General features: G+C 68.5%; 99 protein-coding genes, 2 pseudogenes and 2 riboswitches (1 of these 103 cut by a window edge). Of the genes and pseudogenes, 46 read left to right on the plus strand and 55 right to left on the minus strand.

Annotation, left to right across the window (positions count from 1 at the left end):
• Positions 1-102 precede the first annotated feature (102 nt).
• Positions 103-888 (minus strand): IclR family transcriptional regulator domain-containing protein, encoded by a 786-nt coding sequence (locus tag AC3A6B_RS23795; protein ID WP_487839118.1) that lies wholly within the window; start codon positions 886-888, stop codon positions 103-105.
• Between the two features lie 162 nt (positions 889-1,050).
• On the opposite strand from AC3A6B_RS23795, the gene AC3A6B_RS23800 reads away from it, so the two are divergent.
• From AC3A6B_RS23800 to AC3A6B_RS23865, 14 genes and pseudogenes are all read left to right on the plus strand, one after another.
• Positions 1,051-1,974 (plus strand): shikimate dehydrogenase family protein, encoded by a 924-nt coding sequence (locus AC3A6B_RS23800; RefSeq protein ID WP_487839119.1) that lies wholly within the window; start codon positions 1,051-1,053, stop codon positions 1,972-1,974.
• A gap of 145 nt (positions 1,975-2,119) precedes the next feature.
• Positions 2,120-2,213 (plus strand): annotated as a pseudogene (locus tag AC3A6B_RS23805).
• Positions 2,213-2,863 carry a sugar phosphate isomerase/epimerase family protein gene (locus tag AC3A6B_RS23810; protein ID WP_487839120.1) on the plus strand — a complete coding sequence of 217 codons (651 nt, stop codon included), beginning with the start codon at positions 2,213-2,215 and terminating at the stop codon, positions 2,861-2,863. Before AC3A6B_RS23805 ends, AC3A6B_RS23810 begins: the two are co-directional and overlap by 1 nt.
• Positions 2,860-4,026 (plus strand): ABC transporter substrate-binding protein, encoded by a 1,167-nt coding sequence (locus tag AC3A6B_RS23815; RefSeq protein WP_487839121.1) that lies wholly within the window; start codon positions 2,860-2,862, stop codon positions 4,024-4,026. The genes AC3A6B_RS23810 and AC3A6B_RS23815 overlap by 4 nt, the downstream gene beginning before the upstream one ends.
• 8 nt (positions 4,027-4,034) lie before the next feature.
• Positions 4,035-4,910, plus strand: a complete 876-nt coding sequence (locus AC3A6B_RS23820) for a branched-chain amino acid ABC transporter permease (RefSeq protein WP_214695567.1) — start codon at positions 4,035-4,037, stop codon at positions 4,908-4,910.
• The gene (locus tag AC3A6B_RS23825; protein ID WP_487839122.1) at positions 4,907-5,902 is read left to right on the plus strand and encodes a branched-chain amino acid ABC transporter permease; all 996 of its coding nucleotides are present in this window, start codon (positions 4,907-4,909) and stop codon (positions 5,900-5,902) included. Before AC3A6B_RS23820 ends, AC3A6B_RS23825 begins: the two co-directional genes overlap by 4 nt.
• Positions 5,899-6,684 carry an ABC transporter ATP-binding protein gene (locus AC3A6B_RS23830; protein ID WP_487839123.1) on the plus strand — a complete coding sequence of 262 codons (786 nt, stop codon included), beginning with the start codon at positions 5,899-5,901 and terminating at the stop codon, positions 6,682-6,684. The genes AC3A6B_RS23825 and AC3A6B_RS23830 overlap by 4 nt, the downstream gene beginning before the upstream one ends.
• A 2-nt stretch (positions 6,685-6,686) precedes the next feature.
• The gene (locus AC3A6B_RS23835) at positions 6,687-7,439 is read left to right on the plus strand and encodes an ABC transporter ATP-binding protein (RefSeq protein WP_487839124.1); all 753 of its coding nucleotides are present in this window, start codon (positions 6,687-6,689) and stop codon (positions 7,437-7,439) included.
• 12 nt (positions 7,440-7,451) lie between these two features.
• Entirely contained in the window at positions 7,452-8,498 is a 1,047-nt protein-coding gene (locus AC3A6B_RS23840; protein WP_487839125.1) for a Gfo/Idh/MocA family protein, read from the plus strand.
• A gap of 5 nt (positions 8,499-8,503) precedes the next feature.
• Positions 8,504-9,337 (plus strand): shikimate dehydrogenase family protein, encoded by an 834-nt coding sequence (locus AC3A6B_RS23845; RefSeq protein ID WP_487839126.1) that lies wholly within the window; start codon positions 8,504-8,506, stop codon positions 9,335-9,337.
• Between the two features lie 2 nt (positions 9,338-9,339).
• Positions 9,340-10,551: a 3-carboxy-cis,cis-muconate cycloisomerase gene (pcaB, locus tag AC3A6B_RS23850; RefSeq protein ID WP_487839127.1), complete on the plus strand. Its 1,212-nt coding sequence runs from the start codon at positions 9,340-9,342 to the stop codon at positions 10,549-10,551.
• The gene (locus AC3A6B_RS23855; RefSeq protein WP_214695582.1) at positions 10,548-10,961 is read left to right on the plus strand and encodes a carboxymuconolactone decarboxylase family protein; all 414 of its coding nucleotides are present in this window, start codon (positions 10,548-10,550) and stop codon (positions 10,959-10,961) included. The genes pcaB and AC3A6B_RS23855 overlap by 4 nt, the downstream gene beginning before the upstream one ends.
• Positions 10,958-11,722 carry an alpha/beta fold hydrolase gene (locus AC3A6B_RS23860; RefSeq protein WP_487839128.1) on the plus strand — a complete coding sequence of 255 codons (765 nt, stop codon included), beginning with the start codon at positions 10,958-10,960 and terminating at the stop codon, positions 11,720-11,722. The genes AC3A6B_RS23855 and AC3A6B_RS23860 overlap by 4 nt, the downstream gene beginning before the upstream one ends.
• Positions 11,723-11,738: 16 nt before the next feature.
• Positions 11,739-12,413: a DsbA family oxidoreductase gene (locus AC3A6B_RS23865; protein ID WP_487839129.1), complete on the plus strand. Its 675-nt coding sequence runs from the start codon at positions 11,739-11,741 to the stop codon at positions 12,411-12,413.
• 373 nt (positions 12,414-12,786) lie between these two features.
• Here AC3A6B_RS23865 and AC3A6B_RS23870 read toward each other — a convergent pair whose 3' ends face one another.
• Positions 12,787-13,650, minus strand: a complete 864-nt coding sequence (locus AC3A6B_RS23870) for a LysR family transcriptional regulator (RefSeq protein WP_487839130.1) — start codon at positions 13,648-13,650, stop codon at positions 12,787-12,789.
• Positions 13,651-13,716: 66 nt separating this feature from the next.
• Here AC3A6B_RS23870 and AC3A6B_RS23875 point away from each other — a divergent pair, with 66 nt between their 5' ends.
• Positions 13,717-14,871 (plus strand): YbfB/YjiJ family MFS transporter, encoded by a 1,155-nt coding sequence (locus tag AC3A6B_RS23875; RefSeq protein WP_487839131.1) that lies wholly within the window; start codon positions 13,717-13,719, stop codon positions 14,869-14,871.
• Between the two features lie 35 nt (positions 14,872-14,906).
• Complete coding sequence (locus AC3A6B_RS23880) at positions 14,907-15,500, plus strand: carboxymuconolactone decarboxylase family protein (RefSeq protein ID WP_487839132.1); 594 nt, start codon at positions 14,907-14,909, stop codon at positions 15,498-15,500.
• 35 nt (positions 15,501-15,535) lie between these two features.
• Here the strand turns inward: AC3A6B_RS23880 and AC3A6B_RS23885 are convergent, their stop codons facing one another.
• Positions 15,536-22,108, minus strand: a complete 6,573-nt coding sequence (locus tag AC3A6B_RS23885) for a DUF4781 domain-containing protein (RefSeq protein ID WP_487839133.1) — start codon at positions 22,106-22,108, stop codon at positions 15,536-15,538.
• 72 nt (positions 22,109-22,180) lie between these two features.
• Between AC3A6B_RS23885 and AC3A6B_RS23890 the strand changes: the two genes are divergently transcribed.
• Together AC3A6B_RS23890 and AC3A6B_RS23895 are read left to right on the plus strand one after the other, a co-directional pair.
• The gene (locus tag AC3A6B_RS23890) at positions 22,181-22,327 is read left to right on the plus strand and encodes a hypothetical protein (RefSeq protein ID WP_487839134.1); all 147 of its coding nucleotides are present in this window, start codon (positions 22,181-22,183) and stop codon (positions 22,325-22,327) included.
• Entirely contained in the window at positions 22,324-23,217 is an 894-nt protein-coding gene (locus tag AC3A6B_RS23895) for an amino acid ABC transporter substrate-binding protein (protein ID WP_487839135.1), read from the plus strand. Before AC3A6B_RS23890 ends, AC3A6B_RS23895 begins: the two co-directional genes overlap by 4 nt.
• Positions 23,218-23,221: 4 nt before the next feature.
• Here the strand turns inward: AC3A6B_RS23895 and AC3A6B_RS23900 are convergent, their stop codons facing one another.
• Positions 23,222-24,127, minus strand: coding sequence for a LysR family transcriptional regulator (locus AC3A6B_RS23900; RefSeq protein WP_487839246.1), 906 nt, complete (start codon positions 24,125-24,127; stop codon positions 23,222-23,224).
• Between the two features lie 106 nt (positions 24,128-24,233).
• On the opposite strand from AC3A6B_RS23900, the gene AC3A6B_RS23905 reads away from it, so the two are divergent.
• The 4 genes from AC3A6B_RS23905 (at position 24,234) to AC3A6B_RS23920 (ending at position 29,620) form a co-directional block, all read left to right on the plus strand.
• On the plus strand, positions 24,234-25,535 hold the full coding sequence (locus AC3A6B_RS23905) for an aminotransferase class V-fold PLP-dependent enzyme (RefSeq protein ID WP_487839136.1): 1,302 nt from the start codon (positions 24,234-24,236) through the stop codon (positions 25,533-25,535).
• A 63-nt stretch (positions 25,536-25,598) separates the two neighbouring features.
• Complete coding sequence (locus AC3A6B_RS23910; RefSeq protein ID WP_487839137.1) at positions 25,599-27,326, plus strand: ABC transporter permease; 1,728 nt, start codon at positions 25,599-25,601, stop codon at positions 27,324-27,326.
• Positions 27,327-27,345: 19 nt separating this feature from the next.
• On the plus strand, positions 27,346-28,644 hold the full coding sequence (locus tag AC3A6B_RS23915) for an ABC transporter ATP-binding protein (protein ID WP_487839138.1): 1,299 nt from the start codon (positions 27,346-27,348) through the stop codon (positions 28,642-28,644).
• A 91-nt stretch (positions 28,645-28,735) separates the two neighbouring features.
• Positions 28,736-29,620, plus strand: coding sequence for a DUF3014 domain-containing protein (locus AC3A6B_RS23920; RefSeq protein WP_487839139.1), 885 nt, complete (start codon positions 28,736-28,738; stop codon positions 29,618-29,620).
• A gap of 4 nt (positions 29,621-29,624) precedes the next feature.
• Here the strand turns inward: AC3A6B_RS23920 and AC3A6B_RS23925 are convergent, their stop codons facing one another.
• The 16 genes from AC3A6B_RS23925 to AC3A6B_RS24000 form a co-directional block, all read right to left on the minus strand.
• Positions 29,625-30,908: an RNA polymerase sigma factor gene (locus AC3A6B_RS23925; RefSeq protein WP_487839140.1), complete on the minus strand. Its 1,284-nt coding sequence runs from the start codon at positions 30,906-30,908 to the stop codon at positions 29,625-29,627.
• A gap of 6 nt (positions 30,909-30,914) precedes the next feature.
• Positions 30,915-31,322 carry a YciI family protein gene (locus tag AC3A6B_RS23930; protein ID WP_487839141.1) on the minus strand — a complete coding sequence of 136 codons (408 nt, stop codon included), beginning with the start codon at positions 31,320-31,322 and terminating at the stop codon, positions 30,915-30,917.
• Positions 31,323-31,410: 88 nt separating this feature from the next.
• A complete protein-coding gene (locus AC3A6B_RS23935) occupies positions 31,411-32,106 on the minus strand; it encodes a YciI family protein (protein WP_487839142.1) in 696 nt (231 codons plus the stop codon).
• A 48-nt stretch (positions 32,107-32,154) separates the two neighbouring features.
• Positions 32,155-32,595 (minus strand): YciI family protein, encoded by a 441-nt coding sequence (locus AC3A6B_RS23940; protein WP_487839143.1) that lies wholly within the window; start codon positions 32,593-32,595, stop codon positions 32,155-32,157.
• An 11-nt stretch (positions 32,596-32,606) separates the two neighbouring features.
• Positions 32,607-33,035 carry a YciI family protein gene (locus AC3A6B_RS23945; RefSeq protein WP_487839144.1) on the minus strand — a complete coding sequence of 143 codons (429 nt, stop codon included), beginning with the start codon at positions 33,033-33,035 and terminating at the stop codon, positions 32,607-32,609.
• A 133-nt stretch (positions 33,036-33,168) separates the two neighbouring features.
• Positions 33,169-34,050 (minus strand): NAD(P)H-hydrate dehydratase, encoded by an 882-nt coding sequence (locus AC3A6B_RS23950; RefSeq protein WP_487839145.1) that lies wholly within the window; start codon positions 34,048-34,050, stop codon positions 33,169-33,171.
• Positions 34,051-34,066: 16 nt separating this feature from the next.
• Positions 34,067-34,834 carry a histidine phosphatase family protein gene (locus AC3A6B_RS23955; RefSeq protein ID WP_487839146.1) on the minus strand — a complete coding sequence of 256 codons (768 nt, stop codon included), beginning with the start codon at positions 34,832-34,834 and terminating at the stop codon, positions 34,067-34,069.
• A gap of 78 nt (positions 34,835-34,912) precedes the next feature.
• Positions 34,913-37,807 carry an aminomethyl-transferring glycine dehydrogenase gene (gene gcvP / locus AC3A6B_RS23960; RefSeq protein ID WP_487839147.1) on the minus strand — a complete coding sequence of 965 codons (2,895 nt, stop codon included), beginning with the start codon at positions 37,805-37,807 and terminating at the stop codon, positions 34,913-34,915.
• A gap of 12 nt (positions 37,808-37,819) precedes the next feature.
• Positions 37,820-38,194, minus strand: a complete 375-nt coding sequence (gene gcvH / locus AC3A6B_RS23965) for a glycine cleavage system protein GcvH (protein WP_487839148.1) — start codon at positions 38,192-38,194, stop codon at positions 37,820-37,822.
• Between the two features lie 25 nt (positions 38,195-38,219).
• The gene (gene gcvT, locus AC3A6B_RS23970) at positions 38,220-39,416 is read right to left on the minus strand and encodes a glycine cleavage system aminomethyltransferase GcvT (RefSeq protein ID WP_487839247.1); all 1,197 of its coding nucleotides are present in this window, start codon (positions 39,414-39,416) and stop codon (positions 38,220-38,222) included.
• Positions 39,417-39,427: 11 nt separating this feature from the next.
• A riboswitch (glycine riboswitch) is annotated at positions 39,428-39,543 on the minus strand.
• Positions 39,544-39,555: 12 nt separating this feature from the next.
• Positions 39,556-39,659, minus strand: a riboswitch (glycine riboswitch).
• A gap of 29 nt (positions 39,660-39,688) precedes the next feature.
• Entirely contained in the window at positions 39,689-40,597 is a 909-nt protein-coding gene (locus AC3A6B_RS23975; protein ID WP_487839149.1) for a hypothetical protein, read from the minus strand.
• A gap of 135 nt (positions 40,598-40,732) precedes the next feature.
• Positions 40,733-41,263, minus strand: coding sequence for a hypothetical protein (locus AC3A6B_RS23980; RefSeq protein ID WP_487839150.1), 531 nt, complete (start codon positions 41,261-41,263; stop codon positions 40,733-40,735).
• A gap of 86 nt (positions 41,264-41,349) precedes the next feature.
• On the minus strand, positions 41,350-42,627 hold the full coding sequence (locus AC3A6B_RS23985; protein ID WP_487839151.1) for a TRAP transporter large permease: 1,278 nt from the start codon (positions 42,625-42,627) through the stop codon (positions 41,350-41,352).
• A gap of 79 nt (positions 42,628-42,706) precedes the next feature.
• Complete coding sequence (locus tag AC3A6B_RS23990; RefSeq protein ID WP_487839152.1) at positions 42,707-43,201, minus strand: TRAP transporter small permease; 495 nt, start codon at positions 43,199-43,201, stop codon at positions 42,707-42,709.
• An 88-nt stretch (positions 43,202-43,289) separates the two neighbouring features.
• Complete coding sequence (locus AC3A6B_RS23995) at positions 43,290-44,261, minus strand: TRAP transporter substrate-binding protein (RefSeq protein WP_487839153.1); 972 nt, start codon at positions 44,259-44,261, stop codon at positions 43,290-43,292.
• A gap of 97 nt (positions 44,262-44,358) precedes the next feature.
• Positions 44,359-46,053 carry an electron transfer flavoprotein-ubiquinone oxidoreductase gene (locus AC3A6B_RS24000; RefSeq protein WP_487839154.1) on the minus strand — a complete coding sequence of 565 codons (1,695 nt, stop codon included), beginning with the start codon at positions 46,051-46,053 and terminating at the stop codon, positions 44,359-44,361.
• A gap of 126 nt (positions 46,054-46,179) precedes the next feature.
• Between AC3A6B_RS24000 and AC3A6B_RS24005 the strand changes: the two genes are divergently transcribed.
• From AC3A6B_RS24005 to AC3A6B_RS24015, 3 genes are read left to right on the plus strand one after another with little or no spacing between them, the layout of a single operon-like run.
• The gene (locus AC3A6B_RS24005) at positions 46,180-46,962 is read left to right on the plus strand and encodes an SDR family oxidoreductase (protein ID WP_487839155.1); all 783 of its coding nucleotides are present in this window, start codon (positions 46,180-46,182) and stop codon (positions 46,960-46,962) included.
• Between the two features lie 59 nt (positions 46,963-47,021).
• Complete coding sequence (locus AC3A6B_RS24010; protein ID WP_487839248.1) at positions 47,022-47,861, plus strand: DMT family transporter; 840 nt, start codon at positions 47,022-47,024, stop codon at positions 47,859-47,861.
• Complete coding sequence (locus AC3A6B_RS24015; protein ID WP_487839156.1) at positions 47,858-48,277, plus strand: acyl-CoA thioesterase; 420 nt, start codon at positions 47,858-47,860, stop codon at positions 48,275-48,277. The genes AC3A6B_RS24010 and AC3A6B_RS24015 overlap by 4 nt, the downstream gene beginning before the upstream one ends.
• A 191-nt stretch (positions 48,278-48,468) precedes the next feature.
• Here AC3A6B_RS24015 and AC3A6B_RS24020 read toward each other — a convergent pair whose 3' ends face one another.
• Both AC3A6B_RS24020 and AC3A6B_RS24025 read right to left on the minus strand, forming a co-directional pair.
• The gene (locus tag AC3A6B_RS24020) at positions 48,469-49,836 is read right to left on the minus strand and encodes a sensor histidine kinase (RefSeq protein ID WP_487839157.1); all 1,368 of its coding nucleotides are present in this window, start codon (positions 49,834-49,836) and stop codon (positions 48,469-48,471) included.
• Positions 49,833-50,510 carry a response regulator gene (locus AC3A6B_RS24025; protein WP_487839158.1) on the minus strand — a complete coding sequence of 226 codons (678 nt, stop codon included), beginning with the start codon at positions 50,508-50,510 and terminating at the stop codon, positions 49,833-49,835. The genes AC3A6B_RS24020 and AC3A6B_RS24025 overlap by 4 nt, the downstream gene beginning before the upstream one ends.
• 86 nt (positions 50,511-50,596) lie before the next feature.
• Between AC3A6B_RS24025 and AC3A6B_RS24030 the strand changes: the two genes are divergently transcribed.
• Positions 50,597-51,301, plus strand: a complete 705-nt coding sequence (locus tag AC3A6B_RS24030; RefSeq protein ID WP_487839159.1) for a phosphatase PAP2 family protein — start codon at positions 50,597-50,599, stop codon at positions 51,299-51,301.
• Positions 51,302-51,347: 46 nt separating this feature from the next.
• Positions 51,348-53,111, plus strand: coding sequence for a phosphoethanolamine transferase (locus AC3A6B_RS24035; RefSeq protein WP_487839160.1), 1,764 nt, complete (start codon positions 51,348-51,350; stop codon positions 53,109-53,111).
• Between the two features lie 9 nt (positions 53,112-53,120).
• On the opposite strand, the gene AC3A6B_RS24040 is transcribed toward AC3A6B_RS24035, so the two are convergent.
• Genes AC3A6B_RS24040 through eat form a run of 4 tightly spaced genes read right to left on the minus strand, consistent with a single transcriptional unit; the run spans position 53,121 to position 57,304 of the window.
• Positions 53,121-53,702: a peroxidase-related enzyme gene (locus AC3A6B_RS24040; RefSeq protein WP_487839161.1), complete on the minus strand. Its 582-nt coding sequence runs from the start codon at positions 53,700-53,702 to the stop codon at positions 53,121-53,123.
• A 47-nt stretch (positions 53,703-53,749) separates the two neighbouring features.
• Positions 53,750-54,538, minus strand: coding sequence for an ethanolamine ammonia-lyase subunit EutC (gene eutC, locus AC3A6B_RS24045; protein ID WP_487839162.1), 789 nt, complete (start codon positions 54,536-54,538; stop codon positions 53,750-53,752).
• Positions 54,535-55,926: an ethanolamine ammonia-lyase subunit EutB gene (locus AC3A6B_RS24050; protein WP_487839163.1), complete on the minus strand. Its 1,392-nt coding sequence runs from the start codon at positions 55,924-55,926 to the stop codon at positions 54,535-54,537. Before AC3A6B_RS24050 ends, eutC begins: the two co-directional genes overlap by 4 nt.
• A gap of 7 nt (positions 55,927-55,933) precedes the next feature.
• Positions 55,934-57,304 carry an ethanolamine permease gene (gene eat, locus AC3A6B_RS24055; protein ID WP_487839164.1) on the minus strand — a complete coding sequence of 457 codons (1,371 nt, stop codon included), beginning with the start codon at positions 57,302-57,304 and terminating at the stop codon, positions 55,934-55,936.
• Between the two features lie 124 nt (positions 57,305-57,428).
• On the opposite strand from eat, the gene AC3A6B_RS24060 reads away from it, so the two are divergent.
• Positions 57,429-57,830 carry an FKBP-type peptidyl-prolyl cis-trans isomerase gene (locus AC3A6B_RS24060; protein WP_487839249.1) on the plus strand — a complete coding sequence of 134 codons (402 nt, stop codon included), beginning with the start codon at positions 57,429-57,431 and terminating at the stop codon, positions 57,828-57,830.
• Positions 57,831-57,898: 68 nt separating this feature from the next.
• Here AC3A6B_RS24060 and AC3A6B_RS24065 read toward each other — a convergent pair whose 3' ends face one another.
• From AC3A6B_RS24065 to gabT, 5 genes are read right to left on the minus strand one after another with little or no spacing between them, the layout of a single operon-like run.
• On the minus strand, positions 57,899-58,720 hold the full coding sequence (locus AC3A6B_RS24065) for an ABC transporter permease (protein WP_487839165.1): 822 nt from the start codon (positions 58,718-58,720) through the stop codon (positions 57,899-57,901).
• A 19-nt stretch (positions 58,721-58,739) separates the two neighbouring features.
• Complete coding sequence (locus tag AC3A6B_RS24070; protein ID WP_487839166.1) at positions 58,740-59,996, minus strand: ABC transporter permease; 1,257 nt, start codon at positions 59,994-59,996, stop codon at positions 58,740-58,742.
• A gap of 6 nt (positions 59,997-60,002) precedes the next feature.
• Positions 60,003-61,031, minus strand: a complete 1,029-nt coding sequence (locus tag AC3A6B_RS24075; RefSeq protein WP_487839167.1) for an ABC transporter substrate-binding protein — start codon at positions 61,029-61,031, stop codon at positions 60,003-60,005.
• A 51-nt stretch (positions 61,032-61,082) separates the two neighbouring features.
• A complete protein-coding gene (locus tag AC3A6B_RS24080; protein WP_487839168.1) occupies positions 61,083-62,177 on the minus strand; it encodes an ABC transporter ATP-binding protein in 1,095 nt (364 codons plus the stop codon).
• Positions 62,178-62,200: 23 nt separating this feature from the next.
• Complete coding sequence (gene gabT, locus AC3A6B_RS24085) at positions 62,201-63,493, minus strand: 4-aminobutyrate--2-oxoglutarate transaminase (RefSeq protein WP_487839169.1); 1,293 nt, start codon at positions 63,491-63,493, stop codon at positions 62,201-62,203.
• A gap of 160 nt (positions 63,494-63,653) precedes the next feature.
• On the opposite strand from gabT, the gene AC3A6B_RS24090 reads away from it, so the two are divergent.
• Positions 63,654-65,087, plus strand: a complete 1,434-nt coding sequence (locus tag AC3A6B_RS24090; protein ID WP_487839170.1) for an aminotransferase-like domain-containing protein — start codon at positions 63,654-63,656, stop codon at positions 65,085-65,087.
• A 27-nt stretch (positions 65,088-65,114) separates the two neighbouring features.
• Here AC3A6B_RS24090 and AC3A6B_RS24095 read toward each other — a convergent pair whose 3' ends face one another.
• The 3 genes from AC3A6B_RS24095 to AC3A6B_RS24105 form a co-directional block, all read right to left on the minus strand.
• Entirely contained in the window at positions 65,115-66,467 is a 1,353-nt protein-coding gene (locus AC3A6B_RS24095) for an esterase-like activity of phytase family protein (RefSeq protein ID WP_487839171.1), read from the minus strand.
• Between the two features lie 84 nt (positions 66,468-66,551).
• The gene (locus AC3A6B_RS24100) at positions 66,552-67,172 is read right to left on the minus strand and encodes a helix-turn-helix transcriptional regulator (RefSeq protein ID WP_487839172.1); all 621 of its coding nucleotides are present in this window, start codon (positions 67,170-67,172) and stop codon (positions 66,552-66,554) included.
• 50 nt (positions 67,173-67,222) lie between these two features.
• Positions 67,223-68,818, minus strand: a complete 1,596-nt coding sequence (locus AC3A6B_RS24105) for an OpgD/OpgG family glucan biosynthesis protein (protein WP_487839173.1) — start codon at positions 68,816-68,818, stop codon at positions 67,223-67,225.
• Positions 68,819-68,964: 146 nt separating this feature from the next.
• On the opposite strand from AC3A6B_RS24105, the pseudogene ada reads away from it, so the two are divergent.
• From ada to alkB, 3 genes and pseudogenes are all read left to right on the plus strand, one after another.
• A pseudogene (gene ada, locus AC3A6B_RS24110) lies at positions 68,965-70,047 on the plus strand (bifunctional DNA-binding transcriptional regulator/O6-methylguanine-DNA methyltransferase Ada).
• A complete protein-coding gene (locus AC3A6B_RS24115; protein ID WP_487839174.1) occupies positions 70,044-70,727 on the plus strand; it encodes a 2OG-Fe(II) oxygenase in 684 nt (227 codons plus the stop codon). The pseudogene ada and the gene AC3A6B_RS24115 overlap by 4 nt, the downstream one beginning before the upstream one ends.
• A complete protein-coding gene (gene alkB / locus AC3A6B_RS24120; RefSeq protein WP_487839175.1) occupies positions 70,724-71,359 on the plus strand; it encodes a DNA oxidative demethylase AlkB in 636 nt (211 codons plus the stop codon). The genes AC3A6B_RS24115 and alkB overlap by 4 nt, the downstream gene beginning before the upstream one ends.
• Before the next feature lie 3 nt (positions 71,360-71,362).
• On the opposite strand, the gene AC3A6B_RS24125 is transcribed toward alkB, so the two are convergent.
• Together AC3A6B_RS24125 and AC3A6B_RS24130 are read right to left on the minus strand one after the other, a co-directional pair.
• Entirely contained in the window at positions 71,363-71,896 is a 534-nt protein-coding gene (locus AC3A6B_RS24125; protein WP_487839176.1) for a 4-hydroxylaminobenzoate lyase, read from the minus strand.
• A gap of 5 nt (positions 71,897-71,901) precedes the next feature.
• On the minus strand, positions 71,902-72,894 hold the full coding sequence (locus tag AC3A6B_RS24130) for a tripartite tricarboxylate transporter substrate-binding protein (RefSeq protein WP_487839177.1): 993 nt from the start codon (positions 72,892-72,894) through the stop codon (positions 71,902-71,904).
• Between the two features lie 95 nt (positions 72,895-72,989).
• On the opposite strand from AC3A6B_RS24130, the gene AC3A6B_RS24135 reads away from it, so the two are divergent.
• A complete protein-coding gene (locus AC3A6B_RS24135) occupies positions 72,990-73,994 on the plus strand; it encodes a LysR family transcriptional regulator (protein WP_487839178.1) in 1,005 nt (334 codons plus the stop codon).
• A complete protein-coding gene (locus AC3A6B_RS24140) occupies positions 73,987-74,775 on the plus strand; it encodes a nitroreductase (protein ID WP_487839179.1) in 789 nt (262 codons plus the stop codon). Before AC3A6B_RS24135 ends, AC3A6B_RS24140 begins: the two co-directional genes overlap by 8 nt.
• On the opposite strand, the gene AC3A6B_RS24145 is transcribed toward AC3A6B_RS24140, so the two are convergent.
• From AC3A6B_RS24145 to AC3A6B_RS24155, 3 genes are read right to left on the minus strand one after another with little or no spacing between them, the layout of a single operon-like run.
• The gene (locus tag AC3A6B_RS24145) at positions 74,772-76,406 is read right to left on the minus strand and encodes an alpha/beta hydrolase (RefSeq protein WP_487839180.1); all 1,635 of its coding nucleotides are present in this window, start codon (positions 76,404-76,406) and stop codon (positions 74,772-74,774) included. The genes AC3A6B_RS24140 and AC3A6B_RS24145 overlap by 4 nt on opposite strands.
• Before the next feature lie 3 nt (positions 76,407-76,409).
• Positions 76,410-77,477, minus strand: a complete 1,068-nt coding sequence (locus AC3A6B_RS24150) for an MBL fold metallo-hydrolase (protein WP_487839181.1) — start codon at positions 77,475-77,477, stop codon at positions 76,410-76,412.
• 25 nt (positions 77,478-77,502) lie between these two features.
• Positions 77,503-78,069 carry a LuxR C-terminal-related transcriptional regulator gene (locus AC3A6B_RS24155; protein WP_487839250.1) on the minus strand — a complete coding sequence of 189 codons (567 nt, stop codon included), beginning with the start codon at positions 78,067-78,069 and terminating at the stop codon, positions 77,503-77,505.
• A gap of 93 nt (positions 78,070-78,162) precedes the next feature.
• Between AC3A6B_RS24155 and AC3A6B_RS24160 the strand changes: the two genes are divergently transcribed.
• Genes AC3A6B_RS24160 through AC3A6B_RS24170 form a run of 3 tightly spaced genes read left to right on the plus strand, consistent with a single transcriptional unit; the run spans position 78,163 to position 80,994 of the window.
• The gene (locus AC3A6B_RS24160; RefSeq protein WP_487839182.1) at positions 78,163-78,972 is read left to right on the plus strand and encodes a CoA transferase subunit A; all 810 of its coding nucleotides are present in this window, start codon (positions 78,163-78,165) and stop codon (positions 78,970-78,972) included.
• A gap of 1 nt (position 78,973) precedes the next feature.
• Positions 78,974-79,612, plus strand: a complete 639-nt coding sequence (locus AC3A6B_RS24165; RefSeq protein WP_487839183.1) for a 3-oxoacid CoA-transferase subunit B — start codon at positions 78,974-78,976, stop codon at positions 79,610-79,612.
• Between the two features lie 2 nt (positions 79,613-79,614).
• A complete protein-coding gene (locus AC3A6B_RS24170) occupies positions 79,615-80,994 on the plus strand; it encodes a CoA transferase (RefSeq protein WP_487839184.1) in 1,380 nt (459 codons plus the stop codon).
• A 359-nt stretch (positions 80,995-81,353) separates the two neighbouring features.
• Here AC3A6B_RS24170 and AC3A6B_RS24175 read toward each other — a convergent pair whose 3' ends face one another.
• Together AC3A6B_RS24175 and AC3A6B_RS24180 are read right to left on the minus strand one after the other, a co-directional pair.
• The gene (locus AC3A6B_RS24175; protein ID WP_487839185.1) at positions 81,354-81,476 is read right to left on the minus strand and encodes a hypothetical protein; all 123 of its coding nucleotides are present in this window, start codon (positions 81,474-81,476) and stop codon (positions 81,354-81,356) included.
• Positions 81,477-81,515: 39 nt separating this feature from the next.
• A complete protein-coding gene (locus AC3A6B_RS24180; protein WP_487839186.1) occupies positions 81,516-82,421 on the minus strand; it encodes a LysR family transcriptional regulator in 906 nt (301 codons plus the stop codon).
• Between the two features lie 102 nt (positions 82,422-82,523).
• On the opposite strand from AC3A6B_RS24180, the gene AC3A6B_RS24185 reads away from it, so the two are divergent.
• The 5 genes from AC3A6B_RS24185 to AC3A6B_RS24205 all read left to right on the plus strand — a co-directional run bounded on the left by AC3A6B_RS24185 (position 82,524) and on the right by AC3A6B_RS24205 (position 89,258).
• Positions 82,524-84,044, plus strand: coding sequence for a CoA-acylating methylmalonate-semialdehyde dehydrogenase (locus AC3A6B_RS24185; protein WP_487839187.1), 1,521 nt, complete (start codon positions 82,524-82,526; stop codon positions 84,042-84,044).
• A 10-nt stretch (positions 84,045-84,054) separates the two neighbouring features.
• Positions 84,055-85,209, plus strand: coding sequence for an acyl-CoA dehydrogenase family protein (locus AC3A6B_RS24190; RefSeq protein ID WP_487839188.1), 1,155 nt, complete (start codon positions 84,055-84,057; stop codon positions 85,207-85,209).
• Positions 85,206-86,321 carry an enoyl-CoA hydratase/isomerase family protein gene (locus tag AC3A6B_RS24195; protein WP_487839189.1) on the plus strand — a complete coding sequence of 372 codons (1,116 nt, stop codon included), beginning with the start codon at positions 85,206-85,208 and terminating at the stop codon, positions 86,319-86,321. The genes AC3A6B_RS24190 and AC3A6B_RS24195 overlap by 4 nt, the downstream gene beginning before the upstream one ends.
• A 29-nt stretch (positions 86,322-86,350) precedes the next feature.
• Entirely contained in the window at positions 86,351-87,244 is an 894-nt protein-coding gene (gene mmsB, locus AC3A6B_RS24200) for a 3-hydroxyisobutyrate dehydrogenase (RefSeq protein ID WP_487839190.1), read from the plus strand.
• A gap of 148 nt (positions 87,245-87,392) precedes the next feature.
• Positions 87,393-89,258 (plus strand): ATP-dependent metallopeptidase FtsH/Yme1/Tma family protein, encoded by a 1,866-nt coding sequence (locus AC3A6B_RS24205; protein ID WP_487839191.1) that lies wholly within the window; start codon positions 87,393-87,395, stop codon positions 89,256-89,258.
• A 6-nt stretch (positions 89,259-89,264) separates the two neighbouring features.
• On the opposite strand, the gene AC3A6B_RS24210 is transcribed toward AC3A6B_RS24205, so the two are convergent.
• Positions 89,265-90,191, minus strand: coding sequence for a LysR family transcriptional regulator (locus tag AC3A6B_RS24210; RefSeq protein ID WP_487839192.1), 927 nt, complete (start codon positions 90,189-90,191; stop codon positions 89,265-89,267).
• Between the two features lie 70 nt (positions 90,192-90,261).
• Here AC3A6B_RS24210 and metE point away from each other — a divergent pair, with 70 nt between their 5' ends.
• Complete coding sequence (metE, locus tag AC3A6B_RS24215; RefSeq protein ID WP_487839193.1) at positions 90,262-92,580, plus strand: 5-methyltetrahydropteroyltriglutamate--homocysteine S-methyltransferase; 2,319 nt, start codon at positions 90,262-90,264, stop codon at positions 92,578-92,580.
• A gap of 378 nt (positions 92,581-92,958) precedes the next feature.
• On the opposite strand, the gene AC3A6B_RS24220 is transcribed toward metE, so the two are convergent.
• A complete protein-coding gene (locus AC3A6B_RS24220; RefSeq protein ID WP_487839194.1) occupies positions 92,959-94,416 on the minus strand; it encodes a short-chain fatty acyl-CoA regulator family protein in 1,458 nt (485 codons plus the stop codon).
• A 105-nt stretch (positions 94,417-94,521) separates the two neighbouring features.
• Between AC3A6B_RS24220 and prpC the strand changes: the two genes are divergently transcribed.
• The 3 genes from prpC (at position 94,522) to AC3A6B_RS24235 (ending at position 97,442) form a co-directional block, all read left to right on the plus strand.
• On the plus strand, positions 94,522-95,676 hold the full coding sequence (gene prpC, locus AC3A6B_RS24225; RefSeq protein ID WP_487839251.1) for a bifunctional 2-methylcitrate synthase/citrate synthase: 1,155 nt from the start codon (positions 94,522-94,524) through the stop codon (positions 95,674-95,676).
• Between the two features lie 11 nt (positions 95,677-95,687).
• Positions 95,688-97,139, plus strand: a complete 1,452-nt coding sequence (locus AC3A6B_RS24230) for a bifunctional 2-methylcitrate dehydratase/aconitate hydratase (RefSeq protein ID WP_487839195.1) — start codon at positions 95,688-95,690, stop codon at positions 97,137-97,139.
• Between the two features lie 69 nt (positions 97,140-97,208).
• Positions 97,209-97,442 carry a hypothetical protein gene (locus tag AC3A6B_RS24235; RefSeq protein WP_487839196.1) on the plus strand — a complete coding sequence of 78 codons (234 nt, stop codon included), beginning with the start codon at positions 97,209-97,211 and terminating at the stop codon, positions 97,440-97,442.
• A gap of 77 nt (positions 97,443-97,519) precedes the next feature.
• Here AC3A6B_RS24235 and AC3A6B_RS24240 read toward each other — a convergent pair whose 3' ends face one another.
• The 12 genes from AC3A6B_RS24240 to AC3A6B_RS24295 all read right to left on the minus strand — a co-directional run.
• Entirely contained in the window at positions 97,520-97,900 is a 381-nt protein-coding gene (locus AC3A6B_RS24240; protein WP_487839197.1) for a nuclear transport factor 2 family protein, read from the minus strand.
• Positions 97,901-98,055: 155 nt separating this feature from the next.
• Positions 98,056-98,793 carry a hypothetical protein gene (locus tag AC3A6B_RS24245; RefSeq protein ID WP_487839198.1) on the minus strand — a complete coding sequence of 246 codons (738 nt, stop codon included), beginning with the start codon at positions 98,791-98,793 and terminating at the stop codon, positions 98,056-98,058.
• 134 nt (positions 98,794-98,927) lie between these two features.
• Positions 98,928-99,251: a chaperone modulator CbpM gene (locus AC3A6B_RS24250; RefSeq protein WP_487839199.1), complete on the minus strand. Its 324-nt coding sequence runs from the start codon at positions 99,249-99,251 to the stop codon at positions 98,928-98,930.
• A gap of 4 nt (positions 99,252-99,255) precedes the next feature.
• Positions 99,256-100,227 (minus strand): DnaJ C-terminal domain-containing protein, encoded by a 972-nt coding sequence (locus AC3A6B_RS24255; protein WP_487839200.1) that lies wholly within the window; start codon positions 100,225-100,227, stop codon positions 99,256-99,258.
• 30 nt (positions 100,228-100,257) lie between these two features.
• On the minus strand, positions 100,258-100,872 hold the full coding sequence (locus tag AC3A6B_RS24260) for a histidine phosphatase family protein (protein ID WP_487839201.1): 615 nt from the start codon (positions 100,870-100,872) through the stop codon (positions 100,258-100,260).
• Between the two features lie 10 nt (positions 100,873-100,882).
• On the minus strand, positions 100,883-103,258 hold the full coding sequence (locus AC3A6B_RS24265; protein WP_487839202.1) for an acylase: 2,376 nt from the start codon (positions 103,256-103,258) through the stop codon (positions 100,883-100,885).
• Between the two features lie 95 nt (positions 103,259-103,353).
• Positions 103,354-104,907, minus strand: coding sequence for a phospholipase D family protein (locus tag AC3A6B_RS24270; protein WP_487839203.1), 1,554 nt, complete (start codon positions 104,905-104,907; stop codon positions 103,354-103,356).
• A complete protein-coding gene (locus tag AC3A6B_RS24275; RefSeq protein ID WP_487839204.1) occupies positions 104,907-105,551 on the minus strand; it encodes a CDP-alcohol phosphatidyltransferase family protein in 645 nt (214 codons plus the stop codon). Before AC3A6B_RS24275 ends, AC3A6B_RS24270 begins: the two co-directional genes overlap by 1 nt.
• 89 nt (positions 105,552-105,640) lie before the next feature.
• Positions 105,641-106,390, minus strand: coding sequence for a glutamine amidotransferase (locus AC3A6B_RS24280; RefSeq protein ID WP_487839205.1), 750 nt, complete (start codon positions 106,388-106,390; stop codon positions 105,641-105,643).
• 8 nt (positions 106,391-106,398) lie between these two features.
• Positions 106,399-107,820 (minus strand): GTPase/DUF3482 domain-containing protein, encoded by a 1,422-nt coding sequence (locus tag AC3A6B_RS24285; protein ID WP_487839206.1) that lies wholly within the window; start codon positions 107,818-107,820, stop codon positions 106,399-106,401.
• Between the two features lie 2 nt (positions 107,821-107,822).
• The gene (locus tag AC3A6B_RS24290) at positions 107,823-109,202 is read right to left on the minus strand and encodes a DUF2868 domain-containing protein (protein ID WP_487839207.1); all 1,380 of its coding nucleotides are present in this window, start codon (positions 109,200-109,202) and stop codon (positions 107,823-107,825) included.
• Positions 109,203-109,500: 298 nt separating this feature from the next.
• Positions 109,501-111,007, minus strand: the 3' portion of a protein-coding gene (locus tag AC3A6B_RS24295) for an ABC transporter ATP-binding protein (protein ID WP_487839208.1). 332 nt of this gene lie beyond the right edge of the window; the window shows 1,507 of its 1,839 coding nt (coding positions 333-1,839); its start codon lies beyond the right edge, outside the window; the stop codon is at positions 109,501-109,503.

Below are 111,007 nucleotides of genomic sequence, written 5' to 3' on the forward strand. Positions count from 1 at the left end.
CAACCGCCAGGAGCAGCAGCCAAGCATCCGCCACCACATTCGCTTGACAACACAGTCCTCATAGAAGGGCCTGTTCATGAATCACCCCCGCGTGAGGCCCCGCTAGATCAGGTTGCGCATCGCCTGCGCCGTCTCGCGCAGCACCGGGAGGACGCGGGCGACCGCGTCCTCGCTGCTTTCATGGCCCATCGGCATCGTGATGTTGAGCGCGCCCACCAGGTCGCCGTGCCGGTCGCGCAGCGGCACGGCGATGCCGCGCGAATTGAGGTCCAGCTGCTGCTCCGAGAGCGCCCACCCCTGCGCGCGGATGCGCGCGAGCTCGAGCTTCATGCGCTCCTTGCTCGAAATGGTGTGCGAGGTGAAGACGGTGAGCTCGTGCGTGGCCAGCCAATGGCCGAGCGCCTCGTCGCCGCGCATCGCCAGCATCAGCATGCCCGAGGCCGTGACCTGCGCCGGCACCCGCGCGCCCAGCACGTAGCCGGTGCTCATGCTGCGGTTGGGGCCGTTGCGCGCGATGTAGACCACCTCGTCGCCGTCCATCACGCTCAGGTACGCGATCTCGTGCGTGCCGGCGGCCACCCGCTGCAGAAAGGGCTGCACGATGCGCGGCAGCCGCGCCGATTCGAGATAGGACTGGCCCAGGCGCAGCACCCGCGGCGTCAGCCAGAACAGCTTGCCGTCCCCCGCCACATAGCCCATGTGCTGCAAGGTGAGCAGGTAGCGCCGCGCGGCGGTGCGCGTCATGCCGGTGCGCTGGCCGGCCTCGCTCGCCGTCATGCGCGGATGCGCGTCGTCGAAGGCCTCGATGACGGACACGCCGCGCTCCAGGCCGGCGATCCAGTCGCGCTTGTCGAGTTCGGGCGGGGCAGGGCGGATGTCAGTGCTCATTGGGGATTAACCCTGGATTCGTTCGATCATCGATCGATACAGGGCGATCAGCGCGCTATTCTGCGGTCTTTGCCTTGGGTCGCGCAAGCCGGCGCCCTACATTAGCGGCCGCTTCCGGCAATTTGCGCGATCTCCGAACAAACCGCCCAGAGAGACAGCACCATGTTCCCCTCCATCGCAGGCAGCACCGACCTCTACCTGATCCCCGGCGATCCGGTGACCAACGTGCGCCTGCCGCGCATGTTCAACAGCGTCTTCGAGCGCTTCGGCATCGACGCGGTGATGGCGCCGGTGCAGGTGGCGACGCGCGACTTCGCCGTCTTCGTCAAGGCCGCCTTCCTGGCCAGGAACGTGCGCGGCATGGTGATCGCGCCGCCGCACAAGCCGCGGGTGGTGGACCTGCTCGACGGCGCCGGCCTGTTCGGCCGCGTCGCCGGCTCGGTCAACGTGGTGCGGCGCATCGCCAACGGCGAGCTCGAGGGCGATCTCTTCGACGGCGAGGGCCTGCTGGGCGCGCTGGACCACTACAACATCCCGTTCCGCGGCAAGCGGGTACTGATCCTCGGCGCCGGCGTCAGCGCCGCGGCCATCGGCGTCGCGCTGGCCGAGGGCGGCACGGTCAACGGTGCCGAGCACATCGCCTTCCACGACATCTCGGCCGGCAAGGCGGCAGGAGTCGCGGCCAAGCTCGACGCCTTCTTCGACGCGACCACGATCGCGGTCGACAGCAGCGATCCCGAAGGGTACGACCTGGTCATCAACGCCACGCCGCTGGGCCTGAAGGAGGGCGATGCCCTGCCGGTGGACGTGGCCCGCATGGAGGCGCACGCGGCGCTGTTCGACATCCTGCTGCGCAACCAGCCCACGCCGCTGGTGCGCGCCGCCCGCGCGCGCGGGCTCAACGCGCAGGCCGGCTTCGAGATGCTGATCCAGCAGATGCCGTACTACCTCGACTACTTCGGCCACACGGCCGCGGCGCATGGGGTGCGCGACGACGCGCGTTTCCTGCGCAAGCTGATCTATCCGGACGCAATGGCGGCGGAAATCGACTCCCCCTTGCGCTACCACTCCGACAGCGTGGCCTGAGGACACCATGGCCATTGCACTCGACCGCTTCGGCTTCAACACCGTCACCATGGGTGGCGACCTCGGGCACAAGCTCGAATGCATGAAGGCCGCGGGCTTTTCCGGCGTCGAGCTGTGGGCGCGCGACCTGATCGCGCACCCGGCCGGCGTCGAGAAGGCGGCCGAGCTGGTCAAGGCCAGCGGCCTCAAGGTCACGGACTTCCAGCCGCTGCGCGATTTCGAGTGCGCGCCCGACGCCATGCGCCCGCACCGGCTCGAGATGGCGCGCGAGCAACTGCGCCAGATGGCGCTGGTCGGCGCCGACCTGCTGCTGGTGTGCTCCACCACCTCGCCGCTGGCCATCGACGACCCGGAGCGCGCGGCCGAGGACTTGCGCACCCTCGCCACGCTGGCGACGCCGCTTGGCATCCGCATCTGCTATGAGGCCCTCTCCTGGGGCCGGCACGTCAACCGCTGGCACCAGGCCTGGGACATCGTGAAGCGCTGCAACCGCCAGAACGTGGGCCTCAACCTCGATTCCTTCCACATGTCGGTGCATGGCGACGACACGCCCGGAACGCTCGCACAGCTGGCCGAAGTGCCGGTCGAGAAGATCTTCCTGGTGCAGCTGGCCGACTACTTCTTCGAGTACAGCGACCGCCAGGCCGACATGATCGAGCTCGCGCGCCACCAGCGCCTGTTTCCGGGCGAAGGCCTGCACGACGTGCGCGACCTGGTGCAGCTGCTGGAGGACAAGGGCTACCGCGGCCACTACACCTTCGAGGTGTTCAACGACGACTATGTGAATTCCGACCCCATGGTGGTCGGCCAGCGCGCGATGAAGAGCGCGCGCTGGATCAGCGAGAGCCACGTGACCACCAGCAATTCAACCCCAAGGAGACAAGCATGACCATCGTTCCATCGCGTCGCTTCGCGATCCAGCTCATCGCCGCCTGCGCCGTGGCCGCGGGCGCTTCCGGCGCCTTCGCGCAGAACACGATCAAGATCGTCAACATCGTGGAGCTCTCGGGCGGCGGCGCGACCGCCGGCACCAACTTCAAGAACGGCGTCGAGCTGGCGGTGAAGGAGATCAACGCCTCGGGCGGCATCCTCGGCAAGAAGATCGAGTCGAGCACCAGCGACACGCAGAGCAATCCCGGCGTTGCCAAGGGCCTGACGCAGAAGGCGGTGGACAACGAGGTCTTCGCCATCTTCGGCCCGGTGTTCTCGGGCTCGATCATGGTCAGCATGGCCGAGAGCCGCCGCGCCGAGATTCCCAACTTCACCGGCGGCGAAGCGGCCAGCATCACGCAGCAGGGCAACAAGTACATCTTCCGCACCAGCTTCACGCAGACCACCGCGATGCCCAAGGTCGCGCGCTACATCGACCAGCAGATCAAGGCGAAGACGCTGGCCGTGATCTACGTCAACAACGACTTCGGCAAGGGCGGCCTCGATTCGATAAAGAAGGCGCTGGCCGCCACGCCGGTGAAGATCGCGGCCGAGATCTCGACCGAGCCGGGCCAGATCGACTTTTCCGCCGCGGTGCTGCGCGCCAAGCAGAGCAATGCCGATGCGCTCTTCGCCTACAGCAACGAGGAAGAGTCGGCGCGCTTGCTGCGCGAGCTGCGCAAGCAGGGCTGGAGCAAGCCGATCGTGGGCGAGACCACGCTCACCGGCCAGAAGGTGATCGACCTCGCGGGCGAGGCCGCCAACGGCGCGATCGCGCACGTGGGGCTCACGGTCGACGCGCCGAACCCGGCCATCCGCGCCTTCCGCGCCAAGTTCGAGAAGGAATACAAGTACGTCTCGGACCACAACGGCATGAAGGGCTACTCGGGCGTCTACCTGTTGAAGGCTGGGATCGAGAAGGCCGGCAAGCTCGACCGCAAGGCCGTCGCCGCCGCGCTGCACGGCCTGAAGGTAAGCACCGCGCAGCAGCCCGGCGTGCTGATGGACGTCAGCGTCGACGCCAACGGCGACCTCGACCGCGAAAGCTTCATGGTGGAGGTGAAGAACGGCAAGCAGGAAGTGATCGCCACGCTGCCGGCCCTGGGCACAGCCGCCAAGTAGTCGTCGCCATGACGGATTTCATCCAGCTCTTCCTGAGCGGGCTGGCCACCGGCAGCATCTATGCGCTGGCCGCGCTGGGCTTCACGCTGCTGTGGCAGGCCAGCGGGACCATCAACTTCGCGCAGGGCGAGTTCGTGATGCTGCCCGCCTTCGCGATGCTCGCCTTCATGTCCTTCGGCGCGCCGCTGTCGCTCAGCTTCGTGCTGACCATCGTGGTGGCGGTGTTCGTGCTGGGCTGGCTCTTCAAGCGCGGCCTGGTCGATCCGTTGTTCAAGTTCGGGATGATGCCGATCGTGGTGGCGACCATCGGCCTGTCGATCGCGCTGCGCAACGGCGTGCGCGCCGGCTACAGCGCCGAGGCGCATCCGTTCCCGAGCCTCTTTGCCGACAAGCTCTTCAACGTGGCGGGCGTCACCGTCACGATGGCCGACCTCGGCACCTTCGGGCTGGCGGTGGCGATCGTGCTGGCCACGCAGGCTTTCATCTCGAAGACCGTGACCGGCCGCGCGATGCAGGCCGTGGCGCAGAACACCGAGAGCGCGAGCGTGCTGGGCATCAACGTGCCGCGCATGATCTTCTACACCTTCGCCATCAATGCAGCGCTGGCGGTGGCGGCTGCGCTCCTCGTCACACCCACCTACCTCGCCAAGTTCGACATGGGCGAGGGCCTGGGCACCAAGGCCTTCTTCGCAGCCATCATCGGCGGCTTCAACAACTCGCGCGGCGCGCTGCTCGGCGGCCTGATCGTCGGCGTGGCGGAGAACCTGGCCTCGGCCTACATCTCGCCGGCCTACAAGGACGCGGTGGCGCTGGTCATCTTCATGGTCGTGATCCTGTTCAAGCCGCAAGGCCTCCTGGGCAAGAAAGAGGAGCGCAAGGTATGAAGAAGACGCATCTCGCGCTGATGGCCGCGGCTGCGGCCGTGCTGCTCGTCGCGCCCAACTTCCTCAAGAACTACGGCATCTACCTGCTGAGCTACTGGCTGGTGTTCATCATCGCCACCATGGGGCTCAACCTGACGGTGGGCTATGCAGGCCAGAAGTCGCTGGGACATGCCGCCTTCTTCGGCATCGGCGCCTACACGGTGGCGATCCTCATGAAGGCCGGCATCAGCTTTTGGCTGGGCCTGCCCGCGGCGGCGCTGCTGTGCTTTGCCGTCGGCCTTGCGCTGGGTTTTCCGGCGCTGCGCGTGCAGGCGATCTACCTCGCCTTCGCCACGCTGGGCTTCAACACCGCGATCTGGCTCCTGATGCGCAACGAGGAGTGGCTGACCGGCGGCACCTTCGGCATCAACAACATCGCGCGGCCCGAGCTGGCCGGGCTGTCGCTGGAGGGCAACCTGGCCTACTACTACTTCGTGCTCGCCGTCGCCGTGCTGCTCGGCCTGCTGCTGTGGGGCCTGCTGCGCTCGCCCTGGGGCAAGGCCTTCACCGCGCTGCGCGACAACCCGATCCGCGCCGAGAGCCTGGGGATCAGCGTGCGCAGCTACACGCTGCTGAGCTTTGCCGTCGGCGCCGCCTATGCGGGCGTTGCCGGCGCGCTGTTCGCCGCGCTGGTGCAGTTCATCGAGCCGGCGCCCTTCACGGTGGCGGCCTCGATCATGATGTACCTGATGGTGGTGGTCGGCGGCCCCGGCTACTTCTGGGGGCCGGTGCTGGGCGCGGCGGTCGGCGTGATCGTGCCCGAATGGCTGCGCGACGTGCCGGGCGTGGCCGACTGGTACCTTCCGCTGTTCGGCGCCGCCGTGGTGGTGCTGATGGTCTGGCTGCCGGACGGATTGCTTTCGATCCCCGATCGCATCCGTGCCCGGCGCGAGGCGCGTGAAGCCTCGGCCGCGCGATCGGCGGCAGCCGCGAGCATGGGAGCTGCCACATGAACGCCGTGCTTGCGGAAGCCATCGTGCCCGAGCAGCAGGTCGTACCCGTGCTGCGCGTGAGCGATCTCAGCAAGGCCTACGGCGCCATCCAGGCTGTAGCCGGCGTGAGCTTCGAGGTGCAGCCCGGCGAGATCTTCGGCGTGATCGGCCCCAACGGCTCGGGCAAGACCACGCTCTTCAACAGCATGCTGGGCCAGATCGCGCCCGATGCCGGCCGGATCGAGCTCAAAGGCGAGGACGTCACCAAGCTGGGGCCGCTGGAACTCAACCGGCGCGGCGTCGGCCGCACCTTCCAGACGCTGCAGGTGTTCGGCAAGATGACCGTGCGCGAGAACCTGATCGTCGCCGCGCAGGAGCACCAGGGCAGCATGTGGAGCCGCATGTTCGCGCCCGGCGACTCGGGCCTGGGGCCGAAGGCCGACGCGCTGATCGACCAGTTCCGCATCCGCCACGTCGCGAACAAGAAGGCCGGCACGCTCTCCTACGGCCAGCAGAAGCTGGTGGACATCGGCATGGCCTTCATGAGCGAGCCCGACCTGGTGCTGCTCGACGAGCCCTGCGCCGGCGTCAATCCCAGCCTGGTCGGCGGACTCTCGACCCTGCTCAAGGAGCTGAACCGCACGCGCCGCGGCAGCTTCGTCGTGATCGAGCACAACATGGACTTCGTGATGGACCTGTGCCACCGCATCATGGTGATGGTCGAGGGCAAGGTGATGGCGATCGGCACGCCGGCGGAGATTCGCGCCAACAAGCAGGTGCTCGACGCCTATCTCGGGAATTGATCATGACCACCACCGACATCTGCATCGAATTCGACAACGTGCTGGCGGGCTACAAGGATTTCATGATCCTCAACAACCTGTCCTTCAAGGCCAGGCGCGGCAAGATCACGCTCTTGCTCGGGCCCAACGGCGCGGGCAAGTCGACCGTGCTCAAGACGCTGTTCGGCTTGCTCAAGGTGCGCAACGGACGGGTCTTGCTCGATGGCGAGGACATCACCGGCGCCAGCCCGAAGGACCTGCTGGTGAAGCACGGCATCGCCTTCGTGCCGCAGGGACGCAATCTGTTCGGCCAGTTGACGGCCTACGAGAACCTCGAGCTCGGCGGCATCACGCTCGGCATGAAGACCACGCACGAGCGCATCCCCGAAGTGCTCGAACTCTTCCCGCGCGTGAAGGAGCGCATGCACAGCGCGGCCGCGTCGCTGTCCGGCGGCGAGCAGAAGCAGCTCGAGGTCGGCCGCGCGCTGCTGCTGCGGCCCAGGGTGCTCTTGATCGACGAACCCTCGATCGGCCTCTCGCCGGTGGTGGTGCAGGACGTGTTCAGGCTGTTGCGCAGGCTCGCCGACCAGGGCACCACGGTGCTGATGGTCGAGCAGAACGTGAAGAGCGCGCTCAAGATGGCCGACGAGGCCATCGCGCTCGAATCGGGCCGGCTGGTGCTGCACAAGCCGGCCTCCGAACTGCTGGCCGATCCGAACATCGAGCGCCTGTTCCTCGGCGGCGCGCATGCCGCGGCGCCAGCCGCCGCGGTCTGAGGAGAAGGCGCGATGAACAGGAAACTGCGCTTCGCGATCGCCGGCGCCGGCCTGATCGGCCGGGCGCATTGGATGCGCATGCTTGCGAGCAGCAGCTGCGAACTGATCGGCTTTGCCGACCCGTTCCCGAGCGCAGCCGTGCTGGCGGCCGAGGCCGGCGTGCCGCTGTACCCGGACCTCGAAGCGCTGCTCGCCGCGGCGCGGCCCGACGGCGTGATCCTGGCCACGCCGAACGCGCTGCATGTGCCCGGTGCCCTGGCCTGCGTCCAGGCCGGCGTGCCGGCGCTGGTCGAGAAGCCGGTGGCCGATTCGCTGGCGGAAGCCGAGCGGCTGGCCGCGGCGGTGGAGGCCGCGAACGTGCCGGTGCTGGTCGGCCATCACCGGCGCCACGGCGCCGTTCTCGAAGCCGCGCGCGAGACGATCGCGAGCGGCCGCCTCGGCAAGCTGGTGGCGGTGACGGCCAGCGCCACCTTCCACAAGCCCGACGAGTACTTCGAGGTCGCCTGGCGCCGTCAGAAGGGCGGCGGGCCGATCCTGATCAACCTGGTGCACGAGATCGACAACCTGCGCGCGCTGGTGGGCGAGATCGTCGAGGTGCAGGCCTTCGCTTCCCATGCGGCACGCGGCTTCGCGGTGGAGGACACGGTGGCGATCAACCTGCGCTTCGCCAACGGCGCGCTCGGCACCTTCATGCTGTCGGATGCCGCGGCCAGTCCGCGCAGCTGGGAGCAGAGCTCGGGCGAGAACAAGGCCTACGACCACCACGCGGACCAGGACTGCTACATCATCGCCGGCACGCACGGCTCGCTGCAGGTGCCCACCCTGCGCGTCTTCGAGTACGCCGGTGCGGCCTCGTGGTTCCACCCTTTGGCACGCAGCAGGATCGATGTGCACGAAAGCGATCCGCTCGCGCGGCAGCTCGATCATTTCTGCGCCGTGGTGCGGCGCGAAGTGCCGCCCCGAGTTACCGTGCGCGATGCCATGCGCACGCTGGCTGTCACCCTTGCGGTCGCCGAGGCCGCGCATACCGGCCTTCGGGTCGCGATTCCAACAGGATGAAGAAGATGATTTCCGGCAAGACCACCCTCATCGCGCACATCGGCTATCCCACCGAGAGCTTCAAGGCGCCGATGATCTACAACCCCTGGTTCGATCAGCAGGGCATCGACGCCGTCGTGGTGCCGATGGGCATCAAGGCCGAGGACTATGCGGCCGCCTTCGCGTCGCTGTTCCGGCTCACCAACATCCGCGGCGCGCTCGTCACCATGCCGCACAAGATCACGACCATGGACCTGGTCGACGAGCTCGCCCCGGCCGCCCGGATCGCGGGCGCCTGCAATGCGGTGCTGAAGCGCGCTGACGGCACGCTCGTGGGCGACCAGTTCGACGGCGCCGGCTTCGTGCGCGGCGTGCTGCGCAAGGGCCGCGCGCTCCAAGGCGCGCGCGTGCTGGTCTCGGGCTGCGGCGGCGTCGGCTCGGCCATCGCCGCCTCGCTGGCCGCGGCCGGCGTCGCGCAGCTTTCGCTGTTCGATGCCAGCGCGGCGTCGGCCAAAGCGCTCGCGGGCCGGCTCACCACGCACTACCCGAAGCTGGGCGTAGCCACCGGCTCCAGCGACCCCGCCGGCTACGACGTGGTGGTCAATGCCACGCCGCTCGGCATGAAGGAGAACGATCCGCTACCCTTCGACATCGACCGCATCGCGCCCTCCACCTTCGTCGGCGAGGTCGTGATGAAATCCGAGTACACGCCGCTGCTGCGGGCCGCACGCGACAAAGGCTGCGCGGTCCAGGTCGGCACCGACATGCTGTTCGAAATGATCCCTGCCTACCTCGAGTTCTTCGGCTTCGGCACCGCCACGCCGGAAGACCTGCGCGCCGTGGCGAAGATCGCCTACTAGCCATGAGCATCTTCGAAGGCTTCCTCTCCACGTCCGAGACCTTGGCCGCCTTCAGCGACCACAACTTCGTCGGCGCGATGCTGCGCTTCGAGGCCGCGCTCGCGCGCGCGCAGGCGGCCGAGGGCCTGATTCCCGAATCGGCGGCGCATTCGATCGCCGGCAGCTGCAAGGTCGAGTTGTTCGATGTCGCCAAGATCGTGCGCGACAGCGGCCGCGCCGGGAGCGTGGCGATCCCGCTGGTCAAGAGCCTCAAGGAAGCAGTCGGATTGTTCAATGCCGACGCCGTGCCCTACGTGCATTTCGGCAGCACCAGCCAGGACGTGATCGACAGCGCGATGGCGCTGGTCACGCGCGAGGCGGTGGCACTGGTCGAGGCCGACCTGGTGAAGGCGGCGCAGGCGCTGCTCGCGCATGCCAAGCGCCACGCCGCGACGCCGATCCTCGCCCGCACGCTGATGCAGCCGGCCTCGGTCACGAGCTTCGGGCTCAAGTGCGCGGGCTGGGCCGCGCCGCTGGTGCGCAGCCGCGCGCGGCTGGCCGAGGCCGCGCGCCGCGCGCTGCAGCTGCAGCTCGGCGGGGCTGTGGGCACGCTGGCGCAGATGAAAGGGCAGGGGCCCGCGGTGCGGCAGCGCATGGCCGCGGAACTGGACCTGGGCGACCCGGGCGCGACCTGGCACACCCAGCGCGACGAATGGGTCGCGCTGGGCTGCGAGCTGGGCCTGATGGTCGGCAGCCTCGGCAAGATCGCGAAGGACATCGCGCTCATGGGCCAGTACGAAGTCGGCGAAGTGGCCGAGCCCAGCGAGCCCGGACGCGGCGGCTCCTCGGCGATGCCGCACAAGCGCAACCCGGTGGCCTCGATGGTGGCGCTGGCGGCCGCGCAGCGCGCGCCGCAGCGCGTGGCCGCCTTGCTGGCCGCGATGCCGCAGGAGCACGAACGCGCGCTCGGCGCCTGGCAGGCCGAGCTGGGCGAATGGCCCCAGTTGCTGATGTCCGCCCACGGCAGCGTGCGCGCGCTGGCCGGCGCCTTGCCCGGCCTGCAGATCGATGCGGCGCGCATGCGTGCCAACATCGACCGGCTGCGCGCGGAACTTCCAGGCGAAGCCGCGGACGAATGGTTTGATCCGGCGCTCGCCGAGCCGGCCGGCACGATCGCGCTGGCGCAGGTCAAGGCCTTGCAAACCCAACTCGACACACGAAATACTGCACGATGACTTCCCCCGACTACGAAGCCGGTCTTCTCAACCGCCGCCGCATCCTCGGCGACGCCTGGGTCGACAAGTCGCTGGCCAACCGCAATGCCTTCAACAGCGAGTTCCAGGAACTGATCACGCGCCATGCATGGAACGACATCTGGGGCCGCCCGGCGCTGGGCGACAAGACGCGCCGCTTCATGGTGCTGTCGATGATGCTGGGCATCCATGCGTATGAAGAATTTGCGATGCACGTGCGCGCCGCGCTCGACGGCCCGCCCGAATCGCGGCTTTCGCCCGAGGAGATCAAGGAAGTGATCATGATGGCCGCCATCTACTGCGGCGTGCCGGTGGCCAACCATGCCTTCGGCATCGCCACCGGCATCCTGCGCGAGAAGGGCCTGCTCGAAGAGCCCAAGGGAAAGCCATGAGCCGTCTGAATGTCATTCGCGAGGGTGAAGGCCCGATCGTCGTGCTGAGCCATGCGCTGGGCTGCGACCTGCACATGTGGGACGAGGTGGCTGCCGTGCTGGCCTGCGCCCACACCGTGCTGCGCTACGACCACCGCAACCATGGCAGCTCGGAAGTGGTGGCCGGCCCGTTCAGCCTGCAGGCGCTGGCCGAGGACGCGGCAGCGCTGATCGAGCGCGAGGCCGAGGGCGAGCCGGTGCACTTCGTCGGCCTCTCGATGGGCGGCATGACGGCGCAGGCGCTGGCGCCGAAGTATCCGCAGCTGCTGAAGAGCGTCGTGATCGCCAATTCGTCGGCCTACTACCCCGACCAGGCACCCTGGCGCACACGCGTCGAGACCGTGCAGGCCGAGGGCGTGGCCGCGATCGCACCCGGCGCCCTGGTGCGCTGGATCACGCCCGCGTACGTGGCCACGCCCGAGGGCGCCGAGGCCGCACGCCGCTTGAACGACACGCTGGTCGGCACCGATGCCGCCGGCTACATCGCGAGCTGCGACGCGGTGAGCGCGATCGACTTCCGCGAGAGCAACCGCGCGATCACGACGCCCACGCTGGTGATCGCCGGCCTGCGCGACGAGGCGACGCCACTCGCGATGTCCGAGGCCATGGTCGCCGCCATTCCCGGCGCGCGCCTCGCCACCATCGATGCGGCGCACCTGAGCGCGGTCGAGCGGCCGGTGGAATTCAGCCAGCTGCTGATCGATTTCTGGCGCAGCCTCTGACGATGAAGGACCATCTATGACCGCCCGCCTCAAGATCGATTTCGTATCCGACGTGTCCTGCCCCTGGTGCGCCGTCGGCCTCGGTGCCCTCGAAGCCGCGCTCGAACGCGTGGCGCCCGAGATCAGCGCCGAACTGCATTTCCAGCCCTTCGAACTCAATCCGCAGATGCCGCGGGAGGGCCAGGATGCCTTCGAGCACCTGAACCAGAAATACGGTTCCTCGCGCGAGCAGCAGGCGCAGGCGCGCGAGGCGATCCGTGCGCGCGGTGCGGCGGTGGGTTTCAAGTTCCGCGAAGAAGGGCGCTCGCGCGTCTACAACACCTTCGATGCGCACCGCCTCTTGCACTGGGCCGCGCTCGAAAACGGCGTCAAGCAGGTGGCGCTCAAGAAGGCGCTGCTCAAGGCCTGCCACACCGACGGCGAGAACCCCTCCGATCCCGAGCTGCTGGCGCGCCTGGCCGCCGAGGCCGGCCTCGACCCGCAGCGGGCGCGTGCCATCCTGGAGAGCGACGAGTACGCGGCGGAGACCCGCGAGCGCGAGCGCCTCTACACCGACGCCGGCATCCACTCGGTGCCCGCCATCATCATCAACAACAAGCACCTGATCTCCGGCGGCCAGCCGGTGGAGGTGTTCGAGCGCGCACTGCGGCAGATCGCCGGTGCCGAGCCGCCGGCCACGGCGCTGGCCTGAGCCGGCGGCTTGTACCGACTCACGAGCGTGCCGCGCGCTGCAAAGGCGCCCACGGGTCCGGCGCGGCGCTTCGGTGTGGCGGTCGGCGCTAAAGCGCCGACTCCCCTGCGATGCTCGCGCAGCCGGCCTGCCGCAGAACTCGCTGCGTTCACTTCGTTCACTGCGCTCAAACAGCTGCGGCAAGTCAGATCACGAAGCACGCCTGTCCTTCGGCAGGCGTGCGGCCGGCTGCGCTGCGCTTCTCGGCGCCACACAGGCGCGCCGCCCCGGACCCGCGGGCGCCTTTGCGGGGAAGCGTTGTGCCGGTATCCGGCTTCCCCAAAACACCCCCGACGCCTTCGGCGGCGCGCAGCCTGCATCACCACCGTCGGTATCAGGCCTTGCCCAGCATCTCAGTCAGCCGTGCCAGCGCCACCGAAGGCGTGCCGCGCCAGACCAGGTGCGTGCGGTTGCTGCGAATGCGTTCCGGCAGGGCGTGCTGCTGCACGTCGGCGGTCGCGCGCAGCGCCTTCAGCACCGAGAGCGGGACGATGGCAAAGCCAGTCCCGGCCGCGACGCAGGCGATCATCGCCTGGTAGGACGAGAACTCCAGCGAGCGCGCCGGCACCACGCTGCTCTTGCCCAGCCACTGCTCCAGCAACTGGCGGTACGAGCAGCCTTGGGCGAAGGCGATCAGCGTGGCGCCTGCCAGGTCGGCCGGCCGCGTGACCGAGGCGATGCTGCGCGCGGTGACCAGCACCAGCTCTTCCTCGAACACCGCCAGCGTCTCCAGGCCCTGCGCCGGGAAAGGCTGCGACACGAAGGCCGCCTCGATGTCGAAGTCATGCACCCGTTTGAGCAGCGCGCCCGTGGTGCCGGCGACCAGCTCGACCACCACGCCCGGATAGAGCTTGTGGAAGCGCGAGAGCACCGGCGGCAGGCGGCTGCCGGCGGTGCTCTCGAGCGAACCCAGCCTGAAGGTGCCCAGCGGCAGGTCGCTGCGCAGCTCGCTCTCCGCCTCCTCGGCCAGGCGCAGCAGGCGATCGGCATAGGGCAGCAGCTTGTGCCCCGCCGGCGCCAACTCAAGCGAGCGGCCCCGGCGCTGGAACAGCTTGTGGCCGAGCCGCTCTTCCAGCTGCTGGATGCGGGTGGTGACGTTCGACTGCACGCGGTTGAGCTTGTCGGCAGCGCGGATCACGCCGCCCTCGGCCACCACGGTGCGGAAGATCTCCAGCGAGTCGAGGTCGATCGTTCTCATAGAAAGAATGGTTGTTCTGAATAATTCATTTGTGGCGCATGCACATTCTGCGTCTAATCACTGGCCATGTCGAATGCCGTTGCCACCGCGCCGAAGGCTTCCTTCCTTGCCGTCTGCGCCGCAGGCCTGCTTGCGCTGGCCATGGCGATGGGCATCGGCCGCTTCGCCTTCACGCCCATGCTGCCGCTCATGATCCGCGCCGGCAGCGCAGACGTCGCGGCCGGCGGCTGGCTCGCCGCCGCCAACTACGCGGGCTATCTGCTGGGCGCGCTCAGCACCGCGCGCATCCCACTGTCCCCGCAGCGTGTCGGGCTGCTCGCGCTGGCCGCGATCGCGCTCACCACCGCGGCGATGGGCTGGACCGATTCGCTCGCGCTGTGGGTCCTGCTGCGTTTCGTCGCCGGCGTCGCGAGCGCCTGGGCGCTGGTCAGCACCAGCGTCTGGTGCCTGGCCTGGCTCGCGCGCTTCGATCGTCCCGCGGGGCCGGGCCTGCTCTACGCCGGCGTCGGCGCCGGCATCGCGCTGGCCGGCCTTTATTGCTGGCACGCCGGCGCGGCCGGCGTCTCGCCCGATGCGCTGTGGCTGCAACTGGGTGCGCTGGCGCTGGTGGGGCTGCTCGCGGTGGCCGTGCTGATGCCGCGCGGCACGGTCGCGCAAGCCTCCGCGAGCGCAACGTCCTCCGGCGGCGTGCCCTGGGGCCTGGTGATCTGCTACGGCATCCTCGGCTTCGGCTACATCCTGCCGGCCACCTTTCTTCCGGTGCTGGCGCGCGCGGTGGTCGACGATCCGGCCGTGTTCGGCGCCGCCTGGCCCGTGTTCGGCACGGCGGCCGCGGTGTCGACCCTGCTCGCCAGCGTGGTGCTGGCGCGGGTCGCGCGGCGCCATGTGCTGGCCGGCAGCCATGTATTGATGGCGCTGGGCTGCCTGCTGCCGGTGCTGCACCTGTCGGCCTCGACCGTACTGCTGGCCGCGCTGCTGGCGGGCGGCACCTTCATGGTCGCCACCATGGCCGGCATGCAGGAGGCGAGGGCGCGCACCGCGGGCGACCCGACCCGCGCGCTCGGCCGCATGACCGCGGCCTTCGCCATCGGCCAGATGGCCGGGCCGGTGCTCTCGTCCGCGTTGAGCGGCAGTGCACAAGGCTTCGGCGGGCTCTTCATCGCGCTGGCCGTGGGTGCCGTGGCGCTGCTCGGCAGCGCGTGGTGGCTGCTCCGCGCATGATCCCCGTTTCTCCCCGTTGAAAAAGGAATCCATCCATGATCGAACAAGGCCACACCCGTCCCTGGACCGAGCGCCTGCCGATGCCGGCAGCCGACGCGATGTCCGAGGCGCAGCGCGCCGCCGCCCAGGCGCTGATCGACGGCCCGCGCAAGGCGGTCTTCGGTCCCTTCATTCCCCTGCTGCAGAGCCCGGTGCTGATGGAGCGCATCGGCAGCCTCGGCGAATACCTGCGCTTCGACAGCCAACTCGATGCGCGCGTGCGCGAGCTCGTGACATGCGCGGTCGCGCGCCACGTGGGCAACCAGTTCGAGTGGGTGCTGCATGCGACGGCGGCGGTCAAGGCCGGCGTGAGCGCCGAGGCCATCGAAGCGCTGCGCCTCGGCCGTCGCGCGGCACCGCTGGCGGACGACGAGCAGCTCGCGCTCGACCTCGCGCTGGAGCTGCTGCATCACCACGGCGTGAGCGAACCGACCTATGCCGCGGCCGAGGCGCGCTTGGGCAAGCAGGCGGTGGTCGAGCTCAGCGCGCTGGTGGGCTATTTCACGATGGTCTGCTGGGTGATGAACGTGGCGCACACGCCGGTCAAGGGGGCCGAGGGGCAGCCGGGGCTGGAGGCGTTTCCGCTGTAAGGCCTGTTCACAGGCCCTGGTCCTGCGCCGTCGCCTCAGCTCGAAGTTCCGGTCTGGCCGACCTTGATCTTCCAGCCGTCGATCAAGGTGTCCGGGTCTCCTTCGAGATGGGTCGCGGTGCCGTCCATCAGCCGCCGGTCGAAGCGCGGATTGAGGTTGAACAGCTGCGACAGTGCCTCGCTGGTGACGTGGTTCTTCCCGCCCTCCTGCCGAGCGGCGGCGATTTCCGTTGGCGTCAGCAATGTCTGCAGGTTGTGTTCCGAGATCCCCCGCAGCGTGGCGGTCTCGCGGCGGTCGCCGTCGACCGTGACGAAGATCGGCCTGACCGGCGGCTGCGGCGGCTGCGGCGGATGGTCTGGCGGTCTAGGCGTGCCGGGATCGTCCGGCGGCGTGGGCGATGAGGGTGTCGTCGGCGCCGGACTGCTGGGCCTCGAGGGCAGCGGCGCCACCGGCTGCTGGGCCGGCGGCGTCTTCTTGTCGTCGTCCGAAGTCAGCGCCACGATGAGATTCACCGTCGGCACGGTGGCGCCGGTCAGCAGCAGCCGGATACGGCGACGGTTGGCGGCGGACTCCGCCGAGGCGCCCAGCTTCAGGGACTCGAACAGGTTGTCGGTGTGCTGCGCAAAGCGTTTCACCACCGGCGTCTTCTGCGCCAGGCTTGCCAGCTTCTCGCCGGCGCTGTCCGGCAGCTTGTCGAGCACCTCGTTGTAGCCGCGCCCGAGCCGCTTGCCCACGCCGAACAGGCCATTGCCTTCGTAGAGGCCGGTGGGCGCCATCTTGATGCCGTAGATCGTGCCCTTGCCCTGCTGCGCGCGCAGCCAGCCGCCGTTCGACACGATGCCGTGGAACATCGTGAGGCCCGCCAGCACCGGATGTCCATTTGAAGCAAGCAGCACGCCCATGAAGGTGTAGCGGTACATGCTCGGCAGCGTCATGAAGTCGCTCGCGGTGTTCATCGACTTCGCGGCCTTCTCGCTTTCGGTCTTGGCCATCTGCCGCAGCTGCGAGTCGTCGCCGGTCTTCGTGGCTTCGGCGATGGCGTCCTTGATCTCCTTCATGCGCTTGGCCGCCTCCCCCTTGCGCAGGAGCACATGCTTGGAATAGGTGCGGTTCACCATCGGCGCCGGGTCGCCGCGTTGGTTGGCCTGATCGAGCGCGAGCTTGTCCTCGTCCATCGACTTCTGCGCCTTGAGCCTGACGCTTTCGGGCAATCGTTTCTCGGCGCCCGACCACCACTTGTCGTGCAGCCATTCCATGCGTTGCAGACGCTTGTCGAGATAGGCCTTGACGTCCGCGATCGGCACCTGGCTTTCGGGCCCGGCGTCCGAAAACTTCGTGCGCGTCCTGAGCGCGCTCAGGTAGTTCCACTGGATGCCGATGTTCGGCACGTTGCCCACCACCTCGCCGGAAAGGCCCGCTGTGCGCAGGCCGCCCTTGGCACTGTTCCATGCGTCGGGGGTGATGGCGTGCTTGATGAAGTTGTAGCTTCCGCCCAAGCCGGAATTGGTCGCAAAGCCAAGGGCCAGATACTTGAAGGACGCGCCCACGCGCGAACCCATGTGCATGGTGCTTCCGAGGGCGCCCTGCACGTCCTTCATGTTGATGAGGTTGCCCTCTTCGTTCACCATGCTTCGGACTTTTCCGTAGGCCAGTTCCGCATCCCGTGCGGCCACCAGCCTGTCGCGCGTCTCCGGGCGCAACCGTTCGAAAACGGCGAGCGCCGGAGCTTCCCCGTCACGGTAGGCATCGACCGCCTGCGCGAGCGCCTCGGGCGACGCGCTCGGGTCGCGCAGTGCGTGGCGCAGCACCTGCGCCTTCGGGATCGCGCCGACGAGGGTTCCATCCGCCATGTCGGGCAGCTTCTGCTCGGCGCCGGCCTTGATCTCGGCTTCCGAGGCCAGGCGGACAGGGAAGGTCTCGACCCGATCGTCCGGCACGCCGGATGCCTTGAGCCCCTGCTGGTAGCGCGCCGAAGCCTCGCCGAATTCGCTCAGCTGGTCGATGGCCTTCTGCTTCTTGTTCGCGATCTCGGCCGGCGACAAGCCGCGCAGCGGCGCGCGCTTGGCCACCAGTTCGACCTGCTTCACGGCGCCTGCGGCATCGCCGGTGCGCGCGAGTTCGAGCGCGTTCTCCAGCCCGCGCTTGCCGGTGTAGTAGGCGCCGCGCGTGCCGAGGCCGCGGGTCTGGTTCACCCAGGTCGCCCATGCGCCGCCGGTCACGCTATCGTAGAAGCCGCCCGCGCCGAACAGCTTCGCGGTGATGGCGCCGCCCTGGGTCGCACCGAACGCGAACAAGGCCTTGGTGGGGCCGGTGATCCTGTTCGGCGCCGCCGATTCGCGGAAGGGCTGCAGCGGATCTTCCGTCGCGTGGGCCGTGGACACGGTCTGCGGTCGCGCATTGTTCAGCTGCGGCTTGACCGCGTTTTGGATGCGAACGTAGCCGCGCGCGAATGCCGGCGAGGCGAAGCCGGCCAGGTTCAAGCCCATCATGCCGAGCTGCTTTTCGCGCTCGCCCGGCGTCATGTGCTCCCAGTGCTGTATCAGGTAGCGCGCACCCTCCTCGAAAGCCACGGCGCTGCCCACCCCCAGCGGCTTGGCCAGTGCCGCGGCGGGCTTGCCCCAGGCTTCGGCGCTTTGCGAATAGCGCACGAAATCCGCGAAATGCTTGTCGGCCGCCGCCACGTCCTTGGCCCCGCGCGCCGCCGTCGCGGCCTCGAGCGCATTGCGCGCGCGCATGGCTTGCATGGTGGCGCGGGTCGAGGCGCCGATCACCGGCACGCTCACCACCGACAAGCCCAGGTTCATCCAGTCCATGCGCGCCTGCGCGCTGGTGAAGAAGTTGATGTCCTGGCCGTGGCTGCCCTGTTTGACCAGGCTCTCGGTCGAGGTCGCGATGCCGTAGCCGGCCGCGAGCGCGGCCGCCGAGCCCGCGATGAGCATCACGCCGGGCGCAGACAGGGTGCCGAGCGAGCCCACTGTCAGCACCACGCCCGCGACCAGCCCGACGACGCCGGCCACCACGTCCAGGTGCGCCTTGCGCCTGAAGCTCTCCCAGCCCGTCTCGGTGCGCGCATCGCCGCTGAAGAGCTTGACGTTGCCGTCGGCGTCGAGCGAGAAGTTCCCGTCTTCGGGCGTCACGAGGTTGACGCCTTCCACCGGCAGGCTGTTGTTGGCGCGGTAGTCGCCGAGGCTCTTGTATTCCCAGCCCTGCTCGTCGACGTACTTCACTTCGCCGGGCCGGGCCTCGACCTTGAACAGCGCCGTCTTCACGATGCCGCCGTTCTCGCCCTCGAGCCCGTAGACCACCGGCAGCACCATCACCTTGGCCTTGTCGCCGCCGAGCTCGACGAGCTTGTCCACCGTCTTGTCCAGGACTTCCTTCTGCGCCTTGCCGAGTTTCGGAAACAGGTTCTGCGTCTGCTGCAGGCGCTCGTTGTTGGCCGGCGTCGCCGGATCGAGCTCGATGTCGGGCTTCCAGCCCAGCGCGATAGCGACCTGGTTCTCAAGCTGCGTGCGGCTCTGCATCTGCGTGAACTGGCCACCGTACTGCACGTAGTGGCTGTTGATGATGGACTGCGCCATCACCTTCGGGTCCTTCATGAAGAGCTTGTAGAGCTCGGCCCCGTCGTCGTGCTGGTCGGGCCGCAGGTTCTGGGCGATGAAGTCCTGCTCGCGCGCGCTCGCGCTCCCGGTGGCGCCGGCCACCTGGTAGCGCTTGGCGACATCGGCCTTGGCATGGGCCGCCTGCAGCGACTTCCAGGTTTCGCTGCCGGTCTCGGCCAGCGTGGGGTTGTCGCGCTTCCACTTGTCGTGCGCCGCCTGCGCGGCGCCGAGATCGCGCTTTGCGGTGTCGGTGTAGAAGCTGTTGTGCGTGTCCAGCCATTTGCCGCGCGCCGCGACCGCACTGGCGCGCGCATCGCTCTCCAGCTCGGACGGCGGCTTGGCGTAGCACACCGACTGCGCGCGGCCCGCGCGTTCGTTGGCCTCGTAGAGCTGGCGTGCGCGGTGGGCTTCCTGCCACAGGAGCACCGCGTCCACGGCGGCTCGCTCGTCCTTCGCGATGGCGAGGCGCGAATTGGCATCGTCGAGTTCGTTCTTGAGCTGGGTACGGTCGCCGGTGCCGGTGCCGTAGGCGGCCTGCGCCTTGTCGCGCGCGGTGGTCGCATCGCCGACGCTCTGGTCCACGGTCTTCTTGCGCTGCGTGAGGTCGTCGCCCAGGCGCAGCGTCGGCACCGGCTTGCCGTCGGGCCCGATCGGCGGCTGGGCATCCGGCGCGGGCGGCGCCTCGGCCCTGGCATCGGTCAAGAGCTGCTCGACCTTGCCGCGTTCGGCGCGCGCCTGCGCCAGGCGCCCGTTGCCGAACTCCGAGGACTCCCACAGCCGCGCCGCGGCGGGGTTCATCTTGTAGTCGCCCTCGCGCACGGTGAAGTTGCGCAGGTCGCCGTAGCGCTCGGACTTCTGCCAGCCGATGACCTCGGAGTCCTTCTTGATCTCGACCGTGTAGCCGCCGCCGCAGGGGTCGTAGCGCACTTCGATGTCGTCGGGTGAGAGCCCGCGCGGCAAGCCCTCGGCGCTGACCTTGCCGTCCGCGCCGGGCTTGAGATTCCAGGTCGGGTCGTAGTTCTGCGGGTAGACATCACCCGTGACCGACTGGCCGTTCTTCATGAACATCGACAGCTGCGGCTTGGCGAATGTCGTCTGGCCGTACTGGTGCTGCGCGGCATACGAGTCGCGATCGGCATCGATCAGTTCGAGCCGGGTCTCATAGTCGCGCTGGGTGAGCTTCAGCGCGTCGAGTTCGTCCTGCGCCCTGTTGCGCTGCGCTTCGGTGGCGGTGCTGCCGGGGGCAGTGAGCCTGTCGACCTCGTCGGCCTGGGCCTGGGAGTCCTTCCGCACCTGGGGCAGCTGCACCTCGCGCATCTTCTTTTCATCGGCGGGCGAGAGCTCGGGCTTCGACGCCTCGTGCTTGCGCTGCGCCTCGCGCGCCGTGTCGCGCAGGCCTTCGAGCCTGGCGTCGTCCACCGGCTTGCCCGCGGCCTGTTCGCGCTCGGCGCTGCGCAGGTCCTGCATCGCCTTCAGCGCGTTGAACTCGGCCTGCGCGGTGCGCTGCTTCTCCAGCGCCGCGCCGAGGTCCTTCGGCGCGGCCTTGGTCACCGCGTCATTGGCATCGATCAGGCGCTGGTTGATGGCGTCGGCGTTGTCGATGTAGCGCCCCGCATCGAGCTTGGGGCCGCTGCCGTCGGTGCCGCAGATCAGGTCTTCCTTGACCTTGCTCAGCGCCATGCCGGTCACGCCCTCCTGCTTCGTGGATGCCTCGCGCTTGTCGTGGGCCGCCCACAGGCGCGCGGTCGCCGGATGGAGTTCGGTCTTCTTGTCGCCATCGACGTAGCAGTACTTGCCGTCGACCGCCTGGACCTTCTTGCCTTCCTCGCTGTTCGGCTTGGCCCAGAAGGCGGGGTCGTAGCCCTCGGCCTTGGCAGTCTTCGTGGACTTCCTGTCGCCGTCGTGCTCGGTCACCGTGTAGGTGCCGGGCTGCTGCTGCGCCTCGGCGTTCCACGCGCCTTCCGCAGCGGTGTACTCGATCTCGCTGTCGCTGCGATCGAGCCCGGCGGCCTCGTCGTCGCGCAGGGCGTGCATGTAGCGCTGCCCGTCCTGCGCCTCGCGCAGCGCGGTCTCGGCCGCGCCGATCTTGGCGGCGTCGCCGCCGGCGACGGCGCGGTCGTACTTCGCGCTCAGGTTCTTGACTTCGAGGTCGGCCACGCGGGCGTTGTAGTCCGCATTGACCGAGCCGACGATGTTGGTCTTGGGGTTGCCGGGGTCGGAGGGGTCGCTGGTGCCGAAGGCCTTGACGAGTCCGTCAAGCTTCGCATCGGCCTGGTTCGCCAGGCTGCGCAGCCGTGCGGCCTCGTCCTTGGCGTTCTGCTTGGCGGTGATGAGGGTGTCGTTGCCGCCGGGGAGGTCTCCGAAGCTTGCCGCGTAGGTCTCGGCCTTGACGGCCGCAGCATCGGCATCGCTTGCTGCGGTGCTTGCATCGGCGACCTGCTTCCTGCCCGAGCGGTTGACGCCGTACTGCTCGCTGCGCAACTGCCGGATCGCCGGGGTCTCGGCCTTCACGCCGCTCTGCGCCTTGTCGACGTGGTCGCCCATCGCCTTCGGGTCGAACACGCCGCCCGCATCGATGGCCTTGTTGATCTTCGCGGCTTCGTGGTCGATGGCGGCGTTCGGATTCTTGCCTTCGGCCTGCGCCTTCAGGCCCGCGCTGCGCATGTCCTGCTGCGCGGCCTCCAGCCAGTCGCTGACCGCGACGTCGAGCGCGCCTTTCTGCTCCTTCGTGCCGTCGCCGCCCTGCGCCTGCGCATCGAACACCGGCTTCGCGGCCTTCTGCGCCTTTTCGAGCAAGGCCTGTGTGCTGGCGCCCGCGTCGGCCTTCTTGCGCGCATCCTCGGCCAGCTTCCTGGCTTCATCCGCGCGCCTCCTGGCCTCCTCGGCGGCCCTGCGCGCGGCTTCCTCGGCTTGGCGCCGCTGCTCTTCGGCGGCTCTGTCTGCCGCTGCATGATCGATGGCTGCCTGCTGCGACGGGCTGGGCGATGCGGAGACGGATGCGAGCATGAGCGTTCTGTTGGATGGGTTGATTCAGGTGCCGATTCGCTCCAAAGAATGGTTGAGAAGGATGACAGCCACATGGCCGTCGAACGACGAGAACTCGTAGTGCTTGCGCCTATCCGATCACTTTATGGCTTCCAAGTCGATGAAAATAAATCGCTTTTGGAAACCGGTGACCGCTTCGAGAATCTGCAGCAACGCAACCTTCCCGAAAGCTTCAGATGAAATTTCGACTCTCCTTGGCGCTTGGCCTCGGCGCCGCGCTGCTGTGCTCGACGGCGCTGGCTCAAAACGACACGCTGAGCAAGATCAAGGCGAGCGGAAGCATCTCGATCGGCGGCCGCGACAGCCAGATCCCGTTCTCTTACAAGCCCACCGGCGGCGGCGACCCGGTCGGCTTCACCAACGACATCTGCCTGAAGATCGTGGATGCGATCAAGGCCAGGCTCGGCATGCCCAATCTGGAAGTGCGCTACACGATCCTGACCTCGACCAACCGCATCCCGCTGCTGACGAACGGCACCGTCGACCTCGACTGCGCGACCACCACCAACACGGTCCAGCGGCAGCAGCAGGTGGCTTTCGCGCCGAGCCATTTCGTCACCAGCATCACGGCGGCCGTGAAGAAGGATTCAGGCATCAACTCGTTGGCCGAGTTGAACGGCAAGACGGTCTCGACCGTCTCCGGCAGCACCGGCGTTCAACTTTTGCGTGCCTATCGCAAATCCGGAAACATCGATGTTCAGGAACTGGCCGCAAAAGACACCGCAGACGGATTCCTGCTTCTCGCATCCGATCGCACGGTGGCCTACATCCTCGACGACGTGCAGCTAGCGGGCCTGATCGCCACGTCGCCGAAGCCGGGCGACTTCAAGATCCTCACCGCGGAATCGCTGCGCCAGGAACCCTACGGCATCATGTACCGCAAGGATGATCCGCAGTTCAAGGAACTGGTGGACAAGACGGTGACCGACCTGATGAAGTCGGGCGCCATCGAGCAGATCTATGCTAAGTGGTTCATGAAGCCGATCCCGCCGACCAACGCGAATCTCAACTTTCCGATGACCGAGGCGGTGAAGGAAATCTACAAGAACCCCAACAACAAGGGCGTGTGAGACCTCAGCCCTTGACGGCCTGAAACATCCGGGTGAAGTCGCAGCACGACTGCGCCAGCATGATGATCGATGCCAGCAGCGAACTCCGGTGCTCGCCCTTGTACATCGCGACGTAGGTGACGGGCGGCAGGGCGGGCGTCACCTTGATGAGCGCCAGCGATCCTTCTTCCAGCATCTGGCGCACCGCTTCCTTGGGCAGGTAGCTCACGCCCAGGCCGGAGATCGTCAATCCGATCAAGGCCACCAGGTTGTGGATGACGATGGGGTTCGAAGGCTGGACACCCAGGTCCTTCATCCAGCTGTCGTAGAGCAGACCCGTCCCGGACTTGACGCCCTGGATCAGCATGCGGTGGCTCGCGAGTTCGTGCACGCGGATCGGCTTGCCGCTCTTGACGAGGCCCGGCTTGCACATCCAGGCGCTTTCGACCTTGCCGATCGCCTTCTTGGGAATGCGCGTATCGGCGAATGCATCGGGCACGACGATCAGGTCCAGTTCGTCTGCGAGCACCTTCTCGCGCAGGTTGACGCTGCTGTCCACGTCCGGCTCGAGGGTGACCTTGGGGTAGTGCTCCTGGATCAGCTCGACCCAGCGCGGCAGCCAGGTCATCGCCGTGAGCTCGGTGACGCCGATGCGAACGCGGCGTTCGATCACGTCGACCCGGCTGAACTGCTCGACCGCGGCGTCGCGCTGATCGAGCAGCTTCCTGGCCAGCACGAACATCTCCTCGCCCTTGTCGGTGAGGCGCGCGGAGCGCTGGCTGCGATCGAACAGCTCGGTGTCGAACACCATCTCGAGTTCGTGGACCCGCTTGGACACCGCCGACTGCGAGGTGTGCAGCTTGTGTGCGGCCAGCGCGAAGCTGCCCAGTTCGCCGATCCAGTAAAGCGCCTCGAGCTGCTTGAAAGTCATCATGGTTGAGGCCTCTTTTTCTCATTGAATCGTATCCAAAAATATCGCTTTTGGAAATCTTTCACCGCTTCGAAAATCAACTCTTGCCGAACCATGGAACACCAGAATGAACATCGCTGAAGGCGAACTCTTTTCCGACGCATTGATGAAGGAGGTGAAGAGCCGCTTCCATTACGTCGACCACGACATGAACGGCCGCGAGCGCCTCTTCTTCGACAACGCGGGCGGGTCCTTCCGATTGAAGGCCGCGGTCGACCAGTTCGCCCGCATCGACGCCTTGCCGGATTGCCCGGAGCGCATCCACGAACTCGCGGTCTTTCTGCAGCAGGTCCAGGCCAGGGGAACGGAAGACCTGCGCACGATCCTGAACGCCAGGGGCGGCAGCGTCTACGCCTCCCTCACGGCCTCGGGCGGAATGTTCGACATGATCCGCGCGGTCGCCGAGAACGTTCCCGGCACGAACATGGTGACCACCGTGCTCGAGCATCCGTCTTCCTTCGACGCCATGTCGCTCTACGCCGAGCGCACGGGCAAGGAGCTCCGGGTCGCGAGGTCGAACCCTGCCACCGGCGGGATCGATGTGGAAGAGATCGTCCGCCTGGTCGACGAAAACACCGCCTTGCTGAGCGTGATCTATGCGTCCAACATCTCCGGTGCCAAGCTCGACATCCACGAGATCGTGAAGCGGGCGCGCGCCGTCAAGCCGGACCTCTACATCGTGGTGGACGCCGTGCAGCACGCGCCGCACGGCCTGATCGATCTGCAAAAGACGCCGGTGGACGCCATCAACATCGCGCCCTACAAGTTCTTCGGCTGCAGGGGATCGGGCATGTCGTGGCTGTCGGAACGCGCGTCGGTCCTGCCGCACCACAAGCTGGCCGGCAAGAAGAAGGACTTCTGGGACCTGGGCAGCGCCGCACCCTGGCAGTTCGCCGTCGTGACCGAGATCGTGAACTACGTGTGCTGGCTCGGCGGCCAGCTCATCGCGAGCGACGACCGGCGCACCCTGTTCGCGAGCGGCATTCAACGCATCGAACTGCACGAACGCGCGCTGCTTGCGCGCATGCTCAACGGCAGCGAGGGCGTTGCCGGCCTGCGCCGGATGAACGGCGTGAAGGTATTCCTCGACCACGAAGACCTGACGAAGCGCGACCTGATCCTGGCCATCGGCATCGAGCATCTCGAGCACGCCCAGGCCGTGCGCGAGTACGAGAAGCGCGGCGTCATCGTCTATGAACGCGTGGCCACCAGCCTGTACTCGAAGCGGATGCTGCATTCCTTCGGCCTCGAAGGGGCCGTGCGCGTCTCGCCGCTGCATTGCAATTCGGCCGCGGACATCGACCGCTTCCTGAAAATCACGATCGAGATCAGCAAGGCATTTGGTCAGGTTCGCGCAGGGCTTGCATAGCCACAATGGCGGCCCGCCGCGGACCCGGGTCTGCGAACAGCAGACCTGCGCCCGTGCCGCCTCATGCTCGACAAACGTTTTTTCCCGCGCCAGGCCGTGGCCTCCGGCGCCAACCGCTGGGACTGGGCCCTGCTGCCGCTGGTGCTGGCGCTGCTGTTCGCGCTGGCCTGGGGCGGCTCGCAGATGGCGCGGCCCTACGAGCTGGGAGAGGCGCTGCCGATCAGCCTCGACCCGTGGATGCTGCCGTACTACCTGCTGCGCACCACCTTGCGCATGTTCCTGGCGCTGGGTGCATCGCTGATCTTCAGCTGCGTCTTTGCCGCGCTGGCCGCCAAGTACCGCGCGGCGGAGCGGGTGCTGGTGCCGGTGCTCGACATCCTGCAGTCCATTCCGATCCTCGGCTTCCTGTCGATCACCGTCACCGGCTTCATCGCGCTCTTTCCAGGCAACCTGCTCGGCGTGGAGTGCGCGGCGATCTTCGCCATCTTCACCTCGCAAGCCTGGAACATGGCCTTCAGCCTGTACCAGTCGCTGCGCACCGTGCCGGCGGAACTGCGCGAGGCGGCGGCGGTGTTCCAGCTCTCGGGCTGGCAGCGCTTCTGGCGCCTCGAGCTGCCGTTCGCGATGCCGGGACTGCTGTGGAATATGATGATGTCGATGTCCGGCGGCTGGTTCTTCGTGGTCGCCTCCGAGGCCATCTCGGTGTCGAACCAGAACATCAAGCTGCCGGGCGTGGGCTCCTACATCGCGATGGCGATCGAGGCGCGCGACCTGGGCGCCATCGGCTGGGCCATCGGCGGCATGCTGGTCGGCATCGTGCTCTACGACCAGCTGTTCTTCCGTCCGCTGATCGCCTGGGCCGACAAGTTCCGCTTCGAGGAAGGCGGCGGCGAGGATGCACCGCGCTCGTGGCTTTTGACCTGGCTGCGCCGCACCGACCGACTCAAGCGCATCGGGCTGAGTTTCGTGCGCTTGCTCGAACGCTCGCTGATGCTTTTCAGGCGCGACCATGACGGCACCTCGATCAAGGCCCGCCCGCGCCCGCCCAACCCTGCCGTGGCGCGCGTGTGGGACGCCACGCTGGCCGCGGCCGTGCTGGTGGCGGCCGCCTGGCTCGTGCGCTTCATCCACACCGAGGTCGGCTGGTCCGAAGTCGTGCATGTGTTCGTGCTGGGGCTCTACACGCTGGCGCGCGTTCTGGTGCTGATCGCGCTGGCGGCGCTGGTCTGGGTGCCGGTCGGCATCTGGGTCGGCATGAATCCGCGCTGGGCCGGGCGGCTGCAGGGCGTGGCGCAGTTCCTGGCCGCGTTTCCGGCCAACCTGATGTTCCCGGTGGCGGTGCTGTTCATCGTGCGCTGGCACCTGAATCCGAACATCTGGCTGGCGCCGCTGATGGTGCTGGGCACGCAGTGGTACCTGCTCTTCAACGTGATCGCGGGCGCGTCGAGCGTGCCGACCGAGCTGCGCTATGCAGCCAGGAACCTGGGCCTCGGCGGCTGGCTGCGCTGGCGGCGCTATCTGCTGCCGGCCGTGTTCCCGAGCTTCGTCACCGGCGCCATCACTGCCAGCGGCGGCTCGTGGAACGCCAGCATCGTGGCCGAGTACGTGACCTGGGGCGACACCACGCTGCAGGCCGTGGGCCTGGGCAGCTACATCGCGCACATGACGGCCATCGGCGATTTCCCGCGCATCGCCTTGGGCATCGGCGTGATGTGCGTGTTCGTGATGGGCATGAACCATTTCGTCTGGCGCCGGCTCTACGAACTGGCCGAGAACCGGATGCATTTCTGATCTGCAAGGAGGAAGAACCATGGCCGAAGCCATCGTCGAACTGAAGGGCGTTCGCAAATCCTTCCGCTCCGCCGACGGCGCCGCGCGCCCGGTGCTCGAAGGCGTGGACTTCCGCCTCGCCGAAGGCGAGATCGTCGCGCTGCTGGGCCAGTCGGGCTCGGGCAAGTCGACGCTGCTGCGCATCCTGGCGGGCCTGATCGGCGTGGACGGCGGCGGCGTGCGCTACCGGGGCCAGCCGCTGTACGGGCCGGCGCGCGGCATCGCGATGGTGTTCCAGTCCTTTGCGCTGTTCCCGTGGCTTACGGTGCAGCAGAACGTGGAGCTGGGGCTGGAGGCGCGCGGCGTCGAGCCGGCCGAACGTGCGCGGCGTGCCGCTGCCGCGATCGAACTGATCGGCCTCGCGGGCTTCGAGGGCGCCTTGCCGCGCGAGCTCTCGGGCGGGATGCGCCAGCGCGTGGGCATCGCGCGCGCCCTCGTGGTCGAGCCCGAGGTGCTGCTGATGGACGAGGCCTTCTCCGCGCTCGACGTGCTGACCGGCGAACGCCTGCGCGACGACATCCTGCAGCTGTGGGACGGCGGCGCCATGCCGACCAAGGCGATGCTCGTCGTCTCGCACAACATCGAGGAAGCGGTGCTCATGGCCGACCGGGTGCTGATCTTCGCCAGCGACCCGGGCCGCGTGCGCGCCGAGCTGCCCATTGCATTGCCGCGGCCGCGCGACGGCGACAGCCTGGAGGTGCGCGCGCTGATCGACGAGGTCTATACGCTCATGACCGGCGCCGGCGCCGCCGCGCATGCCCGCGAAGAGCCGCGGCACATGCACCTGGGCGACCGGCTGCCCGACGCCGACGTGGGCCGCATGGAGGCCCTGCTCGAGATGCTGGTCGACCACGGCCGGCAAGGCCGCGCCGACTTGCCGCAACTGGCGGAAGAAGCCGGCCTGACCGACCACGCACTGCTGCCGCTGGCCCAGGCGCTGGCCATGCTCGGCTTCGCGCAATTGGCCGACGCCGACCTGCACCTCACGCCGCTGGGTCAGCGCTACGTGGAGGGTGCGCACACCTTGCGCCAGCAGCTCTTCGGCCAGCAACTGCTGGCCCAAGTGCCGCTGGCCGCGCACGTTCGCCACAGCCTGGAGCAGGCCCCATCCGGGGAATTGCCCGAGGAGCCGTTCCTGCAATTGCTGAAGGAGAGCCTGGACGTGGTGGAAGCCGAACGCGTGCTGCGCACCGCGATCGAATGGGGCCGCTACGGCGAGGTGTTCGAGTACGACTTCCACACCGGCCTGATCCACTTGCCGGAGGGCGGCGAGTCCTAGACCTCGGCGTTCACATGACGTTACCAGTGCGGTGGCTGCCGCTGGGCACGAATGGCGTCCAATGACGGGGCTCATGAAAGGAGATGCTTCCATGCCCGAACGCGAGAGCGCAGATTTCAGGCCCGCACGCGAAACCTCGCTGTGGATCGTTGTCGTCCTCGTCGTGCTGGCGCTGGGCGCCGGCGCGGTCTGGTGGCGCTGGTCGAAGCAACAGGCCGCACCGGCCGAAACGCCGCCGGTCGCCGCGGCGCCGCAGCCGGATGCGCCGGCACCGGCCGCGCCACCGCCGGCCGCATCCACCGCGCCGCAGCATCCGGTCGACGCCGCCGCCGACGCGGACCTGCCCAAGCTCGACGATGCCGATGCGAAGGTGCGCTCGGCGCTCACCGTGCTGCTCGGCGACAAGGCCGTCGCGTCCTTCCTGCACGTCGACGGTTTCGTGCGCCGCTTCGTCGCCACGGTCGACAACCTGCCGCGGGACCAGGCAGCCGCGCGCATATGGCCGGTTCAGCGCACGCCCAAGCGCTTCGAGGTCAGCGGCAGCGGGGAGGCGCGGACCATCAGCCTCGACAACGGCGCGCGCTACACGCCTTTCGTGCTGTTCGTCGAATCGGTGAACACGCAGCGCGCGGCGGCGCTCTACGTCAAGCTCTACCCGCTGTTCCAGCAGGCGTACGAAGAACAAGGCTACCCGGGCCGCTACTTCAACGACCGGCTGGTGGCGGTGATCGACCACCTGCTGCAGGCACCCGAGCCCGCCGGGCCGCTGGCGGTGAAGCTGGTCGAGTACAAGGGCGACGAACCTTCCGGCCGGCCTTCGACGCACTACGAATTCGTCGACCCGAGGCTCGAGAACCTCTCGGCCGGCCAGAAGGCGCTGATCCGCACCGGCCTGGTCAACGAACGCCGGCTCAAGGCGAAGCTGCGCGAACTGCGCGGCCAGATCGCCGGCGGCGCGCTGGCGAAGAAGAACTAGAGAACTAGGACGGGCTGCCCGAACAGGCCAGCGCCCGCAGCAGGAGCAGCTTGCGCTCGCGCGCGTTGCGCGTGAGCGATGCCGCGAGCTTGAACTCCGCGCAGGCCTCGGCCTTGCGGCCCAGCTTGGCGAGCAGGTCTCCGCGCACGCTCGGCAGCAGGTGGTAGCCCTTGAGCCGCGGCTCGTCGCGCAGCGCATCGACCAGCTCCAGCCCCACGGCCGGGCCGAATGCCATCGAGAGCGCGACCGCGCGATTGAGCTCCACGATGGGCGAGGGCGCGAGCTGCGATAGTGCCTCGTAGAGCGCTGCGATGCGCGTCCAGTCGGTGTCCTGCGCGGCGCGTGCGCGCGCGTGGCAGGCGGCGATCGCGGCCTGCAGCGCGTAAGGCCCCAGCGCGCCGCCCAGGGCCTCGGCGCGTGCCAGCGCCGCGAAGCCGCGGCGGATCAGCAACTGGTCCCAGCGCGCGCGGTTCTGCTCGAGCAGCAGCACCGGTTCGCCCGCGGCATCGACGCGCGCGGCCGAGCGCGAGGCCTGGATTTCCATCAGCGCGACCAGGCCGTGCACCTCCGGTTCGTCCGGCACGAGCTCGGCCAGGATGCGGCCCAGGCGCAGCGCTTCCTCGCACAGCGCGGGGCGCATCCAGTCGTCGCCGGCGGTGGCCGAGTAGCCTTCGTTGAACACCAGGTAGATCACTTCCAGCACCGAGGCAAGGCGCGCCGCGAGTTCGTCCGCACGCGGTGCCTCGAAGGGCACGCGGGCGGCGGCCAGCGTGCGCTTGGCGCGCACGATGCGCTGCGCGATGGTCGGCTCCGGCACGAGGAAGGAGCGCGCGATCTCGTCGGTGGCGAGGCCGCCGATCATGCGCAGGGTCAGCGCCACACGGGCCTCGGGCGAGAGCACAGGATGGCAGGCGGTGAACACCAGGCGCAGCAGGTCGTCGCCGACATCGTCGTCGAGTGCGGCATCGACCGCCTCGGCGAAATCCGCCGCCGCCATCTCGTGCTGCGCATCGATCTCGCGGCTGATCTCGCCTTCCTTGCTCGCATGCAGCTTGCGCCGGCGCAGCAGGTCGAGCGCGCGGTGCTTGGCGGCGGTCATCAGCCAGGCGGCCGGATTGTCGGGAATGCCGTCGCGCGGCCATTGCTCCAGTGCGGCGACCAGCGCGTCCTGTGCCAGCTCCTCGGCCACGCCGACATCGCGCACCATGCGCGCGAGTGCGCCGATGATCTTCGCCGACTCGATGCGCCAGACGGCGTTGATGGTGCGGTGAATGTCCGGCGCGCTCATCGGTGGTCAGCGCTTCTGCAGCTCGTTAAACCCTTCGGCCGCCTTCTGCACATCGGGCGGGAAGTCCTCCATCTCCTGCACTTGGCGGATCTCGATGGTCTCGTTCTCCGAGCCCGGGCAGCGCGAGGCCCAGGCAATCGCCTCTTCCTTCGACTTCACGTCGATCATCCAGTAGCCGCCCAGGACCTCCTTGGCCTCGGCGAAGGGGCCGTCCGTCACCTTGGGCTTGCCGCCGGGGAAGCTGACTCGGGCGCCCTCGGAGGGCGGACGCAGGCCGTCGAGCGTGATCAGCACGCCGGCGTCCTTCAGTGCCTTGTTGTATTTCATCATCGCCTCGACCGCCTTCGCGTCGGGCATGGTGCCGGGGGGCGCGCTCTCGTAGCCCTTGGGGATCATCAGCATCATGAATCGCATGTCAGTCACTCCTTGAAAGGGTTGTGAGCCGAAGAATGCCGGCTCCACATGAACGTCGAACGACGAGCGCCGGAATCGACAGCGCGCTTCAGATTTCCTGGACCGGCCGAATCTCGACTTCAGGCCGTTCCTGCGCGTAGGGATAGCGATGGACCCAGGCGATCGCCTCGTCCAGCGAATCGGCCTGGATCAGCCAATAGCCCGCGACCAGTTCCTTCGCCTCTGCGAAAGGCCCGTCCATCACGCTCGTCCTGCCGCCTGCGAACCTCACGCGCGCGCTCCTGGCGGTCGAGCGAAGTCCGTCGCCCGCGAGCAGCATGCCGGACTTCACGCCTTCGTCATTGCGCTGCGCCATCGCCGCCAGCCGCACCGGGTCGTTGGGCGCTTCTGCCTCGGTGGCCGCATCGGCTTTCACCAGGATCAGGAAGCGCGGCTTGGTCGCAGCGGCCGACGGGTCGATGCCGGGCAGGCCGCCTGCGCAGCCGGTTTCGCGGATCTCGAATTCGGCGTCTGTATCGCCGACCGGCGCGTCTCGCAGCCAGTCGATCGCCGCCTGCTGCGAGTCGGCCTCCACGATGCTGAGGCCGGCGACCACCTGCTTCGATTCGGTGAACGGACCTGCGGTCTGTCGAGGCCCTTCGTCCGAGAAGCTGATGCGCACGCCCGAGGCGCTGGGCTGCAGCTCGGCGCTTTCGTGCAGCACGATGCCGGGCGCGGGGCGAAGAGGAGGAATAAGGCCGGCCTCGCCATGCGGGCCGGCTTTGCGCAGGATCACGTATCTCATCCGAGCAGTCCTTTTCGAGGAGCCGCAAGGATATAGCGTCGAGGTCCCTCAGTGGCCGGACGAGGCGCGCTTCTCGGCCGCTTCGCGCAGCCACTCCTCGTGCTTGCGCATCTCGGGCGTGAACTCGGCGCCGAAGTCCTCGGCCTCGTAGACCTGCCGGATCTCGATCTCGACGTTGCCGCCGCCGTCGATCGGCGGCCAGCGCTTGACCCACTCGATCGCCTCCTCGCGCGACTTCACCTCGATCAGGCTGAAGCCGGCGATCAGCTCCTTGGCCTCGGCGAAGGGGCCGTCGATCACCGCCGGCTTGCCGTTGCTGAACTTGACGCGCGCGCCCTTGACGCTGGGCTGCAGACCCATGCCGTCGAGCATCACGCCGGCCTTGATCATCTCCTCGTTGTACTTGAGCATGTCGGTGACCAGCTGCTCGGTCGGCATCACGCCGGCCTCGGTGTCCGGGTCGGCCTTGCGAATGACCATGAATTTCATTGCCGATCTCCTCAGGAGGCCTTGCGGTTCTTTTCCGCTTCGGCCATCAGTCGCTTTTCCTGCTCGCGAAGTTCGGGCGTGAACTCGGCACCGAAGTCCTCCATCTCGAAGACCTGGCGCAGCTCGACCTCTTCGTTGTCGGTGAAGGGAGCGCGCTTGAGCCATTCGATCGCTTCGTCCTTCGAGCGGACCTGCCACAGCCAGTAGCCGGCGATCAGCTCCTTGGATTCGCTGAAGGGCCCGTCGATCACGGTGCGCTGCTTGCCTTCGAAGCGCACCCGCGCGCCCTTCGAGCTGGGCTGCAGTCCCTCGCCGGCCAGCATGACACCGGCCTTCACGAGCTCTTCGTTGTACTTGCCCATCGCGGTGAGCATCTGCTCGGTGGGCATCACGCCGGCTTCGGAATCCTTGTTGGCTTTCACAATGACCATGAATCGCATGTCGTTTCTCCTGAAAAAAGGTTGGGGTGGGGTCGAGCTTTTCGTCGGCTCTGTCAGGACGTCGAAGCAGCGAAGCCCGGATCGACATCTCCTGCCGACTCAATTTGTAAGTATTTATTTCATCTTCGGCTGCTCAGCGTTTGCCGATCGACTCGATCAGCGCCGGCACCTCGGTCGCCAGCTCGCGCGCGAGATAGCCCAGGGGGCCGAAACGGCCGGCCAGCGCATCGCCTGCACGCGCATGCACCAGCACGCCCCAGGCGGCCGCCTGCACCAGCGGCAGGCCGCGGGCCGCGAAGCCACCGATCAGGCCGGCCAGCGTGTCGCCCGATCCGGAGGTCGCGAGACCCGGCGAGCCGCCGTCGAAGCGCCAGGCGCGGCCATCGGGCTGCACGATGAAGGTGGTGGCGCCTTTTTGCACGATGCAGGCGTTCCAGCGCCGGGCGGCTTCGCGCGCCACGAGGAGCGGGTTCTGGGCGACCGCATCCTTGGCCAAGCCGCTCAGGTGGGCCATCTCGCCGGCGTGCGGCGTCAGCAGCAGCGGCTGGTCGAAGGCGCCGTCGCGCACCACTGCCATCGCGACCGCGTCGAGCACGATCGCGCTGTCGCGAAACAGCGCAAGCAGCCGGCGCACGAAAGCTGCGCTGCGCTTCTCGTCGCGCATGCCCGGACCGAGCACCACGGCGGTCGTGCTTTCGGCCAGCGGTGCCAGCGCCTCGCAGCCGCGCGCATCGAAGCCGCCGCCGCGCGTCTCCGGCAAGGCGATGACGCGCGATTCGGGAATCGCCAGCGCCAGTCCTTGCGCGATGCAGCGCGGCGCGGCGATGGTGAGCTTGCCGGCGCCGGCGCGCAGTGCCGCGGTGCCGGCGAGCAGGGCCGCGCCGGGCGTCTCGCCGCTGCCCGCGACCACCAGCACGCGCCCGCGGCTTTCCTTGTCGGCATCGTCGCCCGGATCGGGCAGCGGCCACCGCGCCAGCGTGGCCTCGGTCAGGGCTGCGGCACGGGAGCTTGCCATGGCGCGGGCTGGGCGCTCAGGGCTTGGGCGCGGCAGGCTCGTCGGGCGCGCTGGTCACAGGCGTGGCCGCCTCGCGCAGCGGTGCGAGGAAGTTCACGAGGTCGAGCCGCATGACGGCATCTTCGTCCTGCTGCCGCTCGGCGCGGTAGGAGGTGACGGCGCAGTTGGGCACGTCGCCCTGGCGATCGATCTCGAGGATCTTCTGCTCGTCCATCTGTTCGAGCAGGTAGCGCATGCAGTTGACGGTGACCTGGTGCGCCACCACCAGCACGCGCCGGTCGGCGTATTCGCGCGTCACCATCTCGAGCAGGCTGCGCAGCCTGAGGATCACGTCGCACCAGCTTTCGCCGCCGGGCGGGCGGAAGTAGAACTTGCCCACGTGCACGCGCTGTTCGTTCAGCTCGGGATGCTTCTGCCGGATGCCGAGCTTGGTGAGGCGGTCGAGGATTCCGAATTCCTTCTCGCGCAGGCGCTCGTCGACACGCAGCTTGGCCACGCTATCGGACAGCCGGCTGCTCTCGGCGACGAGGCGTGCGGTCTCGCGGGCACGCAGGTAGGTCGAACACAAGATCACCTCGGGCTGCTCGTCGGCCGGCAGCTTCGCGAACCATTCGCCCAGTGCGACGGACTGCGCCACGCCGAGCTCCGACAGCGGCACGTCGATGTCGCGCCAAGCCAGGTCGATCATCGCCAGGCCGCCGGCTTCCGCGGCGTCGCGCGCCACATTGCCGGCGCTCTGACCGTGGCGCACGATCCAGAGGGTTTGCGGCCAGTTGGATTGCATGGGAGCGCCGATGATAGGAAGCGCTCCCGGCCCGGGCCGTAGGCCGAGGCCTATTCGCCGGGCGCGCCGCGGGCCTCTTCAGGCGTACTCGCCCACCGGCACGCAGCTGCAGAACAGGTTGCGGTCGCCGTAGACATTGTCGACGCGGCCGATCGGCGGCCAGTACTTGGCCTCCTTCAGCGTGGCGAGCGGAAAGGCGCCGAGCTCGCGTGAGTAGGGATGCGTCCATTCGCTCACCAGCAGGCTGGCGGCGGTATGCGGCGCATGCTTGAGCGGGTTGTCGTCCTTCGGCCAGACGCCTTCCTCGATGCGGCGGATCTCGCCGCGGATCGCGATCATCGCGTCGATGAAGCGGTCGAGCTCGGCCAGCGGCTCGCTCTCGGTCGGCTCCACCATCAGCGTGCCGGGCACCGGAAAGCTCAGCGTCGGTGCGTGGAAGCCGTAGTCGATCAGGCGCTTGGCCACGTCTTCGGCCGTCACGCCGCTCGTGTCCTTGAGCGGGCGCAGGTCGAGAATGCATTCGTGCGCCACGTGGCCGTTGGGGCTCGCGTAGAGCGTGGGGTAGTGTTCCTTGAGGCGGGAGCTGATGTAGTTGGCGCTGAGGATCGCGATCTCGGTGGCGGCCTGCAGGCCGACCGCACCCATCATGCGGCAGTACATCCAGCTGATCGGCAGCACCGCGGCATTGCCCAGCGGCGCGGCGGACACGGCGCCGACGCCGTTGGACGCGACGCCCGCCGTCGCATGCCCCGGCAGATAAGGCACGAGATCTTCGACCACGCACACCGGCCCGACGCCCGGGCCGCCGCCGCCGTGCGGGATGCAGAAGGTCTTGTGCAGGTTCAGGTGGCTCACGTCGCCGCCGAACTCGCCGGGCGCGGCCACGCCGACCAGCGCGTTCATGTTGGCGCCGTCCACGTAAACGCGGCCGCCGTGCGCATGCACGATCTCGCAGAGTTCCTTGACGCGGGTCTCGAACACGCCGTGCGTGCTGGGATAGGTGATCATCACCGCCGCCAGCTTGTCGCCGTGCTTCTCGCAGGCGCGCTGCAGGTCGTCCATGTCGACGTTGCCTTGCGCGTCGCAGGCCGTCACCACCACCTGCATGCCCACCATCTGCGCGCTGGCCGGATTGGTGCCGTGCGCGGAGGAGGGGATCAGGCAGATGTTGCGATGCCCTTCGCCCTTGGCCTCGTGGAAGGCCTTGATCGCCAGCAGCCCCGCGTATTCGCCCTGCGAACCGGCATTGGGCTGCAGGCTGATGCCGGCGTAGCCGGTCGCTTCGCAGAGCCAGGCGCGCAGCTGGGCGTCGAGCAGGGCGTAGCCCTGCAGCTGATCGGCCGGCGCGAAGGGATGGATGTTCGCGAACTCGGGCCAGGTGATCGGGATCATCTCGCTGGTCGCGTTGAGCTTCATGGTGCAGCTGCCGAGCGGGATCATGCTTCGGTCCAGCGCCAGGTCCTTGTCGGAGAGGCTGCGGATGTAGCGCAGCATCGCGGTCTCGCTCTTGTGGGTGTTGAACACCGGGTGCGTGAGGAAGGCGCTGGTGCGGCGCAGGTCCTCGGGGATGCGCGGCACGATGCTGCCGGCGAGCTCGTCGAAGCGCGGCATCGGCGTGCCGGCAGGCACGAACAGCGCCCACAGCGTCTCGATGTCGACGCGCGTGGTGGTCTCGTCGAGCGAAATGCCCAGGTGGTGCTGCAGGCGCTGGCGCAGGTTGATGCTGGCCGCCTGCGCGCGCTCCTGGATCTTCGGCGTGTCATCGCCGGTCTTGACGGTGAGCGAGTCGAAGGCGGTTTCGTTGACCAGCTCGCGGCCCATCTGTTCGAGGCCTTGCGCCAGCACCGCGGTGAGCGCGGCCACGCGCTGCGCGATGCGCGTCAGGCCCTGGGGCCCGTGGTAGACCGCATACATGCTCGCGACCACAGCGGGCAGCACCTGCGCAGTGCAGATGTTCGACGTCGCCTTCTCGCGCCGGATGTGCTGCTCGCGCGTCTGCAGCGCGAGCCGGTAGGCCGGCTGGCCGTGCGTGTCCACGCTCACGCCGACCAGGCGGCCGGGCAGCGAGCGCTTGAACTCGTCGCGGCAGGCCAGGTAGGCCGCGTGCGGGCCGCCGTTGCACATCGGCATGCCGAAGCGCTGCGTGGTGCCGCAGACGATGTCGGCATCCCACTCGCCGGGCGGCGCCAGCAGCGTGAGCGCCAGCAGGTCGGCCGCGACGCAGAAGGCAGCGTCGCAGGCGTGGGCGTGGCCGGCGAGCGGGCGCAGGTCGTGCACGTGGCCGGTGGTCGAGGGGTACTGCGCGAGCACGCCGAAGAAATCGCCGCTGGTCATCAGGTGCGGCAGCGTCTCGGACACGGTGCTGACCTTGACCTCGATACCGAGCGGCGCCGCGCGTGTCCTGATGACCTCGATGGTCTGCGGGTGGCAGTCGCCCGAGACCAGGAACACGTTGCTCTTGCTCTTGACGCTGCGCTTGGCGAGCGTCATCGCCTCGGCCGCCGCGGTGGCCTCGTCCAGCATCGAGGCGTTGGCGATGGCCATGCCCGTGAGGTCGCACACCATGGTCTGGAAGTTGACCAGCGCCTCCATGCGGCCCTGCGAAATCTCGGCCTGGTAGGGCGTGTAGGCGGTGTACCAGGCCGGGTTCTCGAGCACATTGCGCAGGATCACGCCGGGCGTGTGGGTGCCGTAGTAGCCCTGGCCGATGTAGCTCTTCGCCACCTTGTTCTTCGCCGCGATGGCCTTGAGCTCGGCCAGCGCGTCGGCCTCGGTCACCGATGCCGGCAGGCGCATCGGCCTGGTGCGGCGGATGGCCGGCGGCACGATGCCGTCGATCAGTTCGGCGCGCGTGGTCGAGCCGACGGCGGCGAGCATGCGCGCTTCGTCGGCGGCTTCGATGCCGATATGGCGGGCGATGAATTCCTCGGCGTTTTCCAGTTCGCCGAGGGAGGGCAGGGACGACTTCGGCATTGGCGTTTCAGTTCAGTTTTCGTCGGCGAATTTTTGGTACGTGGTGGCGTCGAGCAAGGCATCGAGCTGCGCGACGTTGCTGATCTTCATCTTGAAGAACCAGCCCTCCGTCTCGGGCGCGCTGTTGGCGAGCGACGGATCGGCGCGCAGCGCCTCGTTGACTTCGGTGATCTCGCCCGTGATGGGCATGAACACGTCGGCGGCCGCCTTGACCGACTCGACCACGCCGGCGACGTCGCCCTGGCTGTAGCTCTTGCCGACTTCCGGCAGGTCGACGAAGACCACGTCGCCCAGCGCATCCTGCGCATGGACGGTGATGCCGACGGTCGCGATGCCGCCGTCGGCGGCCTGGACCCACTCGTGGTCCCGGGTGTACTTGATGGTCATGCAAAAACTCCTTGAAAAAACAGAATCAGCCGCGGTAGTAGCGCGCGGGCACGAAAGGCATGGTGCTCACTTCCATCGGCACCGGCTTGCCGCGCACGATGGCCTGGATGCGGGTGCCGGGCTCGGCATAGGCGAGCGCGACATACGCCATCGCGACCGGCCGGTCGACCGTGGGGCCGAGCAGGCCGCTGGTCACCTGCCCGATGGACACGCCCTCGAAGGATTCGAGCAAGCTGCCGTCGCGCACCGGCACGCGCTCCAGCGCCACCAGGCCGACGCGCTTGCGCTTGAGCGTGTGGTGGTCCAGGTGGCCTGCGGCGCCATTGGCCGCCGTGAGTTGCGCCAGGATCCTGGCCGCGCCCGGAAAGCCGCCTTCGCGTGCACCGCCGGTGCGCCGCACCTTCTGGATCGCCCAGTTGAGCGAGGCCTCGACCGGCGTGGTGGTCTCGTCGATGTCGTTGCCGTAGAGGCACAGGCCCGCCTCGAGCCGCAGCGAATTGCGCGCACCCAGGCCGACGGGCTTGACCTCGGGCTGGGCGAGCAGCAGCCGCGCGAGCGCATCGGCATCCCTGGCGGCCACCGAGATCTCGAAGCCGTCTTCGCCGGTGTAGCCGCTGCGCGTGGCGAAGGCCGCGATGCCGCCGATCTGCACCGCGCCGCCGGTCATGAAGACGAAGCGCTCGATGCCGGGCGCGAGGCGCGCCAGTGCGGTCACGGCCTGCGGGCCCTGCAGCGCCAGCAGGGCGTGCTCGGGCATCGGCAGCACTTGGCAGCGCGTGCCGAGCTTCGCCTGCATGTGCGCGATGTCGGCCACCTTGCAGGCGCCGTTGACGATGACGAACAGCGAGTCGTGGCCTTCGTTGAAGAACATCAGGTCGTCGAGGATGCCGCCCTGGTCGTTCAGGAGCAGGCCGTAGCGCTGCTTGCCGGGGGCCAGGCCGATCACGTCGACCGGCATCAGGCTTTCGAAGGCGGCGGCGGCATCGGGGCCGACCAGGCGCAGCTGGCCCATGTGCGAGATGTCGAACAGGCCGGCGGCCTCGCGCGTGTGCTTGTGCTCGGCCATCAGGCCGGCCGGGTATTGCACCGGCATCGAATAGCCCGCGAAGGGCACCATGCGGGCGCCGAGCTCCAGATGCAGGTCGTAGAGCGGGGTCTTTTGCAGGTCGTCGGGTGCGGGGGCCAAGGCACTCTCCAAAGGGGCAGTCCAGATCCATGACATTCTTGCCATGGGCCACCCCTGCTGTCCGCTTTACCTGAGAGATTCGCCCCACGATCGGGGTTTGCTCCTTCGGTGGACGGCGCTGCGAACAAAACGCGATGCGCCGCCTCTCTCCAGCAAGGAAACGCCCGGAAAACGGGGCGCTTCGTCAGTCCTTTTGCCTGAGCGTTCGGGCCCGCTTTTTCGAGGGGACCTGCGCCTTCGGCGGCCCCGCGCTGCGAGGCTCTCTCCTGACCCGTCCGAGTGTAAGGGATGCGCCCGGCCCCGGCCGCTCAGGAGCGCTCCAGGCGCAGCCGCCTGAGCAGAAACTTCTCCCACAGCTTGTCCGCAACGAGCTGAAGCGAGCTGCGAATGTGCGCTCGGGCGTTGCGCGCGTCGTAGGGCGACCGGAGGTCGGCGCCCAGTTGCCGGGCACGCACGCTGAGCATGCTCTCCGAGAGCACGCAGCGCGCCTTCATGCGCAGGTCGTCGAAGTTCTCGTCGGAGAGCGGACTGGCCTTGTGCCACTCGTGGTCCCACTTGAACCTGCGCTGCCTGGACGGGTCGCCCTCGTCCCTGATCAGCCAGGCTGACACGAAATCGACATAGGCCTCGTCGACGCTGTCGCGAAACAGACGGTGCTCGGGTTCGAAGCTGTCGTAGACCAGCGCGTCCAGCAGTTCGTTGCCCGGCGAGAGCGTGCCGAGCTGGCGGCGCAAGTTGGCGTTCATTGCGAAGCAGTAAGTCGAAACCCATTCGAGCAGCGGACCAAGCGGCGTCATGGTCGAACGCGGGAAGTCGTTGATCTCGCCGAACAGCCACGGCCCGGGATGCACCCCCAGCCGCCCGATCTCGCTGCTGAAGCCGGCGACCCGGCCTTCGCTCCATGCATGGGTGCGGGCGATGGTGTCGTTCGAGAAGATCCAGACGTCGGGCTCGCCGCCGCGCGCGAGGAGGGCTGAAATCCCTTTGTCCCAGCCTGTGAACTCGCGGTTGGAGTTGTCGCCCGCGATGAGGAAGCCGTCTTCGAATTCCGTATCGCGCAAGGCTTCGCTGCCCGTGGACCTCGCGTTGTCCACGATCGCGAGTGCGAAGCGATTGCTCCCGTCGGCCAGCTGCCGTCGCAGCCTGGTCAGCACCTGAAGCGAATGATCACGATGCTGACCTCCGTACTCCAGATGAACAAAACCGTAGTTCGTCATACCTGTTGTTGACAGAAAAAAGAAGGGAGGGTCGGGGCGCCGGAGGGGCGCGACGCGACGAGTATGCCTCCTCGTCTTGTCAGCGAAGACGCCGAGTTGCAGCCGGTGCGGCCACGACGGCCGACGCGCCCACTTTCAGTGCATGAACTCGGGCGGCAGCAGCTTGTCGATGCGTTCGCGGACCGATTCGGCGCGTTCGGCGCCCGCGATCTTCTCGATCTCGCCGAGCATCTCGGCGGCGACGGTCAGCATCGAGTCGCGGTCGCGCGCCTCGCGCAGGAGCTCGCGGAACTGCCCGGCGAGGACCGGATCGCGCCGGACGAACATGCGCTCGCACAGATCGAAGAGGAACATCCGCGTGGTGGCCAGCGAGCGCTTGCCGTCGAAGATGTCGGCCGCGACCGGCGGTTCGGGGGGGCTCGCCTCGAGCGCTGGGGCTGCCTGCGCCGGCGGCGCAGCGGGTTGCGAACGATGCAGATAGCCCTCCTGCACCAGGTGCAGCGCCACGCGGCCGGCTTCGTCGCGGCTGCCGAAGAGCTGGCCGAAGTCGGTCACCGAGCGCCGGCCGTCGGCCATCAGCAGCAGGGCGCGCTCGCGCTGGCCCAGCGTGCGCCGGCTGCCGGCCTGGAGTTCTTGGCGCGCCTTGTCGGTCTTGAGGAGGAACATGGGATGCTGCAGCGTTCGGAGTCGAAGCGCCGCAGCATCGGCCAGCCGCGTGACATCCCGGTGAAAGCCGGGACACCGGGTGTGAACTACTTCGCGTAAACGAGGTCGCGCAGCGCCAGCGAGATGCTGGGCACGTAAGTGATGACCATCAGGCAGGCCAGGATCACGAGCACGAAGGGCACCAGGTCCTTGACGATGCGGTCCAGCGAGATGCGCGCCACCGTGCAGGCCGCGAACAGGTTGACGCCGAAGGGCGGCGTGATCATGCCGAGCGCGAGGTTGACCACCATCACCAGTCCGAAGTGCACCGGGTCGATGCCGAAGTGCATCGCCACCGGCGCCAGGATCGGCGCCAGCACGATGATGGCCGCGCTGGTCTCGATGAACATGCCGATCACGAACAGCGCCGCGTTCACGCCCAAAAGGAACATGGCCGGCGATCGCAGCACGCCTTCGAGCCAGTGGCCGATCGCCTCGGGCACGCCGGCGCGCGTGATCAGGAAGGCGAACAGGCCGGCGTTGGCGATGATGAACATGATCACCGACGAGGAGATCACCGACTTGCGCAGCACCGCGTAGAGCTGTGCCGGCTTGATCTCGCGGTAGATCAGCATGCCGACCACGAGGGCATACAGCACCGCCACGGCCGAGGCCTCGGTGGGCGTGAAGATGCCGCCGTAGATGCCACCAAGGATGATGACCGGCATCAGGAGCGCCCAGCCGGCGCGCCAGGTCGCGATGCCGACGCCGAGCCGGCCGTCGCCGTCGTTCTTGCCCAGGCCCTTGAACTTGCAGTAGACGTAGACGAAGGCCATGAGCGCGAGGCTGATCAGGATGCCGGGACCGAAGCCGGCGATGAACAGCTCGCCGATCGACACCTCGGCGCTGACGCCGTAGAGGATCATCGGGATCGAGGGCGGAATGATGACGCCGAGCTCGGCGCTGGTGGCCTGCAGCGCCGCTGCATAGCTGGTGGGATAGCCGTGCTTGATCAGGGCCGGGATCAGGATCGCGCCGATGGCGAAGGTGGTGGCGACCGAGGAGCCCGAGACCGCCGCGAAGATCATGCAGGTCAGCACGCAGGTCATCGGCAGGCCGCCCTGCACGCCACCGACGAGGCTCTTGGCGAAGTCCACCAGACGGCGCGAGATGCCGCCGGTTTCCATCAGGTTGCCGGCCAGGATGAAGAAGGGAATGGCCGCCAGCGGAAACTTGTTGATCGCGTTGAACATCTCCTTGACGGAGATCAGCATGTTGGCGTTCGAGGCCTGGATGCCGATGACGGAGGCCAGGCCGATCGATACCGCTACGGAGATGGTCAGTGCGAAGCACACCACCATCGTCGTGACCATTACTGCGCTCATAGGACCCCCACGCTTGTCACTTCGTGTACTGCGCTGCCGCCCACGGGGGCCTTCGCGCCTTCGGGCTGCCGAGCGGCGCTCATTGCGCCGTCTCCAGCTCGTGGCGCTGCGGATCGAGGAGATTCGCAACGATGCCGATCACGCAGAACAGGCCGCCCACCGGCATCGCCACGTAGGCCCAGAACATCGAGACCGATTCCAGGCCGGCCATCGTTTGCACGCTGCCGCGTTGCGCGTAGTCCCAGCCCCACCAGATGACGACTGCGATCAGTATCAGCGCCGCGAGGCAGACCAGCCAGTCGAGCACGCGTCGCATCTTCGGCGGACTCCAGCGGTACAGCACGTCCACGCTGACCATCGCGCCCTGGCGGAAGGCAGTGGGGATGCCCATGAACACCATCCAGATCAGGCTGATGCGGATCAGGATCTCGGACCATTCGGCCGGCTGCTCGAGCACGAAGCGGGTGACGATCTGGAACACGCCGAGCGCCGAGGCGATCACCAGCATCAGGCAGGCGATCGCCATGGCCAGCGAGGTGGTCCAGCGATCGAGTCGGAGGAGGGCTGTTTTCATGGATGCATGGAAGGGATCGAACAAAAAAACGCCCGCCAGCCAGGCTGTGCGGGCGTGTGCCGCCGCGACGGCATCGCGGCAGGTCGCGTTACTTGAAGTTGCGGATCTTGTCGAGATTGGCCTTGCCGAACTGCTTCTCGAAGTCGGCGTTGACCGGGGCCAGCATGCTGACGAATCTGGTCTTGTCGACGTTCTCGATCACGGTCATGCCCTGGGCGCGCAGCTCCTTCACGCCGTTGGCGTCGTCCTGGTCGACGCGGTCGCGGTTGGCCTTCGCAGCCACCTTGGCGGCCTCGAGGAAGGCGGTCTTGTCGGCCGCGCTGAGCTTGTCGAAGGCCGCCTTGTTCATCAGGAAGATGCAGGGCGAATAGACGTGGCCGGTCAGCGTGAGGTGCTTCTGCACCTGCGAGAACTTGGCCGACATGATCACCGGCAGCGGGTTCTCCTGGCCATCGACCGTGCCCTGCTGCAGCGCGGTGAACACTTCGGGGAAGGCCATCGGCGTGGTGATGATGCCCAGGCCCTTGTAGGCCGCGATGTGCACCGGGTTCTCCATCGTGCGCATCTTCAGGCCCTTGAGGTCCTCGGGGCCCTTCACGTCGCGCTTGCTGTTGGTCATGTGGCGGAAGCCGTTCTCGGCCCAGGCCAGCGCCTTGAAGCCCTTGGCGTCGAACTTGGTCAGGAGCTCCTGGCCGATCGGGCCGTCGAGCACGGCGCGCGCGTGCGCCTTGTCGCGGAACAGGAAGGGAACGTCGAGGATCTTGGCCTCGGGCACGAAGTTGGGCACCGGGCCGGTGGAGGAGAAGGCGAGCTCCTGCGTGCCGAGCTGCACAGCCTCGATCGATTCGCGCTCGCCGCCCAGCGAGCCGTTGTAGAAGGTCTCGATCTTGTAGCGGCCATTGGTGCGCGCCGCGACTTCCTTGGCGAAGGTGTCGATGGCCACGCCCTGGTGCGAGTTCTGTGCGGTCGAGATGCTGATCTTCATGGCTGTCTGCGCGAACGCGGCGCAGGCCATACCGAGGCCGAGGACCAGGCCTGCGGCCAGTCGGTTCAACTTCATGAGGGGGTCTCCTGTTTGGTTAACGTATGACTATGCATCAATCGGCAGACTCATAGCGTCCGGATTTTCACGGACGCAGTCGCGCGGCGATCGCCGCCTACATGCCCACGTAGTTCGGCCCGCCGCCGCCCTCGGGCGTGACCCAGACGATGTTCTGCGTCGGGTCCTTGATGTCGCAGGTCTTGCAGTGCACGCAGTTCTGCGCGTTGATCTGCAGGCGCTGCTTGCCGCCTTCGCCCGGCACGAACTCGTAGACCCCCGCCGGGCAATAGCGGGCCTCGGGACCGTCGTACTCGGCCAGATTGATCTCGGTGGGCACCGCCGCGTTCTTCAGCGTCAGGTGCGCGGGCTGGTTCTCCTCGTGGTTGGTGTTGCTGATGAACACCGAGGAGAGCCGGTCGAAGGTCAGCTTGCCGTCCGGCTTGGGATAGGCGATCTTCTTGCAGGCCGCGGCCTTCTTGAGGCGCTCGTGGTCGGCCTGGTGGCGATGGATCGTCCAAGGGATGTGGCCGCGCAACACGTACTGCTCGATGCCGGTCATCAGCGTGCCCACGGTCAGGCCCCTCTTGAACCACTGCTTGAAGTTGCGCGCCTTGTGGAGTTCCTTGTGCAGCCAGCTCTTCTCGAAGGCGGCCGGGTACGCCGTGAGCTCGTCGTGCTGGCGGCCGGCCACCACGGCGTTGAAGGCGGCCTCGGCCGCGAGCATGCCGGTCTTGATCGCGGCATGGCTGCCCTTGATGCGGCTCGCGTTCAGGTAGCCGGCGTCGCAGCCGACCAGCACGCCGCCCGGGAACACCGTCTTCGGCAGCGAGAGCAGGCCGCCCGCGGTGATGGCGCGCGCGCCGTAGCTCAGCCGCTTGGGCGCCTTCAGGCCCTTGTCCTGGCCCTCGAAGTACCAGCGGATGTTGGGGTGGGTCTTGAAGCGCTGGAACTCCTCGAAGGGGCTCATGTGCGGGTTCTGGTAGTCGAGGCCGACCACGTAGCCGATGATCAGCTGGTTGTTCTCGGCGTGGTAGACGAAGGAGCCGCCGTAGGTGTCGGAGGACAGCGGCCAGCCCGCGGTGTGCACGGCCAGGCCGGGCTCGTGGCGCGCGGGATCGATCTCCCACAGCTCCTTGATGCCGATGCCGTAGCTTTGCGGGTCCTTGCCGGCGTCGAGCTTGTACTTGGCGATCAGCTGGCGGCCCAGGTGGCCGCGCGAGCCTTCGGCGAACACCGTGTACTTGGCGTGGAGCTCCATGCCGAGCTGGAAGTTCTCGGTCGGCTCGCCGTCCTTGCCTACACCCATGTTGCCGGTGGCCACGCCGCGCACCTTGCCGTCGTCGGTGTAGAGCACTTCGGCCGCCGGGAAGCCCGCGAAGATCTCGACGCCCAGGCCCTCGGCCTGCTGCGCGAGCCAGCGCACCACGTTGCCCAGGCTCACGATGTAGTTGCCTTCGTTGTGGAAGTTCTTCGGCAGCAGGAAGTTGGGCGTGCGCGTGGCACCGGTCTCGGAGAGCATCAGGAAGGTGTCCTGGGTGACCGGCTGGTTGAGCGGCGCCCCGAGCTCCTCCCAGTCGGGCAGGAGCTCATACAGCGCGCGCGGATCCATGATCGCGCCCGACAGGATGTGGGCGCCCGGCTCCGAGCCCTTCTCGAGCACCACGACCGAGATCTCCTTGTGGTGCGAGGCGGCCAGCTGCTTCAGGTGGATGGCGGTGGCCAGCCCGGCAGGGCCGGCGCCGACCACGACCACGTCGTATTCCATGGCTTCGCGGGGTCCGAACTGGGCGAGTATTTCGTCGTGCGTCATGTGGGGTCTCGTCGTCGATAATGATTTTGAAGGTGCGAGGCACCGCGAAGGGGCCGGGTCATTTTATGCGGCGCCCAGAGCGGCTTTAGGCCCGTCGCATCGGCGACTCCAACAGGACTTTTCCCCATGGCTTACAGCATCGATCTTTCGGGCCGCGTGGCCTTCGTCACGGGTGCGTCGAGCGGCCTCGGCGCGCAGTTCGCCAAGACGCTGGCGCGCGCCGGCGCCGCGGTGGTGCTCGCGAGCCGCCACACCGACAAACTCAAGGAGCTGCGCGCGCGCATCGAGGGCGAGGGCGGCGATGCCCACGTGGTCGAGCTCGACGTGACCAGCATCGACAGCATCAAGGCCGCGGTGGCCCGCGCCGAGACCGAAGTCGGGCCGATCGACATCCTGGTCAACAACTCGGGCGTGAGCACCACGCAGCGCCTGGAAGAGGTGAAGGCCGAGGACTACGACTTCATCTTCGACGCCAACGTCAAGGGTGCGTTCTTCGTGGCCCAGGAGACGGCCAAGCGCATGCTGGCGCGCGCCAAGGGTGCGGCGCCCGGCACCTACATCGGCGGGCGCATCATCAATATCGCTTCGGTGGCGGCTTTGAAAGTGCTGCCGAAGATCGGCGTCTATTGCATGAGCAAGGCGGCGGTGGTGCAGATGACCAAGGCCATGGCGCTCGAGTGGGGTCGCTTCGGCATCAACGTCAACGCGCTGTGCCCGGGCTACATCACGACCGACCTCAACGAGGAGCACTTCGCCTCCGACGACGGCCAGAAGCTGGTGGGCATGCTGCCGCGCAAGCGGCTGGGCAAGCCCGAAGACCTGGACGGGCTGATCGTGCTGCTCGCCAGCGGACAGAGCCATTTCGTCAATGGCGCGGTGATCGCCGCCGACGACGGATTCGCGCTCTGAGTCCGCGCGCGTTGATCGGCATTGCGGCCGGGCTGGCCGCGGGTGCGCTCTGGGGGCTGGTGTTCGTGGCGCCGCGCATGGTGGGGCACTTCGGCATGGTGGACATCACGGCCGCGCGCTTCGTGGTCTTCGGCGCGGTCGCGGGGCTGGCGGTCTGGTGGCGGCCGCCCGAGCAGCGCTGGCCCGGCGCGCGGCAGGCGCTCACGGTGCTCGGCCTGAGCGGACTCGGCTTCACCGGCTACTACCTGCTGCTGGCTTTCTCGATCGTGGCCGCGGGCACCGAGGTGCCGAGCCTGATAATCGGCACCATCCCGGTCTGGATGATGCTCCTGGGCCGCCCGGCCGGTTTGCGCATGCAGGCCTTGCTGCCGGGGCTGGCACTCACCGCGGCCGGCATCGCGCTGATGGTCGCCGGCGCCTGGCCGAACGGCGGGGCAAGCGGCACGCATTTCGGCTGGGGCCTGGTGCTGGCGCTGCTCGCGATGGCGAGCTGGACCGCTTTCGGCCTCTTGAACGCCGCCTGGCTCAAGCGCCATCCCGAGGTGCATGCAGCGGACTGGACCAACTGGCTCGGCATCGCCACCGGCCTCGGCGCCTTCTTGCTGTGGCTCGTGGCCGGCTCCGATGTCGCGACGCTGCGCGCGCAACCCGAGGGCATGTTGTTCGTGCTGCTTGCGCTGGCCGGCGGCCTCGGGTCTTCGTGGCTGGCCACGGTGCTCTGGAACGTCGCCAGCCAGCGGCTCTCCGCGAGCTTGTGCGGCCAGCTGATCGTGAGCGAGACCTTGTTCGCTTTGCTTTATTCTTTTCTGTGGGACGGGCGCTGGCCGCATGCTGTCGAGCTGATGGCCGCGCTGCTGTTCGTCCTCGGCATCCTCGCATCCATCAAGGCACACCGATGAGAATCGAAATTCCCGAAATCAAGAAGTTCGTCTACGAAATGACGATCCCGATCCGCTGGGGCGACATGGACGCGATGGGGCATCTGAACAATGCCAGCTACTTCCGCTACCTCGAGACGGCGCGCATCGACTGGTTCCACTCGCTGGGCGCCGAGCCCGCACCGGACGGGCAGGGCGTGGTGATCGTCAACGCCTTCTGCAACTTCTACAAGCAGCTCGAATACCCGGGCGATGTGCGGGTCAGGATGTACGTGAGCGACCCGGGCCGCACCACCTTCGAGAGCTGGGCCACCATGGCCCGGGCCGATGCGCCGGAAGTGATCTGCGCGGCCGGCGGTGCGACCACGATGTGGGTCGACTTTCCCAGGCAGAAGGCGCTGCCGCTGCCGGACTGGCTGCGCGCGATCGTCAGCTAGGGAGCAACAAAAGGCCCTCCGCCAACTTTCGTTCGCGCAGGAGGGCCTTTCGCAGACTCGGAGTGCCGCGATGGGTGTTGCCGAGTCCGTGAACATATTCTGCATGCGCGGGCTCGCTGCGCAATTCAGCCATGCGCCATAGAGCAAGCGGGAGGTGTCCTACTCGTCGTCAGCCACGGCTCCTTCGCCCTTCATGCCGGACTCAGCACGATCCGCGCCTCGAAACCCGTCGCCGAGCCGGGCGGCGGCGACATCAGCTCGAGCCGCGCATCATGCTTCTCGACGATGGTGCCGACGATCGACAGGCCGAGACCGTAGCCGGCACGGTTGGAGCTGTGGCGCACGTGGCGCTGCTGCAGCGTGCGCAGCTCGACCTCGCCGACGCCTGGGCCGAAGTCGCGCACCGCCAGCGTGCAGGGCTGCATCACCTCGATCACGACACGGCCGCGGCCGTAGCGCAGCGCGTTCTCCACCAGGTTGCGCAGCGCGATCGCCAGCGCATCGACGTCGCCCAGCGCCATCGGCGGCTCGGTGTCCGGCACCTTGAGCGTCAGGCGCTCGTTCACGCGCGGGTCTTGCCAGAACTCCTGCGCCACCGTGCCGGACAGCTGGACCAGGTCGGTCTTCGTACGCGTCAGCGAGGCGGCCGATTCGGCCCTGGAGAGCTGCAGCAGCTTCTCGGTGCGGTGCCCGAGCATCTGCAGCGCATCGAGCGCGGCCTCGACGTCGTGGCGCGTGAGTTCGTGCTCGAGCGCGGTCTGCAGCCGCAGCCGCGCCGCCGCGAGCGGCGTGCGCAGCTCATGCGCCGCGTTCGCGGCCAGCGCGCGTTCGACGTCGAGCGCGTGCGAGAGGCGCTCGAGCAGGCGGTTGACATGGTCGCCGACCGTTTGCAGTTCCTGCGGCAGGCCGGGCAGCCGGATCGGACGCAGGTCGGTGCCGCTGCGCTGAGCGATCTCGCCGGCGAGCTCCTGCAGCGCGCGCAGCTCGGTGCGCGCCACGTTGCGCAGCACCAGCGCAAGAAGCGGCAGCACGGCGAACAGCGGGACGATCAGGCCGATCAGCGTGCGGTTGAGCGCGGTGCGGCGCTCGTCCAGCGGATCGGCGACCTGGAGGAAGAGATCGAGCGAAGGATGCCGCACGGTGTAGATCCGCCAGGCCTCTGCGTTCGCGAAGCCGGCCGCCAGCGGAACGTCGAAGGCAGTCGGCGGGGCCTCGGCGGAGCGCAGCAGCACGCGCTCGTGCGGGTCGACCACCTGGTACATCACCGCATCGGTCGGAAACAGCTGCGGCGGCGCGATCAGCGGCGTGCGCGCCTCGCCGCGCTCGAGCCGGAGCTTGTCGAGCTCGTGCACCGCCATGTCGAACATGCGGTGCGAGACCTCCACCAGTTCGCTGTCGAAGTTGTGGTTGATCTCGCGATCCACATACCAGACCACGCCCAGCACGCACAGAAGCCAGACGCCGCCGACCCACACGATGAGCGTGCGGGTCAGGTGCCCCGCGAGCGAATCGCGCGAGCCGAGCTCGGCGCCCGCCTGCCGCAGGAAGTTCAGCTTCATTCGTCTTCGTCTTCGGCCGAGAAGGCGAGCCGGTAGCCCAGGCCGCGCAGGGTCTGGATGTGGCTGCGGCCGAGCTTGCGCCGCAGGCGGCTGATGAACACTTCCAGCGTGTTGCTGTCGGCCTCGTCCCCAAAGCCGTAGAGCGCATCGGCCAGATTCTCGCGCGTGTGGATGCGTTCGGGCCGCGTCGCCATCACGCGCAGCAGCGCCCATTCCTTCTGCGTGAGCGTGATCGGCAGGCCGTTCTTGCGAACCAGGTCGCGCGCGACGTCGATCTCCAACGTGCCGAGCTTCAGCACGGGCGAACTGGTGCTGTTGCGCCGGCGCTCGACGGCGCGCAAGCGTGCCAGCAGCTCCGCGGGGTCGTAGGGCTTGATCAGGTAGTCGTCGGCGCCGGCGTCGAGGCCGCGGATGCGGTCGGTCACCTGGTCGCGGGCGGTGAGCACGATCACGATCGGGCGCTCGCGCAGCGCGCGCACGTCCGGCAGCAGCGAGAGCCCGTCGCCGTCGCTCAGGTGCAGGTCGAGCAGCACGGCCGCGTACTGCACGGCCGCCAGCGCGGCGCGCGCTTGCGCGAGCCCGGACGTCACGTCGACCACGAAGGCCTTGGCCGTCAGGTAGCTGCAGACCGCGCCTGCCAAGGCGGCATCGTCTTCGACCAGCAATATGCGCACGTCGCCAGTTCCTTTCCCAAAAAAGGGAGTCTAGTTCGCCGTCGCTTCAGAATCGGTTCAGGCGCCGACCCTAAGCTTGACCGGGCATGATCCGTTCCGTTGCCGCTCGTCCGCTCGCCTCGATTCTTCTGACACTGGCGCTTCTCCTGCTCTGGGATGCCACCGGCCTCGACCTGGCGCTGGCCCGGATGGTGGGCACGCCGATGGGTTTTCCGTGGCGCGGCAACTGGTTCCTGGTGCAGGTCATGCACGAGGGTGCGCGGTCGCTGAGCTGGCTGATCGTGCTCGCGCTGTTCGCCGGCATCCGCTGGCCCGTGGGTATCCTGCGCCGGCTGCGGATGCGCGAAAGAGCGCAGCTCGCGCTCACCGTGCTGACTTCCGTGCTGGCCGTGTCGCTGGTCAAGACCACGAGCCATACCAGCTGTCCCTGGGACCTCCAGCTCTTCGGTGGCGTCGCGCGCTACGTGTCCCACTGGTCGTGGGGCGTGCAAGACGGCGGCCCGGGCGGCTGCTTTCCGGCCGGCCACGCGTCGGCGGCTTTTGCCTATACCGGCGGCTGGTTTGCATGGCGCCGCGCCGCGCCGACCGTCGCGCGAGGGTGGCTCATCGGCGCGCTCGCGGCCGGCCTGCTGCTGGGGCTGGTGCAGCAGCTGCGCGGCGCCCACTACATGAGCCACACGCTCTGGACCGCGTGGATCTGCTGGACGGTGGGCTTCGCGATCGACGCCTTCGTGCACCGGGGGACCGGATATGCGCGGCTGGCCGGCTCTGCGAAGCTGAACGAATCCTGAGCTGCGCATTCAGTGAGTTTTCAGTCCAGGTTTCCAGACTTGCTGGATGCCTGTTTCGAACGCCCGTCCCTTCCCTCCATCCGCGCATGACCTGCCGCTCGCCGCGCCCGCACAGGGCGCCGCAGAAGCATCCACGCCGCTCTGGCAGCACATCGATGCCTGGTTCGCGCGCCCGCGCTCGGCGCGCAGCGTGGTCCTCTGGCTGAGCCTCTACCTGGTCCTGGCCGCCAACTGGCCCTTGTGGAACGAGCTGGCGCGCATCGGCGGTGCGCCGAGCATGTACTTGCCGTCGATCGCGGCGATGGCGCTGCTCATCGTCTGCGGCAGCGTCGCGCTCTTGTCCTTCACCGCCTGGTCGCGCTGGATGAAGCCGCTCTGGTTCGCCGTCGTCGTGGTCGCCGCCGTGGCCCAGCACTACATGCAGAGCTACCGCGTGGTGATGGACCCCAGCATGCTGGCCAATGCGATGCAGACCGATGCCCACGAGGTGAATGACCTGCTGAGTTGGCGCCTGCTGTTCCACGTGCTGCTGGTCGCCGCGCTGCCTGCCTGGGCGCTGTGGCGGGTGCAGCTCGTGTCGATGCGCTTCGTCTCGCAAGCCTGGCGCAATGCGCTGCTGCTCGTCGCGGCGGTGGCCGTGGCGGTCGGCGGTGTACTCGCGATGGGCCGGCAGCTCACGCCGCTGATGCGCGAGAACGTGCACCTGCGCTACATGATGAATCCGCTGGCCAGCATCTATTCGGCCAGCGCGGTCGCCATCCGGCCGATGTTCAAGCACAGCCGCAAGCTGATCCCGGTGTCCGGCGGCGCGGCACTGGGCGCCAGCTACGCGGCGCAGGCCCGGCCGCCGCTCTTCGTGCTGGTGGTGGGCGAGACGGCGCGGGCCGACCATTTCGCGCTGAACGGCTATGCGCGCGACACCACGCCGGAGCTCGCGGCGCGCAAGGTGCTGAGCTGGCGCGACGTCCATTCCTGCGGCACCAACACGCTGGCCTCGGTGCCCTGCATGTTCTCGCCGCTGGGCAAGACGGCCTTCGAGGCGCGCAAGGACGAGTACGAGAACCTGGTGGACGTGCTTCAGGCCGCCGGCCTCGCGGTGTTCTGGCTCGACAACCAGGCCGGCGGCTGCAAGGGCGTCTGCGACCGCGTGCCGCACGCGTCGGCCTTCGACACCGTCGACCCCGGCGTGAAGAACGCGCTCTGCGAAGGCGACGAGTGCCTCGACGATGTCATGCTCCATGGCCTGGACGCGCGCCTGGCCGCCTTGCCGGCCGAGCGCCGCAGCAAGGGCGTGGTGCTGGTGATGCACCAGATGGGCAGCCATGGCCCGGCCTACTACAAGCGCTCGTCGCCCGATGCCAAGCGCTTCCTGCCCGAGTGCAAGAGCAATGCGCTGGCCGAATGCAGCCACGCCGAGCTGATCAACGGCTTCGACAATTCCATCGCGTACACCGACCGCTTTCTCGGCAAGACCATCGACTGGCTGAAGGCGCAGTCCGGGCGCTACGACCCGGCATTGCTCTATCTCAGCGACCACGGCGAATCGCTGGGCGAGTACGGGCTGTTCCTGCACGGCGTGCCCTACAGCTTCGCGCCCGAGGTGCAGAAGCACGTACCAATGGTCGCGTGGTTCGGCGAGGGCATGAGCGCGCGCGACAAGCTCTCGCACGCGTGCATGGAGGCGGGGCTCGACGCGCCGCTCACGCACGACAACCTCTATCACACGGTGCTGGGCCTGATGGACGTGAAGACGCCGAGCTACAAGCCGGCGCTCGATGCGCTGGCCTCGTGCCGCGGCTCGCCGGCCTGAGCAGACGTCCTATTTCTTGTCCCGCGGCACCCGCCCCATCAGGAAGAATTCCGGATTCGGCTGCATGCCGCTGAAGCTGGCCATGCGGTTGGAGAGGCCGAAGAAAGCGGTGATGGCGGCGATGTCCCAGATGTCCTCGTCGCTGAAGCCGTGCGCGTGCAGCGAGGGGAAGTCGGCGTCGTCGATCTCGTGCGAGCGCTCGCAGACCTTCATCGCGAACTCGAGCATCGCGTACTGGCGCGGCGTGATGTCGGCCTTGCGCCAGTTGACGGCCACCTGGTCGGCCACCAGCGGCTTCTTCTCGTAGATGCGCAGCAGCGCGCCGTGCGCCACCACGCAGTAGAGGCACTGGTTGGCGGCGCTGGTGACGGTGACGATCATCTCGCGGTCGCCCTTGGTGAGCGAGCCTTCCTCCTTCAGCATCAGCGCATCGTGGTAGGCGAAGAAGGCGCGCCACTCGGCCGGCCGGCGCGCGAGCGCCAGGAACACGTTGGGCACGAAGCCGGCTTTCTCCTGCACCTCGAGCACCTTGGCGCGGATGTCCTCGGGCAGCTCGGCCAGCTCGGCCATCGGGTAGCGTGATGCGGTCATGTCGTCTCCAGTGAGTGCGTCGCCCATCATAGGCAGGCCGACGGGCCTCACTTCGGCAAGGCGCTGATGGCGCCGTCCGGCGCGGTCAGCACCGCCAGGTCGCTTTCGTCCTTGAGCTCCACGCCGGTCAGGCCGCGCTTCAGCGCCTCGCGCATCAGCCAGGCCAGCCTGAAGGCCGCGGCCTCGAAGGGCAGGCCTTCGGGGCGCACGTTCGAGATGCAGTTGCGCTCGGCATCGTGCCGGCCGCGCCGCGGCGCGTGCGTGACGTAGATGCCGAGGCTGTCGGGCGAGCTGAGGCCGGGCCGCTCGCCGATCAGCATGACCGCGAGCCGGGCGCCGAACAGTTCGCCCACCTCGTCCGCGAGCGCCACGCGGGCCTGCGTGGCGATGACGATGGGCGCGAGGCGCAGCTCCGGCGGCAGATGCGGCTTCAGTGCGGCCAGCAGCGGTGCCGCATGGCGGGCCACGGCCAGCGAAGACAAGCCGTCGCCGATCACGATGCAGATGTCGCTGGGCGCAACGGCCGCGGCGCGCAGAGCCTGGGCATCGTCGGCGTCGAGCTGGCGACCGAGGTCGGGGCGGCGCAGGTAGCTCGTGCGATCGGGCGCGCGGCTGCGCACCTGCGCCACCTCCCAGCCTTGCGCGCGCAAGGAGGCTTCGAGGGCCGGTACGTCGAGCGCGGCATGGATGGCGTCGCGCGCCATCGCATGCGCCCAGCCGAAGCGAAGCACCTCGTCGGTCGGCATGCCAGCGCCGGCCCGGCCCAGCGCGACGCGGGCCGGCGTGGCCTGGCGCCAGCCGCGCCAGGGGCTCGACGTGACGATGTCCTTGCTCATGCCAAGGCCCGGAGCCCGCTCATGTCGGCGAGCAGGCGGTTGGAGGTGGGCGGCTGCAGCCGGCCCGCGCCGTCGGTGATCTGCATGCGTTGCAGCCAGGCTTCGAACTCGGGCGCGCGCTTCAGGCCCATCGTCTCGCGCAGGAACAGCGCGTCGTGGAAGGAGGTGCTCTGGTAGTTGAGCATCACGTCGTCCGCGCCCGGCACGCCCATGATGAAGTTGATGCCGGCGGCGCCGAGCAGCACCAAGAGCGTGTCCATGTCGTCCTGGTCGGCCTCGGCATGGTTGGTGTAGCAGACGTCGCAGCCCAGCGGCAGGCCCAGCAGCTTGCCGCAGAAGTGGTCTTCCAGCCCGGCGCGGATGATCTGCTTGCCGTCGTAGAGGTACTCGGGCCCGATGAAGCCGACCACCGTGTTGATGAGGAGCGGCTGGTAGCGCCGCGCGAGCGCGTAGGCACGCGCCTCGCAGGTCTGCTGGTCGACGCCGAAGTTGGCGTTGGCCGAGAGCGCGCTGCCCTGGCCGGTTTCGAAGTACATCAGGTTCTGGCCCACCGTGCCGCGCTTCTGCGCCTGCGCCGCCGCGTGCGCCTCGTCGAGCAGCTCGGGCGTGATGCCGAAGGAGCGGTTGGTCTTCTCGGTGCCGCCGATCGACTGGAACACCAGGTCGACGGGCGCGCCGGCCTCCGCCAGCTTCAGCGTGTTCGTCACGTGGGTCAGCACGCAGCTCTGGGTCGGGATCTCGAAGCGCTGGATCACTTCGTCCTGCATGCGCAGCAGGTCGCCCAGCACCTGCAGGCTGTCGGAGACCGGGTTGATGCCGATCACCGCATCGCCGGCGCCCATGAGCAGGCCGTCGAGCGTGGAGGCCGCGATGCCGCGCAGGTCGTCGGTCGGATGGTTGGGCTGCAGCCGCACCGAGAGATGGCCGGGCAGGCCGATGGTGTCGCGAAAGCGCGTGACCACGCTGCACTTGCGCGCGACCGCGACCAGGTCCTGGTTGCGCATGAGCTTGGACACCGCGGCCGCCATTTCGGGCGTGAGGCCGGGAGCGAGCGCCGTCAGCGCCTTCGTATCGGCCTGTTCCGACAGCAGCCAGTTGCGGAAGTCGCCGACCGTGAGATGCGCGACCGGCGCGAAGGCCTCTGCATCATGGCCATCGATGATGAGCCGCGTGATGTTGTCCTCTTCGTAAGGGATCAGCGCTTCGGTGAGGAACTGCTTGAGCGGCGTCTCTGCCAGCACATGGCGCGCCCCCATGCGCTGCTGTGCGGTGGCCGCGCCCACGCCGGCGAGGTAGTCGCCTGAGCGCGCCGGGCTCGCGACGGCAAGGACCTGCTTCAAGTCTTCGAAGGAGAAGGCCTGCGAGTCGATCGTGGTGCGGTAGCGCATGGACAGTTCAGGCGGTCGTGGACAGCATCTCGTCGGGCGCTGCCGCCTTGCGTTGCTCGGCAGTGAGGCGGAAGTAGCCGTAGGCCAGCGCCATCAACACCAGGAACAGCAGCGTCAGCATGCCATTGAACCAGATCATCGCGCCGAGGCAAACCACTCCCAGCCCCAGGGCGATGGCCGGAAACACCGGGTAGAAGGGCGCGCGGTAGGTGCGCTCGAGGCCGGGTTCGGTGCGCCTGAGCTTGAAGAGCGCCGCCATCGAGATCAGGTACATCACGATCGCGCCAAGCACCGCCATCGTGACGATGTTGGCTGTGAGCGTCTGGCCGCCGAACTGCACCCACTCGTCGCTGAAGATCGCGGCCACGCCGATCACGCCGCCCGCCACCAGCGCGCGGTGCGGCGTGTTGAAGCGGGGGCTCAGCGCCGCGAAGGTGGCGGGCAGGTAGCCGGCGCGCGCGAGCGCGAAGATCTGGCGCGAGTAGCCCATGATGATCCCGTGGAAGGAGGCGATCAGGCCGAACAGGCCGATCCACACCAGCATGTGCAGCCAGCCGCTGTTCTCGCCGACCACCACCTTCATCGCCTGCGGCAGCGGGTCGTTGATGTTGGCGAGCTTGCGCCAGTCGCCTACGCCGCCGGCGAAGATCATCACGCCGAAGGCCAGCACCACCAGCGTGAGGATGCCGCAGGTGTAGGCGAGCGGAATGGTGCGGTGCGGATCGCGCGCTTCCTCGGCCGCCATCGCTGCGCCTTCGATCGCCAGGAAGAACCAGATCGCGAACGGGATCGAGGCGAAGATGCCCGGGATCGCCGCGCTGCTGAAGGCCGAACTGCCCGCCCATCCGTTGGCGGCGAAGTTCGCCAGCGACCAGCCGGGCGCGACCACGCCCATGAACACCAGCAGCTCGAAGATCGCGAGCACCGTGACGAAGAGCTCGAAGGCCGCGGCAATGCCGATGCCGATCCAGTTGAGGCCGATGAAGATCACGTAGGCGCCGAGCGCGAACCACTTGGGGTTGATGCCCGGGAACTGCACGTTGAGGTAGGCGCCGATGGCCAGCGCGATGGCCGGCGGCGCGAACACGAACTCCACCAGCGTCGCGAAGCCGGCGACGAAGCCGCCGTTGGGCCCGAAGGCGCGTCGCGCATAGGCGAAGGGTCCGCCCGCATGCGGAATGGCGGTGGAGAGCTCGGTGAAGCTGAAGATGAAGGTGGTGTACATCGTCGCGACCAGCACGGTGGCGACCAGGAAGCCGAGCGTGCCGGCGGTGTTCCAGCCGTAGCTCCAGCCGAAATACTCGCCCGAGATCACGAGCCCGACGGCGATGCCCCACAACTGGAAGGGGCCCAGCACTTTTTTCAAGCCCGAGGACATGGTGGATTCCTTGTTGCTGAATGGACAGGGCCTCGCAGCAAGAGCGATGCCATGGCGGCGCGCCCGCAATAATGGACCGTTTTCAGACATTCAAGGAGATCTCTTCGTGCCTTCCCTCTTTCGTATTACCGCCGCAGCTTTCGTCTCGTTGTGCGTCGTGCCCGCTGCCCTGGCGCAGAGCGCAGCGGTCACCCTGCCCAGCGGCCTGATTTACCAGTCGCTCAAGGAGGGCAGCGGCGCCTCGCCCGCCGCCACCGATGTGGTCAAGGTGCACTACCGCGGCACCTTCCCCGACAACGGCAAGGAGTTCGACAGCTCCTACAAGCGCAACGAGCCGACCGAGTTCCCGTTGAACGGCGTGATCCCGTGCTGGACCGAAGGCGTGCAGAAGATGAAGCCGGGCGGCAAGGCCAAGCTGACCTGCCCGCCGGCCATCGCCTACGGCACCCGCGGTGCGGGCGGCGTGATTCCGCCCAATGCGACGCTCAACTTCGAGATCGAGCTCATCTCGGTCACGAAGCGTTGAGCTCTGCCGCGGCTACTTCAGGCCGATGGCCGGATCGTTCACGTCGAAGCGGCTGGCGCCCATGTGTTTCAGCGGCGCCGGCCGCGCAGCCATTCGAGCGCCAGCAACAGGCTGGTCGTGAACACGATCAGCAGCGTCGCGACGGCGGCGATGGTGGGCGAGATGTTCTCGCGGATGCCGGTGAACATCTGGCGCGGCAGCGTGACTTGGTCGGGCCCGGCCAGGAACAGCGTGACCACCACCTCGTCGAAGGAGGTGGCAAAGGCGAACAGCGCGCCCGAGATCACGCCCGGCGCGATCACCGGCAGCGTGATGCGCATGAAGGTGTTGAAAGGCGTTTCGCCCAGGCTCAGCGAGGCGCGCACCAGGTTGTGGTTGAAGCCGGCCAGCGTCGCGAGCACGGTGGTCAGCACGAAGGGCGCGCCCAGCGCGGCATGCACCACGATCAGCCCGAGGTAGCTGTCGGCCAGGCCGATGGGCGCGAAGTAGAGGTACGTCGCCACGCCCACCACCACGATCGGCACCACCATCGGCGAGATCAGCACGCTCATGAGCAGGCCCTTGAACGCGAAGTCCGTGCGCGAGAGGCCCACCGCGGCCAGCGTGCCCAGCACGGTGGCGAGCACCGTGGCGGCGGGCGCGACGATGAAGCTGTTGCGCGCTGCGCGGGCCCATTCCGGCGACTCGAACAGGTTGCGGTACCACCTGAGCGACCAGCCGGGGATCGGGTAGGCCAGGAAGGAGCTGTCGGAAAAGGACAGCGGGATCACGACCAGGATCGGCGCCAGCAGGAAGGCCAGCACCGCCACGCAGGCTGCACGCACCGCCCACCAGCCTAGCTTGTCGGCGAAGGTGGCGTAGGCGGGAAATTTGGGAAGAAGCTTCGGCATGCTTGCGTCTTTCGTGCGCTCAGCCCAGGCTCAGGTCGGCCTTGCCGACGCGGCGGTACACGGCGTAGAGCACCAGCGTGGCGGCCAGCAGCAGCGCACCGAGCGCGCAGGCCATGCCCCAGTTGATCTCGACGTTGGTGTAGCGCGCGACGTAGTAGCTCAGCATCTGGTCGTCGGCCCCGCCCAGGAGCGCCGGCGTCACGTAGTAGCCGATCGCGAGGATGAACACCAGCAGCGCGCCGGCGCCGATGCCCGGGTAGGTCTGAGGCACGTAGACGCGGAAGAAGGCCGCCAGCGGCGGGCTGCCGAGCGAGACGGCTGCGCGCAGGTAGGTCGGCGGCACGCTTTTCATGACGCTGTACAGCGGCAGGATCATGAAGGGCAGCAGGATATGGACCATCGAGATGATCACGCCGGTGCGATTGAACAGCAGCGCCAGCGGGTGGTCGATCAGCCCGATGCCCATGAGGCCGCGGTTGACCAGCCCTTCGGACTGCAGCAGCACGATCCAGGCCGCCACGCGCACCAGGATGGAGGTCCAGAAGGGCACCAGCACCAGGATCATCAGCACGTTGGCCTTGCGCGCCGGCAGCGTCGACAACCACCACGCGAGCGGGTAGGCCAGCAGCAGGCAGAAGAAGGTGACCACGGCGCTGATCTCGAAGGTGCGCAGCAGGATGCCGCCGAAGGCGCGCTGGTCCGGCGGCATGCGCTCGACGCTGCCGGCGGCGTCACGCCGCAGGTCGACCGCGGCCAGCAGGTAGTCGGGCGTCCAGCGCGAGCCGTTCTTGGCGATCGCCTGCCAATAGGGCACCTCGCCCCAGCGCGCGTCGATCTCCAGCAGGCGCGCCTTGATTTCCTCCGGCGTGCCGGCGATCGGCAGCGCGCGGTAGGTGCTCATCACGAGCGAGCGGGCGCCGGCGATTTCGGTATTGAGCCGGCGCGCCAGCGCGCCCGCATCGGCGCTGTCGGGCAATTGGCCGAGGTCGGCCGCGATCGCGGCGTAGGCCTGCGGCGCGGGCGCTTCCTGGCGATTCCAGCCGTCGAGCGCGCGCACCGTGCGGGGCAACGCGTTGGCCACCTCCGGATTCTCGACCGCGCGCTGCAGCAGCGCCACGATCGGCACCAGCAGCGTGAGCAGAAGGAACAGCAGCAGCGGCAGCGTGAGTGCGAACGCGCGCCACTTGCGGCGCGCTTCGGCGCGCGCCAGCGCGCGCCGAAGCTCACCCGGCGGGGTCTCCGCCGGGAGGGGAGAGGCGAGCGTTGCAGCGTGCATGGCCGCTTACTGCGTGGCCCACGAGGCGAAGCGCTTCTCGAGCGCCTCGCCCTGGTCGGCCCAGAAGGCGACGCTGAACTGGATGGCTTCCTTGGCATTGGCGGCCGAGGTCGGCAGGTCGTCCAGCACCTTCTTGTCGAGCGAAGCCAGGGCCTTGGTGTTGGTCGGGCCGTAGGCGATGTTCTGCGCATAGACCGCCTGCGCTGCCGGCTGCATGGCGAACTGGATGAACTTGAGCGAGGCCTCCTTGTTGGGCGCGCCCTTCGGAATGACCCAGTAGTCGAGGTCGTAGATGCCGCCCGGCCAGAAGATCTTCAGGTTGCGGCCTTCGCGGTTGGCGGCGTCGATGCGGCCGTTGAAGACCGTGGTCAGCACCACGTCGCCGGCCACCAGGAACTGCGGCGGTTGCGCACCGGCTTCCCACCACTGGATGTTCGGCTTGAGCTCGGTGAGCTTCTTGAAGGCGCGGTCGGCGCCTTCCTTGGTGGCCAGCACCTTGTAGACGTCGGCCGGCTTCACGCCGTCGGCCATCAGCGCGAATTCGAGGTTGTAGCGCGCGCCCTTGCGCATGCCGCGCTTGCCCGGGATCTTCTTCACGTCCCAGAAATCGGCCCAGGAGGTGGGGGCGGTCTTGAGCTTCTCGCCGTTGTAGGCCATGACGGTGGACCACACGAACACGCCGACGCCGCATTCGGTGACGGCGGCCGGCAGGAAGTCCGCCTTGTTGCCGATCTTCGAGTAGTCGAGCTTCTCGAACAGGCCTTCGTCGCATCCGCGCGCGGCGTCGGGCGACTCGACCTCGACCACGTCCCAGGTGACCTTCTTGGTCTCGACCATGGCCTTGATCTTGGCCTGCTCGCCGTTGTATTCGACCGGGATGACCTTGATGCCGGTTTTCTCGAAGGGCTCGTAGTAGGCCTTCTTCTGGGCATTGGCGTTGGCGCCGCCGAAGTTGACGACGGTGATCTGCTGCTGCGCGAATGCCGGCAGCGCGAGCGCGGCAGCGACGACGAGGGCGAGGCGGCTCTTTTTCATGGAAAGATTCCTTGTGGGTTGGCGGTGACGAGAAATGGGATGCGACGTCGCTCAAGCCGCATAGATGCGCACATGGTCGACCGGGAATCTGAGCGAGACCCGCTCGCCGCTTTGCGGCGGTGCGGCGCCCTGCAGGCCGCTGAGCGGCAGCTTGACCGTGGCGTCCGCCTGGCCGCCGCCGATGCTGCACAGCAGCCGCAGGTGGTCGCCGAAGTAGATGACGCGTGCCACCTCGGCCGCGAGCACTTCGGGGCCCGATGCCTCGCTCTGCCGCTGCAGCACCACGCGCTCGGGGCGGATGCAGGCCTCGACCTTGGCACCTGCCGCCGCGCCGCTCACGTTCAGGCCGCTCAGCACGCGGCCGTCGGGCAGCGCCATTTCGGCGCAGGTGCCCGCGCTCTGCAGCACGCCCTTGAGCACCGTGTTGTCGCCGACGAAACCGGCCACGAAGCGGTTGGCGGGCGCCTCGTAGAGCTGCTCCACCGAGTCGAGCTGCTGGATCACGCCTTCGTTGAAGACCGCGACGCGGTCGCTCATGGTGAGGGCTTCGCCCTGGTCGTGCGTCACGTAGACGAAGGTCACGCCGAGCTGGCGATGCAGTTCCTTCAGCTCGATCTGCATGTGTTCGCGCAGCTGCTTGTCGAGCGCGCCGAGCGGCTCGTCCATCAGCACCAGCTGCGGCTCGAACACCAGGGCGCGCGCCAGCGCCACGCGCTGCTGCTGGCCGCCGGAAAGCTGGCCCGGCAGCCGGTCGTTCATGCCGCGCAGCTGCACCATCTCGAGCGCGCGCTGCACGCGGCGCTGCTGCTCGTCCTTCGGCACCTTGCGCACCGTGAGCGGGTAGGCCACGTTCTGGCCCACGCTGAGATGCGGGAACAAGGCGTAGTTCTGGAACACCATGCCGAAGTGCCGCTTGTGCGGCGGCGTGCCGTTGATCTGCTGGCCGTCGAGCAGGATGTCGCCGGAGGTCGGCGACTCGAAGCCGGCCAGCATCATCAGCGTGGTGGTCTTGCCCGAGCCCGAAGGCCCGAGCAGGCTCAGGAACTCGCCCCGGTGGATGTCCAGGTCGAGCTGGCGCACCACCAGGTGCTCGCCGTCGTAGGTTTTCTGGACGCGCTGGAAGCGCACCAGAGGTTCTTGGGTCATGGAGGTGTTCAAGTATGGACCGATCAGCGCAGCGCGGCGAAGCTGTCCGCCAGAATCGCCAGACCTTCGTCCACTAGCAAGTCGGATGCCGTCAGCGGCACCAGCACGCGAATCACGTTGCCGTAGCTGCCGCAGGACAGCAGGATCAGCCCGCGCCGGGCCGCCTCCGCGACCACCTTGCGGGTGAGATCGGCGTCGGGGCGGGCGGTGTCGCCCTCCTCGAACAGCTCGATGGCCACCATCGCGCCGAGCCCGCGCACGTCGCCGATCGCCGGCACCTCGGCCGCGATGTGGCGCAGGCCGGTCTTCAGGCGCTCGCCCAGGGCCTTGCTGCGCGCCAGCAGCTGCTCGTCGTCGAACACCTTGAGCACCGCGAGCGCCGCGGCGCAGCCGATCGGGCTGCCGGCGTAGGTGCCGCCCAGGCCGCCGGGCGCGGGCGCGTCCATGACCTCGGCGCGGCCCACCACGCCGGAGATCGGGAAGCCGCCCGCCATCGACTTGGCGGTGGTGATCAGGTCGGGCGCCACCGGCCACTGCTCGCTGGCGAACCAGGTGCCGGTGCGGCCGGCGCCGGTCTGCACCTCGTCCGCGATGAGCAGGATGCCGTGGCGGTCGGCCAGCGCGCGCAGGCCTTCGACGAAGTCGTTGGGCGCCACATAGAAGCCGCCTTCGCCCTGCACCGGCTCGAGGATGAAGGCCGCCACGCGCTCGGGCTCGATGTCGTTCTTGAACAGCAGTTCGACCGAGTGCAGAGCATCGTCGACGCTCACGCCGTGCAGCGCGTTGGGATACAGGGCATGGAACACCTCGCCCGGGAACGGCCCGAAGCCGAGCTTGTAGGGCGCCACCTTGCCGGTCAGGCCGAGCGTCATCATCGTGCGCCCGTGGTAGCCGCCGGTGAAGGCGATGACGCCGGGCCGCCGGGTGAACGAGCGCGCGATCTTGACCGCGTTCTCCACCGCCTCGGCGCCGGTGCTCAGGAAGATCGATTTCTTCGCGAAGTCGCCGGGTGCCAGCGTGTTCAGGCGTTCGGCCAGCTCCACGTAGGGCTCGTAGGCCAGCACCTGGAAGCAGGTGTGCGAATAGAGATCGAGCTGCGCCTTGACGGCCGCACTGATCTCGGGGTGGCAGTGCCCGGTGTTGAGCACGGCGATGCCGCCGGCGAAATCGATATAGCGGCGACCCTCCACGTCCCAGATCTCGGCGTTGCTGCCGCGGCTGACGAATATGTCATGGGCCTGGCCGACACCGCGGGCGACGGCCGCGGTGCGGCGTGCCATGAGGGCGGCGTTGCTGAGATGGGGTTCGCGCTGCATGGATAGAACCTGTGCCTGAATGGGAATGGCGGCACTTTAGGTTTCGCAGACTGGCGCGGCCATGTACAGCCGGAGCGCCCGTCCGGCAGACTGTACTGGTCTTGTATCCTGTACATACTTTCCTCCATATGGTGCAGATCGGTCTGCCGAGGCACATCCGATGCTCATTCTTCGCCCCGAACTTCCCACACCTCTGGTCAGCCAGATCGTGGAGGGGCTGCGCGGCCTGATCGGCACCCAGAAGCTCAAGGCCGACAGCAAGCTGCCGTCGATCCGGGCCTTTGCTGCGGCCCACGGCGTCAGCGTCTTCACCGTGGTCGAGGCCTACGATCGGCTGGTGGCGCAGGGCCTGCTGGTGTCGCGCGCCAACGCGGGTTTCTTCGTCAAGCGACGCAGCGAGGAGGGCGCTGCCGGTGCGGCCAATGCGCCGCGCGCCGACCCGCGCTTCGACGCCCGGTGGTACCTGCAGCAGATCTTCGAGAACCGCAATCTGCAGCTCAAGCCGGGCTGCGGCTGGCTGCCGCACGACTGGCTGTTCGAGGATGGCGTGCGCCGCAGCCTGCGCCACCTGTCCGCCGGCGGCACCGACATCGGTGGCTACGGCCTGCCCTTCGGGCACATGGCGCTGCGCATGGCGGTGGCCGAATCGCTCTCCGAGCGCCAGATCGCGGTCGACGCCGCGCAGGTGCTGCTGACCCAGGGCTCCAGCCAGGCGCTGGACCTGGTGGCCCGGCGCCTGCTGAAGGCGGGCGAAGCGGTGCTGGTGGACGACCCCGGCTATCCCAACCTGATGTTCATGTTGCGCTTCCTGGGCGTCCAGCTCATCGGCGTGCCGCGCACGCCGACCGGCTACGACCTCCCGGCGCTGGAGGCGCTGCTGATTGCCCACCGGCCCAAGGCTTTCTTCACGCAGCCGCGGCTGCAAAGCCCGACCTGTTCGATGGCTTCGCTGCCGCAGCTCGTGCGGCTGCTGCAGCTCGCCCAGGCGCACGATTGCGTGCTGGTTGAGAACGACATCTACGCCGACATGGACGCCTCGATGCGCCCGTCGCTCGCCAGCCTGGGCCAGCTGCGCCAGGTCGTCTACGTGAGCAGCTTCTCGAAAACCATCTCGCCGAACATCCGCGTCGGCTACGTCGTCGCCAGGCCCGAGCTGCTCGAAGACCTGGCCCAGCTCAAGATGGTCTCCGGCCTGACCTCCTCGGACATCACGGAGCGGCTGGCCTTCGGCGCGGTGACCGACGGCCGCTGGCGCAAGCACCTCAAGTCGCTGCGCGATCGGCTGGCCCAGGCCCAGGCCGGCGTGGCGCGCAGGCTGGACGCGCTCGGCTTCGAGCTGTTTCACGAGGCATCGGCGGGGATGTACCTGTGGGCCCGGCACCCCGACATCACCGACAGCGCCGAACTCTCCACGCGTGCGGCCGCCGAGGGCATCATGCTCGGCCCGGGCCAGCTGTTCCTGGTCAATCCGCATCCGACCGGCTGGCTGCGCTTCAATGTCGCGTTCAGCGAGGACGAACGGCTCTGGCGCTTTCTGAGCCGCAGCATCGAGCAGCAGCAGAGCGGCGAGCTGACGCAGCAGGCCGAGGGTTGAACGCCCGCGGCGTGAAAAGCGTCCCGGCTACTTGGCCCGCAGCAGCTCGCCCGCTTCCAGCAGCACCAGCTCGTTGTCATCCGCCTTGTTCGGCTCGCGGCTGCTGGAGAAGGGCAGGTTGTTGTCGTTGCCCACCACGATGTGCGTGGCGTCGACCACCTCGACGTTCTCGATCGTGAAGAAGGGGAACTTGAGCACGCCGTCGTTGAGTGGCTTGCGTGCCAGCTTGTTCGGATCGGCGATCGCAAGCAGGTCGATGTAGCCGATCTTGCGCACCGCCTGGCCGACGTTGGCGTCGCTCATCTCGATCTTGTAGACGCGCTTGAACTTCGCGAGGTCGTGGAAGCAGTCGGCGCGCTTCTGGCCTTCCGGGCAGGCCTTGTCGGCCGTGCCTTCGCCGTTGTCGCGCTCGATGACGAGGCCGGTGGCCGCATCGATCATGTTGAAGTCGCCGATCGCGTGGCCGTTGGCTTCCAGCGGGTACTTCCAGTGACGGCCGGTCCACTTCTCGCTCGCGACGTCGAACTCGAGCACGCGCAGCGCCTCCTTGCCGTCGACACGCTCGTAGTCCTTGGCCTCGACATTCCATACCGGGCCTTCGAGCAGGGCGTAGAGCTTGCTGCCGTCCTTCGATGCGGCCATGCCTTCGAAGCCTTTGGAGCGCCGGATCTGGAAATCCACCGTGCCGCCGGGCACGCCCGGCGTGGTCACGGCAGCATGGTCGGGCGAGCGCACCGTCTTGCCGTCGACCTGGGTCTCGAATACCGCCAGCACCTTGCCCTTCAGGTCGGCCTTGATCAGGTAGGGGCCGAACTCGTCGCCGATCCACAGCGCGCCGCCTGCGAACTGGAAGCTCTCGGGATCGAAATCGGAGCCGGTCAGATAGCGCTGCTTGGTGCCCTCGTGGACGATGCGGAAGGGCACCTTCTTGTCCGGGTCATGCAGGAACACGGTGTCCGTGCGCTCGAACCTGCCGCTCTTGAAGTCCACCTTGTAGTGGTTGAGGTAGAGCATGAAGTCGGGCGAATTGGCCTTGGCGCCGGCGCCGTTGTCGGTGAGGATCCAGAAGCTGCCGCCGTCCATCTTCTTGATGCCCGAGTGGCCCTGCACCGGCTGTCCCTTGAAGGGCAGCGAAACGCCCGTGCCGCGCCCGGCCGAGAGGCCTTCGATGCTGCCCATCGCCTCGACGCGCTTGCCGCTGGTGAACTTGCCGCTCGCCTGCAGGTCGGCCGGCGCCTCCTTCGGTGCGGCGATGAAGCTTTGCGCCGGCAGCAGCGCATGGCCGGCGAGCGTGGCGGGGTAGGCGGTTTGCGCCGCGGCGCTGCCGCAGGCCAGGGCAGCGGCGAGGGCGGTGAAGGTGAGGGAGGCGATGCGCATCATGGTCCGGGATAGCTTGAGATAAAGCCCTGCACCATGCCGGCGCGGGGTGACGGCGCCGTGACAGGCCAGGCCTGTAACAGGCCCCTACTTCGCGTCGCTGTACACCGTCGCGCGCGACACGCCCATGTGCGCGGCGGCGATCTCCATGCCGCGGCGGATGTCGAGGAAGCCGGCCTTCTTCAGTTCCTGGACCAGCTGCCTGCGGTCCGCCGGCTTGAGCGACCGCGCCGTGGTCGCGCGCCCCGCTGCGAACTCGTCGACCCGCTCGCAGATGCGGTCGGCATGCCGCGCGTCCAGCGTCTCGCTGACCTCGCTCGATTCGATGCGGGTGAACTGCGCCAGCGCGGCCTGGAAGCCCTGGAACAGCGTGAGGTCCACGTTCAGGCACAGCGCAGCCACGTACTCGCCGCTGTCGTCCTTGATGCCGATCGAGGTGCTCTTGACCTTGCGGCCGTCGGCGAACTGGTTGGCGTAGTTGGTGATGACCGCCGGGTAGTCCGGGTCGCCGATGCGCGCCAGGCCCAGCTCCGTCACCGGCTGGCCGACGCGCCGCCCGCTCAGGTTGTTCTCGATCGCGAAGATCGCGTTCTTCGGATCGCTGAGGTCGTGCACCACCACTTCGCAGAACGGGGCGAAGGTCTTGCCGAGGCCTTGGGCGATAGTTCGCAGCTCGCGCAGCAGCAGCTTGTTCGGCTTTTTCTTCATCGGCCGAATGTATCCAACATTGGACGAAGCGTCCAAGTTGGTCGTGGGTATCAGCCCGGCTGGTACTGGTAGAGCCAGGTCTCGGTCAGCGTCTGGTCGCCGGTCTTCAGGTACAGGCGCATGTCGACTGGCTCGCTTCCTTCGGCCGTGAAGTCGAACTGCGCGCGCCAGTGGCCCGGCACGCCGTTGGGCACCGCTTCCGAGAAGATATAGGAGAACTTGCCGCGCGAGGCCGTGAGCACGAGCTCGGGCTTGACGCCGAAGGGGATGGCTTCCAGCGGCTTGCCGATGAACTCGACCATGAACTTGCGCACGCCCTGCGGCCGCTGCGTGCCCGGCTGCCCGCCGCGCCCGAGCCGCGTCGCCACGCAGCGCGCGAGCGGCGAGGGAAAGGGCTCCTGGTCGGTCCAGTGCAGCCGGTACTTGAGGTTGTAGCTGGAGCCCGCGGCGGCCGGCGCCTTGGGCACCCAGCAGGCGAGGATGTTGTCGTGGATCTCGTCGTCGGTCGGTATCTCGACCAGCTGCACCGAGCCTTCGCCCCAGTCGCCCAGCGGCTCGACCCAGAGGCTGGGGCGCTTCTCGTAGAACACACCGTCCTGGTAGTGGTCGAAGGCGCGGTCGCGCTGCAATAGGCCGAAGCCGCGCGGGCGCGTGTCGCTGAAGGACGAGGCGCGGGTCTGCGTGGGGTTGTTCAACGGGCGCCAGATGCGCTCGCCGGCGCCGTTCCAGATCGCGAGGCCGTCGGAGTCGTGCACCTCGGGCCGCCAGTCGATGCCGGTGGGCCTGCTTTCCGAGTACCAGTACATCGAGGTCAGCGGCACCAGCCCGAGGCGGCCGATGTCGCGGCGCAGGAAGAGGCGCGACTCGATGTCCATCAGCACCGCCTTGCCGCGCTGCATGACGAACTTGTAGGCGCCGGTGATGCTCGGTCCTTCGAGCAGCGCATAGACGGTCATCGTGTTCGCATCCGGCGCCGCCGGTGGTTCGAAGTAGAAGCGCGTGAAGGTCGGGAACTCCTCGGGCCGGTCGGGCATGGCCGCATCGAGCGCGATGCCGCGCGCCGACAGGCCGTATTGGTAGAGCTCGCCGATGGCGCGGAAGTACGAGGCGCCGAGGAAGGCGACCCAGTCGTTGGTCTGCCAGGACAGCTTCTTCTGGTCGCCCAGGCGGCTCTCCTGGAGCCGGAAACCTGCGAAGCCGGCGCCGTCGGGCAGCTTGCGCGCGGGGCTGTCGTCCGGCATCGAGAAATAGGCGCTGTCGTAGAGGATCTCGCGCGCGAAACCGTCGCCGCTCGCGGCCTCGGTCACGTACATGTGGACCGGCGTCTGGAAGTAGCGGCCGAGGTGGAAGAAGGTGACCGGGAACTGGCCCGGACCGTCGCGGAACAGCGCGTTGTCGGGGTTGTATTTGATCTTGCCGTGCGCGTCGTAGTCGATGCGCTGCAGCACGTCGGCCGGCAGCGTGTTGTCGGCCACATAGGGCTTGGCGGCCTGCGACTTCGCGAAGGTAACAAGACGTTCGAAAGAGAAGGGCCGAGGTTGTGCGAGCTTGATTCCGCCGGCGGCGAGGGCATCTGGAGGGAATCCGAGAGCGGCGAGCGCCATGGAGGCGCCGCCGGCGGTGAGGAGTGAGCGGCGATCGATCATTGGCCGAAATGGTAACGAGGCCCGGCGCCCTGGCCCGTAGGCCAAGGCCGGAAATGTCCGAATTCGAAAGCAAGAGCCGGAGTGCGCATGCAACCCCTGATCCCTAGAGTGGATGCATCGATCAACGACACTGCTAGAGGATTCACATGAACATGAGCAACCCCAACGAAATCCGCGCCCTCGCGACCGTGAGCGATCCGCGCTGGGCGGCGGTGGCCGCGCGCGATCAGGCGGCCGACGGCACCTTCTTCTACTCGGTGCGCACCACCGGCGTGTACTGCCGGCCTTCCTGCGGCGCGCGCGCAGCCCGGCCCGAGAACGTGGACTTCCACGCCACGGCCGCCGATGCGGAGCGCGCGGGCTTTCGGCCCTGCAGGCGCTGCAAGCCGGACCAGCCCGCGCGGGCCGAGCAGCATGCGGCGCAGGTGGCCGAGCTGTGCCGCTTCATCGAGCGCGCCGAAGAGACGCCCACGCTGGACCAGCTCGCCGAGCGCGCCGGACTCAGCAGCTATCACCTGCATCGCATCTTCAAGGAGGTCACGGGCCTCACGCCCAAGGCCTACGCGGGCGCGCACCGCGCGAAACGCGTGCGCCAGGAACTCGCGCGCAGCGATACAGTGACGGACGCGATCTACGACGCCGGCTACAACTCCAACGGCCGCTTCTACGCTGACTCGAAGGACATGCTCGGCATGACGCCGACCGAATGGCGCGCCGGCGGCGCCAACACCGAGATCCGCTTCGCGATCGGCGAATGCGCGCTCGGCGCGATCCTGGTCGCGCAAAGTGAGCGCGGCGTCTGCGCGATCGCGCTGGGTGACGATCCCGATGCCTTGGCCCGTGATCTGCAGGACCGGTTTCCGCAGGCCCGGCTGATCGGCGGCGATGCCGCTTTCGAGCAACTGGTGGCCAAGGTGGTGGGCTTCGTCGAAGCGCCGGGCCTCGGGCTGGACCTGCCGCTGGACGTGCGCGGCACCGCCTTCTAGCAGCGCGTGTGGCAGGCGCTGCGCGAGATCCCGCCGGGCACGACCGCGAGCTATGCCGAGATCGCCCGGCGCATCGGCAGCCCGAAGTCGGTGCGTGCCGTGGCCCAGGCCTGCGGCGCCAATGCGATTGCCGTGGCGATCCCTTGCCACCGCGTGGTGCGCAGCGACGGCAGCCTGTCGGGCTATCGCTGGGGTGTGGAGCGCAAGAGCGCCTTGCTCGAGCGGGAGGCGAGCGCCGCATGATCGACTGGGGCCAGGCGGCGCTCGACCTTGATGCGCAGGGGAGTACCTTGATCGAGCGCTTGCTGACGCGCGGGGAGTGCGAATCGCTCGCCGCGCTGTATCCGCTCGATCCGCTGTTCCGCAGTCGCGTGGTGATGGAAAGGCACGGCTTCGGGCGCGGCGAGTACAAGTACTTCGGCTATCCCTTGCCCGAGCGGTTGGCGGGCTTGCGCGAAGAGGTCTATGCGCAGCTCGCGCCGATCGCCAACCGATGGAACCAGGCGATGGGGATCGAGGTGCGCTATCCGGCGCGGCATGCCGACTTCATCGCGCGCTGCCATGCGGCGGGCCAGACGCGACCCACGCCGTTGTTGCTGCAGTACGGCGCCGGCGACTACAACTGCCTGCACCAGGACCTGTACGGCGAGCACGTGTTTCCGCTGCAGCTCGTGATCCTGCTGTCCGAGCCGGGCCGCGATTTCGAAGGCGGCGAGTTCGTGATGACCGAGCAGCGCCCGCGCATGCAGTCGCGGCCGATGGTGCTGCCGCTGCGCCAGGGCGACGCGGCCGTCATCGCGGTGCACCACCGGCCGGTGCAGGGCACGCGCGGCGTCTACCGCGTCAATCTGCGTCATGGCGTGAGCCGCGTGCGTTCGGGGCATCGGCATACCGCGGGCATCATCTTTCACGACGCCGCATGACAGCCGATCTGTTCGAATCAGCCGTCGAATCGCTGGGCCCGGGCGCGGTGTGGCTGCGTGCCTTTGCGACGCCGCGTGAAGCCGCGCTGCTGGCCGGCGTGCACGAGGTGACGGCGCAGGCGCCGCTGCGGCACATGGTCACGCCGGGCGGCTTTCGCATGTCGGTGGCGATGAGCAACTGCGGCACGCTGGGCTGGGTCACGGACCGCACCGGGTACCGCTACGACACCATCGATCCCGAGACCGGCCGGCCCTGGCCGCGCATGCCTGCGGCCTTTGCGCAGCTGGCCACCGAGGCCGCTGCTGCAGCGGGCTTCGAGGGCTTCGTGCCCGACGCCTGCCTGGTCAACCGCTACGAGGCGGGCACGCGCCTTTCATTGCACCAGGACCGCAACGAGCGCGACATGCGCTGGCCCATCGTTTCGGTGTCGCTGGGCATGCCGGCGGTCTTCCTGTTCGGCGGCGCGAAGCGCACCGACAAGGCGCGCCGCGTGCCGCTCGCGCATGGCGACGTGGTCGTGTGGGGCGGGCCGGCGCGGCTCAACTACCACGGCGTGCTGCCGCTGAAGGAAGAGGCGCACCCGTTCATGGGCGCCTGCCGCATCAACCTGACTTTTCGCAAGGCCGGTTGAAGATCAGGCAGCGGGCGGCTGGATGTTGTACGAGATCCGTCCCGCCGGCAGGTAGAACAGCGCGATGACGGCACCGCCCTTGGCCTCCGGATAGTGATGGCTCCCGGGGGCTGGGGCGGTCCACCCGCCGTGGCACCAGCCGTTCGGCCCGGCCAGCGCCGCGCCTTCGTCGAGCGGGATCACCATGTTGAACTCCCCGTACGGATGCGCGTGGTAGTCGCCGCGGAAGCTGCCTTCGGGATTGCCTTGGGTGTTGCCGGTGCTGTCCATGTACACGGCGGTGATGCTGAAGCCGAGCGTCTCGGGCGTCGCTTCGCAGATCCGGCTGCGACGGTAGCGCCGACCCCGGATCTCGACGTTGGCCGCCCATCCGTCGCGGACGCCGGCCTTCACCAGCGCGGCCAGTTCGTCATAGAGCGCGCTGCCGGGGCCGTACTTCGCGTTCAGCCAATGCTCGACCTCGCTGCCTGCGGTCATGTCCTGGATCTCCGCCAGGAAGGGCAGACTCGCGGCGATGAGTGCTTCTCGATCGGTCATGGCCATCACTCGTCCGCCTTGAAACCGGAGGCCTCGACGACGGGCTTCCATCGCTCCCGCTCGGCCGCGATGAGCTGCGCGTACTCGGCCGAGCCAAGGTAGGTCGCTTCGAGCCCGATCTGCTCCAGGCCACCGGCCAGCGCCTTGTCGCGGGATGCCGCCTGCGTTGCCGCGGCCAGCCCCGCCACCGTCGCTTCGGGTGTCGAAGCCGGCGCGAAGACGCCGTAGCTTTCCACGCCCGCCACCGTGCCGAAACCCTGCTCGGCGAAGGTGGGCACGTCCTTGAGAAAGCGCGAACGCCGCTCGCCCGTCACGGCCAGAAGGCGGACCTTGCCGCTGCCGAGGTACTGCAGGAAATCGCCGACGAAACCGAGGTAGGCCGGAACCTGTCCGCCGAGCAGGTCCTGCATGGCGGGCGCGGAGCCGCGATAGGCCACATGCGTCAGCGGCACGCCTGCGGCCTGCGAGAAGCGATAGCCCAGGAACTGCGCCAGCGATCCGGCGGCGGGCGATGCGTAGCTCCGCCCGGTGTGGTGGGCCTTCAGCCAGCGAACATAGTCGGCAAGCGTCTTGATCTCGGACGGCAGCGCGCTGCTGATCGCGAGCACGCAGGTCGCGGACGCGAGCAAGGCGACGGGTCGCAGGTCCTTGACCGGGTCGTAGGAGAGCTTGGCGTACACGTGCGGGTAGATCGTCATCGCCGAGGTGTGAGTGCACAAGACCACGCTGCCGTCGGCGCGCTCGCGCTTGAGCTGGCCGTTCGCGATTCTTCCGGCGGCGCCCGGCCGGTTGTCGACGACGTAGGCGCGGTTCTGCGTCTTCCATGCCTCCGCAAGGCGGCGCGCGGTCTGGTCCAGCGTGCCGCCGGGCGGATAGCCGACGACGATGCGGCCGACGCCGCCGTCGGCTTGTGCGCGTGTCAGTGTCGGAAGGCCGGCCAGAGCCGGCGCGAGGCAGGACACATACTTGGCGAAACTTCGTCTGGAAAGATCGGTCATCGTGGTGCTCCGTGTGATGCGAGGCTGCACATTGCCACCGCGGCTTCGACATCGGAAGCGATGAATCTGCAACACGAAAATGCACGAGGTGCAAGATGAAAAGAACCCAGGCACCGCTGAGTCCCAAGCGCATCGACTTGAATCTCCTGCGCGTGTTCGACGCAGTCTTCGAGGACCGGAACCTTCTTCGCGCCGGCAAGCGGCTGCACCTCAGCCAGTCGGCGATCAGCCATGCCTTGTCGCGCCTGCGCGAGGCCTTGCAGGACGAACTGTTCGTGCGCACGGCCAAGGGCATGGAGCCCACGGCACGTGCCCTCGCCATGGCGACGCCGCTGCGCGAAGCCGTGCGCGCCATCCACGACACGCTGGGCGTCCAGCCTTTCGAGCCGGCGACCACCACGCGCAGGTTCGTGGTGGCGGCCAACGACTACATCACCTCGGTCCTGCTGACGAAGCTGGCGCGCCGCATGGGCGATGCGGCGCCGTCGTCCGATCTCGTCGTGCGGCCGGCGACGCGGCTCGACCTGGCCGAGCAGATCGACGTCGGGCGCATCGACATCGCGCTGGGCATCTTCGCCGACGTCCCGGGCCGGTTCCAGAGCGCGCGGCTCTGGATCCAGCAGGACGTGCTCGTGTTCCGCAAAGGCCATCCGCTCGCGCGCCGCAAGCCGCGGATCGAGGACCTGGCCGCGTTCCCGCTGCTGACGGTGTCGCTCGGCGGCCAGGAGGAGGGGGCGGTCAGCGGCTACATCGTCGAGCGCGGATTGGCGCGCCAGTCGGAGATGTTCGATCGTTCGGCGCTGGAGGATGCATTGGCGGCGGCCGGGAAGCGCCCCCACTACCGGATCACGGTGCCGCATTCGCTGGCCGTGCCCGATCTTCTGCTGGGCAGCGACATGATCTCCATCGTGCCGGCGCCACTCGCTCAGGCCTTTCTCGCGCGGCGCGAGCTGTTGGCAAAGCCCTTGCCCTATGCGGCGCAGCATGCCACCGTGCGCGCCATATGGCACCGGCGGGACGAACACGATCCCGCGCACCTTTGGCTCAGGGAGCAGTTGGTCGACCTCGCGGGCACTCGGGATCTTTCATTTCGTGCATGACGATCTTGCTCAATGTTCACTGGATGGCGAACACGCGCTGGGGCAACATCGCGGCATGATGAACGCAGATCGTCCCGTGGTGGCGGAAGGGTCCACAGTACGCAGCGTCGTGGAGGCCGTGATCCGGTCGCGCCGGACGGTCCGCGCCTTTCGGCCGACGCCGGTCCCCAAGTCCGCGGTGGCGGAGATCCTCGATGTCGCACGTTGCGCGCCGAGCAACTCGAACACGCAACCGTGGTCCGTCCACGTCCTGGCAGGCGAGCCTAAGCGCCTGTTGAGCGAGGCCCTGTCGCTGTCGCATGAGCGCAATGAGCTGCCGCCTTCGCGGCACTTCCCGGACGATCTGCCGGCCGCCTGCGCATCGCGGCAGGCCGACTTCGGCGCCCGGTACTACGCCGCGCTCGGGATCGATCGCAACGATGCGGCGGCTCGCAACCGGCAGTCGGGGCGCAACCTCTGCTTCTTCGATGCGCCGGTCGGGCTCATCTTCACCATCGACAGCCGCCTGACGAAGCACAGCTGGGCGGATTGCGGCATGTTCCTGCAGACGCTGATGATCGCCGCCAAGGCCAGGGGCCTCGATACTTGCCCGCAGGTTTCGTTCGTGCGCTACGAGCCGCTCATCGTGGAGTTCCTTCGCCTGCCGCCCACGCAGTCGGTCGTGTGCGGCATGTCGCTGGGCTACGCCGACGCCGATGCGGCGGTGAACGATCTGGGGATGCCGAGAGAGCCGGTCGAGAATTTCTCGGTCTTCCGGGGCTTCGAGGATGCAGGTGGCTAGCGCGCCGGCAACGAGGAAGGCTCCCACGAATCGGGCGTGGTCGCGACCAGCGACTTGAGATCGGACCACGGCTTGGCATCCGGCACGCGCGTCCCGCCCGTGATCACGAGTTTCGCGAAGGCCACCATGCGCTCGCGCAGATGGCGCCGGTCGGCCGGCGCCCAGGTCTCGATCGAATGCGGCCCGCGGGCCACCACGATCTCCTTCGGCCCGCGGATGCGGTCGTAGGCGGCGATCGTGCCTTCCACGCTCTCGGCGCGATCCCACAGTCCCTTGCCGAAGAAGGCCGCGGGCCAGCGGTCCATGCCCGCGAGCGTGGCCGAGCTCGGATAGAAGACGATGTGGTGCTCGGCCGCCATGCCGGCCGCGAAGAGGTTGCGATCGGCCAGGTCGGGCGATGCCGGCACGTAGCCCGCGCCGCTCGCGAAGGAGGCGAGCAGGATCGCGCCCTTGATGTTCTTCAGGCCTTTCGGCGGCGCGCAGCGCACGCTCGGCATGTCGTAGCTGCAGGACTCGGCGAAGTTCGTCGTCATGGCCCAGGCCGTGGACATCGAGCCGCGCGAGTTGCCGCCGAGGATGATGGGGATTCGGTTCGCCTTCATGCCCGCGAGCAGCCGGCCGCCGGCCTCGGCGCCTTCGAGCAGCTGGCCGGCGGGCGTCAGCATGCGCATGCCGCGCCCGCTCTCCAGCTGCTCGAGCACGCGGAACACGTCCTCGCCTTGTTCGAGCGTGTGGGTGTCGCTGAAGCCGCCCGAGAGGCCTTCGCCGCGGCGGTCGTAGCTCAGCACGTCGAAGCCGGCTGCGTTCAGCGCATGCAGGTTCTCCCGCCACCAGCGCTGGCCCATGGTCTCGGTGGTGGCGTTGGGAAAGGCGACGCCCACGGTCCTGCCGGTGGCCGGATCGATGCGGTAGGACTTCTCATCCGGATGCTGGATCGCGGTGAGCTGGCCACCGCCGCCGCTGGCCATCATGACGAGTGCGCGCAGCTTGCCGCCCTTGCCGTCGTCCACGCCCGTGCCCTCGAGGTACCAGCCGCGCAGCTTGATGGTGTCCTGCATCTTGAGCACGAGGCGCTCGAAACTGTCGCGCGGTGCGCTGAATTCGACGGTGTAGGTGCGTGACTCGGCCTCGGCGATCGATTCGTTGTAGGGCGCCTTGGCGAAGAAGGCCGGTCGCCGGATCTGCCGCAGGTCGATCTCGCCGTCGGGATCGATCCGGCCCGAGGGATCGACCACGCCGGTCGAGCGCGTCGCACGCTCCTTGTTGGGTGGCAGCCAGCGCTGCATCTGCGCATCGATGCGGCGGAAGCAGGCGGCATCGGCCTTGCAGGCGCTCCAGCGTGCCTTGAGCTTCGCGTCGGTGAATTCGTTGACGTGGAAGTCGCGGCCCGCGTAGTCCGCCGGCGGGCGGTTGGCGGTCAACAGCAAGGGAACGCAGACCGTGCCGCCGCTTGCGTTCGGCAGGCGGTAGCCGGGCAGCTCGGCATTGCGGTCGGCGCCGACGCGCGCCGTGCAGTCGGTGGGCGGCGGCGCGGCACGGGCCTCGCGCGGCGGTGCGTTGTGCAGCGTGCATCCGGCCAGTCCAGCGAAGGCCACAAGAATGCAGCCTGCGGCGCGCGAGGACCTCTTCATCGTTCAGAGCTCCTTCATTGCCAAGGCGCGAGGTGCGAGCCTTCTCGTCTCTCCGATCGCCATCACGAAGAATTCGTCCTCCGGCATCCCGCGCGCCTGGCGCAATTCGGCGAGCTTTCTCGGTGGCTCGTCCAGCGACTCGTCCGTTAGCTCGAAGGTACCCCAGTGCACGCCGAGCGAGCGCTTGGCGCCGAGGTCGTCGTGGATCTGCAGCGCCTCCTCCACGTTCACATGCTGCGCGCTCATGAACCAGCGCGGCGCGTAGGCGCCGATGGGCAGCAGGGCGATGTCGAAGCCGCCGCCTTGTTCTGCCGTCTGCCGGCTTTCGAAGCGGCGGCGGATGTCGCTGAAATCGCGCGAGTAGCCGGTGTCGCCGGCAAAGAGCAGATGGCAGTCCGGCGCGAAAACGGCAAAGCCGCCCCACAGGGTGGCCAGTGCATCGCGCGGCCCGCGCGAGGACCAGTGCTGCGCCGGAACCAGCACGACTTCGGCCTCGCCCCGAGGCGTGGCGATGCGGTGGCTGTCCCACCAATCCAGCTCCACGGCATGCCGGATGCCCTGCGACCTGAACCATGCCTGGAGGCCCAGCGGTACGATGAAGAGCGGCGGGCCGCCGGGCTGCCGGCTCAGCGTAGTCACCGATGCGGCGTCGAGATGGTCGTAGTGGTTGTGCGAGACCAGCACCAGGTCCACGTGCGGCAGCGCGCGCAGCGCGATGCCTGGCGGTACATGGCGCCGCGGCCCCGCGAACTGCACGGGCGAGGCGCGCTCGGAGAACATCGGGTCGGTCAAGAGCGTGAGGCCGCCGAGCTGGGCCATCACCGTCGAATGGCCGATCCAGGTAAGGGCCGGCGCCATCCGTGCGCCCGCTTGTGCATTGACGTGCAGCCACGGCAGATCGGGCGCCACCCGCGGAATGGGCGTGCGCGGCGGGCGGGGCAGGCCGGCGCGCGCGGCCTCGCGGCGCCATCGCAGCAGCTCGGCGAGGCTCCTGGGCTGGAACTCGATGTAGTTGTTCTGGAAGCCGCGCGCACGATGGTGCGGCTTAGGCGGGAGCGGGGACGAAGACATGGTTTCCGATCGTGCCGTAGCTCACTTAGCCCGCGATGAGCTTCTGCACCAGTTCAGCCGTGGTCGCCGCCGCGTACTTGCGCATCAGCCGCGCGCGGTGGATCTCGACCGTGCGGTGGCTGATGCCGAGCGCCTTGCCGATCTCCTTGGAGGTCGAGCCCTGCATCACCTGGGCCGCCACCTCGCGTTCGCGCGGCGTGAGTTCGGCCTTCGCCGAGCGTCGCGAGCCCAGGTCCTCGAAGGTCCAGATGCCGGCCTCGTGCGGCGTGGCGCGGTTGAGCGCCCGGCCGCTCACGTGGCACCAGAAGGTCTCGCCCGCGAAGGCGCCATGCAGGCTGCCGACCCTTCTCATCATGCGGTTGTCGGCATAGCGGCCGCTCGCGTTGAGAATGGGCTCCATGCGCTTGCCGATGCGCTCGAATTCGGCGACGCTCGGGTAGAGCACGCGAAACGATTCGCCGATCAGGTCATGAGGCGTGGTGCCGAACATCTCGCACAGGCGCGCATTGCAGTCGACGATGATGCGGTGGCGCGACAGCACCATGCCCACCGGCGCCTGCTCGAAGGCGAGCCGGTAGTCGATCGCGTGCAGAACGGTGTCGGGTGTCTCCATTACGAAATACTACGTATGCCTGTACGTAGTATCGTCTCAGTCGCTTCATCAACCATTTCCGAACGAGGAACCATGGCCAACAAGATCTATCCCTCCGCCGACGCAGCGCTCAAGGGCGTCGTGGCCGACGGCCAGACACTCGCGGTCGGCGGCTTCGGCCTCTGCGGCATTCCCGAGGCGCTGATCGACGCGCTGCACGACTCGGGCGTTAAGAACCTGACCTGCATCTCCAACAACGCCGGCGTCGACGGCTTCGGCCTCGGCAAGCTGCTCGGCACGCGCCAGATCAAGAAGATGATCGCGAGCTACGTGGGCGAGAACAAGGAGTTCGAGCGCCAGTACCTGGCCGGCGAACTCGAGCTCGAATTCACGCCGCAGGGCACGCTGGCCGAGAAGCTGCGCGCCGGCGGCGCCGGCATCCCCGCCTTCTTCACCAAGACCGGCGTCGGCACGATGGTGGCCGAGGGCAAGGAACTGCGCGAGTTCGACGGGGAGACCTACGTGATGGAACGCTCGCTGGTGCCCGACGTGGCGCTGGTCAAGGCCGACGTGGCCGACAAGTCGGGCAACCTGCGCTTCCGCCTCACGGCGCGCAACTTCAACCCGGCCGCCGCGATGGCCGGCAAGGTCTGCATCGTCGAGGTCGAGAAGATCGTCGAAGTCGGCGAGCTCGCCCCGGACGACATCCACCTGCCGGGCATCTACGTGCACCGCATCGTGCTCAACAGCAAGCCCGAAAAGCGCATCGAGAAGCGAACGGTGAGCGCCGCGGTCGATGTCGCTGCCGCCAAGGTCGAGGCGCAGGCCGCCATCGCGCAGGCCGCGGCGGGCAGCGAAGTGCCGGAGCCGGTCAAGAACAACATCGACAAGAAAGGAGCCTGACATGCCCTGGACCCAAGACCAGATGGCGGCACGCGCCGCGCAAGAACTCGAAGACGGCTTCTACGTCAACCTCGGCATCGGCATCCCGACGCTGGTGGCCAACTTCGTCGGCGACAAGGAAGTCTGGCTGCAGAGCGAGAACGGCATGCTCGGCATCGGCCCCTTCCCGACCGAGGACCAGGTCGACGCCGACCTGATCAACGCCGGCAAGCAGACCGTGACCACCATCCCCGGCTCTGCCATCTTCGGCAGCCACGAAAGCTTCGCGATGATCCGCGGCGGCAAGATCAACCTGTCGATCCTCGGCGCCATGCAGGTGAGCGCCAAGGGCGACTTGGCCAACTGGATGATCCCCGGCAAGATGGTCAAGGGCATGGGCGGCGCCATGGACCTGGTGGCCGGCGTCAAGCGCGTGATCGTGCTGATGGAACACGTGGCGAAGAAGAAGGACGGCACCGAGGATCTCAAGATCTTGGAGCAATGCACCTTGCCGCTGACTGGCGTGGGCGTGGTCGACCGCATCATCACCGACCTGGCCGTGATGGACGTGACGCCCGAGGGGCTCAAGGTGATCGAGCTGGCCGACGGCGTGACCTTCGAGGCGCTGCAGGCCAAGACGGGTGTGAAGCTGCTGCACTGAAGATGAAGGTCATCGGCGCGTTGCGGGGGCTCTGGCAGCAGGCCGGCCTGCCCCTCGATGCGCTGGCCTTCTTGCAACTGAGCGGCGCCGACCCGGTGCTGCCCTCGTCCTTCGCTGTCGGCACGGCGGCGCAGAGCGCTATCGCTGCCGCCGCATTGGCCGCCTGCGAGTTGGGCCACCTGCGCGGCGTGCCCCGCCAGCAGGTCGCGGTCGACATGCTGCATGCCGCGCTCGACTGCACGGCCTGGTTCAGCATCGACGGCCGCGTGCCGCCGCAATGGGACCCCATTTCCGGCCTTTACCGCTGCGCAGACGGCTGGGTGCGCGTGCATGCCAACTTTGCGCATCACCGTGACGGCGCGCTGCGCCTGATGGGGCTGACTCCGGCGACGGCGCAGCGCGCCGATGCCGAGGCGGCCATGGCCGCATGGAAGGCCCTCGACTTCGAGCAGGCGGCGGCCGAAGCCGGCCTCGTGGCCAGCGCCTTGCGGCGTTTCGACGAATGGGACGCGACGCCGCAGGGCCGGGCCGTGGCGGCACAGCCGCTCTTCACCCTCGAGCGCATCGGCGACGCGCCGCCGCTGGGTTTGCCGCCGCTGCACGTCCATGAACGGCCCCTGGCCGGCTTGCGCGTGCTCGATCTCACGCGTGTGCTTGCGGGGCCGGTCGGCTGCCGTGCGCTCGCGGCCTACGGCGCGGACGTGATGCTCGTCAACTCGCCGCAGCTGCCGAACATCGAAGCGATCGCCGACACCAGCCGCGGCAAGCTCTCGGCCCATGCGGATCTGCGCAGCGAAGCGGGACGCGATGCGCTCATGCGCCTGCTGGCCGATGCCCACGTGTTCGTGCAGGGCTATCGGCCGGGCGGCCTGGCTGCGCTGGGTTTCGGCGCCGAAGAAGTTGCGGCGCGGCGCCCGGGCATCGTCTACGTTTCGCTCTCGGCCTACGGGGCGCAAGGCCCCTGGTCGGGACGACGCGGCTTCGATTCGCTGGTGCAGACCGCCATGGGCTTCAACCACGCCGAAGGCGAGGCGGCCGGCGACGGCAAGCCCAGGCCCTTGCCGATGCAGATCATCGACGAGGCGACCGGCTACCTCATCGCGATGGGCGCGGCCGCTGCGCTGTGGCGCCAGCAGCAGGAGGGCGGCAGCTGGCATGTGCAGCTTTCGCTGGCGCAGACCGGGCATTGGCTGCGCGGCCTCGGGCGGGTGCCCGGCGGCCTGGCGCTGGTCACGCCCGACAGGGAGCCTTGCCTCGAGAGCGCGTCATCGGGTTTCGGCGAACTCCGCGCCATGCGCCACAGCGCGCGGCTGGCGCGAACGCCGGCCGGCTGGGCACGTCCCTCGATGCCGCCCGGCAGCCACCCGCCGATCTGGCCGTAGGTCCTAAAGCGCGCCAAGAGAAGCGACCGCCATCGACAAGCCGAAGCTCGACGCAGTCATGAGGAGCGCGGCGCACAGGAGCCTGGCTCTGTGGGAGGGACCGTGCCAGACCCGGCGCGCCCGGGCAACGAGGCCCAGCGGCGCCAACCGTTTCAGCAATTCCGGAATGCCGCCTTCGCCGTCGCCTTTTTGGCGTCGCAGAGCGCGAAATGGGAATCCTCGTATTTCATGGTCAACCCAGCGGCCGAGCTCATCACTTCCTCCAATCGGGAGCGCCGGGATGCCGACCGGCATCCGTTCCTGCGCATCGGGGAAGTATTCGCGGCGCGGGCGAAAGCCGCATCGCCCGGAGGAGCCAATCAGCTCGCGGGCGACGGGCCAACGCCGGCGCTGAGCGCTTCGGACCGAAAGGCCACGATCAGATGCATCGCCTCGGCGCCGATGTTGATCGCCATGCCTTCGGTGCCTGCGGGCAGCAGCATGTTCGATCCTCCTGAAGGTCGATCCGATTCGCCCTTTCATTATGGCGCTGGAGGTTCTGCCGCCAACAGCAGCTCGCGCTGTGCTTCCACCGTCTCGCGCAGGAAGTTCCACGTGGCCTGCATGCGCGCCAGGTGCCGCGTCTCGGACGCCACCGACATCCAGAAAGTGCGCGTGAAATTGGCTTCACCCGGCAGCACGCGGCGCAAGGACTTGTCGCGCTCGGCGATGAAGGCCGGCAGCACCGCGATGCCGGCGCCCGCCGCGACGGCCTGGTGCTGCGCGAGGATGCTCGTGCTGCGCAGCGCGAACGAATCGGGGCGGTACAGCTCGTCGAGATACTGCAGCTCCTTGCTGAAGAGCAGGTCGTCCACATAGCTGATGAAGCTGTGGCCGCGCAGATCCTCGCGCGAGCCGATCGGCGGATGCGAGGCCAGGTAGCGTTGCGACGCGTAGAGGCGCAGCACGTAGTCGGTCAGCTTGGTCACCACCACCGGGCCGCGCGCCGGGCGTTCGAGCGAGATCACGATGTCGGCCTCGCGCCGCGACAGGTGCACCAGCCGCGGCATCGCGAGCAGGTCGATCACGAGCTTGGGATGTGCCTGCGCGAAGAGCGCCAACTGCGGTGCCAGCACGATGGTGCCGAAGCCTTCGGTGGCGCCGATGCGCACCAGGCCCGAGAGGCCTTCGCGCGAAGCGGGCGCCGCGCTCTCGACCGCGAGAAAGGCGCTCTCCATCGCCTCCACCTGCGGCTGCAGCCGTCGGCCCGCTTCGGTCAGGCGATGGCCACCGGCCTCGCGCGAGAAGAGGGCGCTGCCGACCTCTTTTTCGAGCGCCTGGATGCGGCGCGCCACCGTCGTGTGGTCGACCGCGAGCCGGCGGGCCGCACTCACCAGCGTGCCGGTGCGGGCGAGCTCCAGGAAGAAGCGCAGGTTGTCCCAATCCATGCGTTGCAATTATGCAGATCGTGGGTGCGTATTTGTCTATTGCCATGGCAAAAGTGCAAAGCTAGCATCGATTGCTGCACCCCATTCAAGGAGACAAATTTCATGGACGCCACCACCACATCCGCGACCCAGGTCGCGACCGTCAAGCTGCTGATCGGCGGCAAGTTCGTCGAATCCAAGACCACCGAGTGGCGCGACATCGTCAACCCGGCAACGCAGGAAGTGCTGGCGAAGGTGCCCTTCGCGACGCAGGCCGAGGTCGATGCCGCCGTGGCCTCGGCCAAGGAAGCCTTCAAGACCTGGCGCAAGACGCCGATCGGCGCCCGCGCGCGCATCTTCCTGAAGTACCAGCAGCTCATCCGCGAGAACATGGCCGAGCTGGCCGCGATCCTCACGGCCGAGCAGGGCAAGACGCTGCCCGATGCCGAAGGCGACGTGTTCCGCGGCCTTGAAGTGGTCGAGCACGCATCGAATATCGGCAACCTGCAGCTGGGCGAGCTGGCCAACAACGTGGCCAACGGCGTCGACACCTACACGCTGCTGCAGCCGCTGGGCGTGTGCGCGGGCATCACGCCCTTCAATTTCCCGGCCATGATCCCGCTGTGGATGTTCCCGATGGCCATCGTCACCGGCAATACCTTCGTGCTGAAGCCCTCCGAGCAGGACCCGATGGTCACCATGCGCCTGGCCGAGCTCGCGCTCGAGGCCGGCATCCCGGCCGGCGTGCTCAACGTCGTGCACGGCGGCGAGGCGGTGGTCAACGCAATCTGCGACCACCCGGACATCAAGGCGATCTCCTTCGTCGGCTCGACCAAGGTCGGCACCCATGTCTACCACCGCGCCACGCAGTCCGGCAAGCGCGTGCAATGCATGATGGGCGCGAAGAACCACGCCATCGTGATGCCCGACGCCAACAAGGAGCAGACGCTCAACGCGCTGGCCGGCGCGAGCTTCGGCGCGGCGGGTCAGCGCTGCATGGCGGTGTCGGTCGCGGTGCTGGTCGGCGAGGCGCAGAAGTGGGTGCCCGACCTGGTCGAGAAGGCCAAGACGCTGAAGGTCGGCGCCGGCATCGAGAAGGGCGTGGACGTCGGCCCGCTGGTGTCGTGCGCGGCCTACGAGCGCGTCAACGGGCTGATCGAACGCGGCGTCGCCGACGGTGCCACGCTGGCGCTGGACGGGCGCAAGCCGACGGTGCCGGGCTATGAGAAGGGCAACTTCGTCGGCCCGACGGTGTTCGCCGACGTCAAGCCCGGCATGACCATCTACGACCAGGAGATCTTCGGACCGGTGCTGTGCCTGGCCAATGCCGAGAGCATCGACGAAGCGATCGAGCTCATCAACGCCAACCCGAACGGCAACGGCACCGCGATCTTCACGCAGTCGGGCGCCGCGGCGCGCCGTTTCCAGGAAGACATCGATGTCGGCCAGGTCGGCATCAACGTGCCGATCCCCGTGCCGGTGCCGATGTTCTCCTTCACCGGTTCGCGCGGCTCGAAGCTCGGCGATCTCGGCCCCTACGGCAAGCAGGTCATCATGTTCTACACGCAGACCAAGACGGTGACGGCGCGCTGGTTCGACGACGACACCGCGCACGGCCTCAACACCACCATCAGCCTCCGCTAAGCTCGGCGGCATGGACTTCGAACTCTCCGAAGAGCAACGGGCCTTTGCGCAGACCGCGCGCGAATTCGCGTCGGCCGAGTTCGCGCCGCATGCCGCGCGCTGGGACGCCGAAGGCATCTTCCCGAAGGAGGCGATCGCGAAGGCGGGCGAGCTCGGCTTCTGCGGCCTCTATGCGCCCGAAAGCATCGAGGGCCTGGCGCTGCCGCGGCTCGACGCCACGCTGGTGTTCGAGGAGATGGCCGCGGTCGATCCGTCGACCACGGCCTTCATCACGATCCACAACATGGCGACCTGGATGCTCGGCACCTGGGGCGGGCCGGCCGTGCGCGAGCAGTGGGGCGCCGACCTCACGAGCGGGCGCAAGCTGGCGTCCTACTGCCTGACCGAGCCGGGCGCCGGCTCGGATGCCGGTTCGCTGAAGACACGCGCCGAGCTGCAGGGCGCCGAGTACGTCATCAACGGCGGCAAGGCCTTCATCTCGGGCGCCGGCTCGACCGACGTGCTGGTGCTGATGGCGCGCACCGGCGGCGGCGGTGCGGGCGGCGTCTCGGCCTTCGCGGTGCCCGCCGATGCGCCCGGCATCAGCTACGGCAAGAAGGAGCACAAGATGGGCTGGAACAGCCAGCCCACGCGCACCATCAACTTCGACAACGTGCGCGTGCCGGCCGCCAACCTGCTCGGCAGCGAAGGCGAGGGCTTCCGCATCGCGATGAAGGGGCTGGACGGCGGCCGCATCAACATCGCGACCTGCTCGGTCGGCGCGGCGCAGGGCGCGCTCGATGCGTCGCGCCGCTACCTGCACGAGCGCCAGCAGTTCGGCAAGCCGCTGGCAAGCTTCCAGGCGCTGCAGTTCAAGCTGGCCGACATGGCGACCGAGCTGGTGGCCGCGCGCCAGATGGTGCGGCTGGCCGCGAGCAGGCTCGACGCCGGGCATGCCGATGCGAGCACCTATTGCGCGATGGCCAAGCGCTTTGCGACCGACGTGGGCTTCAACGTCTGCAACGAGGCGCTGCAGCTGCACGGCGGCTACGGCTATCTGAGCGAGTTCCCGCTGGAGCGGCTGGTGCGCGACACGCGCGTGCACCAGATCCTCGAAGGCACCAACGAAATCATGCGCGTGATCGTCGCGCGCAAATTGCTGGAAGGCGAGAGTGACATCCGATGAGCGATGACGTGGTCCTGTTCGACGAGATCCAGACGGCCGGCGGCAAGCGCTTCGGCGTGGCCACGCTCAACACGCCGGCGGCGCTCAATGCGCTGTCGGTCGCGATGGTGCGGCTGCTCACGCCGAAGCTGCGCGCATGGGCGCAGGACGCAGGCGTTGCCGGCGTGCTGCTGCAGGCCGCGGGCGAGAAGGCTTTCTGCGCTGGCGGCGACTTGCGCCAGCTCTACCAAACGCTGCTGGAGTGTGGCCCCGAACGCAACCCGTACGCCGAGCGCTTCTTCGCCGAGGAGTACGAGCTCGACTACCTGATCCACACCTTCCCCAAGCCCATCCTGTGCTGGGGCCACGGCATCGTGATGGGCGGCGGCATCGGGCTCCTGGCGGGCGCTTCGCACCGCGTGGCCACGGCGCAGAGCCGCCTGGCGATGCCGGAGATCAGCATCGGCCTCTACCCCGACGTGGGCGGCAGCTGGTTCCTGCGCCGCATGCCGGGGCGCGTGGGCTTGTTCCTCGCGCTCACCGGGGCCCACCTCAATGCCGCCGACGCCATCTTCTGCGGGTTGGCCGACCTGCTGGTGCCGCACGAGCGCAAGGCGCAGGTGCTGGACGAGATCGCCGCGGGCGCATGGACCGGCGAGGCCAAGGCCGATCGCGCCGCGCTGTCGCGCATCCTGTTGCGTGCGGGCGAGGGCGCCGAGCTGCCGCCTTCGAAGGTGCGCGAGCATTTCGACACCATCAACGCGCTGATGGCCGGCGACGACCTGGGCGACATCGCCCAGCGGCTGCACGCGCTGCAAAGCGACGCCCCCTGGCTGCAGACCGCGGCGAAAACCTTCGCCAAGGGCGCGCCGAGCTCGGCGGCGCTCAGCTTCGAGCTCTGGCAGCGCGTGCACCGCATGTCGCTGGCCGAGGTCTTCCGGCTCGAGTACTGGGCCTCGCTCGGTTTCTGCGCGCACAAGGACTTTGCCGAGGGCATCCGCGCCGTGCTGATCGACAAGGACCGCAATCCGAAGTGGGACCCGGCCACGCTCGAGGAGATCACGCCCGGGTTCGTCGAGGACCATCTGCGCGTGCGCGGCGAGATGCCGGCGGAACTCGCATCGCTGGCCTGACAGACATCACACAAATAACGGAGACACACATGAAGATCGCATTCATCGGCCTCGGCAACATGGGCGGCCCGATGGCCCTCAACCTGCACAAGGCCGGCCACGCGCTCAGCGCTTTCGACCTCTCGGCCGAGGCCTGCAGGAAGCTCGGCACCGAGGGCCTTCCGATCGCCGCATCGGCCGAGGCGACGCTCGCCGGTGCGGAGGTGGTGATCAGCATGCTGCCGGCCAGCGCACACGTGGAAGGCCTCTACCTCGGCAGCGACGGCCAGCCCGGCCTGATGGAGAAAATCGCCGGCGGCACGCTGGTGATCGACAGCAGCACCATCGCCGCAGCGACGTCGCGCAAGGTCGCGGAAGCGGGCGCCAAACGCGGCGTGGCCGTGATCGACGCGCCCGTGTCCGGCGGCACCGGCGGCGCCATCGCGGGCACGCTGACCTTCATGGTCGGCGGTTCCGAAGCGGATCTCGAACGCGCGCGCCCGGTGCTGGAGAAGATGGGCGCCAACATCTTCCACGCGGGTGGCGCAGGCGCGGGCCAGACGGCCAAGATCTGCAACAACATGCTGCTCGGCATCCTGATGATCGGCACCTCCGAGGCCATCGCGCTCGGCGTCGCCAACGGGCTCGACCCGAAGGTGCTGTCGGAGATCATGCGGCGCAGCTCGGGCGGCAACTGGGCGCTCGAAAAATACAACCCGCTGCCCGGCGTGATGGAGAACGCACCGGCCTCCAAGGGCTATGCCGGCGGCTTCGGCACCGACCTGATGCTCAAGGACCTGGGGCTCGCGCAGGAGAACGCCGCCGTGGTGCGCGCGGCCACGCCGCTGGGCGGGCTGGCGCGCAACCTCTATGCGGCGCACAGCCTGGCCGGCCATGGCGCGCTCGATTTCTCGAGCGTGATCAAGCTGGTGCAGAAGAAGTAGGGTGCTGGCAGGAGGGCTGACGCAGGATCGCAACGCGGACTGCGGCCGCGCCGAGAAGTAGTCCACGCCGGCGGCATTTATGTCGCCGGCGCGGTGCCCGCGCTTCGCAGACTGCCTAGCATGCGGGTTTACCGCCTCCAGCCGTCCCATGAAGCAGCTCCACAGATTTTTCCGATCGGGCGCGGCCCGGATCACCCTTGCGGCGCTGCTCGGCATCGCCGTCCTGGCGGGCCTGTACCTGGTATTGCGCGCGACGCCACAGGCTCACCAGCTCGGCGGCGACGCGCAGCAGATGCGCAACGCGGCATCGGGCTGGACCGGCACCGAGAAGGACGGCTCCGAACTCCTGCGCGACCTGCGCGCCGGCGCGGTCCGCACCGTCGGCATCGCGGCCAATGCCATCCTCGTATCCACGACCGGCGGCGAGCGCTACTTCGTGGTCGACGGCCGCGGCTCCTTCGCCGCGCTGGTCGTCGGCGAGGCGGCGAAGGCCGGCGATTCGAAATCCTTCCAGCTCGTCGTGCTGCCGGACACGACGGTAGGCGCACCTGCTGCAGACGACCGCACGCTGAGTTCTGCGCGCGATCTGGTGGGGGTGTTCCTTCCCATCCTGCTCGTCGCGGCCGTTCTCTACATGATGCGGGACAGCATCGGCGCAAGCGCCAAGCTGGTCGAGAAGCCGACCGGGCTGCGCTTCGACGACGTCATCGGCGCCGGCGAGGCCAAGAACGCGCTGCAGGACATCGTCGACTACCTGAAGAACCCGAAGCGCTTCAGCGCGCTCGGCGCGCGACCGCCCTGCGGCGTGCTCATGCTCGGCGGACCGGGCGTCGGCAAGACGCTGCTCGCCAAGGCGCTCGCCGGCGAGTGCGGCGCCCGCTTCATTGCCACCAACGGCAGCGAGTTCACCTCCAAGTTCTATGGCGTCGGCGTGCAGAAGGTCAAGAAGCTCTTCGAGACCGCACGCAAGAACGCGCCCTGCATCCTCTTCATCGACGAGATCGACGGCATCTCCAGGCGCAGCGCCGGCGGCTCGGGGCCGGCTGAATCGGAGGGCAACCGCATCATCAACCAGTTGCTGGTCGAGATGGACGGCTTCGAGGCCAACGAGGGCGTCATCGTCGTGGGCGCCACCAACCTGGTCGACAACCTCGATGAAGCGCTGCTGCGCGAGGGGCGCTTCGATCGCCGCGTGAACGTCAAGCTGCCGGACGTGCGCGATCGTGCCGCTATCTTCCGGCTCTATGCCGCCAGGCTGCGCCTGGCGGGCGAGGTGGACTACGAGCAGCTGGCCCGCCTGACCACCGGCCTGTCGCCGGCGACCATCGCGCATGTCGTCAACCACGCGGCCCTGGTGGCGGCGCGCGCGAATGCGCAGGCGGTGTCGATGGGTCACCTGATGGAGGCCATCGAGACCACGCGCATCGGCGAACTCAACGGCGCGCAGCGCGCGCTCGGCGAGCGCGAGCGCCGCTACATCGCGGTGCACGAGGCCGGCCACGCGCTCGTCTCCGTCGTGCTGGGCTACGGCAAGGTCGAGAAGGTCACCATCCTGCCGCGCGGCGGGTCGCTGGGCGCCACGCTCGTGACGCAGGAAGAAGACATGGCGCTGGTGCTGAAGAGCGACATGGAAAAGCACATCCAGATGCTGCTGGGCGGCCGCAACGCCGAGCTGGCCGTGTTCGAGGAAGCATCGAGCGGCGCCAGCCACGACCTGCAGCAGGCCTCGAAGCTGGCGCTCGACATGGTCGGGCGCTACGGCTTCGGCGAAGACGGCGCGCTGTTCAGCCTGGGCGCGCTGCCGGCGCAGCACGCATCGCGGCAGGTCTCGGCCGCGGTGCGCCAGGCCAGCCTGCTGCTCGAGGGACTCAACGTGAAATGCCAGCAGATCATGCGCACGCACCGCCGCGCGCTGGACGAACTCACGGACGAACTGCTCGCCCACGAGACCGTGTCGGGCGAGCGCGTGCTCGAACTGGTCGGACACCGCGGGCCGATGACGCTGGTTGCCTGAGCATCTTCAGAGCAGCTCGATCCCGGGCAGGCTCTTGAAGCAGCTCTCGCGCGTGATGCGCACGAAATCTTCGAGCCAAGGCCGCGCCGAGGTCGCTGCGGTGCAGGCCATGTGCAGCTCGCCGGTCAGCCCCTTGCGGCCCACCGGTCGCGCCGTGACATAGCCGCGGTCCAGGTAGCCCTGCACCGCCCACAGCGGCAGCGCCGCGATCCCGCGGCCGCTGGCCACTAATTGCAGCATCGCGACCGTGAGCTCGGTGGTGCGGCGCTGAGCGGGCTCGACGCCCGCCGGCGCCAGCACCTGGCGCACGATGTCGAGCATGTCGTCGGGCACCGGGTAGGTGATCAGCGTCTGGTCGGCGAAGTGGCGGGCCGTGAGGTGCGTCTTTGCCGCGAGCGGATGCTCGTTGGCCAGCAAGGCCATGATCTCGAAGCGGAACAGGGGGTGGTAGTCGACCGTCTCGTCCGGGTCCTGCTCGGACACGATGGCCACCTCGGCGCGCTTCTGCATCACCAGCGCGATCGGGTCGGGATGGAAGCCCGAGACGATGTCGAGCTCGATCTCGGGCCAGTGGTTGCGAAACGCATCCATGGCGGGCATCAGCCAGTCGAAGCAGGTGTGGCACTCGACCACGATGCGCAGCTGGCCTGCACCGCCCTGCGCCAGCCGCGACACGTCGCGCTCCGCCTCCTCGACCAGCGGCAAGGCGGCATCGGCAAGCTGCAGCAGGCGCAGGCCGGCGCCGCTGAACTGCGGCGGCACCGACTTGCGCTCGAACAAGGCCGCGCCGTAGCGGTCTTCGAGCAGCTTGACCTGGTGCGACAGCGCCGACTGCGTGAGGTTGAGCAGCTGGGCGGCGCGCACCAGGCTGCCGGTGTCGCGCAGCGCGACCAGGGTGCGCAGGTGGCGGATCTCGAGGACGGATTGGGCCATGAATGAAATTCAAGTTGACGAGCAAAAGCTTTCGTTTGAATCATAGGCGACGAACGCCGACCATCGGGGGATGACACGCATCCACACTCTCGGTTTCCCGCGCATGGGCGCACAGCGCGAACTCAAATTCGCCCTTGAACAACACTGGCGCGGCGAGATCGACCGCGACGCGCTCGAGGCCGTCGGCCGCGACCTGCGCGCGCGCCACTGGCAGGCCCAGCGCGACGCCGGGCTCGACTTCGTGACCGTCGGCGACTTCGCCTTCTACGACCATGTGGCCAACCACATCCAGCTGCTGGGCTGCGAGCCGGCGCGCTTCGACTTCCGCGGCGACGAGCCCGAGCTCTCGCGCTATTTTTCGATGGCGCGCGGCGTGGCTGCCGAGGTGCACGACCGCGGCTGCGCGCACGCCGAGCACGGCACCTTCGCGCTCGAGATGACCAAGTGGTTCGACACCAACTACCACTACCTCGTGCCCGAGTTCTCGCCGGCGACGCGCTTCAGCCTGCAGTCGGTTCGCCTGTTCGACGAGGTCGCCGAGGCGCAGAAAGCCGGCCACGCGGTCAAGGCCGTGCTGCTGGGGCCGCTGAGCTTCCTCTGGCTCGGCAAGGAGAAGGAGGCCGGCTTCGATCGCTTCGGCCTGCTCGAATCGCTCTTGCCCGTCTACGAGCAGGTGCTCGCGCGCCTCAAGGCGCAGGGCGTCGAGTGGGTGCAGATCGACGAGCCGATCCTCGGCCTGGACCTGCCCGACGCCTGGCGCCATGCCTTCGAGCGCAGCTACTGGCAGCTTGCGCGCCGTGCGCCGAAGCTGCTGCTGGCCACCTACTTCTCGCCGCTCTCGGACAACCTGCGCCTGGCCTGCCAGCTGCCGGTGGCCGGCCTGCATGTCGATGCGGTGCGCACGCCCGACGAACTCACCGGCGTGGCCGACTGGCTGTCGGCACACAAGGTGCTGTCGATCGGCATTGTCGACGGCCGTAACATCTGGCGCACCGATCCGGACGCCGCGCTCGCGCGCCTGCGGCCCGTGGCGGACAAGCACCAGGGCGAGCTGTGGATTGCGCCTTCGTGCTCGCTGCTTCACGTGCCCTTCAGCCTCGCGGCGGAGCACAAGCTCGATGCCGAATTGAATAGCTGGCTCGCCTTTGCGGTGGAGAAGCTGGACGAGCTGCGGGTACTGCGCGCCGTGCTCGATGGCAACGAAGCCCGGGTGCATGACGAACTCGCTGCGGCGCGTGCCGCCGTGGCCGCCCGCCGCGCCAGCGCGCGCGTGCATCGCGCCGACGTGGCACTGCGCCTCGCGCGCCGCGTGGCCGGCGATGATCGTCGCGCTTCACCCTTCGCCGTGCGCCAGGCGGTGCAGCGCGTGCGCTTCGCGCTGCCGCCGCTGCCGACCACCACCATCGGCTCCTTCCCGCAGACGGCCGAGATCCGCACCGCGCGCGCCGCCTTCAAGCGCGGCGCGCTCGATGCCGAGGGCTACCGCGAGAAGATGCGCGCCGAGATCGCGCTCGCGGTGCGCAAGCAGGAAGAACTGGACATCGACGTGCTGGTGCACGGCGAGGCCGAGCGCAACGACATGGTCGAGTACTTCGGCGAGCAGCTCGACGGCTTCGCCTTCACCGCCAACGGCTGGGTGCAGTCCTATGGTTCACGCTGCGTCAAGCCGCCCGTCATCTACGGCGACGTGGCGCGCCCGGCACCGATGACCGTGGAATGGACCGCCTATGCGCAGGGCCTCACGGCGCGGCCGATGAAGGGCATGCTGACCGGGCCGGTCACCATCCTGCAGTGGTCCTTCGTGCGCGACGACCAGCCGCGCAGCGTGACGACGGAGCAGATCGCCTGGGCGATCCGCGACGAGGTGGTCGACCTGGAGCACGCCCGCATCGGCATCATCCAGATCGACGAGCCGGCGATCCGCGAAGGCCTGCCGCTGCGCCGCGCCGGCTGGAAGGCTTATCTGGAAGGCGCGACGCGCGCCTTTCGCATCAGCGCCTCGGGCGTGGCCGACCGCACGCAGATCCACACCCACATGTGCTACTCGGAATTCAACGACGTCCTGCCCGAGATCGCGGCGATGGACGCCGACGTGATCACCATCGAGACCAGCCGCTCCGACATGGAACTGCTGCGAGGTTTCGGCGAGTTCAAGTATCCGAACGAGATCGGCCCGGGCGTCTACGACATCCATTCGCCGCGCGTGCCGGCGGTGGACGAAATGGTGCGGCTGATGCGCAAGGCCGCGGCCGTGGTGCCGCCTGCCAACCTGTGGGTCAACCCCGACTGCGGGCTGAAGACCCGCGGCTGGGCGGAGACCGAGGCGGCGCTGGTGAACATGGTGGCGGCGGCGAAGGTGCTGCGGCAGGAACTCGCGCTCGCCGCTTGATCGTGATGCGGCCTGCGCGCCGCCGAAGGCGGTCTGCGGCCCGGGCTCCTGCTGGGGCGGTCGGCGCGTTGCGCCGACTCCGCTGCGGTGCTCGCCTGGGGGCGGCGCCGCGGAACTCGCTACGCGCCCCTGCGGTGCGCTGCGCTCAGGCAGCCGCGGCGAGTCAGATCACGAAGCGCGAGTGTCTTCGCACGCGCGCCCGCCCCCAGGCTGCGCTCCTCGCCGCCCCAGAAGTCGCCCGGGCCGCAGACCGCCTTCGGCGGAGGAGGCGCGGGGGTGTTTGGGGAAGCCGGATGCCAGCACAACGCTTCCCCGCAATGGCGCCCGCCGCCCCGGGTCCGTGGGCGCCTTTGCAGCGCGCGGCACATGCGTCAAGCGTCATCGTTTCGCTCCCTTCATGACGGACCTGATGGGCCGCATCTCCGCCACCGCATACGGCGCAAACCGGCTCTGGTTCTCGTCCACGTCGAGCGGCCGCCCGAGGAAGGGGAAGGCGCGCTGCGGGCAGGCAGGACGCTCGCAGACCTTGCAGCCCATGCCGATGGGCGTCGGCACCTCGGGGTCGCGCAGGTCCAGGCCCTTGGAGTACACCAGCCGCGGCGCGTGGCTGATGTCGCAGCCCAGGCCGATAGAGAAGGTCTTGGTTGGCGCGCCCCAGCCGCCGTGCCCGCGCGAGACGGTGCGCGCAATCCAGAGGTAGGCGCGGCCGTCGGGCATGCGCGCGAGCTGCGGCAGGATGCGGCCGGGCTGTGCGAAGGCTTCGTACACGTTCCACAGCGGACAGGTGCCGCCGGTCTTCGAGAAGTGGAAATGCGTGGCCGACTGGCGCTTGGAGATGTTGCCGGCGCGGTCGACCCGGACGAAGAAAAATGGCACGCCGCGCGCATCTGGTCGCTGCAGCGTGCTGAGCCGATGGCAGATGGTCTCGAAGCCGACGCCGAAGCGGCGCGCAAGCAGGTCGATGTCGTAGCGCAGCATCTCGGCCTCGCCGAGGAAAGTGCCGTAGGGCAGCAACAGGGCGCCTGCGAAGTAGTTTGCTAGGCCGATGCGCGCCAGCGAACGTGCGGTGTCGCCGGTGAAGGCCGCGGCCTCCACCAGATTCTGCAGCCCCTCGTCCATCTCCAGAAAGGCCAGCTGCGTGGCCATCTGGAAGGCGTACTGCCCGGGCTCGAGATCGGGCGAGAGCCGCAGCACGCGCGTGGCGGGGTCGTAGCGCCGGTGGTCCTCGGGCCCGAAGCCTTCCATCGGCACCACGCGCACGCCGTGCTGCTCCAGCAGGCGCCGGGCCAGGCGGTCGCCGGGATTGCCTTCGCGCAGCCGCCATTGCGCGGCCAGCGCCTCGGCCGCATCGTCGAGCGGGGCAATGTGGTTCTGGTGCGCGAAGAAGAAGTCGCGCACTTCTTCGAAGGGCATGGGCCGCAGTTGCGCGAGCTCGTCGCGGCCGTCGCCCAGAGCGCCCGCGATCGCCTCGATGCGCTCCAGCGCTTCGCGCTGGCGGCGGTGCAGCGCGACTAGGCTGCGGCCTACCGCGGGCATCTGCGTGGCGAGTTCGCGCAGCTCGGCCAGCGACACCGCCTCGCCGCCGGGGTTGTCGGCCAGCGCCTCGCGCATGCCGGCAATGAGCCGCGCTTCCTCGTCGTCCGAGAAGGCCTGCACGTCCACGCCCAGCGTGGCGCTGATGCGCAGCAGCACCGCCACCGTGAGCGGCCGCTGGTTCTGCTCGATCTGGTTCAGGTAGCTGGGCGAGAGGCCCAGTTGCTGCGCCAGCGCCACCTGGCTCAGGTTGCGCTCTTCGCGCAGGCGGCGCAGGCGCACGCCCATGAAGGTCTTCCTCATTGCTGGTTGATTCGCATACTTCGCAATTTGGCTTGCCTCATTCGCAATCATTCGCTGTTTCAGTGCTTAATTATGTGGCGAAGTTTGCGTAGATTGCGAAGGATGATGCAAGCACCCGTGTCCACCGGCTTCAGGCCGAAGAAATCCGTGGCGCTCTCGGGGGTGACCGCCGGCAACACGGCGCTGTGCACCGTGGGCCGCACCGGCAACGACCTGCACTACCGCGGCTACGACATCCTCGACATCGCCGAGGTCTGCGAGTTCGAGGAGATCGCGCACCTGCTGGTGCACGGCAAGCTGCCCACCGCCGCCGAGCTGCGCGCCTACAAGGCCAGGCTCAAGGCCTTGCGCGGGCTGCCGGCGAGCGTGAAGGAAGCGCTGGAGCATCTGCCCGCGAGCGCGCATCCGATGGACGTGATGCGCACCGGCGTCTCCGCGCTCGGCTGCGTGCTGCCGGAGAAGGACGAGCACGCCACCTCCGGCGCGCGCGACATCGCCGACCGCCTGCTGGCCTCGCTCGGCTCATTGCTGCTTTACTGGTTCCACTGGTCGACGCAAGGCCGGCGCATCGAGGTCGAGACCGACGACGACTCCATCGGCGCGCACTTCCTGCATCTGCTGCACGGCAGGGCGCCGACAGCAAGTTGGGAGCGCGCGATGCACACCTCGCTCAACCTGTATGCCGAGCACGAGTTCAATGCCTCGACCTTCACCGCGCGCGTGGTGGCGGGCACCGGCTCGGACGTGTACTCGGCCATCACCGGTGCCATCGGCGCACTGCGCGGACCCAAGCACGGCGGCGCCAACGAAGCGGCTTTCGAGATCCAGAAGCGCTACGACTCGCCCGACGAGGCCGAAGCCGACATTCGCCGCCGCGTCGAGGCGAAGGAGGTGGTGATCGGCTTCGGCCACCCGGTCTACACGGTGGCCGATCCGCGCAACGAGGTTATCAAGCGGGTTGCGACGAAGCTGTCGCAGGAGGCCGGATCGACCAGGATGTTCGACATCGCCGAGCGGCTTGAAACCGTGATGTGGGACGCGAAGAAGATGTTCCCCAACCTCGACTGGTTCAGCGCCGTCAGCTACCACATGATGGGCGTGCCGACCGCGATGTTCACGCCGCTGTTCGTGATCGCCCGCACCAGCGGCTGGGCGGCGCACATCATCGAGCAGCGCATCGACAACAAGATCATCCGGCCGAGCGCGAACTACACCGGCCCGGAAGACCTGCGCTTCGTGCCGATCGAGGAGCGCGTTTGAAGAAAGAAACCATGTCCGCAGCCATCAACACCATCCGCCCCGAACCCGACCGCGTGCTCGTCGACATCGTCGACTATGTGCTCGACTACCGGATTGCCAGCCCGCTGGCCTACGAGACCGCGCGCCACTGCCTGATCGACACGCTGGGCTGCGGCCTCGAGGCGCTCGAGTACCCGGCCTGCACCAAGCTGCTCGGCCCCATCGTTCCCGGCACGGCGGTGCCGCACGGCGCCCGGGTGCCGGGCACCCGGCACCAGCTCGACCCGGTGCAGGCGGCCTTCAACATCGGCGCGATGATCCGTTGGCTCGACTTCAACGACACATGGCTCGCCGCCGAGTGGGGCCACCCGAGCGACAACCTCGGCGGCATCCTCGCCACGGCCGACTGGCTCAGCCGCAATGCGGTGGCCGCCGGCAAGAAGCCGTTGACGATGAAGGATGTGCTCACCGCCATGATCAAGGCGCACGAGCTCCAGGGCTGCATTGCGCTGGAGAACAGCTTCAACGAGGTCGGGCTCGACCACGTGGTGCTGGTCAAGGTGGCCTCGACCGCGGTGGTGGCGCAGATGCTCGGCCTCTCGCGCGAAGAGATCGTCAATGCGGTGTCGCTGGCCTGGGTCGACGGCCAGTCGCTGCGCACCTACCGCCATGCGCCCAACACCGGCAGTCGCAAGAGCTGGGCCGCCGGCGATGCCACCAGCCGTGCGGTGCGCCTGGCGCTGATCGCGAAGACCGGCGAGATGGGCTGCCCGAGCGTGCTCACCGCCAAGGGCTGGGGCTTCTACGACGTGCTGTTCAAGGGGCAGCCCTTCAGGTTCCAGCGGCCCTACGGCTCCTACGTGATGGAGCACGTGCTGTTCAAGATCAGCTTCCCGGCCGAGTTCCATAGCCAGACGGCAGTGGAGGCCGCGATGACGCTGCATGCGCGGCTGAAGAAGGCCGGCAGGACGGTGGAGGACATCGAGCGCGTGACGATCCGCACGCACGAGGCCTGCATCCGCATCATCGACAAGAAGGGGCCCTTGAACAACCCAGCCGACCGCGACCACTGCATCCAGTACATGGTGGCGGTGCCGCTGATCTTCGGCCGGCTCACGGCCGGCGACTACGAAGACGCGGTGGCGGCCGATCCGCGCATCGACGCGCTGCGCGACAGGATCGCCTGCGTGGAGGACCCGCGGTACACCCGCGACTATCACGACCCCGAGAAGCGCAGCATCGCGAACGCGCTCACGATCGGGATCAAGGACGGCAAGACGCTGGAGGAAGTGGCGGTCGAGTATCCGATCGGCCACAAGCACCGCCGCGCGGACGGCATCCCGTTGCTGGAAGCCAAGTTCCGCACCAACCTCGCGCGGCGCTTCCCGAAGAAGCAGCAGGACGCGATCCTCGCCGTCTCGCTGGACCAGCAGGCGCTGGAGGCGCTGCCGGTGCACGAGTACGTCGATCTCTACGTGATATGAACGCGCTGGAGGACCAGGAAGCCCGCCAGCGAGGCAGTGCCTATCGCGAGCGCCAGCAGGCCGAGGCGCATGCGCAACCCCATGGTCCTGCCCGGCGCCGCGGCAGCAGGAGCCAGCGGCGCCCTGTTCGATATCGGCCAGCCGTTCAGGCGCGGCCCTTTGCTCAATTCCATTGCGGAGAAGCCGGCGGGCGCCAGGCGGCGCAGCGCGCTGGCGCAGCTGTCACAGAACATCGCGCTGTCGGGGTTGGGGGTTCTGCAGACGTCGCAGACCACGGGCATGGGGAACTCCATCAAAGTTTGACCGAAGCCGCCCACTTTCCATAGCGCCTGCCGCGTGTCTGTCGGCAGCTTCCTACGCGCGCGCAGGAATCCGGCGTTCTACGGCCTCGACTTGATGGGCGCGCGCTGCGCCGGGTCGTAGAAGAAGGTCTCCTCGGCGATGCGTTCACCCTCCCAGCGCTGGTAGGCGAGCTCCTCCATGTGGGTGGCCGTGCCGTCCTTCCACTCGAAGTGGAAGATCCAGCGGATGACGGCCTTGTCGCCGTTCACGAACACCGGGCGCACGCAGGTCGAACTGATCGAGGTGGCCTTGGCCAGCATGGCGCGTTCGCGTGCGATGGCCGCATCGCGGCCGACGCGCGGCGCCTCCTGGTTCTCCTGCAGCGAGGCATTCGCGGTGTAGAACTCCTCGACCGCTTCGGCATGCGCGTTCTCTTCGACGCGGGCGATGAAGCGTTCGAGTGTCTGGGCTGTGGGCATGTGTTCTTCCTTTTCGGTGACGGTTCGGCAGGAGATCGTGAAGATGCAGCCATACCGAATTCGCTAGCTGCTGGCACGTTTTCGGCCTCGCTCTTGGCCGGGATCAGGAGACTTTTGGATATGTCGAAGCGGTATGCCTGGCGCGCTGCGCAGGCTCAGAAGCTCGGGTTGCGCCGCGCGATGTCGCGCCGCGTCTGCTCGCGCACCGCGTTGCAGTGCGGGTGGTGGTTGAACGGGCTCCTCGCGCATTGCGCCGCTTCGCAGCGGGCCGCGGCGATGAAGTTGAGGTGGGCGCAGCCGGGGCGCGGGTCGGCGGCGCCGTTGCCGCCATTGCCGCCATTGCCGTCGTTGCGGGCCACGACCTTGCGAGGCGGAACCGTGCGCTCGATCGGCACGGCGGGCTGATAGGAGGCGATGGGGCGTTCGGGTTCCGCGCGCACGGGGCCCGGCTCCACGATCGTCTCTTTCGGACCGAGCGCTTCCACCGTTCGCACCGGCTCTGACATGAGCAGGGGCACGCGGTCGAGCGGCGCCGCCGGAGGCACCGATGCCCGCACCGGAACAGCCGGTTTCGCGGGAGCCACCGCGGCAACGGGTGCCGGCGCGGATGCCGGCGGCTTGCGCGTCACATAGGCCACCCAGCTGCCGAAGCATGCGGTGATCACGACCGACAGCACGGCAAAGCGGATCCAGAAGGCGCGCGTCTCAATCGGCAGCATGCCGGGGGTCGGCCCTGCGGCCCGCGTGGCTGCTGGCGCTGGCCGCATCGGCTTCATCCCTTCGAGCGCCGACGGCCCGGTGGCGGCAAAGCCGGGCAGCTTGGCCGCACAGCCATGGCAGAACATGGCATTGGCGCGGTTTTCGGTCTTGCAGGCGGCACAGACCACGGACATGGGGAACTCCTTCGAAGGCCGGAATGTTAGGGCCTGTTAACAGGCCCTAGGAGTCTGCACGTCCCGCGGCCGCTGTCTGCCAGCCGCCTCCTACTTCGAAATCAGCTTGTCCAGCGAGATGTCATGCGAAACGCTCAAGCTTCGCGTTCGAGTCCCCGCGCGCGCAGCACCGCCTTGAGCCGGCGTACTTCGTGCTCCAGGTCGAGGATCAGCGCCGCGGCGTCGAGCCCGACGCCGAAATCGCGCTCGAGCCGGCGCGCGGCGAGCGCGCATTGCAGGTCGGCGCTGTAAAAGCACCAGTCCTCCGGGCGTTCGGCCGTCGCGCGCACCTCGACGATGCCCATGTCGACCAGTTGAACCACCCACTCGATCTCGGCGCCGCAGGCATGCGCCAGTTCGCGCGCGGCAAGCGGGTGGGACGCGCCCAGGGTCGTGGCATCGAAGGAAGGGTTGGCCATGTCATCACACTCCGAGATGGCGGCGCGGGTCCAAGGGCGCGGCCTGCGCCAGTTGCTCGTAGGCCTTGCGCGCGGCCTCGGTATCGGCCGGCGGCAATGCGATCTCCAGCAGCAGGTAGAGATGGCCGGGCGGCTTGCCCGGCAGGCCGCGTTCCTTGAGCCGCAGCTTGAGGCCGCTGCGCGCGCCGCGCGGCACCGTCACCTCGACCACGCCGCCGGTGGGCGTCGGCACCTTGACCTGGGCGCCGAGCGCGGCTTCGCTCGGCGTCACCGGCAGCGTCATGTAGAGGTCGCGGTCCTCGATGCGGTAGTGCTGGTGCGGTGCGATGCGCACCTCCAGATAAAGATCGCCGGCCGGCTCGCCGCCGTGGCCCGGCATGCCCTGGCCGGCGAGCCGGATGTACTGGCCCGGATGCACGCCGGCGGGGATCTTCACGCTGAGCGTGCGCGTCTTCCATTCGGGCCGGCCCTGGTCGTCGATTTCCTGCGAGCGCAGCGTGATCTCGCGCTCGGCGCCGTGGAGCGCGTCTTCGAGCGCGATCTCGATGGCGGCATGGTGGTCCTCGCCGCGCGCGCGGTAGTGGCGCCGCTCGGCGCTGCGCCGTTCGGCCGCGCCGAAGAGTGAGGAAAAGAACTCGCTGAATTCGGCATGGTCGGCCGGGCCCTGGCCCGGGCCGCGGTGGAATTCGAAACCCTCGTCCCATCCCGGCGGCGGCTGGAAGCCCTCGCCGGGGCGGCCGCCGGCATAGCGGCCCTGCGCGACCTGGTCGGCCAGCGCGTCGTAGGCGGCGCGCTTTTCCTTGTCGCGCAGCACATCGTTGGCCTCGTTGATCTCGCGCATGCGCCGCTCGGCGTCGGCTTCCTTGCTGACGTCCGGGTGGTATTTGCGCGCGAGCTTGCGATAGGCCTTGCGGACCTCGTCGTCCGAGGCGCCGCGTTCGATGCCCAGTGCCTGGTAGTAGTCCTTGAATTCCATGGTGGTGGAGGGCGATGCGTGCTGCAGCCCTCAGGCCAGCGACGCGCCGCCATCCGCATGTTGCAGGAGCGGCTTCACCCGCCATGTAGGACCGCTTCGCTCGAAACGCAGCGGCTGGGCATTGCCGAGCAGCTCCAGGTCCGCGGGAACGCCGAGCAGCGCCGCCAGCACGTGCAGCGAGCCGCCGTGCGCCACCACCAGCACCGGCGCCGGTTGGGCCAGTGCGACTTCGAGCGCGGCGCGCTTGCGGGCGACGAACTGGGCCAGCGTCTCGCCGCCCTCGGGTTCGCAGGCCCAGTTCAGGTTGGCGGAAGAGGTGCCGATCAGCGCGCCGAAATTGCGCTCGCGCAAACTTGTCTGCACCAGCGGCGCGATGCGCAAACCGCCCGCGACCGTATGCGCGGTGTCGTAGGCGCGCTTCGCATCGCTGCACACCACGCTCCTGATCGGCTCGCCGGCCAGCAGTTCGGCCGCGCGCGTCGCCTGCTGCAAGCCGAGCACGCTCAGCGGCGTGTCGACCGCCTGGAAGATGCGCCGCGCGTTGCCTTCGGTCTGTCCGTGGCGCAGGAAGTAGAAGTGGTCGCAGGCCGGCGCCAGCGGCACTGCGGCGGCCAGCCGCACCAGTTGATCCAGACCGTCGTTCATCGTGTTCCTTTCAATAGGCGAGTCGAAGGGGGCTGCCCACGCGCTGCGCCTCGATGTCGGCACGATGGAAGGGCAGCGGGTGCCATTGCTTGGCAGCGAACAGCGGCAGCTGATCGTAGGCGCGCGGCGATGCGGGGTCGCTGCTCTGGCCGTAGGTCAGTATGGCCTGTGCCACCGGCCCGCGCTCGTCGAAGCCCACCACCTGCATGTAGCTGCTGCCGTAGTTGATGTTGTAGCCCTTCGGATCGATCAGCGACTGGCCCTGGCTCTCCACCTTGTTGAGCACCCCTTCGAATTCGTCGCCGCCGTGGATCGCGACCTTCTGGCCGCGCACCATGCGCGTCTGCACCTCGGCTAGCGGCACGTCGGCCGCGAAGCCGGCGGTGCGAACGATGGCGACCGCGTCGCCCAAGGCCTTGAAGACCGCATCGCGCGTGGCCGGCGTGGCCATGTCGAGGCCGGCCGGCGTCGCGACCGGGCGAGTGGAGTCGAAAGGCACGCGCCAGACCTTCGGCACGTCCTTCGCCTTGCGCCAGAACTCGCGGAACAGCGGCGCGCCCTTCGACGCGCTGTTGCTGGTGCGGTCCCAGGCGGCGAGCACGCGGCAGCCGAGCGCCTGGTCCGGCGTGAGCGCCGAGGCGCCGGCGTTGCAGGCCGCCACCAGGTCATCGAGCACCAGCATGCCGGCCAGGTTGCGGTCGCGGAAGATCACGCTCTGCAGCTCGGCCGCGCCCATCTTGTTGCCCCGCAGGCCGTCGTTGCCGGCCAGTCGGGCTTCGATTTCCATGATGCCGCTGCGCGTGCGCAGCCGCTGCGGCGTGCCGACGAAGCCGACCAGCGGCGAGATGCCGCCGGGCGCTTCGATGTGCGGGTTGCTGAGCCAGAAGCTGTCGTTGCTGTTCTGCACCCAGTCCGGCGTCACGACGACCGGCATGCGCGCCGGCGCCGTCACGCCGGGCATGGCGGCTGCGGCGTCGCGATGCCAGGCGCAGGCCGAGCGCGAGCCGTCGAGCACCGGCAGGCCGGCGGCATTGAGCAGCGCGGCGGCACGCGGCGAGGGCGCGCAGCGCTTCAGCATCTCGGCCGACACGTCGGGCACCACCGAGAGATCGGCATACATCGCGTTGCCCTCGCGGTCGGCCGCGATGGTGTTGATCCACGGCATGCCCTGGTTGCCCATGGCGGCGCGCAGTTCGGCGACGTTGCGCGCGCGCGCCATCTGCATCCAGCTCTGAGCCGAGCGCACGTTCTGCGTGTTGGCATCGCGGATCGCGTAGGCCGTGGTCGCGGTCCAGCCGAGGCCGGCGCGCGGCAGCGAGACGACGGGGCCCCATTCGGTGCCGTAGAAAGTCTTCGGCGGGGTGGGGCCGCCGACGGCAGGCAGGCTCACGTTCCGGGTCGTCATCTTCCTGCGCTGGCCGTCGACGATGTAGACCGTGGGGTCGTCCGGGTCGAGCTTCAGCTCGTAGAGCGTGAAGCGCTTGCCGGTCGAGACCGTGTGCGTCCACGCCACGTCCTTGTTGAAGCCGATCGCGACCACCGGGCTCAGTCCACCGGTGGCGCCCATCACGTCGAGCTTTCCGGGGATGGTAAGGTGCATCTCCCAGAAGCGGTTGGTGCCGGTCCACGGGAAATGCGGATTGCCCAGCACCAGGCCGCGGCCGTCGGGCGTGGCGTTGCGGCCGAAGGCCCAGCCGTTGGAGCCGAGCTCGCCGCCCTCGGGGTTGGCATTGAAGCTGTGGCGGCCGATTTCCGCGACCGCCTGTTGCAGCGAGACCGGCTCTGCGGCGGCGTTCCGCGTTCCCTGCGCAGGCGGCGCTGCCGCGAGCACCGCGCCGGCCAGCGCGCCGATGCCGCCCTGGATCATCGACATCTCGGTGGTGCGCGACAGGTCGGCCAGCGACATCGGCCGCACCCAGGGCTTGTTGCGGCAGGCTTCGGGCAGGCCGTTCGGGCCCGCGTCCTGCAGGTAGCGGTTGTAGCCGGCCACGTAGCCGCGCAACGAGGCCTTGACGTCCTCGTTGTTGGCGGCGGCGGCACGCGCCAGCGCGGCGTCGTCCATGTGGGCGCGCACGAACAGATCGATCTGCGAATTCGGCAGCCGGCCCAGGCCGAGTTCGCCGGTGGCTTGCGCGCCGAGGAACTGCGAGCGCTCGCCGCGCACGGTGAGCAGATGTTCCGCGGTCTGGCACACGTTGTCCTGCGCATGCGCGTAGGCCACGCCGTAGGCGATGCCTTCGTAGTCCGGCGCGGTGATGTGCGCGATGCCGTAGGTGGTGCGTTCGATCGTCACGTTGCGCGAGCCCGCCGGCGGCGCGTTGGCGCAGGCGGCGAGGGCCAGCGCGAGGGCGAGCGGCGCGAGGCGGAAGGAGGTCGTGGCTGTCATGGGCTTCTTCTGGAGTGAAAAAAGAGCTGTCGATTAGAGGTTGGCGCCGGTGGGTGACGGTTGCGTGATAACCCGCGTTCGCCCTGTCGCCATTGCTACAGCAGCCACTCGATCGGCAGGATCGAGAGGAAGTCGATCCACAGGCGCCGCACGGCGCCGGCCCCCGGCTCCGTGGTGGAACGGGTTTCGCCCGCCGGGCCGCGGTCGATCCACTCCATGCCGCGCCCATTCGCAGGCCGGCGCACCTCGTAGGCCAGCGTCGGCACCACCTTGTCGATCTCCACGGCGAGCCGCTCGGCCAGCGTGGCGCTTTCGATCACCACGCCCATCTCGGTGTTGAGATGCACGGAGCGAGGATCCAGATTGAGCGAGCCGACGAAGATGCGGCTGCGGTCTACCGCGAAGGTCTTGGCATGCAGGCTCGCGGCCGAACTTCCGCCCGGGTTGTGGCGCTTCTCCTCGTCCGGGCGCGGCGGCGCGGCGGCGCTCGGCTTGAGCTCGTAGAGCGTGGCGCCGGCTTCGAGCAGCTCGCTGCGGTAGCGCGCGTAGCCGGCATGGACCGCGCCCACATCGGTCGCGGCCAGCGAGTTGGTCAGGATGCGCACCTTCACGCCCTTTCCGGCGAGCGCGGCCAGTTCGCGCGTGCCGGCGGCGCCGGGCACGAAGTAGGGCGACACCAGGTCGAGCTCGCGCTTCGGCTCGCCCATGGCCTTCTTCAGCAGGGGGAACATGAGCTGCTCTTCATGGCCCGCCGCCGACTGCACCTTGGAGGGCACATCGCTCACGACGCGCGCATCGGCCCACTCGAAAGGGACGCGGCGCTCGGCCACCACGCGCATCAGCGGGGTCTGCCGCACCGCTTCGAGGTAGCGCTGCGTCTCGGCTTGCTGCCGCAGCTGCGCCCATCGCTCGCGCAGCCGCGCCGCGGCATCCGCCGGCGCCGGCGGCAGCAGGCTGGCGACCGGATAGGCGGCCTCGCTGTTCCAGTACAGGTCGAACTCGCGCGAGACCTCGCGCACCACCGGGCCGACTGCGATCACGTCCAGATCCTGGAAGCCGAGTTGCTGGTCGGCGCCGTAGTACTCGTTGCCCACGTTGCGCCCGCCGACGATCGCGACCTGGTTGTCCGCCGTGAAGGACTTGTTGTGCATGCGGCGGTTGACGCGCGAGAAGTCGAGCGCGAAGTCGCCGACCCGGAAGCCGCGGTTCGCGAAGGGATTGAAGAGCCGGACCTCGATGTTCGGATGCGCGTCGAGCGCGGCGAGGGTGGCGTCGAGCCCGCCGGTGTTGTTGTCGTCGAGCAGGAGGCGCACGCGAACGCCGCGCTCGGCCGCCTGCCACGCAGCCTCGAACAGCAGCTGGCCCGTGCTATCGCCGCGCCAGATGTAGTACTGCAGGTCGAGGCTGCGCTCCGCGGCCTGCGCCAGCACCACGCGGGCCGCGAAAGCCTCCTGCGCGGCGACCAGCGGCAGGATGCCCGACTGGCCCGGATGCGCCGCCAGCTCCGGCGCCAGCGCCTGGCCGAGGCGGGTGCCGGCGGTGTCGGCCAGCGCGGTCGACGCGTTGCGCTCGACGCCATCGGGCAGGCTGGCGCAGCCCGAGAGAGCCAGTCCCAGCGCGACGCAAGCGACGACGCGGGCGGCGCGCATCACAGCTTCGGAATGCGCAGCGTCTTGCTGATCATCAGCGTGCCCGAGAGGGCGAACAGCAGCGTCAGCGGATGCAGGGCCCAGGGCCCCAGCATCCACACGCCGCCCCAGAGCGCATCGCCGATGCGGCCCTGCCAGCCGGCCCAGGCGAGCACGGCCACCAGCACCACGCTGGTCGGGATCGGCGTGCCCTCGAAGTACTTGACCTTGTCGGCGCCGGCCGAGAGCGCTTCGGCCGTGACGTTGTAGCGCGCCAGCCGGCTCACGCCGCAGCCGACGAAATAGATCAGGATCACGCAATCCCAGCCGCCGTCGAGCCCGGCGGCGAAAGCCAGCGCGGCGGGCGCCACGCCGAAGGAGATCACGTCGGCCAGCGAGTCGAGCTCGCGGCCGAGCGCCGACTGCGTCTGCCGCCAGCGCGCGATGCGGCCGTCGAACACGTCGAAGACGAAGGCGGCCGGCGCCAGCGCCGCGGCCCAGAGGAACTGCGCGAGCGACTGGCTCGCCACATAGGCCATCGAAAGGAACACGACGCCGACGCCGCAGGCCGCGTTGCCGAGCGTGAACACGTCGGCCAGGTGGAAGCCGCGGATCATCGAGAAATGCTTGCGGGCCCGTGCGGCGACGGGTGGGGTGGTGGCCATGGCTGTTCTTTCGAAGGGAAAGCTGCGCTGCACCTTAGCGCAACCGCGGGGGGCTTTCTGTAGTCGCAATCCGATGCCGGGCCCCGCGATCAGGCGGGCGTACGCGCACCGACGTCATGTTCTTCCGCGATGCGGGCGAAGCGGCCGAGCAGTTGCGCCGCCGTCGCGGTGCCGGCGACGCGCTCGCGCAGCGCGGCCGGGTCGATGCCATTGGCCTGCAACTCGCCGGCCATGCGCTCGATGTAGCCGCGCATGACCTCGGCATCGAATTCGGGATGGAACTGCACGCCCCAGGCGCGCCGCCCGACGCGGAAGGCCTGGTGGGGTTCGAAGGCGTTGCCGGCGAGCAGCACGGCGCCTTCAGGCAGCCGCAGCGCGCGTTGCCAATGCACCACATGCGCGTCGAAGCGCGCGGGCAGGCCGTGCAGCAACGGGTCGTCCGCTGCCGCGTCGGCCAGCGCGATCTCGACGGTGCCGATCTCCAGGCCGCCCGGGTGATTGCCGGTCTCGCCGCCCAACGCATGCGCCAGCAACTGGTGGCCGAAGCAGATGCCCAAGACCGGCGTGCCGCGGGCGACCAGTTGCGCCATCCAGGCGCCGGTGGCTTCGCTCCAGGGCTCGCGGTGCGAGACCATCGCATGCGAGCCGGTTACGATGGCGCCGGAGATCCGTTCGGGTGGCGGCAGCGTGTCGCCGCGGCGCGGATCGAGCACCACCATCGGCAGCCGCGTGGCGCCGAGGCCGGCCGCGACCCAGTGCTCGAAGTCGCCGTGGACTTCGCGCAGCGCGTCGAAGGTCTCGCCGAGCTTGATGATCGCGAGGGGGCGGGTGTCTTGCATCTCCGAGATCATGCCGCAGCCGGCGCGAGCTTCTCGATGGCGAGCACGGCGCGCTCCGCGACGCGGGCCACCACATCCTGGCGCTGCGGCGCCTCGCGCCAGCGCAGGCGGGCGCCGCTTTCCCAGTCGGGGTGGCTGCGTGCCGGCTGGGCGGCGCGCACCAGTTCGGCCAGCGGGCGCTGCGCCGCTTCGGTGGCGGCCGTCACCGTGCCGGCGGCGATGCGGTCGACGGCCGCATGGCCGCGCTGCTCCAGCGCGCGCAGGAGCTTCAACTGCCAGGCCGCGATCACGAACAGCACGCGGTCTTCCACCGTGAGCTCGTGCACGTCGCGCAGCTTGTTGGCGAGCTTGCGGCCCAGCGGCCCCAGGCCCTGCGAGACCGCACCGCCGATGGCGCCGCCCAGCGCCGCACCCGCGCCGAGCGAGAGGCCGTGGAGCGCGAGGTCGGCCATCACGCCGACCGCCGCGCCGACGGCCACGCCCTTGCCGAGCAGGACGCCGGCATCCTTCAGCGCCTCGGGGTGGAAGAAGTCCATGGTCCAGCGGCCTTCCACCAGCGGCAGCGGCGCCTCGTCGGCATCGCCTTCGCGGAAGCCGTAGAGCGCGAGCAGGTCGTCGGCACAGCGCTGGGCCTTGTCGAACACGTCCTTCTGCAGCGCGGCGATCAGCCGCTGGCGGCTGCTTTCGATGGCGAATTCGACGGCCGACACGTTGCGGCGCAGCGCGGCCGCGTCGACCAGCAGCTCTGCGATGCGCGTCGCCGCGGCCTGCCGCCGGCTGGCGAACTCGGCTTCGAGGAAGGCGGCCACGCCGTCGAGCTGCGCGCGCCGGTCGCGCAGCAAGGTGGCGAGGTCGCGGTAGAGCTCGCGCTCGGCGCCGACGAAGGGCGCGGCCGCATCGAAGCGCACCACCACGTGCAGGCCGTAGGCCGAGAGCAGTTCCTTCCAGGCGGGTTCGCGGTTGGCCGCGTCGCGCACGAAGTTGAGCACCGGCAGCACCGGCCGCGCGCAGGCGTTGAGCAGCTCGATCTCGGCGCGGAACTTGGGCAGCACCGGCTCGCGCGCATCGATCACCAGGAAGGCGGCATCGACCTCGAGCAGGGCGCGCAGCACCTTGGCTTCCTGCTCGAAGACGCCATGCGCTTCGGGGCCCTGGAGGAAGCGGCGCACGCGCTCGGGCGGCGTGAGTTCCTTGTCGTCGAAGGCGGCCAGGTGCTCGCGCAGCGCGACCGCGTCTTCCAGGCCCGGCGTGTCGAGAAAACGCACCGCGGCGCGGCCGTTCACCAGCAGCTCGACGGCTTCGACGTGGCGCGTGGTGCCGGGCTGCTGCGATACCTCGCCGAAGTTCACGCGCCGCGTCAGCGTGCGCAAGAGCGAGGTCTTGCCGGCATTGGTGTGGCCGACGACGGCGATGCGGATGGGTTCCGTCATCGTCATGCCCATCCGCGCAAGGCGGCTTCCGGCGTATCGCTGGCGGCGATGCGCTCCAGGCCGGTGGCCGACAGCCAGGCGTGCCAGCGGTCGCGCGTTTCCTGCAGCTGGCCGTCCAGCAGCCACAGCCGGCATTCGCTGCTGAGCGACGCCACTTCGCGCAGGAAGCGCTCGGTGCCGCGGTCGGGGCTGGAAGCCGCGTTGCAGCCGACCAGCACGCGGCGCGGCCGCACCCGGGCCAGCGTGTCGAGCAGATCGCGCCGCGCGCCGGCGCTGCCGTCGATGCGCAGCACCTGCGCGCCCGTCCCGTCGAGCGCGGCCGGCGGCCAGGGCAGCTCGTCCGGCAGCTCGAAGCCGATGGCCATCAGCGTGTCGGCGGTCTCGCCCGCGGCCAGGCTGGTGGCAGCGCCGTGCAGCAGGCGGCCAGCGTCGGCATCGACGATCTGCCGTGGCGCCATGGCTTCGAAGCGCGCCAGCAGCCGGCGGTGGTAGGGCTGCGAGAGATCGGGCGCGAGCGCCTTCCTGCGCGCCTGCCAGACCAGCGCGCAGACGAGCGCGAAGAACAGACGCGGCAGCAGCCCGTAGACCACGATGCAGCCGGTGAGCCACAGCGCCCAGGCGCGCTGGCCGGCCGCGGCGGCCAGCGGCGACAGCACGGCCTGCGCATCCGGCACCGGAAAGCCCAGCCGGGCCGGCGCCGCCCCGAGCAGCTGCACGCCGCGCACGAAGAAGGCCGGGTCGAGGATGGTCGTCTCCCAGGTCAACGTGTAGTTGCGAAAGGCCAGCGCAAAGAGCAGGGCGGCGAGCACCACCGCGAAGGAGAGCGACCAGATCGCGTGGCTCACGAAGCCCAGCGCCCAGGGCAGCAGGCGCGCGCGGGCCAAGAGGCGCGTGGCAGCCCGCAGCAGGATCGGCGCCTGGCCGCGCCTGCCGCCGGCCACGCGGGCCGTGAGCGCCAGCCACAGCCAGCCGAAGGAGGCGTTGAAGGCGCCCAGCGGCACCAGCAATCCGAACAGCCACAGCAGCAGGGTCAGGAGGTGCAGGCCCAGCAGGCTGGCGAGCGCCACCACCACGTTGATGCTGCGCGCGCTGCCGCCGACCACGCTGCCGGCGAGCGTGAGGCCGGCCGCGACGATCAGCGTGACCAGCGCCAGCAGCACCCACGGCGCCCAGGCGCGGGCGCGTTCCAGTTCGTTCAGCAGGCCGATGCGCCGGCCGAGGAGGCGTGCGCGTTCGATGATCCGGCCACCGCCGTCGGGCCGCACCGCCATGGCCTCGCGCATCGCTTGCGCGTCATCGAGCGGACCGGCCTCTTCGACCAGTTGCACGGCTTCGGTGATCGTCGCATCCTGAAAATCAAAGCGCTGCGCTGCGGGGTTCAACGGCTTCCTTCAAAGAGAGCGCGAAATTATGCCCGGCGCCCCTGGCCGGCCGCCCCATGAAAAACGGGGCCGCGATGGCCCCGGAATCCGCGCCCGCGAAAGGGCGCAGACAGGAAGATGGTGTTTGCTCAGCGAAGGCCGAAGAAGGACAGCACGGCGACCACGACCACGACCAACCCGACGATGTAGATGATGGAATTCACGGCGAAGACTCCTCTTGTTGAAGACGGTTCCAGGGTGACAGGCACAGGATTTCAAGCTGTAGTCGGCTGTCTGCGGGCCCTGTAGGACTCGCGAGTCACTCGTCGTCGCCGTCCCCCAGGAAGCCGCCGCTCTGGTGCGCCCACAGCCGCGCATAGAGCCCGCCCTGCGCGAGCAGCGACTTGTGATCGCCCTGTTCGACCACGCGGCCCTCGTCGAGCACGATCAGCCGGTCCATGGCCGCGATGGTGGAGAGTCGGTGCGCGATCGCGATCACGGTCTTGCCTTCCATCAGCCGGTACAGGCTGGCCTGGATCGCGGCCTCGACCTCGGAGTCGAGCGCGCTGGTGGCTTCATCGAGCAGCAGGATCGGCGCGTCCTTCAGCATCACGCGCGCGATCGCGACGCGCTGGCGCTGGCCGCCGGAGAGCTTGACGCCGCGCTCGCCCACGTGCGCCTCGTAGCCGCGGCGGCCGTTCGGGTCGCCCAGCGTCTGGATGAAGTCGTGCGCCTCGGCGCGTTCGGCCGCCGCGCGGATCGCCGCCGCGCTCGCATCGGGGCGGCCGTAGGCGATGTTGTCGGCCACCGAGCGGTGCATCAGCGAGGTGTCCTGCGTGACCATGCCGATGTGGGCACGCAGCGAATCCTGCGTGACGTGCGCGATGTCCTGGCCGTCGATCAGGATGCGGCCGCTTTCCAGATCGTGGAAGCGCAGCAGCAGGTTGACCAGCGTCGACTTGCCGGCGCCCGAGCGGCCGACCAAGCCGATCTTCTCGCCGGGCGCAACGGTGAGCGTGAGGTCGTCGATCACGCGGCGGCCGCCGTCGGCGTAGCGGAAGCTCGCGTGATCGAAGCGCACTTCGCCACGCGGAACGGCAAGCACGGCGGCACCGGGCGCATCGAGCACGGTGCGCGGCCGCGACAGCGTCTTCATGCCGTCCTGCACCGTGCCGATGTTCTCGAACAGGCTGGTCATCTCCCACATGATCCAGTGCGACATGCCTTGCAGGCGCAGCGCCATCGCGGTCGCCGCGGCCACCGCGCCGACGCCGACCGCGCCCTGCGACCACAGCCACAGCCCCATGCCGGCCATGCCGGCGGTCAGGCCCATGCTGAGCGTGTGGTTGGCGATCTCGAAGGCGCTCACCAGCCGCATCTGGCCGTAGCCGGTGGTCATGAATTCCTTCATCGCCGCGCGCGCGAAGCCGGCCTCGCGCTGGGTGTGCGAGAACAGCTTGACGGTGGCGATGTTGGTGTAGGCGTCGGTCACGCGGCCGGTCATCATGGCGCGCGCATCGGCCTGCGCCTTGCCGATCTTGCCGAGCCGCGGCACGAAGAAGACGAGCATGGCGATGTAGAGCGTGAGCCAGATCACGAAGGGCAGCATCAGCTGCGCATCGAGCACGGCCGCGAGCACGATCATGGTCGCGACGTAGACGCCCATGGCCACCAGCACGTCGGCCAGCACGAACACGGTTTCGCGCACCGCCAGCGCGGTCTGCATCACCTTGGCCGTGATGCGGCCCGCGAACTCGTCCTGGTAGAAGGCCATGCTCTGGCCCAGCATCAGGCGGTGGAAGTTCCAGCGCAGCCGCATCGGCAGG

The organism is Variovorax sp. Soil_C_33, assembly GCF_057656935.1.

Excerpts from the sequence above, each read along its gene's own strand:
- AC3A6B_RS23795 (WP_487839118.1), bottom strand. The coding sequence starts at position 888 with ATGAGCACTGACATCCGCCCTGCCCCGCCCGAACTCGACAAGCGCGAC.
- AC3A6B_RS23800 (WP_487839119.1), top strand. The coding sequence starts at position 1,051 with ATGTTCCCCTCCATCGCAGGCAGCACCGACCTCTACCTGATCCCCGGC.
- AC3A6B_RS23810 (WP_487839120.1), top strand. The coding sequence starts at position 2,213 with ATGCGCCCGCACCGGCTCGAGATGGCGCGCGAGCAACTGCGCCAGATG.
- AC3A6B_RS23815 (WP_487839121.1), top strand. The coding sequence starts at position 2,860 with ATGACCATCGTTCCATCGCGTCGCTTCGCGATCCAGCTCATCGCCGCC.
- AC3A6B_RS23820 (WP_214695567.1), top strand. The coding sequence starts at position 4,035 with ATGACGGATTTCATCCAGCTCTTCCTGAGCGGGCTGGCCACCGGCAGC.
- AC3A6B_RS23825 (WP_487839122.1), top strand. The coding sequence starts at position 4,907 with ATGAAGAAGACGCATCTCGCGCTGATGGCCGCGGCTGCGGCCGTGCTG.
- AC3A6B_RS23830 (WP_487839123.1), top strand. The coding sequence starts at position 5,899 with ATGAACGCCGTGCTTGCGGAAGCCATCGTGCCCGAGCAGCAGGTCGTA.
- AC3A6B_RS23835 (WP_487839124.1), top strand. The coding sequence starts at position 6,687 with ATGACCACCACCGACATCTGCATCGAATTCGACAACGTGCTGGCGGGC.
- AC3A6B_RS23840 (WP_487839125.1), top strand. The coding sequence starts at position 7,452 with ATGAACAGGAAACTGCGCTTCGCGATCGCCGGCGCCGGCCTGATCGGC.
- AC3A6B_RS23845 (WP_487839126.1), top strand. The coding sequence starts at position 8,504 with ATGATTTCCGGCAAGACCACCCTCATCGCGCACATCGGCTATCCCACC.
- pcaB (WP_487839127.1), top strand. The coding sequence starts at position 9,340 with ATGAGCATCTTCGAAGGCTTCCTCTCCACGTCCGAGACCTTGGCCGCC.
- AC3A6B_RS23855 (WP_214695582.1), top strand. The coding sequence starts at position 10,548 with ATGACTTCCCCCGACTACGAAGCCGGTCTTCTCAACCGCCGCCGCATC.
- AC3A6B_RS23860 (WP_487839128.1), top strand. The coding sequence starts at position 10,958 with ATGAGCCGTCTGAATGTCATTCGCGAGGGTGAAGGCCCGATCGTCGTG.
- AC3A6B_RS23865 (WP_487839129.1), top strand. The coding sequence starts at position 11,739 with ATGACCGCCCGCCTCAAGATCGATTTCGTATCCGACGTGTCCTGCCCC.
- AC3A6B_RS23870 (WP_487839130.1), bottom strand. The coding sequence starts at position 13,650 with ATGAGAACGATCGACCTCGACTCGCTGGAGATCTTCCGCACCGTGGTG.
- AC3A6B_RS23875 (WP_487839131.1), top strand. The coding sequence starts at position 13,717 with ATGTCGAATGCCGTTGCCACCGCGCCGAAGGCTTCCTTCCTTGCCGTC.
- AC3A6B_RS23880 (WP_487839132.1), top strand. The coding sequence starts at position 14,907 with ATGATCGAACAAGGCCACACCCGTCCCTGGACCGAGCGCCTGCCGATG.
- AC3A6B_RS23885 (WP_487839133.1), bottom strand. The coding sequence starts at position 22,108 with ATGCTCGCATCCGTCTCCGCATCGCCCAGCCCGTCGCAGCAGGCAGCC.
- AC3A6B_RS23890 (WP_487839134.1), top strand. The coding sequence starts at position 22,181 with ATGGCCGTCGAACGACGAGAACTCGTAGTGCTTGCGCCTATCCGATCA.
- AC3A6B_RS23895 (WP_487839135.1), top strand. The coding sequence starts at position 22,324 with ATGAAATTTCGACTCTCCTTGGCGCTTGGCCTCGGCGCCGCGCTGCTG.
- AC3A6B_RS23900 (WP_487839246.1), bottom strand. The coding sequence starts at position 24,127 with ATGACTTTCAAGCAGCTCGAGGCGCTTTACTGGATCGGCGAACTGGGC.
- AC3A6B_RS23905 (WP_487839136.1), top strand. The coding sequence starts at position 24,234 with ATGAACATCGCTGAAGGCGAACTCTTTTCCGACGCATTGATGAAGGAG.
- AC3A6B_RS23910 (WP_487839137.1), top strand. The coding sequence starts at position 25,599 with ATGCTCGACAAACGTTTTTTCCCGCGCCAGGCCGTGGCCTCCGGCGCC.
- AC3A6B_RS23915 (WP_487839138.1), top strand. The coding sequence starts at position 27,346 with ATGGCCGAAGCCATCGTCGAACTGAAGGGCGTTCGCAAATCCTTCCGC.
- AC3A6B_RS23920 (WP_487839139.1), top strand. The coding sequence starts at position 28,736 with ATGCCCGAACGCGAGAGCGCAGATTTCAGGCCCGCACGCGAAACCTCG.
- AC3A6B_RS23925 (WP_487839140.1), bottom strand. The coding sequence starts at position 30,908 with ATGAGCGCGCCGGACATTCACCGCACCATCAACGCCGTCTGGCGCATC.
- AC3A6B_RS23930 (WP_487839141.1), bottom strand. The coding sequence starts at position 31,322 with ATGCGATTCATGATGCTGATGATCCCCAAGGGCTACGAGAGCGCGCCC.
- AC3A6B_RS23935 (WP_487839142.1), bottom strand. The coding sequence starts at position 32,106 with ATGAGATACGTGATCCTGCGCAAAGCCGGCCCGCATGGCGAGGCCGGC.
- AC3A6B_RS23940 (WP_487839143.1), bottom strand. The coding sequence starts at position 32,595 with ATGAAATTCATGGTCATTCGCAAGGCCGACCCGGACACCGAGGCCGGC.
- AC3A6B_RS23945 (WP_487839144.1), bottom strand. The coding sequence starts at position 33,035 with ATGCGATTCATGGTCATTGTGAAAGCCAACAAGGATTCCGAAGCCGGC.
- AC3A6B_RS23950 (WP_487839145.1), bottom strand. The coding sequence starts at position 34,050 with ATGGCAAGCTCCCGTGCCGCAGCCCTGACCGAGGCCACGCTGGCGCGG.
- AC3A6B_RS23955 (WP_487839146.1), bottom strand. The coding sequence starts at position 34,834 with ATGCAATCCAACTGGCCGCAAACCCTCTGGATCGTGCGCCACGGTCAG.
- gcvP (WP_487839147.1), bottom strand. The coding sequence starts at position 37,807 with ATGCCGAAGTCGTCCCTGCCCTCCCTCGGCGAACTGGAAAACGCCGAG.
- gcvH (WP_487839148.1), bottom strand. The coding sequence starts at position 38,194 with ATGACCATCAAGTACACCCGGGACCACGAGTGGGTCCAGGCCGCCGAC.
- gcvT (WP_487839247.1), bottom strand. The coding sequence starts at position 39,416 with ATGTCATGGATCTGGACTGCCCCTTTGGAGAGTGCCTTGGCCCCCGCA.
- AC3A6B_RS23975 (WP_487839149.1), bottom strand. The coding sequence starts at position 40,597 with ATGACGAACTACGGTTTTGTTCATCTGGAGTACGGAGGTCAGCATCGT.
- AC3A6B_RS23980 (WP_487839150.1), bottom strand. The coding sequence starts at position 41,263 with ATGTTCCTCCTCAAGACCGACAAGGCGCGCCAAGAACTCCAGGCCGGC.
- AC3A6B_RS23985 (WP_487839151.1), bottom strand. The coding sequence starts at position 42,627 with ATGAGCGCAGTAATGGTCACGACGATGGTGGTGTGCTTCGCACTGACC.
- AC3A6B_RS23990 (WP_487839152.1), bottom strand. The coding sequence starts at position 43,201 with ATGAAAACAGCCCTCCTCCGACTCGATCGCTGGACCACCTCGCTGGCC.
- AC3A6B_RS23995 (WP_487839153.1), bottom strand. The coding sequence starts at position 44,261 with ATGAAGTTGAACCGACTGGCCGCAGGCCTGGTCCTCGGCCTCGGTATG.
- AC3A6B_RS24000 (WP_487839154.1), bottom strand. The coding sequence starts at position 46,053 with ATGACGCACGACGAAATACTCGCCCAGTTCGGACCCCGCGAAGCCATG.
- AC3A6B_RS24005 (WP_487839155.1), top strand. The coding sequence starts at position 46,180 with ATGGCTTACAGCATCGATCTTTCGGGCCGCGTGGCCTTCGTCACGGGT.
- AC3A6B_RS24015 (WP_487839156.1), top strand. The coding sequence starts at position 47,858 with ATGAGAATCGAAATTCCCGAAATCAAGAAGTTCGTCTACGAAATGACG.
- AC3A6B_RS24020 (WP_487839157.1), bottom strand. The coding sequence starts at position 49,836 with ATGAAGCTGAACTTCCTGCGGCAGGCGGGCGCCGAGCTCGGCTCGCGC.
- AC3A6B_RS24030 (WP_487839159.1), top strand. The coding sequence starts at position 50,597 with ATGATCCGTTCCGTTGCCGCTCGTCCGCTCGCCTCGATTCTTCTGACA.
- AC3A6B_RS24035 (WP_487839160.1), top strand. The coding sequence starts at position 51,348 with ATGCCTGTTTCGAACGCCCGTCCCTTCCCTCCATCCGCGCATGACCTG.
- AC3A6B_RS24040 (WP_487839161.1), bottom strand. The coding sequence starts at position 53,702 with ATGACCGCATCACGCTACCCGATGGCCGAGCTGGCCGAGCTGCCCGAG.
- eutC (WP_487839162.1), bottom strand. The coding sequence starts at position 54,538 with ATGAGCAAGGACATCGTCACGTCGAGCCCCTGGCGCGGCTGGCGCCAG.
- AC3A6B_RS24050 (WP_487839163.1), bottom strand. The coding sequence starts at position 55,926 with ATGCGCTACCGCACCACGATCGACTCGCAGGCCTTCTCCTTCGAAGAC.
- eat (WP_487839164.1), bottom strand. The coding sequence starts at position 57,304 with ATGTCCTCGGGCTTGAAAAAAGTGCTGGGCCCCTTCCAGTTGTGGGGC.
- AC3A6B_RS24065 (WP_487839165.1), bottom strand. The coding sequence starts at position 58,720 with ATGCCGAAGCTTCTTCCCAAATTTCCCGCCTACGCCACCTTCGCCGAC.
- AC3A6B_RS24070 (WP_487839166.1), bottom strand. The coding sequence starts at position 59,996 with ATGCACGCTGCAACGCTCGCCTCTCCCCTCCCGGCGGAGACCCCGCCG.
- AC3A6B_RS24075 (WP_487839167.1), bottom strand. The coding sequence starts at position 61,031 with ATGAAAAAGAGCCGCCTCGCCCTCGTCGTCGCTGCCGCGCTCGCGCTG.
- AC3A6B_RS24080 (WP_487839168.1), bottom strand. The coding sequence starts at position 62,177 with ATGACCCAAGAACCTCTGGTGCGCTTCCAGCGCGTCCAGAAAACCTAC.
- gabT (WP_487839169.1), bottom strand. The coding sequence starts at position 63,493 with ATGCAGCGCGAACCCCATCTCAGCAACGCCGCCCTCATGGCACGCCGC.
- AC3A6B_RS24090 (WP_487839170.1), top strand. The coding sequence starts at position 63,654 with ATGCTCATTCTTCGCCCCGAACTTCCCACACCTCTGGTCAGCCAGATC.
- AC3A6B_RS24095 (WP_487839171.1), bottom strand. The coding sequence starts at position 66,467 with ATGATGCGCATCGCCTCCCTCACCTTCACCGCCCTCGCCGCTGCCCTG.
- AC3A6B_RS24100 (WP_487839172.1), bottom strand. The coding sequence starts at position 67,172 with ATGAAGAAAAAGCCGAACAAGCTGCTGCTGCGCGAGCTGCGAACTATC.
- AC3A6B_RS24105 (WP_487839173.1), bottom strand. The coding sequence starts at position 68,818 with ATGATCGATCGCCGCTCACTCCTCACCGCCGGCGGCGCCTCCATGGCG.
- AC3A6B_RS24115 (WP_487839174.1), top strand. The coding sequence starts at position 70,044 with ATGATCGACTGGGGCCAGGCGGCGCTCGACCTTGATGCGCAGGGGAGT.
- alkB (WP_487839175.1), top strand. The coding sequence starts at position 70,724 with ATGACAGCCGATCTGTTCGAATCAGCCGTCGAATCGCTGGGCCCGGGC.
- AC3A6B_RS24125 (WP_487839176.1), bottom strand. The coding sequence starts at position 71,896 with ATGACCGATCGAGAAGCACTCATCGCCGCGAGTCTGCCCTTCCTGGCG.
- AC3A6B_RS24130 (WP_487839177.1), bottom strand. The coding sequence starts at position 72,894 with ATGACCGATCTTTCCAGACGAAGTTTCGCCAAGTATGTGTCCTGCCTC.
- AC3A6B_RS24135 (WP_487839178.1), top strand. The coding sequence starts at position 72,990 with ATGAAAAGAACCCAGGCACCGCTGAGTCCCAAGCGCATCGACTTGAAT.
- AC3A6B_RS24145 (WP_487839180.1), bottom strand. The coding sequence starts at position 76,406 with ATGAAGAGGTCCTCGCGCGCCGCAGGCTGCATTCTTGTGGCCTTCGCT.
- AC3A6B_RS24150 (WP_487839181.1), bottom strand. The coding sequence starts at position 77,477 with ATGTCTTCGTCCCCGCTCCCGCCTAAGCCGCACCATCGTGCGCGCGGC.
- AC3A6B_RS24160 (WP_487839182.1), top strand. The coding sequence starts at position 78,163 with ATGGCCAACAAGATCTATCCCTCCGCCGACGCAGCGCTCAAGGGCGTC.
- AC3A6B_RS24165 (WP_487839183.1), top strand. The coding sequence starts at position 78,974 with ATGCCCTGGACCCAAGACCAGATGGCGGCACGCGCCGCGCAAGAACTC.
- AC3A6B_RS24170 (WP_487839184.1), top strand. The coding sequence starts at position 79,615 with ATGAAGGTCATCGGCGCGTTGCGGGGGCTCTGGCAGCAGGCCGGCCTG.
- AC3A6B_RS24175 (WP_487839185.1), bottom strand. The coding sequence starts at position 81,476 with ATGCTGCTGCCCGCAGGCACCGAAGGCATGGCGATCAACATCGGCGCC.
- AC3A6B_RS24180 (WP_487839186.1), bottom strand. The coding sequence starts at position 82,421 with ATGGATTGGGACAACCTGCGCTTCTTCCTGGAGCTCGCCCGCACCGGC.
- AC3A6B_RS24185 (WP_487839187.1), top strand. The coding sequence starts at position 82,524 with ATGGACGCCACCACCACATCCGCGACCCAGGTCGCGACCGTCAAGCTG.
- AC3A6B_RS24190 (WP_487839188.1), top strand. The coding sequence starts at position 84,055 with ATGGACTTCGAACTCTCCGAAGAGCAACGGGCCTTTGCGCAGACCGCG.
- AC3A6B_RS24195 (WP_487839189.1), top strand. The coding sequence starts at position 85,206 with ATGAGCGATGACGTGGTCCTGTTCGACGAGATCCAGACGGCCGGCGGC.
- mmsB (WP_487839190.1), top strand. The coding sequence starts at position 86,351 with ATGAAGATCGCATTCATCGGCCTCGGCAACATGGGCGGCCCGATGGCC.
- AC3A6B_RS24205 (WP_487839191.1), top strand. The coding sequence starts at position 87,393 with ATGAAGCAGCTCCACAGATTTTTCCGATCGGGCGCGGCCCGGATCACC.
- AC3A6B_RS24210 (WP_487839192.1), bottom strand. The coding sequence starts at position 90,191 with ATGGCCCAATCCGTCCTCGAGATCCGCCACCTGCGCACCCTGGTCGCG.
- metE (WP_487839193.1), top strand. The coding sequence starts at position 90,262 with ATGACACGCATCCACACTCTCGGTTTCCCGCGCATGGGCGCACAGCGC.
- AC3A6B_RS24220 (WP_487839194.1), bottom strand. The coding sequence starts at position 94,416 with ATGAGGAAGACCTTCATGGGCGTGCGCCTGCGCCGCCTGCGCGAAGAG.
- prpC (WP_487839251.1), top strand. The coding sequence starts at position 94,522 with ATGCAAGCACCCGTGTCCACCGGCTTCAGGCCGAAGAAATCCGTGGCG.
- AC3A6B_RS24230 (WP_487839195.1), top strand. The coding sequence starts at position 95,688 with ATGTCCGCAGCCATCAACACCATCCGCCCCGAACCCGACCGCGTGCTC.
- AC3A6B_RS24235 (WP_487839196.1), top strand. The coding sequence starts at position 97,209 with ATGCGCAACCCCATGGTCCTGCCCGGCGCCGCGGCAGCAGGAGCCAGC.
- AC3A6B_RS24240 (WP_487839197.1), bottom strand. The coding sequence starts at position 97,900 with ATGCCCACAGCCCAGACACTCGAACGCTTCATCGCCCGCGTCGAAGAG.
- AC3A6B_RS24245 (WP_487839198.1), bottom strand. The coding sequence starts at position 98,793 with ATGTCCGTGGTCTGTGCCGCCTGCAAGACCGAAAACCGCGCCAATGCC.
- AC3A6B_RS24250 (WP_487839199.1), bottom strand. The coding sequence starts at position 99,251 with ATGGCCAACCCTTCCTTCGATGCCACGACCCTGGGCGCGTCCCACCCG.
- AC3A6B_RS24255 (WP_487839200.1), bottom strand. The coding sequence starts at position 100,227 with ATGGAATTCAAGGACTACTACCAGGCACTGGGCATCGAACGCGGCGCC.
- AC3A6B_RS24260 (WP_487839201.1), bottom strand. The coding sequence starts at position 100,872 with ATGAACGACGGTCTGGATCAACTGGTGCGGCTGGCCGCCGCAGTGCCG.
- AC3A6B_RS24265 (WP_487839202.1), bottom strand. The coding sequence starts at position 103,258 with ATGACAGCCACGACCTCCTTCCGCCTCGCGCCGCTCGCCCTCGCGCTG.
- AC3A6B_RS24270 (WP_487839203.1), bottom strand. The coding sequence starts at position 104,907 with ATGCGCGCCGCCCGCGTCGTCGCTTGCGTCGCGCTGGGACTGGCTCTC.
- AC3A6B_RS24275 (WP_487839204.1), bottom strand. The coding sequence starts at position 105,551 with ATGGCCACCACCCCACCCGTCGCCGCACGGGCCCGCAAGCATTTCTCG.
- AC3A6B_RS24280 (WP_487839205.1), bottom strand. The coding sequence starts at position 106,390 with ATGCAAGACACCCGCCCCCTCGCGATCATCAAGCTCGGCGAGACCTTC.
- AC3A6B_RS24285 (WP_487839206.1), bottom strand. The coding sequence starts at position 107,820 with ATGACGGAACCCATCCGCATCGCCGTCGTCGGCCACACCAATGCCGGC.